This window comes from Embleya sp. NPDC025285, from assembly GCF_055558835.1.
The window spans coordinates 1-87,070 of sequence record NZ_JBVHLU010000039.1 but is presented as its reverse complement, the minus strand read 5'-3'; the positions used below and the strand labels follow the sequence as shown (position 1 = coordinate 87,070).

The 87,070-nt window shown below is 71.6% G+C and carries 83 protein-coding genes; 66 read left to right on the top strand and 17 right to left on the bottom strand.

Going from position 1 to position 87,070, the window contains the following annotated elements; translation table 11 throughout:
• On the bottom strand, positions 1–701 hold a 701-nt coding region (locus ACZ4FV_RS25770; protein WP_465323306.1), incomplete at its 3' end, for a hypothetical protein.
• Positions 702–820: 119 nt separating this feature from the next.
• Between ACZ4FV_RS25770 and ACZ4FV_RS25765 the strand changes: the two genes are divergently transcribed.
• The 4 genes from ACZ4FV_RS25765 to ACZ4FV_RS25750 all read left to right on the top strand — a co-directional run bounded on the left by ACZ4FV_RS25765 (position 821) and on the right by ACZ4FV_RS25750 (position 5,084).
• Positions 821–1,699, top strand: coding sequence for an alanyl-tRNA editing protein (locus tag ACZ4FV_RS25765; protein WP_465323305.1), 879 nt, complete (start codon positions 821–823; stop codon positions 1,697–1,699).
• A gap of 147 nt (positions 1,700–1,846) precedes the next feature.
• Complete coding sequence (locus ACZ4FV_RS25760; protein WP_395866761.1) at positions 1,847–2,569, top strand: DedA family protein; 723 nt, start codon at positions 1,847–1,849, stop codon at positions 2,567–2,569.
• A gap of 40 nt (positions 2,570–2,609) precedes the next feature.
• Entirely contained in the window at positions 2,610–3,548 is a 939-nt protein-coding gene (locus ACZ4FV_RS25755; protein ID WP_395866763.1) for a hypothetical protein, read from the top strand.
• Between the two features lie 216 nt (positions 3,549–3,764).
• Positions 3,765–5,084 (top strand): C40 family peptidase, encoded by a 1,320-nt coding sequence (locus tag ACZ4FV_RS25750; RefSeq protein WP_465323304.1) that lies wholly within the window; start codon positions 3,765–3,767, stop codon positions 5,082–5,084.
• Between the two features lie 122 nt (positions 5,085–5,206).
• Here ACZ4FV_RS25750 and ACZ4FV_RS25745 read toward each other — a convergent pair whose 3' ends face one another.
• Positions 5,207–5,698 (bottom strand): inorganic diphosphatase, encoded by a 492-nt coding sequence (locus ACZ4FV_RS25745; RefSeq protein WP_395866767.1) that lies wholly within the window; start codon positions 5,696–5,698, stop codon positions 5,207–5,209.
• 151 nt (positions 5,699–5,849) lie between these two features.
• Between ACZ4FV_RS25745 and dacB the strand changes: the two genes are divergently transcribed.
• From dacB to ACZ4FV_RS25690, 11 genes are all read left to right on the top strand, one after another.
• Entirely contained in the window at positions 5,850–7,253 is a 1,404-nt protein-coding gene (gene dacB / locus ACZ4FV_RS25740; protein WP_465323303.1) for a D-alanyl-D-alanine carboxypeptidase/D-alanyl-D-alanine endopeptidase, read from the top strand.
• 125 nt (positions 7,254–7,378) lie between these two features.
• Positions 7,379–8,533 carry a zinc-dependent metalloprotease gene (locus tag ACZ4FV_RS25735; protein WP_465323302.1) on the top strand — a complete coding sequence of 385 codons (1,155 nt, stop codon included), beginning with the start codon at positions 7,379–7,381 and terminating at the stop codon, positions 8,531–8,533.
• Positions 8,534–8,761: 228 nt separating this feature from the next.
• Positions 8,762–9,742: a tRNA lysidine(34) synthetase TilS gene (gene tilS, locus ACZ4FV_RS25730; protein ID WP_402234498.1), complete on the top strand. Its 981-nt coding sequence runs from the start codon at positions 8,762–8,764 to the stop codon at positions 9,740–9,742.
• Positions 9,743–9,788: 46 nt separating this feature from the next.
• Entirely contained in the window at positions 9,789–10,355 is a 567-nt protein-coding gene (hpt, locus tag ACZ4FV_RS25725) for a hypoxanthine phosphoribosyltransferase (RefSeq protein WP_395866775.1), read from the top strand.
• Between the two features lie 307 nt (positions 10,356–10,662).
• Entirely contained in the window at positions 10,663–12,717 is a 2,055-nt protein-coding gene (ftsH, locus tag ACZ4FV_RS25720) for an ATP-dependent zinc metalloprotease FtsH (protein WP_395866777.1), read from the top strand.
• Between the two features lie 2 nt (positions 12,718–12,719).
• A complete protein-coding gene (folE, locus tag ACZ4FV_RS25715; protein ID WP_395866779.1) occupies positions 12,720–13,325 on the top strand; it encodes a GTP cyclohydrolase I FolE in 606 nt (201 codons plus the stop codon).
• 108 nt (positions 13,326–13,433) lie between these two features.
• On the top strand, positions 13,434–14,318 hold the full coding sequence (gene folP, locus ACZ4FV_RS25710) for a dihydropteroate synthase (RefSeq protein ID WP_395866781.1): 885 nt from the start codon (positions 13,434–13,436) through the stop codon (positions 14,316–14,318).
• On the top strand, positions 14,315–14,779 hold the full coding sequence (locus tag ACZ4FV_RS25705; RefSeq protein WP_078976561.1) for a nuclear transport factor 2 family protein: 465 nt from the start codon (positions 14,315–14,317) through the stop codon (positions 14,777–14,779). Before folP ends, ACZ4FV_RS25705 begins: the two co-directional genes overlap by 4 nt.
• 191 nt (positions 14,780–14,970) lie before the next feature.
• Positions 14,971–15,333 carry a dihydroneopterin aldolase gene (gene folB / locus ACZ4FV_RS25700; protein WP_395867030.1) on the top strand — a complete coding sequence of 121 codons (363 nt, stop codon included), beginning with the start codon at positions 14,971–14,973 and terminating at the stop codon, positions 15,331–15,333.
• The gene (gene folK, locus ACZ4FV_RS25695) at positions 15,330–15,917 is read left to right on the top strand and encodes a 2-amino-4-hydroxy-6-hydroxymethyldihydropteridine diphosphokinase (protein WP_395866783.1); all 588 of its coding nucleotides are present in this window, start codon (positions 15,330–15,332) and stop codon (positions 15,915–15,917) included. The genes folB and folK overlap by 4 nt, the downstream gene beginning before the upstream one ends.
• Entirely contained in the window at positions 15,914–16,378 is a 465-nt protein-coding gene (locus ACZ4FV_RS25690) for a DUF3180 domain-containing protein (RefSeq protein ID WP_395866784.1), read from the top strand. Before folK ends, ACZ4FV_RS25690 begins: the two co-directional genes overlap by 4 nt.
• Positions 16,379–16,427: 49 nt before the next feature.
• Here ACZ4FV_RS25690 and ACZ4FV_RS25685 read toward each other — a convergent pair whose 3' ends face one another.
• Positions 16,428–17,576, bottom strand: coding sequence for an ABC transporter ATP-binding protein (locus ACZ4FV_RS25685; RefSeq protein ID WP_395866786.1), 1,149 nt, complete (start codon positions 17,574–17,576; stop codon positions 16,428–16,430).
• A 169-nt stretch (positions 17,577–17,745) separates the two neighbouring features.
• Here ACZ4FV_RS25685 and ACZ4FV_RS25680 point away from each other — a divergent pair, with 169 nt between their 5' ends.
• The 4 genes from ACZ4FV_RS25680 (at position 17,746) to ACZ4FV_RS25665 (ending at position 21,881) form a co-directional block, all read left to right on the top strand.
• The gene (locus tag ACZ4FV_RS25680; RefSeq protein WP_395867032.1) at positions 17,746–18,486 is read left to right on the top strand and encodes an ABC transporter permease; all 741 of its coding nucleotides are present in this window, start codon (positions 17,746–17,748) and stop codon (positions 18,484–18,486) included.
• Positions 18,483–19,157, top strand: a complete 675-nt coding sequence (locus ACZ4FV_RS25675) for an ABC transporter permease (protein WP_395866788.1) — start codon at positions 18,483–18,485, stop codon at positions 19,155–19,157. Before ACZ4FV_RS25680 ends, ACZ4FV_RS25675 begins: the two co-directional genes overlap by 4 nt.
• 23 nt (positions 19,158–19,180) lie before the next feature.
• Positions 19,181–20,104, top strand: coding sequence for an ABC transporter substrate-binding protein (locus ACZ4FV_RS25670; RefSeq protein WP_465323307.1), 924 nt, complete (start codon positions 19,181–19,183; stop codon positions 20,102–20,104).
• A 226-nt stretch (positions 20,105–20,330) separates the two neighbouring features.
• Positions 20,331–21,881: a hypothetical protein gene (locus ACZ4FV_RS25665; RefSeq protein ID WP_465323301.1), complete on the top strand. Its 1,551-nt coding sequence runs from the start codon at positions 20,331–20,333 to the stop codon at positions 21,879–21,881.
• A gap of 54 nt (positions 21,882–21,935) precedes the next feature.
• Here ACZ4FV_RS25665 and ACZ4FV_RS25660 read toward each other — a convergent pair whose 3' ends face one another.
• Complete coding sequence (locus ACZ4FV_RS25660) at positions 21,936–23,087, bottom strand: NADH-quinone oxidoreductase subunit D (protein WP_465323300.1); 1,152 nt, start codon at positions 23,085–23,087, stop codon at positions 21,936–21,938.
• Positions 23,088–23,157: 70 nt separating this feature from the next.
• Between ACZ4FV_RS25660 and ACZ4FV_RS25655 the strand changes: the two genes are divergently transcribed.
• Genes ACZ4FV_RS25655 through ACZ4FV_RS25645 form a run of 3 tightly spaced genes read left to right on the top strand, consistent with a single transcriptional unit; the run spans position 23,158 to position 26,312 of the window.
• Positions 23,158–23,655, top strand: coding sequence for a PH domain-containing protein (locus ACZ4FV_RS25655; RefSeq protein ID WP_395866794.1), 498 nt, complete (start codon positions 23,158–23,160; stop codon positions 23,653–23,655).
• Positions 23,652–25,022: a PH domain-containing protein gene (locus ACZ4FV_RS25650; protein WP_465323299.1), complete on the top strand. Its 1,371-nt coding sequence runs from the start codon at positions 23,652–23,654 to the stop codon at positions 25,020–25,022. Before ACZ4FV_RS25655 ends, ACZ4FV_RS25650 begins: the two co-directional genes overlap by 4 nt.
• A 36-nt stretch (positions 25,023–25,058) precedes the next feature.
• Positions 25,059–26,312: a CaiB/BaiF CoA transferase family protein gene (locus tag ACZ4FV_RS25645; protein WP_395866798.1), complete on the top strand. Its 1,254-nt coding sequence runs from the start codon at positions 25,059–25,061 to the stop codon at positions 26,310–26,312.
• A gap of 167 nt (positions 26,313–26,479) precedes the next feature.
• Here the strand turns inward: ACZ4FV_RS25645 and ACZ4FV_RS25640 are convergent, their stop codons facing one another.
• Entirely contained in the window at positions 26,480–27,454 is a 975-nt protein-coding gene (locus tag ACZ4FV_RS25640) for an SAM-dependent methyltransferase (RefSeq protein ID WP_465323298.1), read from the bottom strand.
• Positions 27,455–27,561: 107 nt separating this feature from the next.
• Here ACZ4FV_RS25640 and ACZ4FV_RS25635 point away from each other — a divergent pair, with 107 nt between their 5' ends.
• The 3 genes from ACZ4FV_RS25635 (at position 27,562) to ACZ4FV_RS25625 (ending at position 30,786) form a co-directional block, all read left to right on the top strand.
• The gene (locus ACZ4FV_RS25635) at positions 27,562–28,740 is read left to right on the top strand and encodes a sensor histidine kinase (RefSeq protein WP_395866802.1); all 1,179 of its coding nucleotides are present in this window, start codon (positions 27,562–27,564) and stop codon (positions 28,738–28,740) included.
• Between the two features lie 118 nt (positions 28,741–28,858).
• Complete coding sequence (locus ACZ4FV_RS25630; RefSeq protein ID WP_395866804.1) at positions 28,859–30,091, top strand: DUF7134 domain-containing protein; 1,233 nt, start codon at positions 28,859–28,861, stop codon at positions 30,089–30,091.
• Entirely contained in the window at positions 30,088–30,786 is a 699-nt protein-coding gene (locus ACZ4FV_RS25625; RefSeq protein WP_402234511.1) for a response regulator, read from the top strand. Before ACZ4FV_RS25630 ends, ACZ4FV_RS25625 begins: the two co-directional genes overlap by 4 nt.
• Positions 30,787–30,963: 177 nt before the next feature.
• Here ACZ4FV_RS25625 and ACZ4FV_RS25620 read toward each other — a convergent pair whose 3' ends face one another.
• Positions 30,964–31,773: an SDR family NAD(P)-dependent oxidoreductase gene (locus ACZ4FV_RS25620; RefSeq protein ID WP_395866808.1), complete on the bottom strand. Its 810-nt coding sequence runs from the start codon at positions 31,771–31,773 to the stop codon at positions 30,964–30,966.
• A 139-nt stretch (positions 31,774–31,912) separates the two neighbouring features.
• On the opposite strand from ACZ4FV_RS25620, the gene ACZ4FV_RS25615 reads away from it, so the two are divergent.
• From ACZ4FV_RS25615 to ACZ4FV_RS25560, 12 genes are all read left to right on the top strand, one after another.
• Positions 31,913–32,371: a 2,4'-dihydroxyacetophenone dioxygenase family protein gene (locus ACZ4FV_RS25615; RefSeq protein WP_395866810.1), complete on the top strand. Its 459-nt coding sequence runs from the start codon at positions 31,913–31,915 to the stop codon at positions 32,369–32,371.
• A 33-nt stretch (positions 32,372–32,404) separates the two neighbouring features.
• A complete protein-coding gene (locus tag ACZ4FV_RS25610; RefSeq protein WP_395866812.1) occupies positions 32,405–33,586 on the top strand; it encodes a cytochrome P450 in 1,182 nt (393 codons plus the stop codon).
• A 358-nt stretch (positions 33,587–33,944) separates the two neighbouring features.
• Positions 33,945–34,382 (top strand): hypothetical protein, encoded by a 438-nt coding sequence (locus ACZ4FV_RS25605; RefSeq protein WP_395866814.1) that lies wholly within the window; start codon positions 33,945–33,947, stop codon positions 34,380–34,382.
• A gap of 64 nt (positions 34,383–34,446) precedes the next feature.
• Positions 34,447–35,385 (top strand): Rossmann-like and DUF2520 domain-containing protein, encoded by a 939-nt coding sequence (locus tag ACZ4FV_RS25600; protein WP_395866816.1) that lies wholly within the window; start codon positions 34,447–34,449, stop codon positions 35,383–35,385.
• Positions 35,382–36,242: a pantoate--beta-alanine ligase gene (panC, locus tag ACZ4FV_RS25595; protein ID WP_395866818.1), complete on the top strand. Its 861-nt coding sequence runs from the start codon at positions 35,382–35,384 to the stop codon at positions 36,240–36,242. The genes ACZ4FV_RS25600 and panC overlap by 4 nt, the downstream gene beginning before the upstream one ends.
• Entirely contained in the window at positions 36,239–36,670 is a 432-nt protein-coding gene (gene panD / locus ACZ4FV_RS25590) for an aspartate 1-decarboxylase (protein ID WP_395866820.1), read from the top strand. The genes panC and panD overlap by 4 nt, the downstream gene beginning before the upstream one ends.
• The gene (locus tag ACZ4FV_RS25585; protein ID WP_395866822.1) at positions 36,667–38,316 is read left to right on the top strand and encodes an L-aspartate oxidase; all 1,650 of its coding nucleotides are present in this window, start codon (positions 36,667–36,669) and stop codon (positions 38,314–38,316) included. The genes panD and ACZ4FV_RS25585 overlap by 4 nt, the downstream gene beginning before the upstream one ends.
• Positions 38,313–39,203 carry a carboxylating nicotinate-nucleotide diphosphorylase gene (nadC, locus tag ACZ4FV_RS25580; RefSeq protein WP_465323297.1) on the top strand — a complete coding sequence of 297 codons (891 nt, stop codon included), beginning with the start codon at positions 38,313–38,315 and terminating at the stop codon, positions 39,201–39,203. Before ACZ4FV_RS25585 ends, nadC begins: the two co-directional genes overlap by 4 nt.
• 110 nt (positions 39,204–39,313) lie before the next feature.
• A complete protein-coding gene (locus tag ACZ4FV_RS25575) occupies positions 39,314–40,102 on the top strand; it encodes a type III pantothenate kinase (RefSeq protein WP_020549599.1) in 789 nt (262 codons plus the stop codon).
• A gap of 90 nt (positions 40,103–40,192) precedes the next feature.
• Entirely contained in the window at positions 40,193–41,296 is a 1,104-nt protein-coding gene (locus ACZ4FV_RS25570; protein WP_465323296.1) for a hypothetical protein, read from the top strand.
• A 70-nt stretch (positions 41,297–41,366) separates the two neighbouring features.
• On the top strand, positions 41,367–42,875 hold the full coding sequence (gene lysX / locus ACZ4FV_RS25565) for a bifunctional lysylphosphatidylglycerol synthetase/lysine--tRNA ligase LysX (protein ID WP_395866828.1): 1,509 nt from the start codon (positions 41,367–41,369) through the stop codon (positions 42,873–42,875).
• Between the two features lie 109 nt (positions 42,876–42,984).
• Positions 42,985–43,614: a GDSL-type esterase/lipase family protein gene (locus tag ACZ4FV_RS25560; RefSeq protein ID WP_465323295.1), complete on the top strand. Its 630-nt coding sequence runs from the start codon at positions 42,985–42,987 to the stop codon at positions 43,612–43,614.
• 21 nt (positions 43,615–43,635) lie between these two features.
• Here ACZ4FV_RS25560 and ACZ4FV_RS25555 read toward each other — a convergent pair whose 3' ends face one another.
• Positions 43,636–44,574, bottom strand: a complete 939-nt coding sequence (locus ACZ4FV_RS25555; protein ID WP_465323294.1) for a M23 family metallopeptidase — start codon at positions 44,572–44,574, stop codon at positions 43,636–43,638.
• A 240-nt stretch (positions 44,575–44,814) separates the two neighbouring features.
• Between ACZ4FV_RS25555 and ACZ4FV_RS25550 the strand changes: the two genes are divergently transcribed.
• The 4 genes from ACZ4FV_RS25550 (at position 44,815) to ACZ4FV_RS25535 (ending at position 47,594) form a co-directional block, all read left to right on the top strand.
• Positions 44,815–45,171 carry a BlaI/MecI/CopY family transcriptional regulator gene (locus tag ACZ4FV_RS25550; protein WP_395866833.1) on the top strand — a complete coding sequence of 119 codons (357 nt, stop codon included), beginning with the start codon at positions 44,815–44,817 and terminating at the stop codon, positions 45,169–45,171.
• Positions 45,172–45,352: 181 nt separating this feature from the next.
• Positions 45,353–46,291 (top strand): DUF11 domain-containing protein, encoded by a 939-nt coding sequence (locus ACZ4FV_RS25545; protein WP_395866835.1) that lies wholly within the window; start codon positions 45,353–45,355, stop codon positions 46,289–46,291.
• A gap of 219 nt (positions 46,292–46,510) precedes the next feature.
• Positions 46,511–47,020 carry an amino-acid N-acetyltransferase gene (locus ACZ4FV_RS25540; RefSeq protein ID WP_395866837.1) on the top strand — a complete coding sequence of 170 codons (510 nt, stop codon included), beginning with the start codon at positions 46,511–46,513 and terminating at the stop codon, positions 47,018–47,020.
• 232 nt (positions 47,021–47,252) lie between these two features.
• Positions 47,253–47,594 (top strand): histone-like nucleoid-structuring protein Lsr2, encoded by a 342-nt coding sequence (locus ACZ4FV_RS25535; RefSeq protein ID WP_355542767.1) that lies wholly within the window; start codon positions 47,253–47,255, stop codon positions 47,592–47,594.
• A 124-nt stretch (positions 47,595–47,718) separates the two neighbouring features.
• Here ACZ4FV_RS25535 and ACZ4FV_RS25530 read toward each other — a convergent pair whose 3' ends face one another.
• Positions 47,719–48,432, bottom strand: coding sequence for an SCO3374 family protein (locus ACZ4FV_RS25530; protein WP_395866839.1), 714 nt, complete (start codon positions 48,430–48,432; stop codon positions 47,719–47,721).
• Between the two features lie 460 nt (positions 48,433–48,892).
• Here ACZ4FV_RS25530 and ACZ4FV_RS25525 point away from each other — a divergent pair, with 460 nt between their 5' ends.
• Positions 48,893–51,415, top strand: a complete 2,523-nt coding sequence (locus ACZ4FV_RS25525) for an ATP-dependent Clp protease ATP-binding subunit (protein ID WP_395866841.1) — start codon at positions 48,893–48,895, stop codon at positions 51,413–51,415.
• Positions 51,416–51,558: 143 nt separating this feature from the next.
• On the opposite strand, the gene ACZ4FV_RS25520 is transcribed toward ACZ4FV_RS25525, so the two are convergent.
• Positions 51,559–53,751, bottom strand: a complete 2,193-nt coding sequence (locus tag ACZ4FV_RS25520; RefSeq protein ID WP_465323293.1) for an MMPL family transporter — start codon at positions 53,749–53,751, stop codon at positions 51,559–51,561.
• A 145-nt stretch (positions 53,752–53,896) separates the two neighbouring features.
• Between ACZ4FV_RS25520 and ACZ4FV_RS25515 the strand changes: the two genes are divergently transcribed.
• The 4 genes from ACZ4FV_RS25515 (at position 53,897) to ACZ4FV_RS25500 (ending at position 57,051) form a co-directional block, all read left to right on the top strand.
• Positions 53,897–54,586 carry a TetR/AcrR family transcriptional regulator gene (locus ACZ4FV_RS25515; protein ID WP_465323292.1) on the top strand — a complete coding sequence of 230 codons (690 nt, stop codon included), beginning with the start codon at positions 53,897–53,899 and terminating at the stop codon, positions 54,584–54,586.
• A 74-nt stretch (positions 54,587–54,660) separates the two neighbouring features.
• Positions 54,661–55,413, top strand: a complete 753-nt coding sequence (locus tag ACZ4FV_RS25510) for an SDR family NAD(P)-dependent oxidoreductase (protein WP_402234532.1) — start codon at positions 54,661–54,663, stop codon at positions 55,411–55,413.
• A gap of 142 nt (positions 55,414–55,555) precedes the next feature.
• Positions 55,556–56,596, top strand: coding sequence for an NAD(P)-dependent alcohol dehydrogenase (locus ACZ4FV_RS25505; RefSeq protein ID WP_395866849.1), 1,041 nt, complete (start codon positions 55,556–55,558; stop codon positions 56,594–56,596).
• A 104-nt stretch (positions 56,597–56,700) separates the two neighbouring features.
• On the top strand, positions 56,701–57,051 hold the full coding sequence (locus ACZ4FV_RS25500) for a tetratricopeptide repeat protein (RefSeq protein ID WP_395866851.1): 351 nt from the start codon (positions 56,701–56,703) through the stop codon (positions 57,049–57,051).
• An 8-nt stretch (positions 57,052–57,059) separates the two neighbouring features.
• On the opposite strand, the gene ACZ4FV_RS25495 is transcribed toward ACZ4FV_RS25500, so the two are convergent.
• The 3 genes from ACZ4FV_RS25495 to ACZ4FV_RS25485 form a co-directional block, all read right to left on the bottom strand.
• A complete protein-coding gene (locus ACZ4FV_RS25495; RefSeq protein WP_395866853.1) occupies positions 57,060–57,740 on the bottom strand; it encodes a lysoplasmalogenase in 681 nt (226 codons plus the stop codon).
• Positions 57,737–58,597: a sterol desaturase family protein gene (locus ACZ4FV_RS25490; RefSeq protein ID WP_395866855.1), complete on the bottom strand. Its 861-nt coding sequence runs from the start codon at positions 58,595–58,597 to the stop codon at positions 57,737–57,739. The genes ACZ4FV_RS25495 and ACZ4FV_RS25490 overlap by 4 nt, the downstream gene beginning before the upstream one ends.
• A 153-nt stretch (positions 58,598–58,750) precedes the next feature.
• Positions 58,751–59,872 (bottom strand): DUF2382 domain-containing protein, encoded by a 1,122-nt coding sequence (locus tag ACZ4FV_RS25485; protein WP_395866856.1) that lies wholly within the window; start codon positions 59,870–59,872, stop codon positions 58,751–58,753.
• 703 nt (positions 59,873–60,575) lie between these two features.
• Between ACZ4FV_RS25485 and ACZ4FV_RS25480 the strand changes: the two genes are divergently transcribed.
• Complete coding sequence (locus tag ACZ4FV_RS25480; protein WP_402234540.1) at positions 60,576–61,043, top strand: GNAT family N-acetyltransferase; 468 nt, start codon at positions 60,576–60,578, stop codon at positions 61,041–61,043.
• A gap of 11 nt (positions 61,044–61,054) precedes the next feature.
• Here the strand turns inward: ACZ4FV_RS25480 and ACZ4FV_RS25475 are convergent, their stop codons facing one another.
• Entirely contained in the window at positions 61,055–61,291 is a 237-nt protein-coding gene (locus ACZ4FV_RS25475; RefSeq protein ID WP_395866860.1) for a hypothetical protein, read from the bottom strand.
• Positions 61,292–61,735: 444 nt separating this feature from the next.
• Here ACZ4FV_RS25475 and ACZ4FV_RS25470 point away from each other — a divergent pair, with 444 nt between their 5' ends.
• The gene (locus ACZ4FV_RS25470) at positions 61,736–63,556 is read left to right on the top strand and encodes an arabinofuranosyltransferase AftB family protein (protein WP_395866862.1); all 1,821 of its coding nucleotides are present in this window, start codon (positions 61,736–61,738) and stop codon (positions 63,554–63,556) included.
• Here the strand turns inward: ACZ4FV_RS25470 and ACZ4FV_RS25465 are convergent.
• Positions 63,480–64,433 carry an A/G-specific adenine glycosylase gene (locus tag ACZ4FV_RS25465; protein ID WP_395866864.1) on the bottom strand — a complete coding sequence of 318 codons (954 nt, stop codon included), beginning with the start codon at positions 64,431–64,433 and terminating at the stop codon, positions 63,480–63,482. The two genes, ACZ4FV_RS25470 and ACZ4FV_RS25465, sit on opposite strands and share 77 nt — an antisense overlap.
• A 181-nt stretch (positions 64,434–64,614) precedes the next feature.
• Between ACZ4FV_RS25465 and ACZ4FV_RS25460 the strand changes: the two genes are divergently transcribed.
• Positions 64,615–65,457, top strand: coding sequence for a hypothetical protein (locus ACZ4FV_RS25460; protein ID WP_395866866.1), 843 nt, complete (start codon positions 64,615–64,617; stop codon positions 65,455–65,457).
• 94 nt (positions 65,458–65,551) lie between these two features.
• Here the strand turns inward: ACZ4FV_RS25460 and disA are convergent, their stop codons facing one another.
• On the bottom strand, positions 65,552–66,661 hold the full coding sequence (gene disA, locus ACZ4FV_RS25455) for a DNA integrity scanning diadenylate cyclase DisA (protein WP_020549623.1): 1,110 nt from the start codon (positions 66,659–66,661) through the stop codon (positions 65,552–65,554).
• Between the two features lie 349 nt (positions 66,662–67,010).
• Positions 67,011–68,402 (bottom strand): DNA repair protein RadA, encoded by a 1,392-nt coding sequence (gene radA / locus ACZ4FV_RS25450; RefSeq protein WP_395866868.1) that lies wholly within the window; start codon positions 68,400–68,402, stop codon positions 67,011–67,013.
• Positions 68,403–68,535: 133 nt separating this feature from the next.
• Between radA and ACZ4FV_RS25445 the strand changes: the two genes are divergently transcribed.
• Positions 68,536–70,044: a BACON domain-containing protein gene (locus ACZ4FV_RS25445; RefSeq protein ID WP_465323291.1), complete on the top strand. Its 1,509-nt coding sequence runs from the start codon at positions 68,536–68,538 to the stop codon at positions 70,042–70,044.
• Positions 70,045–70,161: 117 nt separating this feature from the next.
• Entirely contained in the window at positions 70,162–71,820 is a 1,659-nt protein-coding gene (locus tag ACZ4FV_RS25440) for a BACON domain-containing protein (RefSeq protein ID WP_402234547.1), read from the top strand.
• 52 nt (positions 71,821–71,872) lie between these two features.
• On the opposite strand, the gene ACZ4FV_RS25435 is transcribed toward ACZ4FV_RS25440, so the two are convergent.
• Positions 71,873–72,616, bottom strand: coding sequence for a DUF3109 family protein (locus ACZ4FV_RS25435; RefSeq protein ID WP_395866874.1), 744 nt, complete (start codon positions 72,614–72,616; stop codon positions 71,873–71,875).
• Positions 72,617–72,722: 106 nt separating this feature from the next.
• On the opposite strand from ACZ4FV_RS25435, the gene ACZ4FV_RS25430 reads away from it, so the two are divergent.
• From ACZ4FV_RS25430 to ACZ4FV_RS25360, 15 genes are all read left to right on the top strand, one after another.
• Positions 72,723–73,649, top strand: coding sequence for a Ppx/GppA family phosphatase (locus ACZ4FV_RS25430; protein WP_395866876.1), 927 nt, complete (start codon positions 72,723–72,725; stop codon positions 73,647–73,649).
• A gap of 169 nt (positions 73,650–73,818) precedes the next feature.
• On the top strand, positions 73,819–74,634 hold the full coding sequence (locus tag ACZ4FV_RS25425; RefSeq protein ID WP_402234617.1) for a sugar phosphate isomerase/epimerase family protein: 816 nt from the start codon (positions 73,819–73,821) through the stop codon (positions 74,632–74,634).
• Complete coding sequence (locus ACZ4FV_RS25420; RefSeq protein ID WP_395866877.1) at positions 74,627–75,253, top strand: TetR/AcrR family transcriptional regulator; 627 nt, start codon at positions 74,627–74,629, stop codon at positions 75,251–75,253. Before ACZ4FV_RS25425 ends, ACZ4FV_RS25420 begins: the two co-directional genes overlap by 8 nt.
• 155 nt (positions 75,254–75,408) lie before the next feature.
• Positions 75,409–77,262, top strand: a complete 1,854-nt coding sequence (ilvD, locus tag ACZ4FV_RS25415; protein ID WP_395866879.1) for a dihydroxy-acid dehydratase — start codon at positions 75,409–75,411, stop codon at positions 77,260–77,262.
• 148 nt (positions 77,263–77,410) lie between these two features.
• Positions 77,411–78,202, top strand: coding sequence for an ABC transporter ATP-binding protein (locus ACZ4FV_RS25410; RefSeq protein ID WP_395866881.1), 792 nt, complete (start codon positions 77,411–77,413; stop codon positions 78,200–78,202).
• Positions 78,199–78,936: an ABC transporter permease gene (locus ACZ4FV_RS25405; protein WP_402234551.1), complete on the top strand. Its 738-nt coding sequence runs from the start codon at positions 78,199–78,201 to the stop codon at positions 78,934–78,936. The genes ACZ4FV_RS25410 and ACZ4FV_RS25405 overlap by 4 nt, the downstream gene beginning before the upstream one ends.
• Positions 78,937–79,018: 82 nt before the next feature.
• Positions 79,019–79,828, top strand: coding sequence for a pyrroline-5-carboxylate reductase (gene proC, locus ACZ4FV_RS25400; protein ID WP_395866885.1), 810 nt, complete (start codon positions 79,019–79,021; stop codon positions 79,826–79,828).
• Positions 79,825–80,508: an HAD family hydrolase gene (locus tag ACZ4FV_RS25395; RefSeq protein WP_402234552.1), complete on the top strand. Its 684-nt coding sequence runs from the start codon at positions 79,825–79,827 to the stop codon at positions 80,506–80,508. The genes proC and ACZ4FV_RS25395 overlap by 4 nt, the downstream gene beginning before the upstream one ends.
• 65 nt (positions 80,509–80,573) lie before the next feature.
• Positions 80,574–81,782 carry an MFS transporter gene (locus ACZ4FV_RS25390; RefSeq protein ID WP_395866889.1) on the top strand — a complete coding sequence of 403 codons (1,209 nt, stop codon included), beginning with the start codon at positions 80,574–80,576 and terminating at the stop codon, positions 81,780–81,782.
• Positions 81,783–81,814: 32 nt separating this feature from the next.
• The gene (locus tag ACZ4FV_RS25385; protein WP_395866891.1) at positions 81,815–83,017 is read left to right on the top strand and encodes an acetoin utilization protein AcuC; all 1,203 of its coding nucleotides are present in this window, start codon (positions 81,815–81,817) and stop codon (positions 83,015–83,017) included.
• Positions 83,018–83,070: 53 nt separating this feature from the next.
• The gene (locus ACZ4FV_RS25380) at positions 83,071–83,889 is read left to right on the top strand and encodes a phosphatase (RefSeq protein ID WP_395866893.1); all 819 of its coding nucleotides are present in this window, start codon (positions 83,071–83,073) and stop codon (positions 83,887–83,889) included.
• Between the two features lie 146 nt (positions 83,890–84,035).
• Positions 84,036–84,239 carry a helix-turn-helix domain-containing protein gene (locus ACZ4FV_RS25375; RefSeq protein ID WP_020549639.1) on the top strand — a complete coding sequence of 68 codons (204 nt, stop codon included), beginning with the start codon at positions 84,036–84,038 and terminating at the stop codon, positions 84,237–84,239.
• 119 nt (positions 84,240–84,358) lie between these two features.
• Positions 84,359–84,457 carry a 30S ribosomal protein bS22 gene (locus ACZ4FV_RS25370; protein WP_012854759.1) on the top strand — a complete coding sequence of 33 codons (99 nt, stop codon included), beginning with the start codon at positions 84,359–84,361 and terminating at the stop codon, positions 84,455–84,457.
• Between the two features lie 277 nt (positions 84,458–84,734).
• Entirely contained in the window at positions 84,735–85,769 is a 1,035-nt protein-coding gene (locus tag ACZ4FV_RS25365; RefSeq protein ID WP_465323290.1) for an NAD-dependent epimerase/dehydratase family protein, read from the top strand.
• On the top strand, positions 85,762–86,898 hold the full coding sequence (locus tag ACZ4FV_RS25360) for a lysophospholipid acyltransferase family protein (RefSeq protein ID WP_395866897.1): 1,137 nt from the start codon (positions 85,762–85,764) through the stop codon (positions 86,896–86,898). The genes ACZ4FV_RS25365 and ACZ4FV_RS25360 overlap by 8 nt, the downstream gene beginning before the upstream one ends.
• The last annotated feature ends 172 nt before the right edge of the window (positions 86,899–87,070 follow it).

Below are 87,070 nucleotides of genomic sequence, written 5' to 3'. Positions count from 1 at the left end.
TGGGGAGGGAAGAAGAGAAAGGGGTGGGTTGGTTTGGTGTGCGGGTGTGGTGAGGTGCTCCCTGGCCCCCCTTTGTACCCCAAGCGTGGGGGGGGGGGGGGGGGGTCCCCCCCCCCCCCCCCCGACACCATCGCGACGAACGGCACGAACACCCCGATCAGACCGGTGGCCACCTTCCCCTTGGCCAGCGCGCACAGCGCGAAGGTCAGGTTGAACACGACCACCGTCGCGGCCACCGGCTTGCTGTCGCCGTCGCCGAGGCCGAGCGGGTTGGCGCCGACGAACAGCAGCAGCCCCATCGCGGCGGTGATCAGCACCGCGTCCACCGACTTGCGGCCGTCCGCCGCCCAGTACACGTCGTCCAGGTGCACGAGCAGCGCGAACTCGTCCAGCGTGAGTGCGGCGCCCATCCCGAAGAACCCGGCGAGCACCTGCCGCAGCGCGCCGCCCGGCTCGTAGGCGAACTCCAGCGCGCCCGCGATCAACATCAGGAAGATCCCGTACACCTGGTGGTGCACGTGCACCTTGCCCACCATCATGTTCCGGAACGGGCCCTTGCCCGCCCGGATCAGCCGGGTGATCAGTCGCGTCACGGCGAAGGTGAAGATGAACGCGACGAGCATCCAGCCGACGCCGTGTGGCCCGGCCTCGGCGTCGCCCGCCAGCCCCGTCGTGGTCGAGATCCAGCCTTGGTCGTGCACAGACCCGTCCCTGCTCGCGATTCCCGTGTGAGGAGGATTGTCCATGATCGAATGGACCGAACGGCGCCACCGCCGCACCGGTGCGACGGCGACCGGATCGAATCGAGGTTAGGACGCGCATGGCCCTCCCCACGACTTCCACCGAGGTGACCTTCCCGGCGGGCGCCGGCACCGGCACCGCACCGATCCTGGCCGCGCCCGTGCTGCCGGACGGGCGGACCGCGCTGGTGGTCGCGCGCACCCCGTTCCACCCGCTGGACCACACCTGGCCGGACCAGCCCGCCGACACCGGGGTGATCCGGGTGGCGGGCGCGGAGTTGGCCGTGGCGGACTGCGTGACCGGCGCGGTCGGCCCGGACGGGGAGTTCGCGGTGGGCGAGGCGATCCCGGTCCGGCGCGGCGACGAGGACTGGTCCTGGCTGGTGCTGCACGTGCTCGCGCAGGCTCCCGGCGATCCGGACGACCTGGTCGGGGCGAGCGCCGAACTGATCGTGGACGCCGAGCGTCGGGCCGCGCTGAGCGCCGCGCACACCTCCTGCCACCTGCTGGCCTTCGCGCTCAACGCGGTACTCGCGCCGCGCTGGCGCAAGGAGGTGCGTACCGACAGCCTCGGCCGCCCCGACTTCGACAACCTGGCGATCACCTCGTCCCGGATGGACGTGGGCGGCAGCCGCGACGACTACCGGATCGGCAAGTCGCTGCGGAAGAAGGGCTTCACCGCGGACGGCCTGGCCCAGGACCTGCCCGGCGTGCGCGACGAGGTCGAGGCGCTGCTCGGACAATGGCTGAAAACCGACGCCGAGGTGCGGATCGAGGTGCCCGGCCCGGCGCTCACCGCCCGCCGGGTGTGGCACTGCGGACTGCCGGACGGCGACGCGCACATCCCGTGCGGCGGCTCGCACCTGGGCCGGCTCGGCGAACTGCGCGCCCTGGCGATCGAACTGACCCTGGACGAGGACGGCGCGCTGGTCGCGCTGACCCGGCCCGAGCGCGTCTGACCCGACCCGGCGAATTCCTCCACCGCACCCCCGGGAACCGGTCCCACGCTGCGGACGTTACCTTCGGAAGGAATTCTCTTTGCCTAATCATGACCTGGTCGGGGGACTTCCGACGTCCGCCATCACCCGTTCCAGGAGGCTCACGCCGTGAACACCATCGCCCTGGGTCCATCGTTCCTGGACCCCGACAAGCTGATCTCCACGTTCGGCCTGATCGGCATCCTGGTGATCGTCTTCGCCGAGTCGGGCCTGCTGATCGGCTTCTTCCTGCCGGGCGACTCACTGCTGTTCACCACCGGTCTGCTGGTCTCGGACGGCAAGTTCTCGCAGCCGCTGTGGCTGGTGTGCCTGCTCCTGTGGGTCGCGGCGGTGGTGGGCGACCAGGTCGGCTTCCTGTTCGGCCGCAAAGTGGGGCCGTCCCTGTTCAACCGGCCCGATTCGCGCTTCTTCAAGCGGGAGAACGTGGAGAAGGCGCACGAGTTCTTCGAGAAGTACGGCCCGCGCTCGATCGTGCTGGCCCGGTTCGTGCCGATCGTGCGCACCTTCACGCCGATCGTCGCGGGCGTGGCCCGGATGAAGTACCGCACGTTCGTGGTCTACAACGTGATCGGCGGGTTCCTGTGGGCGGTGGGCGTCACGCTGCTCGGTTACTCGCTGGGGCAGGTGCGATTCGTCCGGGACAACATCGAGTTCATCCTGGTCGGCATCGTGCTGATCTCGGTGCTCCCGGTCGCGATCGAACTCCTGCGCGCCCGCTCGGCGTCGCGCAGGCGGGCCGAGACGGACCCGGAGCCGTCGTCCGTCCCGGGGCGGGGCCGGCACCGCGCGGGCGACGACCGGCCGGACGCGGAGACCGATCGTCGGCGCTGAGCCGTACGGGTCGGTGCCGGGCGCCAATAGAGTTCACGCCATGCGCGCTCAACTTCTGGCCCGGGCGACCCTGCCGTCCCTGTGGAGTCTCGACCGCATCCCCGGCGCGGCGGCCTGGCTCGCGCACGGTGTGGACGGCTCGCTCGTCGTGCTCGACGACTCGCTGACCACCGTGCGCGAGGTACGACTGCCCGAGGACTGGCGGGGCGGCCACTCGGTCACCCCGGACCTCGGGCACTTCGTCGCCTCGGCACCGGATCGGGTCGTGGTGCTGGATCCGGACGGACGCGAGGTGTGGGCCCACCCGCACGTGCCGTGGGAGGCCGAGGAGGCCGGCTCGAGCGCGGTCACCTCGGCCGGGGTCTGGGCGGTGGTGCGGACCGCGGAGGGGGACCGGTGTGTGCTGCTCGACGGCGCGGACGGCTCCGCGCTGGCGACCTGGCCGCTGGACCCGACCACCGTCGGCTCCGAACTGCTCCCGCACCCCGACGGCGTGCACGTGGGCCTGGCCGCGTCGCACGCCGACGACGCGTACCGGATCTTCGTGCTCCGCGCGGACGCCCCGGGCGCGGTCGCCCAGGTGCCGCCGGGGGACAGCCGGGTGCTCAACGACATCCACGGCTCCGGCCGGATGATGCTGACCACGCCGATCGAGGCCGGTCCGCTGGGGCTGGTGCGCTTTCCGGACGGCGCGGTGATAGCGGCCCGACCGGGCGAGCAGGTCTTCCCGGACCAGGACGAGGTGTTCGACATCTACGCCGGCTTCGTCCGCCGCGACCTGGTGCTCGCCGCCTCCTCGGGCGAGCGGCACGTGCTGTTCTCGGTGCCGGACCTGCGGGCGATCGCCGAGGTCGAGTACCCCGAGGACGCGCCGCGCGAATGGCTCGTGGTGCGCTCCGACGGCGTGTGGCTCACCGCCGACTCGGAGTCGGGAACGGTGTGCACGTGGTCCCTGGAGCAGTCGATGGCGACCGGCTGAACCGAGCGCCGGCCCGACGAGGTCCGGGCACGGGTGTGTGGCCGGCGGGACCCGCGTGCGTACCGGTGTTCGGGTCGACCATTGAGGGATAAGCCCATTAGCGGGAAATGTGTGGCTTGTGGTGCGGTTGTGACTACGGCTCGTTAGCGTGAGATGACCTGCCCGGAATCGGAACCCCCGGTTCCCCTCGGTGCCCGCCGCTTGGAGGGAGACCGCATGCCTCGATCGTTCATCCATGCCGCAGTCCCTGCCGGACTCGCCGCCGTCCTCGTCCTCACGATCACCCCATGGGCCTTCGCCGACGATCCGGCAGGCTCCGGCTACCCCGGGGCCGACCAACTCGACCAGGCACAGGACGCGGTCACCGGCAAGGTCTCGGACGTCGGCCTGATCGAGGCCGAACTCGATCGTGCGGCGAGCGACCTCGAGCGGCTCGACATCCGCGCCGGCGTCGCCGTCGAGGCGTACAACGGGGCCGTGGTGCTGCGGGAGCAGACCCGGGACCGGGCCGTCGTCGCCGACGGACACCTGCGTACGGCCGACGCGCAACTGGGCCTGGCCCGGGCCGAACTCGGCCGGCTCGCCGCGCAGACCTACCGGATGGGCGGCGGTGCCCGGCTCGGCGGCTTCCAGGCGGTCCTGGGCGCCGACTCGCCCGCCGACATGGTCGCCCGGATGGAGAGCCTGCGGCGGATCTCGCAGAACGGCGACGACACCGTGCGGCGCGGCACCACCGCCGTCCGCGAGGCGGCGACAGCCAAGGCCGACGCCGTGCACACGGCGGAGGCGGCCGCCCGCGCGACCGAGGCGGTGCGCGCGGCCAAGGACCGGGTCGAGGCCGAACTCGCGGCGCAGCAGCGCCGCGTCGGCGAGATCGCGGCCCGGCGCACCGCGCTGCTGAGCGAACTGGCCGAACTGAAGCAGACCTCGGTCGCCCTGGAGACGCAGCGTCGGGACGACCTGGCGGCCGAGGCTCGGCGTCGCGCCGAGGAGCAGGCCCGCGCTCGGGCCGAGGCCGAGGCCGAGGAGGCCCGACAGGAGGCCGACCGGCAGGCCCACGAACAGGCGGCGAGCAAGGCCGCCGAGACGAGCGGGCCCGCCAAGCCGGCCAAGGGCACCGACCCGGCCACCGCGACCCGCGCCGACACCTCGGGCAAGGCCACGACCGCCGCCGGCGTGTCCGCCGCGATCGCCTACGCCAAGGCCCAACTCGGCAAGCCCTACGTGTGGGGCGGCGAGGGCCCGCGCGGCTACGACTGCTCGGGCCTGGTGATGCAGGCGTGGCGCAAGGCGGGCGTGAACATGCCGCACTTCGCCGCCACGCAGTACTTCGAGAGCAAGCCCGTGTCCTACCGGAACCTGCGTCCGGGCGACCTGATCTTCTGGAGCGAGACCAAGAGCGCGTCCGACATCCACCACGTCGCGATGTACCTGGGCGGCGGCCGGATGATCCACGCGCCGCGCACCGGCGACGTGATCAAGATCAGCAACATGTTCTACATGGGCACCCCGGACTACTACGCCCGCCCGTCCTGACCGCGTCCCGAGCCCTGCGGACCGATTCCCGAGTGCCCGGGACGACGAACGCCGGTCGGCGACGGCCGCCCCGGTTGTGGGGTGACCGTCGCCGACCGGCGTTCGCGTGTCGTGCTACCGGGTCAGTGGTGACCCTGCTCGGTGAGCCGCTTGCGCGAGGCCTCGACCTCGGCCTCGGCCTCGTCGCGGCCGACCCAGTTGGCGCCCTCGACCGACTTGCCCGGCTCCAGGTCCTTGTAGACCTCGAAGAAGTGCTGGATCTCGAGCCGGTCGAACTCCGAGACGTGGTGGATGTCACGCAGGTGCTCCACGCGCGGGTCCGTGGCCGGCACGCACAGGACCTTGTCGTCGCCGCCGGCCTCGTCCGTCATCCGGAACATGCCGATCGCCCGGCACTTGACCTGCACGCCCGGGAAGGTCGGCTCGTCCAGCAGCACCAGCGCGTCCAGCGGGTCACCGTCCTCACCGAGGGTGTCCTCGATGAAGCCGTAGTCCGCCGGGTAGCGCGTCGACGTGAACAACATCCGGTCGAGCCGGATGCGGCCCGTCTCGTGGTCCACCTCGTACTTGTTGCGCGATCCCCGGGGGATCTCGATGGTGACGTCGAACTCCAAGGCTCCTCCATAGTGCTGCGCCGGGACCGTTGCCGGGACCGTTAGGGTCGTTCTGTCCGCGAGGCCGAACCCGGCACAGGTCCCGGACAGAACCTGATCTCGTCTCAGTGTCTCGCATGGCCGGTGGTCCGGCGGAAGGGGATGGTCTCGCGTGGCCGGCACCAGGAGCAAAGCGATCGCCGCGGTGGTGGCGGCCATCGTGCTGGCCGTGCTCGTGACGCTCGTGCACGGGTCGTGGAAGGGCGAACGCCTGGCCCGGGCCGACGAGGACACCAAGCGGGTGGCGAGCGCCGCCGCGCCGCCGGTGCTCGCGCCGGTGTCCGGCGACGCGGCCGGGGCCACCCCGACCGAGGCCGGCATCCGGGCCGCGCTGGAACCGTTGGCCAAGGCGACCGCGCTCGGCGCACCGCCCGCGGTCGCCGTGGTCGACGCGCTGACCGGGCGCCCGCTGTACGGCGCCAACCAGGAGCGCGCGGCGACGCCGGCGTCCACGACCAAGATCACCACGGCGGTGGCCGCGCTCACCGCGCCGGGCCCGAACCACCGGATCGCGACCCGGGTGGTGCCCGGCGCGACGCCCGGCACCATCGTGCTGGTCGGCGGTGGGGACCCGACGCTGACCGCGCTCGACGGCGGGCAGTTCGGCGCCGGCTACCGGCCCGCCCGACTGTCCGACCTGGCGACGGCGACGGCGGCCGCGCTCAAGGCGAGCGGCACCACGCAGGTCAAACTCCAGTACGACACCACGCTCTACACCGGGCCGGCGCTGCACGCGATCGGCGTCAACGAGAACATCGCGCCGGTCGTGTCGCTGATGGTCGACGAGGGCCGGGTGGACCCGACCGTGGTCGGCAAGGAGAGCAACCGGGTGGCCTCCCCGGGCATCGACGCCGCGAAGAAGTTCGCCGCCCAGCTCAAGACCGCGGGCATCACCGTCGACGGCACGCCCGCCCCGGGCACCGCGCCCGCCGCCGGCGCGCCCGAACTCGCCTCCGTGCAGTCCCCGCCGCTGTCCGCGATGGTCGAGCAGATGTTGACGTTCAGCGACAACGACCTGGCCGAGGCGCTGCTGCGGCAGGTCGCGATCGCCAAGGGGCAGCCCGCGAGCTTCCAGGGCGGCACGGTCGCGGCGCGCCAGGTCCTGGAGGGACTGGGCGTCCCCTACGGCGCGTCCAACCTCAAGGACGGCAGCGGGTTGGACAAGGAGGACAAGCTCACCCCGCAGACCCTCGTGCAGACCCTCGCGGTGGCCGCGTCCCCGGCGCACCCCGAACTGCGCTGGGCGCTCACCGGCCTGCCCATCGCGGGCTTCACCGGCACCTTGACCGACCGGTACGGGGCCACGAGCGGCTCCGCCGACGCGGCCGGCGTGGTCCGTGCCAAGACCGGCTCGCTGACCGGGGTCAGCACGCTGTCCGGCCTGGTTCGGGACAAGGACGGCCGACTGCTCGCGTTCGCGATCCTGGCCGACAGGTTCACCGGCGACCCCGACCCGGCTCGTGCGGCGATCGACCGGATGGCGGCCGCGCTGGCCGACTGCGGCTGCGCCGGCTGAGGCGCGCCGGTCCCGGCGTTCGACCCGGTCCGCGCCGCCTCGCGGATCCACCGAATCCGCGATCCGCACAAGTCGCGGGCCCCGGTTCCTCTTTCGAGGCCGCGCCGAGCACGTACCGTGGCGGTATGACGAGCGGCAACGGTGCGGACATGATCGATTGGGACCTGGCCGTGGCGACGGCGAACCGGCTCGTGCGGCCGGGACCCGACGTCGGACGGGACGAGGCGCGGGCGGTCGTGGCGGAGCTGCGCGCGCACGCCAAGACGTCCGAGGGGCACGTACGGGCGTTCACGGGACTCGATTCGGGCGACAACGACACCCCGGTTCTGGTGGTGGACCGACCGGGCTGGGCGCGCGCCAACGTGCAGGGCTTCCGGCACGTGCTGCGCCCGCTCCTGGACAAGGTGGAACAACGCCGCGAGAACATGCCGGGCGGTGCCGCGCTGGGCACCGTGGGCGGCAAGGTCACCGGCCTGGAGCTGGGCACGCTGCTCGCGTTCCTGTCCTCGCGCGTGCTCGGCCAGTACGAGACCTTCGCACCGCAGACCCCGGGCGCGAGCGGGCACGGCCCCGGGCGGCTGCTCCTGGTCGCGCCCAACATCGTCCAGGTCGAGCGCGAGCTCGGGGTGGACCCGCACGACTTCCGGCTGTGGGTGTGCCTGCACGAGGAGACCCACCGGACCCAGTTCACCGCCGTGCCGTGGCTGCGCGACCACCTCGAACAGGAGATCCACGGCTTCCTGGGGCAGACCGAGGTCGACCCGTCGGCGGTGCTCGGCCGGCTGCGCGAGGCGGTCTCCACGTTCGCCGGCGCGCGTCGGGGCGGCGGTGAGGGCGACGGTGACGGCGGCTCGCTGGTCGAACTCGTGCAGACGCCGGAACAGCGCGAGATCCTGGGCCGGATCACCGCGGTGATGTCGCTCCTGGAGGGGCACGCCGACTTCGTGATGGACGGGGTCGGGCCGCGGGTGATCCCCACCGTGGCGGAGATCCGGGAGAAGTTCGCCGAGCGTCGGGCCCAGGGCACCGGGCGGCTCGACCAGGCACTGCGCAAGCTGCTGGGCATGGACGCCAAGCTGCGCCAGTACCGCGACGGCGAGCGGTTCGTACGCGAGGTCGTCGGTCGGGTCGGCATGGAGGGCTTCAACCGGGTGTGGACCTCCCCGAACACGCTGCCCACCAAGGCCGAGGTGGCCGAGCCGGGCACGTGGGTGGACCGGGTGCACGGCAAGGCCGGCACCGGGCCCGCCGGGACCGAGGGCCCCGCCGACCCCGCGTGAGCCGACGCGCGAGACCCGACGCGGCGCCGACGCGGCGCCGTCTCGGGCCGCGGCGGGCCGGCGGCGGCCCGCCCGCGTCCTCATCCGGGCGACATCCGGTGGTGTCTGCGGCCCGGTGCGCTTCGGGTGACGTAGCGTGGGCAAACCAATTCTCTTCGGCATTTCTCGCGGAGGCCGCGACCTCCGCGAACCGGCCGAACCGGACGTGCAAGGAGGTGTCGTCGAGCCGTGGGACCCCATCCCGCCGTGGCCGCCACCAGGCTGGCCGTCCGCAAAACCCTGCGCGAGCTGCAACCGGGTGATCTCGTCCTGGTGGCCTGCAGTGGTGGCGCGGACTCGTTGGCGCTCGCAGCGGCCACCGCGTTCGAGGCCCCCCGCGCGGGTCTGCGCGCCGGAGCCATCACCGTCGACCACGGTCTCCAGACCGGCTCCACCCGCCGGGCCGTGGACCTGGTCGCCCGGCTGCGCGACCTGGGCCTGGGCCCGGTCGACGCGCTCGGCGTCACGGTCGGCACCCGAGGCGGCCCCGAGGGCGCCGCGCGGCTGGCCCGCTACACCGCCCTGGACACCGCCGCCAAGACGCACGGCGCCGCGCTGGTGCTGCTCGGACACACCCTGGAGGACCAGGCCGAGACCGTCCTGCTCGGGCTCGCCCGAGGCTCCGGCGCCCGCTCGCTCGCCGGCATGCCGCCGCTGACCGGCCACTACCAGCGCCCGTTCCTGGAGCTGGGCCGCGACATCACCCGCCAGGCGTGCGTCGCGCAGGACCTGCTGCCGTGGGAGGACCCGCACAACGCCGACCCGGCGTACACCAGGGCGCGGGTGCGGCACGAGGTGCTCCCGGTGCTGGAGAAGGCCCTGGGTCCCGGGGTGTCCGAGGCCCTGGCCCGCACCGCGCGACTGTTCCGCGACGACGCCGAGGCACTCGACCAGTGGGCCGACCGGGCCCAGGCGGACGTCACGCACGACGACGGGGAGCTGGAGGTCGCCGGGCTGGCCGAGCTGCCCGCGGCGGTGCGCCGCCGGGTACTGCGCCGGACCGCCGTCGGCGCGGGCAGTCCCTCCGGCGCGTTGTTCGCCCGGCACGTGGAGGCGGTGGAGAAGCTGGTCATCTCGTGGCACGGCCAGGGACCCATCCACCTGCCCGGGGGCGTCGAGATACGCAGGCGGTGTGGCAGGCTTCTCTTTCACCGGCCGGCTCAATCCTGACCGGTGACCGCGGGGCTCTGTCGAAAACTTCGTAGTAAGGCATGTGGTGGACGAGAAGGACATGGGCGCCGACCTCGAAAGGGTCCTCGTCACGCAGGAGGAGATCGAGGCGAAGCTCGTCGAGCTCGCCGAGCGGATCGACGAGGACTACCAGGGTCAGGACCTGCTGCTCGTCGGCGTGCTCAAGGGCGCCGTCATGGTCATGGCCGACCTCGCCCGGGCGGTGCACTCGCCGGTCAAGATGGACTGGATGGCGGTGTCGTCGTACGGCTCCGGCACCAAGTCCTCGGGCGTCGTGCGCATCCTCAAGGACCTCGACGCGGACATCGCCGGTCGGCACGTCCTGGTCGTCGAGGACATCATCGACTCGGGCCTGACCCTGTCGTGGATGCTCGCCAACCTCACCTCGCGGGGCCCCGCCTCGCTCGAGGTGTGCGCGTTCTTCCGCAAGCCGGAGGCCGCCAAGGTCGACATCCCGGTCAAGTACGTGGGCTTCGACATCCCCAACGAGTTCGTGGTGGGCTACGGCCTCGACTACGCCGAGCGCTACCGCAACCTGCCGTTCGTGGGCACACTGGCCGAGCACGTGTACGGCGGTTCGAAGCCGACCTGACCCGCTCGGGCGCATGGATCACGGCTTCGGGTTTGCGCGATCGACATCCTGTAACAGCATCCGGGAACAAGGGGAACGTTTCCCCTCGTTGGAGGATGCGTCGGGGGTCGATCCACGAAGGCGCGCAACGTGAGTGAACGCGCGGCGCGTTGACGTGCGGACGCCCGGTGTACCGTCTAACGCAGTGACATCCGATCAGCACGGGCGACCGTGCCGGGCGATACCGGACAGGCAACGTACCCGGGGGCCATAAGGCGTCCGGGTCAAAAGTCGGCAGGAGGGACGGGGCGTCTGCTGCCCCGCATCGATGGACGTCAAGCGCTATTTCCGCGGGCCGGTCATGTGGATCGCGCTGGCCGTCATTGCTGTGATCCTCCTGATGCAGCTCGTCTCCTCTTCGAGCGGCTTCAAGGGTGTCGACACCGGCAAGGCGATCCAGGCGATCCAAAACGACCAGGTCAAGTCAGCCAAGCTCATCGGCGGTAACGACCAGTCACTCGAGCTCACCCTGATCCCCGGGGTGAAGATCGACAAGCACAACAAGATCAAGACCTCGTACATCGACGAGCAGGGCGTGGAGATCCAGCGCCTGCTCCAGTCCAAGTACGAGCAGGGCAAGATCCAGGACTCCTACACGGTCAAGCTCAGCAAGCAGAGCACGATCGTCAGCATCCTGTTCTCCCTGCTGCCGTTCGTGCTCATCGTCGTGGTCTTCCTGTTCCTGATGAATCAGATGCAGGGCGGCGGCTCCCGGGTCATGAACTTCGGGAAGTCCAAGGCCAAGCTGATCTCCAAGGACACCCCGAAGACGACCTTCTCCGACGTGGCCGGTGCGGACGAGGCGGTCGAGGAACTCCACGAGATCAAGGAGTTCCTCCAGGAGCCGGCCAAGTTCCAGGCGGTCGGCGCGAAGATCCCCAAGGGCGTGCTGCTCTACGGCCCGCCCGGAACCGGCAAGACCCTGCTCGCCCGCGCGGTCGCGGGTGAGGCCGGCGTGCCGTTCTACTCGATCTCCGGTTCGGACTTCGTCGAGATGTTCGTCGGTGTCGGTGCCTCCCGGGTGCGCGACCTGTTCGAGCAGGCCAAGGCCAACGCGCCGGCGATCGTCTTCGTCGACGAGATCGACGCGGTCGGCCGGCACCGCGGCGCGGGCATGGGCGGCGGTCACGACGAACGCGAGCAGACGCTCAACCAGCTCCTGGTCGAGATGGACGGCTTCGACGTCAAGGGCGGCGTGATCCTGATCGCGGCGACCAACCGGCCGGACATCCTGGACCCGGCGCTGCTGCGCCCGGGCCGCTTCGACCGGCAGATCGCGGTCGACCGTCCCGACATGCAGGGCCGCTGGGACATCCTCAAGGTGCACGCCAAGGGCAAGCCGGTCACCGAGGACATCGACCTCAAGGCGGTCGCCCGGCGCACCCCCGGGTTCACCGGTGCCGACCTCGCGAACGTGCTCAACGAGGCCGCGCTGCTGACCGCCCGCTCGGACGCCAAGCTGATCGACGCGAAGTCGATGGACGAGGCGATCGACCGGGTCGTGGCCGGGCCGCAGAAGCGCACCCGGATCATGAGCGACAAGGAAAAGAAGATCACCGCGTACCACGAGGGCGGCCACGCCCTGGTGGCGCACGCGCTGCCGAACACCGACCCGGTGCACAAGATCACGATCCTGTCCCGGGGCCGGGCGCTCGGCTACACGATGGTGCTGCCCGAAGAGGACAAGTACTCCACCACGCGCAACGAGATGCTCGACCAGCTCGCCTACATGATGGGCGGGCGCGCGGCGGAGGAACTGGTCTTCCACGACCCGACCACGGGCGCCTCGAACGACATCGAGAAGGCCACCGGTCTGGCCCGCTCGATGGTCACGCAGTACGGCATGACCGAGCGCCTGGGTGCGATCAAGTTCGGCAACGACGGTGCCGAGCCGTTCCTGGGTCGTGAAATGGGTCACCAGCGCGACTACTCCGAAGAGGTCGCGGCTATCGTCGACGAAGAGGTCAAGAGGTTCATCGAGACCGCCCACAACGAAGCGTGGGAGATTCTCGTCGAGAACCGTGACGTGCTGGACAACCTGGTGCTGGAGCTGCTGGAGAAGGAGACCCTGGACAAGGCCCAGGTCGCCGAGATCTTCGCACCGGTCACCAAGCGCCCGGCCCGTCCCGCGTGGACGGGTTCCAGTCGGCGTCAGCCGTCCAGCCGTCCTCCCGTGATGACGCCCCGCGAGCTCACGCTCTCCGGCGGCGGCAGCGACAATGGGATTCTCAACGGTGGCTCGACCTCTGCGACGGGCACCACGACGGGGTCCGGTGGGGCGGTAGTGCACCCCGAACCGCCGTCCGATTCTCCGGAGAACTGAACGTGACGATCGACCCGATCACCTTCGACGGTCGTGCCGTGGGTGAGTTCGACCAGGATCGCGCCGAGCGCGCGGTTCGGGAGCTGTTGCTCGCGGTCGGGGAGAACCCCGACCGCGAGGGTCTCAAGGACACCCCGGCCCGTGTGGCCAGGTCGTATCAGGAGATCTTCGCGGGGCTGCGGCAGGATCCCGAGGACGTGCTCACCACGACCTTCGACCTCGGCCACGACGAGATGGTCCTGGTCAAGGACATCGAGGTCTACAGCACGTGCGAGCACCACCTCGTGACTTTTCACGGGGTGGCGCACGTGGGGTACATCCCGTCGGAGGACGGTCAGATCACCGGCCTCTCCAAGCTCGCGCGCCTGGTGGACGTCTACGCCAAGCGTCCGCAGGTGCAGGAGCGGCTGACCACGCAGATCGCCGACGCGCTGGTGAACATCCTGCGCCCGCGCGGGGTGATCGTGGTGGTCGAGTGCGAGCACCTGTGCATGACGATGCGCGGCATACGCAAGCCGGGTGCGCGCACCCTCACCTCCGCCGTGCGCGGCCAGTTGCTGAACGCCGCCACGCGGGCCGAGGCGATGAGTCTGATCCTGAGCCGGTAGCGGCTCCACGGCGCACGGTCGCGGGGCGGCGAGGCGCCGATAACAAGTCACGACGCAGTACTTGGGGGTTGACCGGGCAGCGCCCGGTCAACCCCTACTCTGTTCCCCATGACAGCGACGACCGGCCCGCGACATCGGGCTCCCGACCGCCCACCAGGGGTGCGCGGCCTGCCCGAGTTCGGCCGGTGCGCGGTCATGGGCGTGGTCAATGTGACTCCCGATTCGTTCTCCGACGGCGGCCTGTGGTTCGACTCGAAGGCCGCGATCACCCGCGGACTCGCGTTGCTCGACCAGGGGGCCGACCTGATCGACGTGGGCGGCGAGTCGACCCGGCCCGGGGCCGGTCGGGTGGATGTGGACGAGGAATTGCGCCGGGTCGTGCCGGTCGTGCGCGAGTTGGCCGCGGCCGGCGCGGTGGTCAGCGTGGATACCACCCGGGTCGAGGTCGCGAGCGCCGCCGTCGAGGCGGGCGCGCGGCTGGTCAACGACGTCAGCGGCGGACTCGCGGATCCGGCGATGGCCGCGTACGTGGCCGACAGCGGGGTACCCGTGGTGGTCATGCACTGGCGCGGGCACTCGCGCGGGATGCAGCAGCGCGCGGTCTACGCCGACGTGGTCGCCGAGGTGCGCACCGAGTTGGCCGAGCGGATGGAGAAGGTGATCGCCGCCGGCGTCCACCCGGACGCGATCGTGCTCGACCCGGGCCTGGGCTTCGCCAAGACGGCCGAGCACAACTGGCCGTTGCTCGCCCACCTGGACGCGCTGCACGAACTCGGCCGTCCGCTGCTGGTGGCCGCGTCCCGCAAGACCTTCCTGGGGCGGCTGCTCGTCGCCGAGGACGGCACACTGCGCCCGCCCCGCGGGCGCGACGACGCGACGGCCGCGGTCTCCGCGCTGGCCGCCGCCGCGGGCGCGTGGGCCGTCCGTGTGCACGAGGTGCCCGCTTCGCTCGACGCGGTCAAGGTGGCGGCTGCCTGGCAGGAGGCCCGATGAACCCGATTGACGACCAGACGTCGCCCGAGGCGGACGCGGTACGCGAGGTCAACCTCGCGCTGTGGACGGCCGTCGAGGAGGGCGACATCGACGCCCTCGGCGCGATCTGGGCCGACGGCGCCGACGCGCCGAGCGTGACCTGCGTACACCCGGGCTGGCCCGCGCTGCACGGACGCGCGGAGATCCTGCGCTCGTACGCGCTGATCATGGCCAACACCGCGTACGTGCAGTTCTTCCTGACCGACGTCGAGGTCAAGCTGGCCGGCGAGGTCGCGGTGTTGTCCTGCACCGCGAACATGCTCACCGGGATGGCCGAGGAGGACGGCGGCGACGAGACCGGATTCGCGGGCGGCCGCGCGGTGGTCACCAACGTCTTCCGGCGTACCCCCGCGGGTTGGCGGTTGTGGCTGCACCACGCCTCCCCGGTGATGGCGGAGGTCGACGCCGAAGAGGAGATCTGACCGGTCTTCGGCGCGTTCGCGCGTCGTTCGTGCCCGCTTGGGGCACCCGGACGACGAAACCTGTCGGGACCGCTGGGTACATTCGTACCGCACAGAGGTGGTCCGGCCGTCGGCGCGACCGCCCCTCGACAGGTCCGACCGACCGTTCGGGGTGCGCAGGGATGGGATACGCGCCGAGGAGGCGACTGATGCTGGACCGCGTCTCGCTGCGGGGGTTGAAGGCCCGCGGCAACCATGGAGTGTTCGCGAAGGAACGCGACGAGGGCCAGACCTTCGTGGTCGACGTCGTGCTCGGGGTGGACACCCGTCCGGCCGCGCGGTCCGACGACCTCACCCTCACGGTCCACTACGGCGAGGTCGCCGAGGACGTGGTCGGCGTCGTGCAGGGCGACCCGGTCGACCTGATCGAGACGCTCGCGCAGCGGATCGCCGACGTGTGCCTGGCCCGCCCACTGGTGCAGGAGGTGGAAGTGATCGTGCACAAGCCCGACGCCCCGATCACCGTCCCGTTCGACGATGTGACCGTGACCATCGTGCGGGGGCGGGATCGATGACCGACACCGCCCGCGAGCCGGTCCACGAGCCGGTCCCGGAAGCACCCGCCGAGACCACCGCGCAGCGTGCGCAGCTCACCTGGAGCCGGGTCGTGCTCGCCCTCGGCAGCAACCTGGGCAACCGCCTGGAGACCCTCCAGGGCGCCATCGACGAGATCGCCGACACGCCGGGCGTGACACTGCTGCGGGTGTCCCCGGTCTACGAGACCGATCCGGTGGGCGGCCCCGAGCAGGGCACCTACTTCAACGCCGTCGTCGAGGTGCGCACGCTGCTCACCCCGGACCTGATCCTGGAGCGGGTCAACTCGATCGAGGAGGCCTTCCAGCGGGTCCGAGTCGAGCGCTGGGGGCCGCGCACGCTGGACGTGGACGTGATCCGGTTCGAGGGCGTGGTGCAGGACGACCCGCGGCTGACCCTGCCGCATCCGCGCGCGTACGAGCGTTCGTTCGTGCTCGCGCCGTGGTACGACATCGACCCCGAGGCGGACCTGCCGGGCCACGGCCCGATCGCCGAGCTGCTCGCGCGGATGGGCCTCGACGGGGTGCATCGCCGTGACGACCTGGAGCTGACCGCAGACCGATGAAGCCCACGCGCCCGCTCCTCCTGCTCGCCCTCGCGTTGGGGGCGGGCGGCATCGCGTATGCCGGAATCGACCTGTGGGACTCGCGCGGCACGCCGCCCGTGGTCCCGATCCTGGCCCCGATCGTGCTGCTGTGCCTGGCCGCGATCGCGTTGGCGACCGCGCTGTCGTTGCGCTCGCGACTCAAGGCGCAGCGCGAGCGGCGGCCGTCCGCGCGCCCGGTGGATCCGCTGGTCGCCGCCCGGGCGGTGGTCTTCGCCAAGGCCGGTTCGCTGGTCGGCGCGCTGGTGGTGGGTCTGTACGGCGGCTACGCGCTCTACCTGACCGGCTTCCTGGAGGTCACCGAGCGCTCGGCCCAGGCTCAGCGCTGTGCCTTCGCGGTGGGCGCGGGGGTGCTGCTGGTCGGCGGGTGCCTGTTCCTGGAGCGCATACTGCGCGTCCCCGAGGACCCCGAGGACAAGTGAATCCGCGCCCGCTCGGCGGGCGCGGGCAAGACGTCGGCCGAAGGCCCGCTCAGCCCTCGATGGTGTCCAGCACGACGTCGGCCAACGGGATGTCCCGCTCCTCGGCACCGATCGAGCGCCGCAACGCCTCGTGCAGCCGCGCTGGCGTGAGCACGCCCACGAAGCGGTCGCCGTCCACCACCGCGATCCACCCGGCGTCGTGCTGGAGCATCTCGCCGAACGCCTGCTTGAGCGACGCGCGCACCGGCACCCAGGCCTCCATCCGGCGGGCCCGGTCGCGCACCGTGCCGCCGACCGCGCGATCGTCGACCCAGCCGTGCAGGTTGCCCTCGTCGTCGAGCACCACGGCCCAGCGCGAGTCGGCCGCGCGCAGCTTCGCGAGTGCCTCCGACATCGGCTCGTCCAGGCGCACGACCGGTGGCAGTTCGAGGTCCTCGGGGGTGATCTCGGTCACCGACAGGCGCTTGAGGCCCCGATCGGCGCCGACGAAGTCGGCGACGTAGTCGTTGGCCGGCGCGCCCAGCACGCTGGAGGGGGTGTCGAACTGCTCGATGTGGCCGCCCATCGAGAAGACCGCCATCCGGTCGCCGAGCCGAACCGCCTCCTCGATGTCGTGCGTGACGAACAACACCGTCTTCTTCAACTCGCCCTGGAGCCGGAGGAACTCGCTCTGCAGGCGCTCGCGGACCACCGGGTCCACCGCGCCGAACGGCTCGTCCATCAGCAGTACGGGCGGATCGGCCGCGAGCGCGCGGGCCACCCCGACCCGCTGGCGCTGGCCACCGGAGAGCTGGTGCGGGTAGCGGTCGCCGAGTCTGGTCGGGTCCAGGCCGACCAGTTCGAGCAGTTCGACGCCGCGTGCCCGCGCCTTCTTGCGATCCCAGCCCAGCAGGCTCGGCACGGTGACCGTGTTCTCCAGCACGGTGCGGTGCGGGAACAGGCCGCCTGACTGGATCACGTAGCCCATCCGCCGACGCAGCTTGACCGGGTCGGCATGGGTGATGTCCTCGTCGTCCAGGAAGATCTGGCCGGATGTGGGCTCGATCAGCCGGTTGACCATCTTCATCGTGGTGGTCTTGCCGCAGCCGGACGGGCCGACCAGGGTGACCAGCTCGCCCGTGGCGACCTCCAGGGACAGTTCCGCGACCGCCTCGGTGCCGTCGGGGTACCGCTTGGTGACGCGGTCGAGCCGGATCATGGGGACCCTCCGGGGGCATGGCTGGCGATCGTGGCAGGTGTCCGGAGACCCGGATGTTTCCCGGCCCCCAGGGGTGGCAACGTACCCGGGTGCCTCCCCTCACACACCGGGTGTGTCCGCCGTCACGGGAATGCCCGTCGGACCACTGGGGTAGGGTCCGCCCGTGATTGTGGCCTCCGGTGACTGCCTGAAGCGCAACTCGTGGGTCTGCGGGAAGTACCTCGACGAGTACTCCGGGGAGATCACCACCGCGTTGCGCGAACACGTCTATCTGACCGTCGTCTCGGTGACGATCGGTCTGCTCGTCGCGTTCCCGATGGCGCTGGCGGCCCGTCGGTGGCGACTGACCGGCAGCGTGCTGCTCGGCTCGACCACGATCCTGTACACGATCCCCTCGCTCGCGATGTTCGCGATCCTCCAGCCGTTCACCGGCCTGACCGAGACGACGGTCATCATCGGCCTGGTGTTGTACTCGCTGACCATCCTGGTGCGGAACATGCTGGCCGGCCTGCGGTCGGTGCCGCCGGATGTGGTGGAGTCGGCGAAGGGCATGGGGTATGGACCCGGGCGGCTGCTGTTCCAGGTCGAACTGCCGCTCGCGCTGCCCGCGATCATGGCCGGCGTACGGGTCGCCACGGTGTCCACCGTCGCGCTCACCACGGTCGGCGCGATCGTGGGCTCCGGCGGGTTGGGCAACCTGATCTATTCGGGCATCGACACGCTCTTCAAGGCACAGGTGTTGACCGCGTCGGTGTTGTGTGTCGCGCTGGCGATCGCGGCCGACCTGCTGTTGCTGGGCGTACAGCGGCTGTTGACCCCGTGGGAGCGAACGGGTGGGCGCAAACGGCGGCTGCCGCTGGTGTCCGCGCCGACCGCCGAGGTCGACGTGCGGGCGGAGGCGGCGGCGTGAACGTACTCGGGGACGCCTGGGACTGGTTGGCCGACGGCGCGAACTGGAGCGGCGAGAGCGGGGTGTGGAATCGGCTCACCGAGCACATCGTGCTCACCGTGGTGTGTGTGCTGATCGCGGTCGCGATCGCGTTGCCGTTCGCGCTGTGGCTGGGTCATCTGGGCAAGGGCGGCGCGCTGGCGATCAACATCTCCAACATCGGGCGCGCCATCCCGACGTTCGCGGTGCTGGTGCTGCTCGGGCTGAGCCCGATCGGCATGGGCGACACCGCGACGATCATCGCGCTCGTGCTGTTCGCGATCCCGCCGGTGCTCACCAACGCGTACGTCGGTATGCGCCAGGTGGACCGGGACGTGGTCGAGGCCTCGCGCGGCATGGGCATGACGGGCGGCCAGATGTTGTTCCGGGTCGAGCTGCCCCTGGCACTTCCGTTGATCATGACGGGAATTCGAACGTGTGCCGTTCAGGTTGTTGCCACGGCAACACTCGCGGCACTGGTCGCGGGGGGCGGTCTCGGGCGCATCGTCACGGCCGGTTTCGACCTGCAGGACAACGGCCAGGTGGTGGCGGGGGCGATCCTCGTGGCCGCGCTGGCTCTGGTGGTGGAGGGCCTGTTCGCGCTCGTGCAGCGGTTCACGGCCCGGACGCCGCGTGGCGGTGTGACCTCGTGAGAACGGAAAGGGCGGTGCATCGCATGCTTATGCGGCGCGGCAAGACGGGCATGACGGTCGGCGTGGCGGCGGGGCTTTCCCTGGTCTTCCTGGTGGGCGCGACCGGGTGTTCCTCCTCGGACGACGACAAGACGGTGGTCGGTTCGGCCGGATTCACCGAGTCCGAGATCCTGGCGCAGATGTACAAACAGTTGCTCGACAAGGGCGGGGTGAAGGCGAGCATCAAGACGGTCAAGAACCGTGAGCTCTACGAACCCGAGCTGGAGAAGGGCAAGATCGCGGTCGTGCCGGAGTACGCGGCGACGATGGCGGAGTTCTTGAACCGAAAGAAGAACGGCCCGGACGCCGCGCCGGTGGCCTCCCCGGATGTCGCGGCGACGGTGGCCGCGCTGAACACGCTGGCCGGCCCGGCCGGGCTCAAGTCCGGTACCGCGTCGCAGGCGGTGGACCAGAACGCGTTCGCGGTGACCAAGGACTTCGCCGCCAAGTACAACCTGAAGACCCTCTCCGATCTGGGCAAGGCGGGTGTCGAGGTGAAGATCGCGGCGGGCGAGGAGTGCAAGACGCGCCCGTTCTGCGCCCCGGGCCTGGAGAAGACGTACGGCATCAAGGTGGGCAACGTGGACCCGCTCGGCGTCGGCACCACCGCCGCCAAGCAGGCGGTCAAGGACGGCAAGGACCAACTGGTCCTGACCACTTCGACGGACGCCACGCTCGACCAGTTCGGTCTGGTCGTCCTCACGGACGACAAGAAGCTGCAAAACGCCGACAACGTCATTCCGATGGTCAATTCCGGCAAGGCCGACAAGATTCTGCCGCTGGTCGACAAGCTCGCCCCCGTTCTCACCACCGAGGACCTGACCGCACTCAACAAGCAGGTCGACGAGGACCGCAAGAAGCCGGCGGATGTGGCCAAGGCCTACTTGAAGTCCAAGAACCTGATCTGATCCGCGCGGCGAATTCCGCGATATCGGCGCAACACTCCACGCCGGCCGGGCAGTTCAATAGCCCGGCCGGCGTTTGGGGTCGATTCGGCCGAAGGCCGGCGCGCATTCGGCCCGACCGGTGTTCGAGGCCGACCCGGCCAAGTTCCCACCACGGAAGGCAAAAAACCCGCACCAACGGCAACCCCCGCACCAAGATGAACGCCGTATGCGCGCTAACGTCTGCTGCATGCCACGTGGACGCCATCGCTCGGTCTCGACCGCCACACGCATATCCCTGCTTGCCGCCATATGCGCGCCGGCGCTCGTCGCCGTCGTCCTGGCGGTCGTCGCGGGAGGTGCGACCACACTTCGAATCGCCGTGCTGCTCGGTGTGTCCTCCGCCGCCGGCGCCCTGGCGTGGGTGGTCCGCGGAAGCACCGCACACCACCGGCGGTCGGCCGAGGAGGCCATCGCGCGGCGTCGGGAGCGGGAACGCATGGCCGACGAGCTACGCGCGGCGATCGAGCGGGCCGGCGAGCACGAACTCGCCCTGGAACGGGCCGGCGCATCGGCCGCCGCCCACCTGGTGTCGCGTCCGCAGCCGTTGACCCCGGACCTGTTCGCGCGCGGTGCGGCGGTCCTGGACCTGCTGGACCGCCGAGCCGGCGAGGCGCGTCCGACGGCTCCGTCCATCGTTCCGGCGGTGCGCCGGCCACCGGTGTCCTCACCGGACCTGGTTCCGGCCTACGCGGCCTCGGTGTTCGGCCCGTCCGCGCGACCGCGGCCCGCCGAGCCGACGCACGCGCCGCGGGCACCGCAAGCGCCGGTACGCGAGCCGGTACGCGCCGAGGAGCGCCGCACGGCCGATGTGCGGCCGAGTCCGGCGCGCGCCGCCGAGACGCCGCGCGAGGCCGCGCCGACGGTGCGCGAGCCGGTGCCGACCGGGCGCCCCGTCGCGCCGATCGAGACGGCCCCGGGCGCCGCGGCCCCGGAGCCCATCCCGGTACGCCCCTCTACTCCCCTCGCACCCGAGACCGCGCCGGCCGCCGTCACGCGACCCGCCCCGCCGATCGCGCCGCCCACCGAACTCACCCGGACCGCCGAGCGCACGCCGGAGACGCCGGCCGAGTCCGAGGTCGCCGCCGAGGCGACCGCGACGGAGGATGCCCCCACCCGCTCCGCGAGCGCACCCGTCGCCGCCGCGCCCGCACCGGCCGAGGCGCCCGCGCCCGCCGAGGCGAGTGGACCCGCCGTCGAGGTGACCGAGGCCGCACCCGTCGCCGCTTCGGCCGCGCCGGCCGAGGTGGCGGAGTCGGCCGACTCCGAGACCGCCGAGGTCACCCGGATGGTGCGGGACAAGGTGCTGGAGGTGACCCGCCGCGTGGCCGACTCCGGCGCGTCCGGCCGGTTCGACTTCTTCGCGCCGCGTGCCGCCCTGGCCGAGCCCGAGGCGACCGGCTTCCTGACCGACGAGCTGTTCGGCTCCGACGCGCGCTACGACGCGCTCGTCGCCGGCCGCCCGCACGAGGACGAGGTCGAGCCGGCCGAGGCGACCTTTGCCCCGGGCCCGGTCGAGGACGACATCGAGGCGGATCGGCTCGCCGACCCGGTGCGCGCCGAGGAGGCTCCCGCCGCACAGCCGGCTCCGGTGCACCGCGGTCACGGCGTACGGTTCGCGCCCGACGAGTCCGACCCGAGCCGTCCGGGTGTGCCGCGGCCCAAGCCGCTGCCGGTGGACCTCACCGCGCACGACGACACCGAGGAGATCCCCCGGATCGACGTCCGAAAGCACGCCTGACCCGGTCGGCGCCCGTGGGGCCTGCCCCAGGAGCGCCGACCGGTGTCCCGGCCGTCACTTGTCGACGTCGCCCACGACGAAGAAGAGCGACCCCAGGATCGCCACCATGTCCGCGATCAGGCAGCCCGGCAGCAGCTCGGTCAGCACCTGCACGTTGTTGTAGGACGCCGAGCGCAGCTTGAGCCGCCACGGGGTCTTCTCGCCGCGCGAGACCAGGTAGTAGCCGTTGAGGCCGAGCGGGTTCTCGGTCCACGCGTAGGTGTGGCCCTCGGGCGCCTTGAGCACCTTGGGCAACCGCAGGTTCACCGGACCCTGCGGGAGCCGGTCGAGCCGGTCGCAGCACGCGTCGGCCAGGTCCAGGCTCACGTGTACCTGCTCCAGCAGGCACTCGAACCGGGCCAGACAGTCGCCCTCCCGGCGGGTGACCACGCGCAGCACGTCGGTCAGCTCGCCGTAGGCCAGGTACGGCTCGTCCCGGCGCAGGTCGAAGTCGACCCCGGAGGCCCGCGCGATCGGCCCGCTGACCCCGTAGGCGGCCACCATGGCGGGCGACAACACGCCCACGCCCCGGGTGCGGGCGCGGAAGATCTCGTTGCCGGAGACCAGGGCGTCCAGGCCCGCCAGCCGGGTGCGCACGGTCGCCACGGCGTGCCGTACCCGCCCCGTCCAGCCAGCCGGCAGATCCTCCTTGAGCCCGCCGACCCGGTTGAACATGAAGTGCATCCGGCCGCCGGAGATCTCCTCCATCACCGCCTGGATCTCCTCACGCTCGCGGAACGCGTGGAAGATCGGGGTGATCGCGCCCAGCTCCAGCGGATACGAACCGAGGAACATCAGATGGTTGAGCACCCGGTTCAGCTCGGCGAGCAGGGTTCGCGCCCACACCGCGCGCTGCGGCACCTCCATGCCCAGCATGCGCTCCACGGCGAGCACCACGCCCAGCTCGTTCGCGAACGCGCTCAACCAGTCGTGCCGGTTGGCCAGCATCACGATCTGCCGGTAGTCGCGCACCTCGAAGAGCTTCTCCGCGCCGCGATGCATGTAGCCCACGATCGGCTCGGCGGAGACGATCCGCTCGCCGTCGAGTACGAGTCGCAGCCTCAGCACGCCGTGCGTGGAGGGGTGCTGGGGCCCGATGTTGAGCACCATGTCGGTCGTGTCGAGCTGGTCGGCGCCGATACCCACGCCCACGGTCCTGGCGGTCATGGACCCTGAGTCTGCCAGTAGTGGTGTGCTCCTTCGCACCCTTGTATGCCCACCTGGGAAGGTTGCCCGTATGAAACCGGCCGATGACGCCCTGGCTCCGCCCGATCTCGACTGGCGTGCCGTCTCGGAACAGCTCTACCGCATGCGCCGCGCCCTGCTGGTCGGCGCCTGCGCGCTGCTCGCCCTGGTCGGCGGCGGCCTGCTCGCGTGGCTCGTCGCGTGGTGGGTCGGCGCGGTGCTCGCGCTCGCCGGCGTCGGGGTCGCCGCCTGGGGTCTCCCGGCGATCCGGCGCAACCAGCGCTCGTGGCGCTACGCGGAGCGGGCCGACGACCTGCTGATCGCGCACGGCGTGCAGTTTCGCCGCCTGGTCGTGGTGCCGTACGGGCGGATGCAGTTCGTGGACGTCGAGGCGGGTCCGCTGGAGCGCCGGTTCGGCATCGCCACGGTGACTTTGCACACCGCCTCGGCCTCCTCGGACGCGGTCGTGCGCGGCCTGCCGCCGGCCGAGGCCGCGCGGCTGCGCGACCGGCTCGCGGCGCTCGGCGAGGCCCGATCGGCGGGGCTGTGAGCACCGGGGTCGAACGGCCGGTCGAGCACCCCGGCGAACCGCGCCGCCTGCACCCGCTGACCCCGCCCGCGCGCGGCTGGGTGGTGATCGCGGCCTGCCTGGGTGTGGTGGTCCACAACGTCAACTCCGGGTGGGCGACCCCGAGCCGCCTGATGATCGGGCTGGGCGTGGTGGTGCCGCTCGCGTTCGGGTACGGATACGTCTCGTGGTGGTTCACCACGTTCCGGATCGAGGGCGACGACCTGCGGCTGGACTCCGGCGTGTTGTTCCGGCGCACCCGGCACGTGCGGTTGTCCCGGCTCCAGGCGGTCGACATCGTCCGGCCGCTGGCCGCCCGGCTGTTCGGCCTCGCCGAGCTCCAACTCCAGGTGGCCGGCGGGGACCGGGCCGAGGCGAGCCTGTCCTACCTGGGCGAGGCGGACGCGCAGCGGCTGCGCGCCGAACTGCTCGCGCGCGCCGCGGGGGTGCGCCCGGACGTGGGGGAGGCGCCCGAACAGACGCTGGTGTCGGTGCCGCTGTCGGCGGTGGTCGGCTCGGTGCTGCTGTCGGTGGGCACCTGGGCCGCGCTCGCGCCCAGCGTGGCGGTGGTGGTGCTGGCCTTCGCGCTGCACGCGCCCGCGTTCGTGTTCGGCTCGGTGCCGCTGTTCCTGGCCGCCTGGCAGTTCACCGCGGGACGGGTGATCCGGAACTTCGACTTCACCGTGGCCGGTTCGCCGGACGGCCTGCGACTGCGGCACGGCCTGCTCGAACAGCGGCACCAGACGGTTCCGCCGGGCCGGGTCCAGGCGGTGCGGATCGTGCAGCCGTGGTTGTGGCGGCTGCGCGGGTGGGTGCGGGTCGAGATCAACGTGGCTGGCTACGGCGGCAAGGACGCCGACGCCAAGGAGACGATCCTGCTGCCGGTCGCGCCGCGCGCGGTCGCGCACGGCCTGCTCGGGCAGGTCCTGCCGGGTGTGCACGTCGACGCGATCGAGCTGATCCCGGCTCCGCGCCGGGCCCGCTGGCACGACCCGGTCGGCTGGTCGGTGTACGCCTACGGCGCGGACGCCGAGGTGTTCGTGGCCCGCAGCGGTCGGTTCCACCGGATCCTGGACGTGATCCCGCACGCGAAGGTGCAGAGCGTACGGCGGACCCAGGGGCCGTGGGAGCGCCGGCTCGGCCTGGCCACCGTGCACCTGGATTCCACGCCTGGCCCGGTGCATGTCAAGGCGGCCCGACGGGACGCGGCCGAGGCGCACACGATGGTCGCCGAACAGGCCGAGCGCTCGCGCGTCGGACGCCGCGGCGCGGGCGCGGAACGCTGGATCCACAACGCATCTGACAGTTCGTCAGGTTCCGCCTCTTCCTTCGGAGAGGGCGCCGGTTAATATCTGACGCATCGTCATATTCGCAGGGAGGCAGCGATGAGTCAGGTCGAGTCGAAGGGTGGAGCCCCGCTCGCGGGGGTTCGCATCATCGAGTGTTCGATGCTGGGGCCGGCCGCGATCACCTCGTCGCTGGTGGACCTGGGCGCCGAGGTGATCAAGATCGAGCCGCCGCAGGGCGACTACATCCGGGACATGACGTGGCCGATCGTGGAGGGCTCGTCGCTGATGCACCTCCACGTCAACCGGGGCAAGAAGTCCCTGGTCCTGGATCTGCGCAAGCCCGAGGCGATCGAGACGTTCAAGGCCCTGGTCAAGGACGCCGACGCGGTGATCGAGGCGATGCGGCCGGGCGGTCTGGCCCGGCGCGGGATCGGCTACGAGGACTTGAGGAAGATCAACCCGAGGATCGTGTTCTGCACGATCTCCGGCTACGGCGCCACCGGTCCGTACCGGGACATGCCCAGCCACGGCGTCGCCTACGACACCTGGGCCGGCGTGGTGAAGCCCGCGATCGACGAGGACGGCTTCCCGTACCTGCCCGAGCACGCCTCGATCGGCATCCACGCCGGCCCGATGTTCGGCGCGCTCGGTGTGCTCGCGGGCATCATCCGGGCCCGGGCCACCGGCGAGGGCAGTGTGATCGACATCGCCCAGTCCGACGCCGCCGCGTCGATGGACTGGCTGCGCAGCGAGACCTGGAAGGCGTACGAGCGCCCGGAGTCCGAGGTGACCGGCAACAAGTCGGACGACTACGAGCGCCGCGCGCCCGGCACCGGGGGCATGGAGAAGGGCGTGCGCTACCAGATCTACGCGACCAAGGACGACCGGCACGTGTTGTTCATGGCGTCCGAGCAGTCGTTGTGGAAGAACTTCTGCGAGGCGGTGGACCGGGCCGACCTGTTCGAGCGTTGGCCGGGCTCCAAGTACGCGGACCACGCGGTCGGCAACGTCGAGCTGCGAGGCATCCTGCGGGACATCTTCGCGACGCGCACCGCGCGGGAGTGGATCGAGTTCGGCAACGAGGCGAACACGCCGATCGCGCCGGTGAACACGCCGCAGACGATCGCCGAGGACCCGCAGTTCCAGCACCGGTTCCCGTGGATCGGCCAGGACCGGCTCGGCGCGGAGCAGCTCCCGTCGCCGATCAAGTTCGTCGGCGAGACGCTGCCGGTGCCGGAGCGGGCGCCGACGGTCGGGCAGCACAGCGCGGCCGTTCTGGCGGACCTGCTCGGGTACGACGAGGCCAGGATCGCCGAGCTTCGGGCGGCGGGTGCGCTCGGTAACAGCTGAGATTGGCCTCGAGCGCCGGCCGGGCTGGATTTGGTTGGCTTCCAGCGCCGGCCGGGCCGAGGGGTGGCCGCAAGCGCCGGCCGGGCTGAATGCGGTTGGCTTCCAGTGCCGGACAGGCTGGATTCGGTTGGTTCTCAGGGGTCGCAGTCGGGCGGTCTCGGGGCCGGTCAGGGGCGGAGGCGGGTGGGGACGTTCATGCCCACGCCCTGGGCCAGCCAGTGGAAGTCGCCGAGGCCGCCCTTCGCGGTGAGTTCGCCGGCCTCGCCCGCGTCGCGCAGGCCGGCGAGGTAGCCGACCGGATCGGTGCGGGCCAGTTCGTACGGCGGTCGGTGGCCGACCACGCCCAGCGCCCGCAGGGCGTGTCGCTGGGTGGTCAGGACCGTGTCGCGCGCCCCGGCCGCCTCGCCCGCCGCGGCCACCGCGTCCATCGCGACATGGCAGGTCACATCGCAGGTGCCGTCCGGAACCGGCGGCACCTGCCGGCCCTGCCGATACCCGGCGAGCGTGCCGTACGGCGGGCGCCCGTCGGCCAGGTGCCCGTAGTCGATCGCCACCGCGACCCCCCGCTCCAGCCGCTCGATCGCGCCCGCCCACGCGAGGTCCCGCGGGTCGCCGATCTCCGCGCGCGCGCCCGGTTCCGCGCCGACCATTGGCCACCAGCGGTCCAGCCAGCGCGCGTCCCGGTCGTCGGTGACCGCGCCGAGCCGCTCGTGGCCCGAGCGCACGTCCACCTCGACCAGCCTGGGCACGCCGTGCTCGTCCACCTCCGCGACGTCGGCCGGCACGTTGTCCAGCCACTCGTTGGCGATCAGCAGCGCGGTTCGGCCCGGTGGGATCTCCGGCCCCCAGGCGATCGACGGCGGCAGGGCCTCCGGCCGGTCGGCGACGTCCACGCCGATCAGTTCCAGGTGCGGCGCGATCCGACACAGCGCGACCAGCAGTTCGCCGCGCCCGGCGCCCACGTCCACGACGGTGTCCAAGCCCGCGGTCCGGGCCAGGTCGGCCAGCGCGCGGGCGAACAGCGGGGAGGCGTGTACCGAGGTGCGGAAATGGCCGGCGGGGCCCTCGGCCCGGCGGTAGAAGCCCTCGGCTCCGTACAACGCCCGACGGGTGGCTTCCTTCCAGGTCAGCCGTCGTTCCATCGCACCCGACGGTACCGGCCCCGGATCGCGCCCGTGCGACCGAGGTCGGTTCTGTGCCGGTCCGTCCGGAGTGCGAGCGAACGGATGTGCCCGTCTACCCTGCCTGTGTGCATCACCTGTACGCCTGGCTCCGTGGACGCCCCCTGCTCGTGGACGGAGCATGGGCGCTGCTGCTGCTCATGTTCGGCCTGTTCGAGGTGATCATCGATCAGCCCGGGCCGCCCGACGTCCCGCATCTGATCGCGCTCGGCACGATGTCGATCGTGCTGCTGATCCGCCGGCGCAATCCCACCCTCGCGCTGGTGGTCACCGTCGCGATCGGGATCTTCCAGCTCTTCGACGACATACCGCCGGGCCTGGAGGCGCTCGCGATGCCCGCGATCGCCTACAGCGCGGCCGCGTACAGCCCGCGCTGGGCGTCGCGCACGGCGCTCGTGGGCGGGGTGCTCGCGCCGATCGCGGCGATGTTGCGCTGGTGGGACAACCCGGATGTACCGACCACCGGCATCGTCTTCTTCACGCTGCTGCTGATGGGCCCGTTCGTGATCGCGTGGGTGCTGGGCGATTCGATGCGCACCCGGCGGGCGTACTACGTCGAATTGGAGGACCGGGCCGACCGGTTGGAGCGCGAGCGGGACCAGCAGGCGCAGATCGCGGCGGCGAGCGAGCGGGCCCGGATCGCGCGCGAACTGCACGACGTGGTCGCGCACAACGTGTCGGTGATGGTGGTGCAGGCCGACGGCGCGGCGTACGCGCTGGACGGAGCGCCGGAGTTGACCCGCGAGGCGCTCGGCACGATCTCCGCCACCGGGCGCGAGGCGCTCGCCGAGATGCGCCGACTGCTGGGCGTGCTGCGCTCGCAGAACGAGGGCGACGCGTATGTCCCACAACCGGGCGTCGAGCAGCTCGAGGACCTGCTGGAGCGGGTGCGCAGCGCGGGCCTGCCGGTCGGTCTGGCGGTCGAGGGGGTGCCGGTCGAACTGCCTCAGGGCGTCGCGTTGACCGTGTACCGGATCGTCCAGGAGGCGCTGACCAACACCCGCAAGCACGGTGGGCCGAACGCCGAGGCGATGGTGCGGCTGCGCTATCTGGGCGAGGACGTCGAACTGGACGTGGGCGACGACGGCCGTGGCGCGGCGGCCCCGGGCGACGGGATGGGCCACGGTCTGGTCGGCATGGGCGAGCGGGTCGCGCTGTTCGGCGGTCGGTTGGAGACCGGACCCCGGTCGGGCGGCGGCTGGCAGGTCCGGGCCCGATTGCCGGTACGCCCGGGGGAGGGCTCCTGAGCCGTCCGGACGGCACTCCGGGCGTGCTTGCCGCATTGCCGGGTGCGACTTGTGGCGGAGGACCGATTCGGTACGTCGGTTGACGCGCGCACGACCCGGTGCCGCGTAGCGTCGAAGTGTGCAACGAATCTACGCGTGGCTGCGAGCGCACCCCTTGTGGGTCGACTCGGTGTGCACGATTCCGATCCTCGGCCTCGCACTGCTGCAGGTCTTCGAGGACACCACCGCACCCGCTCCGCGCTGGTGGTGGTTCGTGATCGTGATGCTGCTCAGCCTGGGCATGGCGCTGCACCGGGTGCGGCCCCTGACCGCGACCGCCATGGTCGTGGTCGGCGGGTTGATGCAGCTGGTCTGGGACGGCACGCTCACCTCGGCCAACTACGCGATGCTCGTCGCGCTGTACACGGCTGCCAAGTCCGGCCCGCGATGGCTCTCGCGCATCGGGCTCGCGATGGTCCTGCTCGGGCCGGCCATCCTGCTCGCGCGCTTCCCGGAATCGAGCGATTCCTCGTTCCGCGACAACGTCATCGGTTTCGGCTTCCTCGTGGTGCTGCTCGCGATCGCGTGGGTGCTGGGCGATTCGATGCGCACCCGCCGGGCGTTCTACGCCGAGTTGGAGGAGCGGGCCACCCGGCTGGAGTTCGAGCGCGACCAGCAGGCGCAGATCGCCGCGGCGGCCGAGCGGGCCCGGATCGCGCGCGAACTGCACGACGTGGTCGCGCACAACGTGTCGGTGATGGTGGTGCAGGCCGACGGCGCGGCGTACGCGATCGACTCGTCGCCGGACCGGGCCCGCGAGGCGCTGGGCACGATCGCGGCGACCGGACGCGAGGCGCTGGCCGAGATGCGTCGGCTGCTGGGCGTGCTGCGCTCGCAGGCCGAGACCGACGCGTACGTACCGCAGCCGGGCGTGGACCAACTCGGCGAACTGGTCGAGCAGGTGCGCACCACCGGTCTCAACGTCGAGCTCCGGGTCGAGGGGGTGCCGGTCGAACTGCCGCAGAGCGTCGCGCTGACCGCGTACCGGATCGTCCAGGAGGCACTGACGAACACCCGCAAACACGCCGGCCCCGATGCCACCGCGACGGTCGGTGTGGGCTACGGGGAAGATGGCCTGGAGATGGAGATCAGCGACGACGGGCGGGGCGCCGCGGCTCCCGGCGACGGCATGGGCCACGGCCTGGTCGGTATGCGCGAGCGGGTCGCGATGCTGGGTGGTCGGTTGCGGACCGGGCCCAGCGTCGGCGGAGGGTGGTCGGTCAGCGCGATGTTGCCCTACGCGGGCCGCCCCGACTCCTCGTCCGTCTCCTCCGGCACGCCCAACAGGACGACTCTTCAAGGAGCTCAGTGAGCATCAAGGTGATGCTGGTCGACGACCAGGAATTGCTGCGGACCGGCTTCACCATGGTGTTGCAGGCGCAGCCGGACATGAGCGTGGTCGCCGAGGCCGGCGACGGTGTCGAGGCGCTCGACAAGCTTCGGCACGTGGACGTCGACGTGGTCCTGATGGACGTGCGGATGCCCCGGATGGACGGGGTCGAGGCATGCCGGCGGATCTGTGCCGAGGGTGGTGAGAACGCGCTGGTGCTGCCGGAGGGCCGGGCCCGGCCCAAGGTGCTCATGCTGACCACCTTCGACCTGGACGAGTACGCGTTCGCCGCGCTCAAGGCCGGGGCCAGCGGCTTCCTGCTCAAGGACGTGCCGCCGCCGGAACTGCTGTCCGGGATCCGCGCGGTGGCCTCCGGTGACGCGGTGGTCGCGCCGAGCACCACCAAGCGTCTGCTCGACCGGTTCGCGCCGATCCTGCCCAGCGACCACGAACCCCGGCCGGACGTGGTGGACGCGCTCACCGAGCGCGAGCTGGAGGTGATGATGTTGGTCGCCCAGGGCCTGTCCAACGCGGAGATCGCTCAGCGGCTGTTCCTGTCCGAGGCCACCATCAAGACCCACGTCGGCCGCATCCTGATGAAGCTCGGGCTGCGCGACCGGGTCCAGGTCGTGGTGCTCGCATACGAGACGGGCCTGGTCAAGGCCCGGGGCCGCTAGGCGCGGTGCCAGGCGGCGCGGACCCACCAGGATCCGCCGGGACAGGGCCTGGCACCCGTCCCGAGGACCTGTGTCCGGGATCGTGAACGCGGGTCGGGCGATCGCCCGACCCGCGTTCGGTGTCCGGCCGGCCCGCGTCGGCCGGTCGATCGGTGGATCTGTCGGTGTATCGGTGGATCAGTCGGTGTAGAAGCCGCCGTCCGGGTGCAACATCTCGCCGGTGAAGTAGGACGACTGGTCGCTCGCCAGGAACAGCGCCGCGTTGGCCACCTCGCGGGCGCTGCCCATCCGGCCCAGCGGCACGCTGCCGAGCAGGCGCTGCTCCAGTTCGGGCATCCCGCGCAGGACCGCCGTCATGTTGGTCTCGATGAAGCCCGGTCCGATCGCGTTGACCCGGATCCCGGCCGGTCCGAGCGCGAGCGCGGCCTGCTTGGTCAGCATCCACACGCCGGCCTTGGACACTGAATAGGCCGCCGAGCCGGCCTCGGGGTGCTTCGCGGCGATCGACGCGATGGTGATGATCGAGCCGCGCCGGCCGCCGGCCACCATCCAGCGCGCGGCGGCCTGGACCGCCAGCAGCGTGCCGGTCAGGTTCACGTCGAGCACGCGCTGCCACTCGGCGAGGGGGCTGTCCACGAATCGTTTGATCGGGTCGCGTTCGACCGCGGCCCGGTTGCTCGGCCGCCCGCTGACGTAGTCGGCCGTACTGATGCCCGCGGCGGTGACCAGGACGTCGATCGCGCCGAACGTGTCGATCGCGTGCTGCATCACCGTCCCGGTGTCCGTGGGGCTGCTCGCGTCGGTGTGCATGTAGGTGGCCCGCCGGCCACGTTTCTCGACCGCCTCGATGGTGTCCATCGCGGCTTCGTCGAGAAGATCGGCGACCACGATGTCGGCGCCCTCCTCGGCGAACCGCTCGCAGCACGCGCGGCCGATCCCGTTGGCGCCGCCGGTGACCACGGCGACTCTCCCGTCGAGCTGTCCCATCTCCCGCTCCCCATCTCCATCCCCCCGCGTGTGCGATCGATGGTGTTGCCCATCCCACGCGACCCTCGAAACTCCCCGATCCTTGAGGCATGCTGTTACACCGTTACAGGAGCAGTGATCGCCTCCGGGAGGAACCCGCATGACCACCACCGCAGCCGGCCGCCCCGCCGTGCACATCGGGGCCGAGGACCTGCCGTTCGTCGAGATCGGCGACGGCAACAAGCTCAAGGTGCTGTGCGTCAAGGAGGAGGAGGGCCTCTGGATCGTGGAGAACATCTTCCAGCCCGGCTTCGCCGTCGAGACGCACCGCCACACCGGCCCGGTCTACGGCTACACCACGTCCGGCGCGTGGAAGTACGCCGAGTACGACTACGTCAACCGGGCCGGCTCGTTCCTGTACGAGCCCGCCGGTTCGGTGCACACGCTCACCTGCGTCGAGCCCGACACCCGGGTGTGGTTCCAGATGTACGGCGCCAACCTCAACCTGGACGCCGAGGGCAACATCACCTCGGTCACCGACGGCGCCGGCACGCTGCGCGCCTACTACGCCCTGTGCGAGGCGCAGGGCTTCGGTCGGCCGAACGTGCTCGTGGGCTGACGACGTGCGATCCGCGGTTGCGAGGGAGACGCCATGACCAGCACGCCCGACCTGATCCGACCCGACCTCTACAGCCCCGAGGGGTATCTCGACGGGCCGCCGCACGCGCTGTTCGCCGAGCTGCGCCGGACCGATCCCGTGTACTGGCAGGACATCCCGGGGCAACCGGGCTACTGGGCCGTGCTCAGGCACGCCGACGTCGAGTACGTGTCGCAGAATCCGGCGATCTTTTCCGCCGAGGCGGGCGGGATCATCCTGGAGGACCTCGAACCCGAGCGGCTCGAAGCCCTGCGCGGCACGTTGTTGTCGATGGATCCGCCGCGCCACCGCGCGTACCGCAAGCCGCTGGTGAAGTCCTTCACCGCGAAGGTGGTCGGCGGCATGGAGGACCGGATCCGGACCATCTGCCGGGAGATCTTCGCGCGTGTGGGCACCGGCGACGTCGAGTTCGTGCACGACGTCACCTCCGGCCTGCCGACCCAGGTGATCGGCGAGCTGATGGGCCTGCCCGCGGCGGACTGGGACCACATCCACGAGCTGGCCGAGCGGAACACCGCGGGCGAGGGCGGCCGGGCGGCGATCGAGATGGCCCGCTACGCGATCGGCTTCGCCGCGCGGCGCCGGGCCGAGGAACCGCGCGAGGACATCACCTCGCTGATCCTGGAGTCCGAGTTCGGTGGCCGGATGATGACCGACCTCGACTTCGGCCAGTTCTTCGTGCAACTGGTCACCGCCGGCAACGACACCACCAAGACCATGCTGTCCGCCGGACTGCACGCGCTGCTGAGCCATCCCGACCAGCTCGCCGCGCTGCGCGCGGATCGCGCCCTGGTGCCGGGCGCGGTCGAGGAGATCCTGCGCTGGGCCAACCCGCTGCACTACTTCCGCCGAACCGCCACCCGGGACACCGAGCTGCGCGGGGTGTCGATCAAGGCGGGCGACAAGGTGGCCATGTACTACACCTCGGCGAACCGCGACGAGGAGGTCTTCGCCGACCCGCAGCGCTTCGACATCACCCGCAGGCCCAACCCGCACCTGTCGTTCGGCTTCGCCGAGCACTTCTGTCTGGGCGTGCACATCGCGCGCCTGGAGGGCCGGGTGTTCTTCGAGGAGCTGCTCGCGACCTATCCCACGATCGAGGCGACCGGCGAGCCCGAACGGTTGCGCTCGAACCTCAACAACGCGCTCACCCGATTGCCGGTCCGGCTCGGCTAGGGCCGGTTTCCGGACAGGTCCCGGGTCCCGTCCCGGGGGCGGTGTGGACTCGGATCGGACCGGGTTCCCCTCCGGTCCGGCGGTGCGGAGCGGACGGATCCCGGGATCCGTCCGCTCCGGGAGCGGTGCCGACCTGCCGTCCCGGGAGTGACCGACGGTGACCGGGCGTGATCCGGCCGAAGCGGCCGGTCTCTGCGGTGGCACGCGAGCGGTCCGCCAGGGCCGCTCTCGCGCCCTTAGCCGGCCGCGAGGCATGCGATCGCGGTCAAAAGGGGACACATAAGCGACCGACTCAGGGAAAGAAGAGGGCCGAACCCTCGCACCTGGTCAATCGTCACCGGTCTCCGGGAGGCTCCCCATGGGAAGCCGTCAACTGGTCATACGCGCGGGTCGACGCTGTGCGCTCGCGGTCGCCGCGATCGGAATCGTCGCGGCGGCCGGGGCCCTGGACGTCGGCTCCACCTCCTCGCCGTCACCCGAGCGCAGTAGCGCCGCCACGTCGGCGCAACCGACCGCCCCCGACACCCGACAGTCCTCCTCCGCCTACTCGCTGCAAACCCAGGGCGGCCCACGCAGCGTCCGGGTGGCCCGGGTGGTCACCGGCACGATGTTGTTGACCGGCCTCGTGCTGACCGCGCTCGGTGCGATCGGCATGCGCGGCCCCGAGCTGATCCGCCACCGGGTCGTGCGACGGGTCGTCCACCAGGCCGGCTCCTCCCGGTATCGGTGGCAGCCGCCCGGCGTGCCGCGGACCGGCCTGCCGACCAACCCGGGGACCGGCCCGCCCGGCGCGTGAGTACCCTGATCGGGCCAGTACTCGTCCGGTACCCGCCGCGGACTGGAACGGAAGGCTCGCTCGCGTGAACAACGACATCAACGCACGTCCGAATCCGCACGGCCGCTCGCCCGACCCCGCCGACCGCCCCGCGCGGCTGCGCGTGGGAGTCGTCGGCGCCGGCCGTGTCGGCCCGACCCTCGCCGCCGCCCTCGCCCTCGCCGGGCACTCGGTGGTGGCCGCCTCCGGTGTCTCGGAGACCTCCCGGCGCCGCGCCGAGGACCTGCTCCCCGGCGTCCCGCTGGTCACCCCGCAAGAGGTGATCGCGGCCTCCGACCTGACCCTGCTGACCGTGCCCGACGACGCGCTGGAGGCGCTCGTGCACGGCCTGGCCGAGACCGGCGCGATCAAGGCCGGTCAACTCCTGGTGCACGCGTCGGGCCGCTACGGCGTCGATGTCCTGGAGCCCGCCACCCGCGCCGGCGCGCTGCCGCTCGCGCTGCACCCGGTGATGACCTTCACCGGCAGCACGATCGACCTCGAACGACTGGCCGGGTGCTCCTTCGGGGTCACCTCGCCCGAGCCGCTGCGCCCGGTCGCCGAGGCGCTCGTGGTGGAGATGGGCGGTGAGCCGGAGTGGATCGAGGAGCGCGACCGCGCGCTCTACCACGTGGCCCTGGCCAACGGCGCGAACCACCTGGTCACCCTGGTCGCGCAGTCGATCGAACTGCTCGGCGCGGCCGGCGTGCGGGCCCCGGGCCGGATGCTCGGACCGCTGCTCGGCGCCGCCCTGGACAACGCGCTGCGATCCGGCGATCACGCGCTGACCGGCCCGGTCGCGCGCGGCGACGCGGGCACGGTGGCCGCGCACGTGGCCGAGCTGCGCCGGGTCTCACCCGAGGCACTCGCCGCCTACGTGGCGATGGCCCGGCTGACCGCCGACCGCGCACTGAACGCCGGCCTGCTCAAGGCCGAGGCGGCCGAGGCGCTGCTGGGCGTGCTGGCCGAGGGCGGCCGACCGTGACCGCCGTGCGCCTGGCCCGGACCGCGGCCGAACTCACCGAGGACACCCGGCCGTACGGGTTGCGCGCGGTGGTGATGACGATGGGCGCGCTGCACCAGGGCCACGCGGCGCTGATCCGCGCTGCGCGCGGGTTCGTCGGCCCGAGCGGCCACGTCGTGGTCACCGTGTTCGTCAACCCGCTCCAGTTCGGCGCGGGCGAGGACCTGGACCGCTACCCGCGCACCCTGGACGCCGACCTGGAGCTGAGCGAGGAGGCGGGCGCCGACGTGGTGTTCGCGCCGTCGGTGCAGGAGGTGTACCCGGGCGGCGAGCCGCGGGTGCGGATCACCGCCGGGCCCACCGGCGCGGTCCTGGAAGGCGCTTCCCGCCCCGGCCACTTCGACGGCATGCTCACCGTGGTCGCCAAGTTGCTGCACCTGACCGCGCCGAGGGTCGCCTTCTTCGGTGAGAAGGACGCCCAGCAACTCGCGCTGATCCGGCGCATGGTGCGCGACCTGAACTTCCCCGTCGAGATCGTGGGCGTGCCCACCGTCCGCGAACCCGACGGGCTGGCCCGGTCCAGCCGCAACCGCTACCTGTCCGAGGCCGAGCGGGAGAACGCGCTCTCGCTCAGCCGCGCGCTCGACGCGGGCGCCCGGCGCGCCGGCGAGGGCGCGGGCGCCGTGCGCGCCGCCGCCGAGGACGTGCTGCGCGCCGTGCTGGAACCCGACTATGTGGAGTTGGTCGACATCGACGACTTCACCCCGGTGGCCGCCGACCACGCCGGCCCGGCGATCCTGGCGATCGCGGCCCGCGTGGGCGCCACCCGGCTCATCGACAACGCCCGCCTGACGATCACGGGAGTCCCCCGGTCATGATGCGCACGATGTTCAAGTCCAAGATCCACCGCGCGACGATCACGCAGGCGGACCTCCACTACGTCGGCTCGATCACCATCGACGAGGATCTGCTCGAAGCCGCCGACATCCTCCCCGGCGAACTGGTGCACGTGGTCGACATCGACAACGGCGCGCGCCTGGAGACGTACACGATCGCCGGCCCGCGCGGCACCGGCGTGATCGGCATCAACGGCGCCGCGGCACGCCTGGTGCACACCGGCGACCTGGTGATCATCATCGCCTACGCGCAGGTCACCGACGCCGAGGCGCGGGCGATGAAGCCGCGGGTGGTGTTCGTCGACGCGGCCAACACGATCACCGGCACCGGACACGACCCGGCCGAGGCCCTGCCCGGCGGCGAGACGGTGCGCGGCGACCGGGTGGTCCCCGCGCGGGCCGCGCAATGAACACGCCCGTAATGCCCGCGCGCCTGGCCGCACCCGATCCCGGGTGGACCGTGCGCGCGGATGTGATCGTGGTCGGCTCCGGGGTGGCCGGCCTGACCGTCGCGCTGCGCGCGCGCCGGGCCGGCCGGGTTCTGCTGGTGACCAAGGCGCAACTCGACGAGGGCTCCACCCGCTGGGCGCAGGGCGGGATAGCGGCCGCGCTCGGCGAGGGCGACACCCCCGAACAGCACCTGCGCGACACGCTCGTGGCCGGTGCCGGATTGTGCGCCGAGGACGCGGTCCGGGTGCTGGTCACCGAGGGCCCGGACGCGGTGCGCCGACTGATCGACACCGGCGCCGAGTTCGACCGGGGCCCGGACGGGGACGTGCTGCTCACCCGCGAGGGTGGTCACCTGCGCAACCGGATCGCGCACGCGGGCGGCGACGCGACGGGTGCGGAGATATCGCGCGCGCTGGTCGCCGCGGTGCGGGCCACGCCGGACATCGAGGTGATCGAGAACGCGCTCGTGCTCGACCTGCTCAAGGACGCCTCCGGGCGCGCGTGCGGGGTCACCCTGCACGTGATGGGCGAGGGCGCGCGGGACGGGGTCGGCGCCGCCGTGGGGCGGGCCGTCGTGCTCGCCACCGGCGGCATGGGCCAGGTCTTCTCGTCCACCACGAACCCCTCGGTGTCCACCGGCGACGGGGTCGCGCTCGCGCTGCGCGGCGGGGCCGAGGTCACCGACCTGGAGTTCGTCCAGTTCCACCCGACCGTGCTGTGGCTCGGCCCGGGCGCCGAGGGCCAGCAGCCGCTGGTCTCCGAGGCCGTGCGCGGCGAGGGTGCCCATCTCGTGGACGCGGCCGGCATCCGGTTCATGACGGATCGCCATCCGCTGGGCGAGCTGGCCCCGCGTGACATCGTGGCCAAGGGCATCATGCGCCGGATGGCCGAGACCGGCGCCGAGCACATGTACCTGGACGGTCGGCACTTCGGCGCGGACATGTGGAAGCACCGCTTCCCGACCATCCTGGCCGCGTGCCGCGCGCACGGCATCGACCCGGTGACCGAGCCGATTCCGGTCGCGCCCGCCGCGCACTACGCGAGTGGAGGCGTAAGGACCGACCTGCACGGACGGACCAGCGTGCCGGGGTTGTACGCGTGCGGAGAGGTGGCGTGCACCGGCGTGCACGGCGCCAACCGGCTCGCGTCCAACTCGCTCCTGGAGGGCCTGGTCTTCGCCGAGCGGATCGCGGCCGACCTGGCCCGGGACATGCCGCCGTTCGCCGAGCCGGTCGCGCCGAGCGGTGTGACCGGGCTGCTCGGTGAGGCGGCGCGGCTGCGCCTGCAGCGGGCGATGACCGCCGGTGCCGGGGTGCTGCGCGACGCGGCCGGGCTGATCGGCACCGAGGCCGAGCTGACCGCGTTGGCCGGTCGTACCAGCACCGACCCGTGCACGCAGACGTGGGAGACCACCAACCTGCACCTGGTCGCCGGCGCGCTCACCCGTGCCGCGCTGCTGCGCGAGGAGACGCGCGGCTGCCACTGGCGCGAGGATCATCCCGACCGCGACGACACCGCGTGGCGCGGGAATCTCGTCACGTCGCTGCGCGAGGGCGCCCTGCACGTCGCCTACCAGGCCTACGAATCCGAGGAGTCGACCCCGTGACCACCGTCGAGCTGTCCGCCGATCTCACGTCGCGCCTGGCCGAGGCCGGGCTCGACCCGCTCGCCGTCGCCGCGCTGGTGACCGCCGCCGTGGCCGAGGACCTCGACGGCGGGGTGGACGTCACCTCGGTGGCCACCGTGCCCGAGCACGCGCGCGGCCAGGCCGAGTTCGCCGCGCGCGGGTCGGGCGTGGTCGCGGGCATCCCGGTCGCCGAGGCGGTCCTGGAACTGGTCTGCGGCGCCGACCTGGTGGTCGCCCGGCACGTCCGGGACGGCGACGCGGTGACGCCCGGCACGGTGCTGTTCACGGCCGAGGCGAGCACCCGCGCGCTGCTCACCGCCGAGCGGGTCGCGCTCAACCTGCTGTCCCGGCTGTCCGGCGTGGCCACCGCCACCCGCGCGTGGGTCGACGCGATCGAGGGCACCGGTGCCTCGGTCCGCGACACCCGTAAGACCACGCCGGGCCTGCGCGCCCTGGAGAAGTACGCGGTGCGCTGCGGCGGCGGGGTCAACCACCGGATGTCGCTGTCCGACGCGGCCATGGTCAAGGACAACCACGTGGTCGCCGCGGGCGGCGTGGCGGAGGCCTTCCAGGCGGTGCGCGCGGCCTTCCCGAACGTGCCGGTCGAGGTCGAGGTGGACCACCTCGAACAGATCCCGCCGGTGCTGGACGCGGGCGCCGACCTGATCCTGCTGGACAACATGACGCCCGAACGCATGCGCGAGGCGGTGACCCTGGTCGCGGGCCGGGCCCGACTCGAAGCCAGCGGCGGCCTCACCCTGGCGACCGCCCGCGCGGTCGCCGAGACCGGCGTGGACTACCTCGCGGTCGGCGCGCTCACCCACTCCGCCCCGATCCTGGACGTCGGCGTGGACCTGCGCGCCTGAGCGACCGGTACCGTTCACCGGATCAGCCGTCCCCGCCCCGCCGCCCCTCTCCTTCCCGAAGCCGCGCTCCGTCCCCCACGGCCCGAGCCAGAACACCAAGGACGCCCACGATGTTGCTCACCATCGACGTCGGTAACTCGCATACCGTGCTCGGCCTGTTCGACGGTGACGAGATCGTCGAGCACTGGCGCATCTCGACCGAGGCCCGGCGGACCGCCGACGAACTCGCGGTGGTCCTCGCGGGATTGCTCGGCCAGCACCCGCTGATCGGTGCCGACGGCATCGACGGCATCGCGATCTGTTCCACCGTGCCGTCCGTGCTGCACGAGATGCGCGACATGGTGCGGCGCTACTACGGCGACATCCCCACGGTCGTCGTCGAGCCCGGGGTCAAGACCGGCGTGCCGGTCCTGATGGACAACCCCAAGGAGGTCGGCACCGACCGGATCATCAACGCGCTGGCGGCGGTCAAGCTGTACGGCGGCCCGTGCGTGGTGGTCGACTTCGGCACCGCGACCACCTTCGACGCGGTCAGCACCAAGGGCGAGTACGTCGGCGGCGCGATCGCCCCCGGCATCGAGATCTCGGTGGACGCGCTGGGCGCGCGCGGCGCGCAACTGCGCAAGATCGAGCTGATGCGCCCGCGGAGCGTGATCGGCAAGAGCACGGTCGAGGCGATGCAGGCGGGCATCCTGTACGGCTTCGCCGGCCAGGTGGACGGCGTGGTCAAGCGGATGGCGGCCGAACTGTCCCCGGACGACCCGGACGCGGTCACCGTGGTGGCCACCGGCGGACTGGCGACGCTGGTGCTGGGAGAGGCCTCGGTGATCGATGTGCACGAGCCGTGGCTGACCCTGATCGGCCTGCGGATGGTCTACGAGCGCAACGCGGCGGTCTGATCGGAGCCGGCCTCGCGGTCGGCTCCAAGTCGGAAAAACACACGCATCAAATAAGCCGGATTGTCCACCTCTCCGCATACAGTGCGTGGTATGCCGACGCCACATGGTGACCAGGGGATGGCCTTCAGCGCGCACGAGGTGCGGGTGCTGCGTCGCGCGCTGGCCGTCGCGCTGCGCGGGGGGCGCGACTCGGTCGACTTCTGGCTGCTGGGCCGGGCGATCGGCGAGGCGCAGGACGAGCGCGAACGGCTGCGCGCGTTCATGACGGCCGAACTGCGGCGCTATCGGGCCGCGCTGCCCGGGAGCGCGGCCGGCTTCCTGTCCTGCCTGCGCAACGCGGTGGACGAGATCGCGCACGTCCCCTCGGCCGAGGACCTGGCCGCCCTGCGCACCACCCTCGACCTGCCGTGCGGCGAACGCGAACGCGCGAGCCGCGCGGCCCTGCTCCGCCGCTGCACACACCTGGCCGAGACCGACCTCGAACACCGCCTCGCCGCCCGAGCCCACCGCCGAGCCACCGCCGAAGCCGCCCGAGCCGTCCGCACCGACCCCCTGGACATCCTGATCCCCACCCGCCCCCGCCCCACCCCACCATCGCCGACACCGGCCGAGCACAAACGCGACCGCACCCCGGAGCCGACACCGGTGCCGGTTGCGGCAAGCGAACCCGAGCCCCGGCCGACCCTCGCCGAAGCACCCGTCGCGCAGGCCGCGGACCAGACCGGTCCGGAGGCGACGGACGACGCCATGGCCACCACTGATGTCGCCAACGGCGCGGAGCCGGCTGACGGTACGGATGTCACGGACGGTACCGCCGAGATCGTCGATCGCGCCGTCGAGGACCCGTCCGAGGCCGAGCACGAACCCCAGGCCGAGCCCGAACCCCAGACCGGGCCCGAAGCCCAGGCCGGGCCCGAAGCCCAGGCCGGGCCCGAAGCCGAGCACGGGCACGGGTTCGCACCCGACGCACCCGCGTCGCCCGAGCCCGAGGGCGCCGAGGTCGCAACCGACCGCGACGCCGAGAACCCGAACGCGACGCACGCACCCGCCCCCGATCCCGCGCCGGCCGCCGTCCCGCCCCTCGACGTCGGCCCGATCCGCGCGGCCCTCTCGCCGGTCATCCCGCACCGCCGCCAGGGCCGCCCCCTCGGCCAACTCCCGGCCCCCGAGATCCTCCAGACCGGCACCGGCTGACCGGGACCCCGCTTCCCATCCGGGCGGATATCGGTTCGGGGAGTCGGTTGGCCATGGGTAGCCTTGTCCCGTGACCGAGCAGAGCGCAGCGCAGCCGCAGATCGACGACCTTCCCGAGCAGATGCGGGTTCGCCGCGACAAGCTCGATCGGCTTCGGGCCGAGGGGACCGACCCGTACCCGGTCGGGTTCCCCCGCAGTACGACGGTGGGCGCGCTGCGTGCCGAGTTCGACGGTCTCGAGGCGGATGTGGAGACCGGGCGCCGGGTCGGCGTCACCGGCCGGGTGGTGCTCTACCGCACCGGCGGCAAGCTGTGCTTCGCGACGCTGCGCGACGGGGACGGCGACATCCAGGTGATGGTCTCGCTGGACGGCGTCGGCGCCGAGTCGCTCGCCGCCTGGAAGAGCGACGTCGACCTGGGCGACCACGTCGGTGTCGAGGGCCAGGTGATCACATCCCGCCGCGGCGAGCTGTCGATCATGGTCGACACGTGGGCGATCACGTCCAAGTGCCTGCGCCCGCTGCCGGACAAGCACAAGGGCCTGACCGACCCCGAGGCCCGGGTCCGCCAGCGCTACGTCGACCTGATCGTCAACGACGAGTCGCGCGCGATGTTGCGCACCCGCAGCCGGATCGTGCGCTCGATCCGCGAGTGGTTCGACACCAGGGACTTCCTGGAGGTCGAGACCCCGATGTTGCAGCCGGTGCACGGCGGCGCCACCGCGCGCCCGTTCGTCACCCACATCAATGCCTACGACATGGACCTCTACCTGCGCATCGCGCCGGAGTTGTACCTCAAGCGCCTGGTCGTCGGCGGCGCCGAGAAGGTCTTCGAGATCAACCGCAACTTCCGCAACGAGGGCGCGGACTCGACGCACAACCCCGAGTTCACCATGCTCGAGGCCTACCAGGCGTACGGCGACTACAACACGATGGCGACCCTCACCCGCGAGGTCTACCAGCACGTCGCGCAGGCCGTGTTCGGGACGCACACCTTCCGCTACGGCGACCGCGAGGTGGACATCTCCGGCGAGTGGCGCGAGATCACCGTCTACGGCTCGGTCTCCGAGGCCGTCGGCGAGGAAGTCACCCCCGAGACGCCGATCGAGACCGTGCGCAAGCTCGCCGACGCGCGCGAGATCGAGTACGACAAGGCGTGGGGCCAGGGCAAGCTGGTCCAGGAGATTTACGAGGCGCTGGTCGAGCACACCCTGGCCGAGCCGACCTTCGTGCGCGACTTCCCGATCGAGACCTCGCCGCTGACCCGCCAGCACCGCAGCGTGCCGGGCGTCGCGGAGAAGTGGGACCTGATCGGCTTCGGCATGGAACTGGGCACGGCGTACTCCGAGTTGGTCGACCCGGTCGAGCAGCGCCGCCGGCTCACCGAGCAGTCGCTGCTCGCGGCGGGCGGTGACGTCGAGGCCATGCGGATCGACGAGGACTTCCTGCGCGCGCTGGAGTTCGCGATGCCGCCGAGCGGCGGCCTGGGCCTGGGCATCGACCGGATGATCATGGCCTTCACCGGCCGCGGCATCCGCGAGACGATCCTGTTCCCGCTGGTGAAGCCGACCACCGACTGACCCGCCGGACGGCGCGGCGGAGCCCCCTCGGTGACGGATCGTCGCTCCCGAGGGGGCTCCTGTCCCATTTCCGGGCGCGTCACCCGTTCGTACGCATAGGGTCGGCCGCATGGAAGCAGCCCCCGATCTGCGGATCTGCGTCGCCGGCGACTCGTTCGTGCAAGGCGTCGGCGACCTCTCCGGCGGCGGATGGGTCGGTCGCCTCGCGGCCGAGTCCCGCCGCCGGGGCCGACAGTTGACCGCGTACAACCTCGGTGTACGACTGGAGACCTCGGCCGACGTCGCGGAGCGCTGGTACGGCGAGGCGGTCCCGCGCATGCGGCACGCCGACGGCACCGGCATGGTGTTCGCGTTCGGCGTCAACGATGTCAAGGTCGAGCACGGCCGCCGCCGGGTCAAGCATGCCGACAGTGTCGCCAACCTCGACGCGATACTGGACACCGCCACCGGCGCCCGCTGGACCTGCCTGGTCGTCGGCGCGCCCCCGGTTCCCGGCGAGGCGAACGACGGCGAGGAGGCGCTCGTCCTGGAGGAGGCGTACGCGAAGACCTGCGCCGCGCGCGGCATCACCTTCGTGCCGCTCCAGCGCGTGCTGCGCGAGGACCCGCAGTGGTGGGCGAGCATCGAGGCGTACGGCGACGGGGCGCACTGCGACTCGGTCGGCTACGCCAAGCTCGCCGGGCTGATCGCCGAGGGCGGCTGGTGGGACTGGTTGGACTCGCTCGCCCGCGGGGACTGAGCGGGCCGGCCGAAACGGCGCTCAGGGCTTGACGCCCTTCTTCGCCAGCCACGAGCCCGGGTCCACGGCCGCGCCGCCGCCTGGGTGCACCTCGAAGTGCAGGTGCGGGCCGGTGGAGTTGCCGGTGGTACCGACGTAGCCGATCACCTCGCCCGCCGTCACCGAGCCGGAGGTCTTCGCGAATCGCGACTGGTGGCAGTACCAGGTCTGGGTGCCGTCGGGGTGGGTGATCACGATCCGGTTGCCGAACGCGCCCGCGCTGCCGGCGGAGGCTATCTTCCCGGCGGCGGCGGCCTTGATCGGCGTACCGGCGCGCGCCGCGAAGTCCAGCCCGGTGTGCGTGTGCGCCCAACGCGAGCCGCTGTTGCCGAAGCGGCCGGTCAGCGTGTAGTCCGAGGTCGGCAGCACCCATCCGGCGGCCCGCTGGGCCTTCGCGCGCTCGGCCTCGGCCCGCGCCGCCGCCTGCTGCTCGGCCTCCTGGGCCTCCTGGGCCTCTTGGGCCTCCCGGGCCTGCTCGGCCTCGCGGGCCCGCTCCGCCTCCCGCTCGGCCTCCTGCGCGCGTTCGAGCTCCTGCGCCCGCTCCGCCTCCTGCGCGCGTTCGAGTTCCTGCGCCCGCTCCGCCTCCGCTCGTGCGGCCGCGTCCGAGGCCGCCGATTCCTTGGCCTGCTCCCCGGTGGCGCTCAGCGCCGCGCGCTCCTGGGAGCGCGCCGCGACGTCCGCACCACGATCGGCAAGCCGCTGCGCCGTGCCGGGATCGGCGCTCGCCGACCCGGCCGCGTGCTCCCGGCCCGCTCCCGAACCCGCCGTCTGGACGCCGGTGGTGACCGCGACGGCCAACAGTGCGAGGCCCGAGACCACGGTGACCGAGCGACTCGGGCGCAGGCCCTTGAGCCGCGTGACGCGGTCGATCGGCCCGGATGTGGGCGTGGGCGTGGACGGAGCTTCGGGGGAGTGCGGCACGAATACCTCGGGGTTTCGACGACAAGGCCGGGATCAGTGGTAGCAATCCGCCGCATATAGACCAAGTCGTAACGGAGCGGCCACTACGACGCCGCGTAGTAATCCCAGTGCGCTCCCGGGCGGCGCGGATCATCGCTTGCGACAAATCCGGACGAATCCATGTCTACGATGCCGCGTAGGAGATCGCGCGACGAGCGTGACGCAGTTCACCGCGCGACCAGGTTTCACGAAGGGCCCGCCATGAATCGTCTCGGTGAACTCGAAACCCAGGTGATGCTCCGCGTCTGGTGGCTCAATCGCCCGTCGTCGGTGCGCGAGGTGCAGGAGGCGCTGCTGCCGGATCGTGAACCGGCCTATACGACGGTGATGACCGTGCTCGACAAACTCTTCCGCAAGGGCTTGCTGCGCCGCCGCTTGGCCGGTCGGGCCTATCTGTACGAAGCCGTGCGCTCGCGCGACGCCTATACCGCCGAGTTGATGCGCGCCGACTGGGCGGCGGGCGACAGTCGTGCCGGTGCTCTCGTGCACTTCGTCGAGGGCATGACCCCGGAACAGATCGAGGCGTTGCGCGACGCGTTGCGGGTCGCGCTGCCGTGAGTCGACCCGCCTGGAACGCCGGATCGGCCGCGACTTCGGGACTTTCCTGGGCTGACCGGAGGTCTTGTTAATTCGTTCGGCGCAGCCGCGGTGCCCCCGGGGCGCAACTCTGCGTAATCGTATTAATGATCTACGTAAGAAAATGCGGACTTCTGCACAGCGGAACGGAAAGTGGGCCGACATGATGCGAGCGAAAACCCGAGCGAGGCACGCCCTCGCGATGGTCACCGTCGGCGTGACCGCCGCGTTGGGCGCGAACCTGGCCGCGGCCGGCCAGGCGACCGCGGTGCCGCAGCTCCTGCCGCAACCGGTCGAGACGTCGTACGGCACCTCGTACACGACCTCGTCGGGCGTGTCGTACGGGACTTCCCAAGGGTGGACGCTGTGGTCGTCCTCGCGGGTGCCCCCGCCGCTGTCCGGGATGACCGCGCTCGACGACGCGATGGCCGAACTGCGCGCCCGACTCGACCGGATGCGCGAGACGCTCGGGATGGGCGTGCAGAGCACGCTCTCGGGCCTGGGGACCTCCCTGGGCACGACGCTGCCGCCGGGCGTGACCCTGCCGGACCTGCTCGACCTCGCCGACCTCGACCTCGCCGACCTCGGCACCGACACGACCTCGGTGGCGCAGCCGATTCAGCCGCCGGCCCCGAAGGCTCCGCCGCCGGTGACGCCGGACAAGCCGCCCGCCCCGCCGGTCGACCCGGCCTCGGCGACGAGGCTGGAATTGCGCCGCACGGCCGACCGCGCGCAGGCCAAGCCCGGTGACACGGTCACCCACACGGTGACCGTGCTGAACTCCGGCAGCGCCGAGACGAAGTCCGCGATCGTGCGCAACGCGTTGCCCGCGGGCGTGAAACCGGTGGAATCCAAGCCGTCGCAGGGTGAATTCGACACCGCGACCGGAGTGTGGAAGACCGGCCGGATCAAGCCCGGCTCCGCGATCACCCTGATTCTCGTGTTCAAGGTTCCGGAAGGCGCGGCGGGATCCGAGATGACCGCTCGTTCGAGTTTCGTCAGCGCACCGGGTGCGAAGCCGGTGATCGGCAACGCGTGCGGCGACGATGCCGAAGCGGCCTGTGCGAGCACGCGCGTGGCCGAATCCGGGACCCGGGAATGACCGGGGGAATCCGTCCATATCCGGCCTGATCACTCCACGATCCGTGGACTGGGTCCGTCGGTATCGGTGCCGGATGTATGAAGAACCAGAGGTCCGGGCGGTGGGAAACCCCGCCCGGACCTCTGCCGTCGGTCCGGGTGTTTCCGCGACCACCCGGGCAGATCGGTGGTAAACAGGGCGGAGCGGCGATGCCTATCGTGATCGCGATAGCGTCAGCCCATGGAAGTGACGATCCGACGTGCCAGAACGTCCGATGTGCGGGCCATTCGTCGCCTTGTGGATGGGTACGTGGGGCTGCGTATCCTCCTCGACAAACCAACTGTCACCCTCTTCGAGGATGTTCAGGAGTTTTGGGTCGCGGAGCGGGACGCGGACAGTGAGGTGGTCGCGTGCGGGGCGCTGCACGTGATGTGGGAAGACCTGGCGGAGGTACGCACTCTCGCGGTGGATCCCGTGTGCCGCGGCTCCGGAGTGGGTCACCTCTTGCTCACCAAACTCCTGGAGACCGCGCGTTGGCTCGGCGTTCGACGGATATTCTGCTTGACCTTCGAGGTCGACTTCTTCGCGAAGCACGGCTTCGTCGAGATCGAGGAGACACCGATCGACGGCGATGTCTACAGTGAACTGATGCGTTCGTACGACGAGGGTGTCGCCGAGTTTTTGGATCTGGAACGCGTCAAACCCAACACCCTTGGCAACACGCGGATGCTGCTCCATCTCTGGCAGTGATCTCGATCCGCGTAGACCGGGCGAGTGTGGTGGAGATCGCGTGCCCCGCGCCGGCGAACCTCTTGACGCTTCTTGCCCGTGACGGTGTGGTGTGCGGTGAAGTCGCAACCACAAACCCGGTAACGTATTGCCGACTCGACGGGTTCCGCGCCGGTGGGTTTGTATTTTCCCGCAGAAAGCGGTTTCCTTTTCTTGAGCTGGTTGTGAACCCTCCCGATGAAAGGGAATCCTGGTGGCACAGAAGGTCCAGATTCTTCTCGTTGACGACCTCGACGGCGGCAAGGCCGATGAGACGGTGACGTTCGCGCTCGACGGTGTCTCCTACGAGATCGACCTGAGCGCCACGCACGCAGAGCAGCTCCGCGCGGCCCTGACGACCTACGTCGAGGCCGGCCGTAAGACCGGTGGCCGGGTCGCCGCTCGCCGCGGCGTCCGCCAGGTGGTCAAGGGTGGTGCCGCCTCCGGCGACACCGCCAAGATCCGCGCCTGGGCCAAGGAGAACGGCTACGACGTGAGCGAGCGCGGTCGCGTGCCGGGCAACATTCGCGACGCCTACGAGAAGGCCCACGCCTGATCGTCGACGCCATCATCGAGCGGTGCCCTCCCCCGATTCGTTCGGGGGAGGGCACCGCTCATGTCGTTTTCCGGGGTCCGGGGGCCGGGGCCGGGATCGGTGTCGGCGTCGTCGCGGCCGGGCCTCAGGCCGGCGCCGGGCGGTGGTGGGTCAGCGGCCTGGGCTCGGTCGCCCGCGGCCTCGGGAACAGCCGTACGTGCTGGCACGCGTGCGCCAACGTGCTCAGCAGCCGGGTCACGTCCGGGAAACGCACGTCCACGTGCAGCACCGCGCCGAGGGCCGCGAGGTCCCCGGCGGGGCACACCCGGCCCGGGTCGACCGGTGGCCGCAACCAGCGCGCGTGCTCCCACGACCGCGGCCACGGTGCCCGCCACGTGGCCGGCCACGGCGACGGCGCGGCCACCGTGTCGCCCTCGCCGTACGCGCGAAGGTCGAGGTCCAGATCGGCCCAGTCCAGCCAGTCCAGCAGCGCGGGCAGGTCGCCCGCGACCCCCGGGGCTACGAAGAACTGGATCCGGCCGGTCCCGGTCGCGGCCACCGGCCCGATCGGGACGCCGAGCCGCTCGGCCCGGTCCAGGGCCCGGACACCGGCCGCGCCGGGCACGTCCAGGACGTCGAACCGCACCCCCGCGGCCAGCCGGACCGGGGCCGACGGGGTGGCCGCCCAGTGGCCCGCGAGCACGCGCGGATCGGTGGTCGCGGCCGCGCTCTCGTGCGCCGGGTCGAGCGATCCCGGACCCGCCGGCCATCCGAGGGCGCGCGCGTACCAGAGGGCCTCGTCCAGCGGGCCGGGTACGACGGGCGCCGAACGGGACGCGAAAACAAGCGTGGCTGCCATAACGTGTTCAACTCCGGGACGACAGCGAGGTTACGAAAGGTGATATGGCAGCCGCAATGAGTGACGCAATGCGAGGGACGGCCGCGCCGGCCCTTCCCCGGCGCCCGCGCGGTTGCCCGTACACCGGTCGTGACCTGCCGGTATACAGCAGGTGTCGTCCGGGGTATGACCCGAACATGGAGGGGACACGGGGAGGCGGAATCCGGGCTCGCGCCGGGTCGGACCGGTGCCGGAAAATACCGCGTTCGCTTCTGGCGTACTCGGAATCGGCCTCAGGACGTGGCCGGCGGGAACACCGACACGCACCATCGGGTTTGACTAGTTGTCCAACGCGGTCCGCAACACGTGGGTCGCACGTCTTCACGGACGAATCGAGCGGTCCTGCGTGCAGGACTAGCATGCGGAAGGACAGGGAGGGGACCGTCCCCGATCTGCACGACCGCTCTGAGGAGCGATAACGATGTTCGAGAGGTTCACCGACCGCGCGCGGCGGGTTGTCGTCCTGGCTCAGGAGGAGGCCCGGATGCTCAACCACAACTACATCGGTACTGAGCACATCCTCCTCGGCCTCATCCACGAGGGTGAGGGCGTCGCTGCGAAGGCCCTGGAGAGCCTCGGCATCTCGCTTGAGGCAGTGCGTCAGCAGGTTGAGGAGATCATCGGCCAGGGCCAGCAGGCTCCGTCCGGTCACATCCCCTTCACGCCCCGTGCGAAGAAGGTCCTCGAGCTGTCGCTTCGCGAGGCGCTCCAGCTCGGCCACAACTACATCGGCACGGAGCACATCCTTCTGGGCCTGATCCGCGAGGGCGAGGGCGTCGCCGCCCAGGTCCTCGTGAAGCTCGGCGCCGACCTCAACCGGGTCCGCCAGCAGGTCATCCAGCTGCTCTCCGGCTACTCGAGCGGCAAGGAATCCGCCGCTCCGGGCGGAAGCGGCCAGGAGGGGACTCCGTCGACGTCCCTCGTGCTCGACCAGTTCGGGCGCAACCTGACCCAGGCGGCGCGCGAGGGCAAGCTCGACCCCGTCATCGGGCGAGAGAAGGAAATCGAGCGGGTCATGCAGGTGCTGTCCCGCCGCACCAAGAACAACCCCGTCCTGATCGGCGAGCCCGGCGTCGGCAAGACCGCCGTCGTCGAGGGCCTGGCCCAGGCGATCGTCAAGGGCGAGGTGCCCGAGACGCTCAAGGACAAGCAGCTCTACACGCTGGACCTCGGCGCGCTGGTGGCGGGTTCCCGCTACCGAGGCGACTTCGAGGAGCGGCTGAAGAAGGTGCTCAAGGAGATCCGCACCCGAGGCGACATCATCCTGTTCATCGACGAGCTGCACACGCTCGTCGGCGCGGGTGCGGCCGAAGGCGCGATCGACGCGGCGAGCATCCTCAAGCCGATGCTGGCGCGAGGTGAGCTGCAGACGATCGGCGCGACCACGCTCGACGAGTACCGCAAGCACCTGGAGAAGGACGCGGCGCTCGAGCGCCGGTTCCAGCCGATCCAGGTCGCGGAACCGTCCCTGCCGCACACGATCGAGATCCTCAAGGGTCTGCGCGACCGCTACGAGGCGCACCACCGCGTGTCGATCACCGACCAGGCCCTGGTGGCCGCGGCGACGCTCGCGGACCGGTACATCTCCGACCGGTTCCTGCCGGACAAGGCGATCGACCTCATCGACGAGGCCGGCTCGCGGATGCGCATCCGGCGCATGACCGCACCGCCGGACCTGCGCGAGTTCGACGAGAAGATCGCCAACGTGCGTCGGGACAAGGAGTCCGCGATCGACGCGCAGGACTTCGAGAAGGCCGCGTCCCTGCGCGACAGCGAGAAGAAGCTGCTCGCCGACAAGGCGAAGCGGGAGAAGGAGTGGAAGGCCGGCGACATGGACGTCGTGGCCGAGGTCGACGAGGAACTGATCGCTGAGGTCCTCTCGACCGCCACCGGAATCCCGGTCTTCAAGCTGACCGAGGAGGAGTCGGCCCGTCTGCTCCGCATGGAGGACGAGCTGCACAAGCGGGTCATCGGCCAGAAGGACGCCATCAAGGCGCTCTCCCAGGCCATTCGGCGCACCCGCGCCGGACTCAAGGACCCGAAGCGTCCCGGTGGTTCGTTCATCTTCGCCGGCCCGTCCGGTGTCGGTAAGACCGAGCTGTCCAAGACGCTCGCCGAGTTCCTCTTCGGCGACGAGGACGCGCTCATCCAGCTCGACATGAGCGAGTTCTCCGAGAAGCACACGGTGTCCCGGCTGTTCGGTTCGCCGCCCGGATATGTGGGTTACGAAGAGGGCGGCCAGCTCACCGAGAAGGTGCGCCGCAAGCCTTTCTCGGTGGTTCTGTTCGACGAGGTCGAGAAGGCCCACCCGGACATCTTCAACTCGCTGCTGCAGATTCTGGAGGACGGTCGCCTGACCGATTCCCAGGGTCGGGTGGTGGACTTCAAGAACACCGTCATCATCATGACGACCAACCTCGGTACGCGGGACATCTCGAAGGGCTTCGGCCTCGGTTTCTCCGGATCGTCCGACGTCAAGACCGGTTACGACCGGATGAAGGCGAAGGTCAACGAAGAGCTGAAGCAGCACTTCCGTCCCGAGTTCCTCAACCGTGTCGACGACACGATCGTCTTCCACCAGCTTTCCGAGGAAGACATCATCCAGATCGTCGACCTGATGATCGCCAAGGTGGACGAGCGGCTGCGCGATCGGGACATGGGCATCGAGCTCCGTCCGGCCGCCAAGGCCCTGCTCGCCAAGCGGGGCTACGACCCGCTGCTGGGTGCCCGTCCGCTCCGGCGGACGATCCAGCGCCAGATCGAGGACAACCTCTCCGAGAAGATCCTCTACGGCGAGCTGCGCTCCGGGTCGATCATCGTGGTCGACACCGAGGGTGAGGGCAAGGACGAGCAGTTCACCTTCGAGGGCATGGAGAAGGCCCCGCTGCCGGATGCGCCGCCCATCGAGGCGACCGGCTCGGGCCCGAACCTGACCAAGGAGTAGTCGGCCGCGGGAGACCGCACACGACGAAGGGGTCGCCCCCGGGAAGTACTTCCCGGGGGCGACCCCTTTTCGCGTGACGCCCGTGGTGGACGACCGTCGTCGGCGACCGGCGTGGTGTCCGGTACGACGACCGGCGCGAGGGATCAGCGCGCGCCGTCGGCCACGTGCTCGTCGACCCTGTCCGCGCTACCCGACCGGGCCGGCGGCGCGGCCGACTCCGCCGGTTCCGCGGCCGACTCGCGCAGGCCCACCCGGTCGTGCAGCCGGCGCAGGGCCCGCGGGGAGTACCACGCGTGCCGACCCAGGAGGCGCATCGCGGCCGGCACCAGCACGCCGCGGACCAGGGTCGCGTCCAGGAGGATCGCCAGCGCCGCGCCGAAGCCGAACAACTGCAGGAAGCTCACGCTGCTGGTCAGGAAGGCCACGAAGGTCACCGCGAGCAGCGCGGCGGCGGTGGTGACGATCCGTCCGGTGCGGCCCAGGCCGTGCCGGACCGCGTCCTCGTCGGATTCGCCGGCGTCGTGCAGTTCCTTGATCCGGCTGGTCACGAACACCTCGTAGTCCATGGACAGGGCGAACGCGATGCAGAACAACAACACCGTCATCGACGTGTCCATGGGCAGCGGTGTGAAGCCCAGCAGGCCGGAGAGATGCCCGTCCTGGAAGACCCACACGGTGATGCCGACCGCGGCCACGATGCTGATTCCGTTCAGGAGCAGCGCGCGCAGCGGTTGCAGGATGCTCCCGGTGAACAGGAACAGCAGGACGAACGTGCTGAGCACGATCAGCCCGAAGGCCAGCGGCAGCCGGTCGCCGATCGAGGTCTTGGTGTCGACCAGGCGCGCGTCCGTGCCGCCGACCAGGGCCTCGGTGCGCTCCGGCGCCGGGATCGAGCGGACGTCGCGGACCAGGTCCTGCGCGGCGTCCGACTTGGCGGGCAGTGTGGTGATCACGGACAGCAGGCGGGCGTTCGGCCGGATCCGGTCGGGGCCCGCGCTGTCCACCCGGGTGACGCCGGGCAGCGCGGCGAGACGCGCGGCGTAGCCGTCCACCGGGGCCTCGGCGCCGGTGCCGAGCAGCACCACGTCCAGCGTGCGGGTGTCGTCGAGGCTGTAGTCCGCACGCAGCGTGTCGCCGACCTGGCGGGCCTCGGTGCTGGTCGGTAGGACCCGCTCGTCGGGCGTGCCGAACTTGACCCCGAGCAGCGGCGACGCGGCGAACAGCAGCACCGCCACCACCGGCAGCGCGGTGAGCGCGGGCCGGCGGGTGACGAAGCCGGCGAGCCGCGACCACATCGGTGCCTCCGCGCCCTGGACCCCCTTGACGCCCTTGATCCGCATCGACTCGACGCGCGGCCCGAGCACGGTCAGCAGGGCCGGCGCGACGATCAGCGCGGCGAGCGCGGAAATGGCCACCACGCCGATGCCCGCGTAGGCGAAGGAGCGCAGGAAGTACTGCGGGAAGACCAGCAGCACGGCGAGCGCGGCGGCCACCGTCGCGGCGGAGAACAGGATCGTGCGACCCGCGGTGCGCAGCGTGCCGACCACCGCGTCGTGCAGGTCGTGGCCGGCGTGCAGCAGTTCGCGGTGTCGGGCCACGATCAGCAGCGCGTAGTCGATCGCCAGCCCCAGGCCCAGGGCGGTGGTGAGGTTGATCGAGAAGATGGAGACGTCGGTGAGGCTGCCGAGGACGTACAGCTCGGCGAAGGTACCCATAATCGCGATGAAGCCGATCACCAGCGGGACCAGGGCGGCGATCAGGCTGCCGAAGGCCAGCACGAGCAGCAGCAGGGTCAGCGGAACCGCGATCGACTCGGCGATCGCCAGGCTCTTGCCGACCTGGCCGTTGACCGCCGGGCCGATCGAGGCGTCGCCGCCTATGCGCACCTTGAGCGGACTGTCCGGGGGCAACTGGGCGCTCTTGGGCAGTTCGCTGACGTCTTCCTCGACCGAATGGGCGACGAGCAGCGCGCCGCGGCCCCCGTCGGCCTTGAGGCCGGGTGCGTTGGTGGTCCAGTACGAGGCCACCTGGTCGAAGCCCGGCGCGGCGGCGAGGGCCGCGGTGAGCCGGCGTCCGGCGTCCGCGACGGCGGGTGTGTCGACGCCGGAGCCGTCCTTGGCGCGTACCTCGACCACCAGGTTGGGTTGGCCGCCGAAGGTGTCCTCGATCTCGTCCTGGGCCCGGGTCGAGGCCGAGTTCGGCGCGTCGAAGCCGCCCGACTGGAGCTTGCCGAAGGCGCCGAAGCCCACCCCGGCCGCGACGAGCAAGAGCAGTCCGCCGACCACGAGCACCATGCGGGCCCGGCGGAATACGAGATCCCCTAGTCGTTCGAGCATGATCATCGACCTTCCATGTGGTCCCCGGGGGACGGAGATGCCAGGGTTGGGCAAAACGATGTTGACGCCGATAACAATGTTGGCATTGATAACTTGGCATTGAATGTGCGCAGTGTCAACATGGGGTTGGATCGAACGGAGAACCATGGCAAGCGAGCAAGCCGCCGGCACCTCGGGTCGTCGCGGATACCACCACGGCGACCTGCGCAACGCGCTGACCGAGGCCGCCGTGGAACGGGCCCGGGCGGGCGGCCCGCAGGCGATCGTGCTGCGTGAGGCGGCGCGGGCCACGGGAGTGTCCTCCACCGCCGCCTACCGGCACTTCGCCAACCACCACGAGCTGGTCGTGGCGGTCAAGGATCGCGGCCTGGCGCTGCTCGCGGCGGCGATGCGGGCCGAGTTGGCGAACGGCGAGCCGTGCCCGGACCCGGGCGACGAGGCGATGCGCCGGCTGCGCGCCGCGGGGCTCGGCTATGTGCGCTTCGCGTTCGCCGAGCCCGGCCTGTTCCGGACCATCTTCTACGGGGCCGGCGAGGGCGAGTCGATGGTCGGTCGTCGGCAGGCGGCCCAGGCCGCGGGCGAGGCCGAGGGGCAGCTGCCCGGCACGCCGGACCAGTCGGAGGAGTCCTACGCGCTGATGTCGCAGGCGCTGGACGAACTGGTCGAACTCGGTCGGCTGCCGGCCGAGCGGCGCGAGTACTCGGACGTGGTGATGTGGTCCGCGGTGCACGGCCTGAGCGTGCTGCTGCTCGACACCGAACTGGCCCATCTCCCGGACGGGATCAAGGCGGACATCGTCCGGCGCGGGCTGGATGTGGCCCTGAACGGCCTCTAGAGGCCCGCTGCGGCATCCCCCATTAGGGCCCGTCCGACGGGCGCCGACGGTCGGGCGCTCGCAGGATCGAAGGCATGAGCGCCGACTTCGCCGACAAGACCGCCATCGTCACCGGTGCCGCCTCGGGCATCGGAGCGGCCATCGCCCGCAGACTGGCCGCCGACGGCGCCGACGTGGTGGTCGCCGACCTCGACGACGTCGGCGCGACCCGCGTGGCCGCCGAGATCGAGGCGGCCGGCGGCAGCGCCCGGGGGATGCGCGTGGACGTGGCCGATCCGGAGTCCTGCGCGCTGCTGGTGCGCGCGGCGGTGGAGGCGTTCGGCGGGCTGCACCTCGCGGTCAACAACGCCGGCATCACCGGTCCGCACGCGCACACCGGCGAATACCCGCCGGACGGCTGGCGCAAGGTGATCGACATCAACCTCAGCGGCGTCTTCTACGGCATGCGCCGGCAGATCCCGGCGATGCTGGAGTCCGGCGGTGGCGCCATCGTCAACATGGCCTCGATCCTGGGCTCGGTCGGCTTCCCGAACGCGGTCGGCTACGTGGCCGCCAAGCACGGCGTACTCGGCCTGACCAAGACCGCCGCGATCGAGTACGCGCAGCGCGGCATCCGGATCAACGCGGTCGGCCCGGGCTTCGTGGAGACCCCGCTGCTCGAGGAGTCCGACGCCGAGGCGCACGCCGCGCTGGCCCGGCTGCACCCGATGGGCCGACTCGGCACGGTCGACGAGGTGGCCGACCCGGTCGCCTTCCTGCTCTCCGATCGGGCCGCGTTCATCACCGGCAGTTACCACCTGGTGGACGGCGGCTACACCGCGCCGTAGCCCGGCCCAGCGGATACCCCCACCCCGTAATCCATTCGGTTGGCGAGCAATAGTCTGACAAGTGACGTCGCCGGCCCGCCGTGCCACCCGAGCACCACCCGTGTCATCACTGGGGGCCGGTACGCCGGAAAGGGAGAAACCCATGAAGGCCGTCCAATACGTCGAGTTCGGCAAGCCGGTCGAGGTGCGGGAGATCCCCGCGCCCGAACCGGGCCCCGGTCAGGTACTGCTCGAGGTCACCGCCGCCGGCGTCTGCCACTCCGACATCTTCGTGATGAGTCAGCCCACCGGAAGCTTCGGTCCCGACGCCCCGCTCACCCTGGGCCACGAGGGCGCCGGCATCGTCGCCGCGCTCGGCGACGGGGTCACCGGCGTCGAACTCGGCGACGCGGTCGTCGTCTACGGACCGTGGGGCTGCGGCACCTGCCGCGCGTGCGCACAGGGCAAGGAGAACTACTGCGCTCGCGCCGCCGAACTGGGCATCCGGCCGCCGGGACTGGGCGCGCCGGGCGCGCTCGCCGACTACGTGCTGATCGACGACGCCCGCCACCTGGTGCCGATCGGCGACCTGGACCCGGTGCAAACCGTCCCGCTCACCGACGCCGGCCTGACGCCGTACCACGCGATCAAGCGCTCGCTGGACAAGCTCTACGCGGGCAGCACCACCGTGGTCCTGGGCGTCGGCGGCCTCGGCCACATCGGCGTGCAACTGCTGCGCGCGCTCTCCGCCACCCGGGTGATCGCGCTGGACGTGAGCGAGGACAAACTGGAGCTGGCCCGGGCGTCCGGCGCACACCTGGCGATCAAGTCCGACGACAAGGCCGCCGACATCGTCCGGGAGGCCACCGACGGCCTCGGCGCACAGCTCGTGCTCGACTTCGCCGGCGTGCAACCCACCGTCGACCTGGCCGCGAAGTGCGCGGCCACGGAGAGCGACCTGACCATCGTCGGCATCGGCGGCGGCACCCTCCCGGTCGGCTTCGGCCTGATCCCGTTCGAGTGCTCGGTCAGCACGCCCTACTGGGGCACGCGGGCCGAGCTGATCGAGCTGATCGACCTGGCCCGGCGGGGCGCGGTGAGCGCGCACGTGGAGAGGTTCCCGCTCGACCAGGCGCCGGACGTGTACGACCGGCTGCACCACGGCCGGATCAACGGCCGCGCGGTGCTCGTCCCGGGCGCCTGACCCGCCCGCCACCGCGCCGGGATGCCTCGGCCGGAATACCTGGCCGGGGTATTCGGTTCTGCCGGGTGTCCGACGCCGTCACGAGCATCGCGAAGGGAGCCACCGTGACGCTGACCCTGGAGAACTACCGAGTAGCCGAGGCACTGGTCGAGTGGCGCGACCCGCTGGGCGCGCTGCGCCTCCTGGAGCCGGTGCTCGAGGAGGAGCGCGACAACGTGGCCGTGCAGCAACTGGCCGGTCGGGCGTACTTCCTCTCGCTGCAACTGCGCCGGGCCGAGGAGACGCTGCGCCGGGTGATCGAGCTGGACCCGTGTGACGCGTGGGCCACGCACGCGCTCGGCCGGACCCTGGAGCGGGCCGGTCGCGGCGCCGAGGCCGCGCCGTTCCTGCGACTCGCCGCGGCGATGAACCCGGAGCCGGAGTACACCGCGGCGGCCGCGAGGTACGCCGACTGACGCCCGACTCAGCCCGACGAGGCGGTGGACCGACGGTCCGCCGCCTCGTTCGTGCCCGGACCGGCGAACGGCCAGGCGGCCCAGGTGAGCGCGAGGAGCAACTGGGCGGCCACGTAGGTGGGCATCACCACCGCGTCCTGACCCGGCACCAGGTCCACGTCGGCGATGCCCAGGGCGATCACCGCGTCCGAGAGCAGGAACAACGCGCCGCCGATCCCGGTCCGCCGGCTCACTCCCGCGGCCCCGACCGCCATCGCGGTGAGCAGCAGGCTGTATCCGAGCACCGGCACCAGCAGGTCGTCCAGACCGCGCCACACCAGCGCCATCATCGCGGCCCACGCGAGCAGGTATCCGACGGCCGTCCGGGCCCGGAACGTGCCGCCCAGGCGCCGGAAGGCGATCAGGTAGCACACGTGCCCGACCGCGAACCCGGCCATGCCGACCATGAAGGTCGCGTCGTGGTCCACGAGCAGCCCGACGTCGCCGACGAACCCGCCCACGAGCGCGCCGATCGCCGGCCCCCGAACGCGCTCGGCGCCGGGCCGGGCGGCCACGCACACGAAGGCGATCAGCACCGGCATCAGCAGCGTCTTGGTGACCCAGCGGGGCCCGTCGACATCGGTCGCGGCGAACACCGTGTCGGCGACGCCGAGCGTCAGGTACGCCGCGACCAGGGCGCGTGCCCTCACGCGGTCGCCCGGGCGACGCTCGCGGGCTCGGCCGCCTCGACCGCGGGCTGCCAGCCGGGACCACGAAACACCCGGCCGAACCGCGTCCGCCAGCCGCGCGCCGCCCGGACGTCACGTGCGATGGCCGCGTACTCGTGGAAGGCCACCCGCAGCGGGTTGTACGTCTCGATGTTCTTGGTGAGCCCGTAGTCCACCGGCTCGCCCTCGGGCTCGAAGCTGCGGAACAGGCGGTCCCACAGGATCAGGATGCCGCCGTAATTGCGGTCCAGGTACTGCCGGTTCGAGCCGTGGTGCACACGGTGGTGCGAGGGCGTGTTGAGGACGAACTCGATCGGCTTCCACAGCTTGTCGATCCGCTCGGTGTGGATCCAGAACTGGTAGAGCAGGTTGATCGAGAAGGAGGTGACCACCATCGTCAACGAGAAACCGAGCAGCAACATCGGCCCGATGAACACGATGTGGTGCGCCCCGGTCCAGGTCTGCCGCAGCGCGGTGGAGAGGTTGTAGTGCCGGCTGGAGTGGTGCACGACATGACTGGCCCACAGCAGCCGGATCTCGTGTCCGGCGCGATGCTCCCAGTAGTAGAAGAAGTCGACGCCGACGATCACCAGCACCCACGCCCACCACGTGTTCCCCACCCGCAGCGGGGTCAGCTCGTGCAGCCCGTCCCAGGCCAGGACGGTCAACAACCCCCACCCGAGCCCGGCCGCGATGCTGCCGAGACCCATGGTCAGGCTCGTCGCGGTGTCCTTCACCGCGTACCCGCGCTCGTCGTCGTCGGGGGCGAAGCGGTACGACACCCATTCCACGACCATGAGCAGGGTGAAGGCCGGAATGGCGAACACCGTGAGGTCCATGCCTCGGACCCTACTGGCGAGTAACGCCCGGTGGAAGAGGTGATTTCCCGCGAATTTCCCGAACCGTGCCCCGAGCGGGGCGAAGCCCCCGGACGCCGCCGGAGAAAGGCACCGGGAGACGATCGGGGGCTTCGCGGAGCCGGCCGGACGGCCCTACATGTTCGTGTTCTTGTTCTTGTCCATGTTCTTGTCCAGCCGTTCGCCCTTGCCGTCGAGGACCTGCACCTTGTCCCCGTCGTGCAACTCGATCCGCTCGCGACGGACCTCCTCGGTCACCCGCTGCTCGCCCTGCACCCTCTTGGAGACGAGCCGGATGCGCTCGACCGGGACGACCTCCTTGCGGACGACCACACGTTCGGCGTGCAGCACGATCTCGTGCGCGTTCTCACGCATGTCCGGCCCGTCCAGCGCGGCACGGCGATTGGAGTTGTCGATCGGTTCGCGAACGATCTCCCACTCCTCGTGCGTCACCGGGACGACCTTGTCCACGCGCTCGGTCTCGATCACCTTGCGCAGCGCCGCGCGCCCGGCCTCGATCGTCTCGACGTGCACGTCCAGCCGCTCCTCGGAGCGGGTCATCGCGTCGTCGGAACCGGCCTTGGCGGACATCGCCGCGCCCCGGGCCGTGCCCGAGTCGGCCGAGGTCGAACGGGTCGTGGTCGAGGAGGACATGCCCGCCTTGGCGGTGTCCGCCTCCATCGCCGGCCGACCGGTCGCGGTGCCGGAGGCCGCGGCCGTGGTCGCGGCGGGCGTACCGATCCGCGTCGGCGGGTCGTTGGTGCGCACCGACGGGTCGTGCTTGCCGGTCAACTCCTCGAAGCCGTTGTCCGAGCCCGCGAGCTGCGACTTGGACATGTCCGGATGCCGGCGCGTCTCGGCCGCGCCGGCGGCACCGGCTGCTCCGCCGGCCGTACCGGCGGTCCCGGTGCCCTCGGTGGTCCCGGTGCGCGTCATGCCGGTCGACGGCGTGACGCTGTAGTGCCGATAGAGGCGAGCCTCCTCCTCCGGCGACAGGTGCTCGTCGGTGCCCAGGCTCGGCGCCTCCTTGACGAGTTCCTTGTCGAAGGGCACACGCAGGTCGTCGCCTTGCATGTCGGCCGGGCCCAGCGGCACGAAGCTCTCGCGGCCGCCGAACATGCCGGTCTTGACGGTGACCCACTCCGGCTCGCCGGTGCGGTCGTCCAGATACACCTGGCCGATGGTCCCGATCTTGCTGCCTTCGGAATCGACGACCTTGCGGCCGATCAGTTCCTGCGGGGTGACGTTCGTCTTCACGAGCCAACGCTCCTGTTCCCGGCGCCGCGACAGGGATGTCGCGACACGGCGGTCGTCGTGTGGGAGCTCCGCTCACCAGCAGACGGCTAATCGGCCGATGCGACAACCGGAGCCGGTCGGGGCGGCGCCCGCCGGGCACCCGTGAAGGGCTGCCAGCAGCGGGAATTCGAGCGGTGATGGATTGTCGGCGAGGACCGTGGATTCACCCGAGTGGGTGAGTGACCGCCCGGGGTCGGCCGGTTACCGGCCGGGCGGACGGGACCGTGGGGTCCCGAGCCCGGGGGCGATCCACCGGGGCGTCGTCCGACAGGATTCGAGCCGTGTGGGAGATCACCGATCACGACGAATTGCTGCGCCGCTGCGATGGTGACGCGATGTGTGTCCGGACCGCGCAGGGGCCGACCGGCGGGCGCCGGCCTGGGCCGACGCGGACGGAGCGGCCGTGGTGGTCGCCGGGGCCGAGCTGTGCCGACACGACCGGCCGGCGGTGCACGGGCCGCCAGAGGCGCTCGTGTGTACGACGGGCTCGGGATGACCTATCGGCCGGTCAAGGCCGCCGGGCGGTCGGGGCGGGCGGGCTGACGCGACGGGTGGGGCGAGTAGGGCCGGTGGGGCGGGTGGGGTGCTCGGCGGGGCATCCGGCGGCGGATGTGTGGTGCGCGTATATCCCGGTCGAGGCCGTCGCGATTTGTAGGCTTTCGGTATGACCATGACGATCCGCCCGGCGACCGCTCGGGATCTGTCCGGGCTGCTGGCGCTGTATGCCGAGTTCCATCCCGACGACGTGCCTCTGCCGATCGAGGACGCCCATCTGATCTGGGCGGACATCGCCACCCAGCGCGGTCGCACGGTGTTGGTCGCCGATCTGGACGGCATGGTGGCGGGCACCGCCGACTGCGCGGTGTTGCCCAACCTCACGCGGAGTGGCCACCCGATCATGTTCGTGGAGAACGTCGTGGTGGCGTCGACCCACCGGCGACGCGGAATCGGCCGCCGACTGCTGGTCGCCGCCGGCACGGTCGCCGCCGACGCTGGTTGCTACAAGGTGCAACTCCTGTCGGCGGACAGCGCCGAGGTGCTCGCGTTCTATCGGGCCTGCGGCTTCGAGGGCGAGTCGGCGCAGGGCTTTCGCCGCTACCTGCGCGGATCCGCCTCCGGGAACGCGCGCTAGATTCGGCCGGTTCATCGGCCGGTGCGCCACGGCCCGCCGGGGGAGCCTTCCGGGGGATCGACCGGTCCGTTGCGCAGCCAGCCGGTGCCTCGGCAGTGCGGGCAGCGGGTGCCGGCCCAGATCGTCGACACCTCGCGGTGTCGGCTGCGGTAGACCCGGCCGGAGGTGTCCAGGCCGGTGCCCTGGCAACCCATGCACTGGATCGCGTCGCCCGCCGTGGGCTCGTCGCGCCCGGAGTCCTCCGTCACCGCGTCCCCCTTCGATCCTCGGTGTGCGCCCGCGACCGAGCCGCATCGCGTTCCGTAGCCGGCGCGTGTACGTCCAGTATTCGCGGGTGGCTCGCCGCGCGCCGGGATTCGGGGCAAAAGGTTCCCGGGCGGGTTCCGGCGGCGGAGGTGGCGATCCGTCCGGCCGGGGGGCCGCCGGGCTCCCGGGCGTCGGTCGACGCCGGCCGGTTCGGGGCGAGGTACGGAAATGCGTTTTCCTGCGGGCTTCGTTACGTTGGAAAAGAATGGATATGGATGTCGAAATGTCGCCGTGCCCACTCGGATGATCGACTCGGTTTTCGATCGCATTGTCGAACGTGGTTCGGGGGCAATTCGGACCGCTAATTTTCCCGATGATATTATCGGGCGGATCGGTGTGCGGGACGACAGGAGTTCGGGGGCAGGACGATGGCCGTAGGAAGCACCTTGGCCGAAAAGAATGAGGCCGAGGGCGCGGCGAATATCGATCCGGAAATGTCGCGAAATAGGCCGTGGCAGCGGCTCGACGCGCGGACCGGATGGGCGATCGCCGTCGTGCTGGTGCCGGCCCTGTTGCTCGGGCTGGCCGGCTTCCGGCGGCGCTGGATCGGCGACGACGGACTGATCTTCGTTCGCGTCTCGCAGCAGATCCTGGACGGGAACGGGCCCAACTTCAACGTGGGCGAGCGCGCCGAGGCGGCGACCTCGACGCTCTGGCCGTGGCTGCTCGCGCTGGTCGGCGGGGTGACCGGGATCGACCTGGTCACCATCGCGGTGTACGGCTCGCTGCTGTGCGCGGTCGGCGGTCTGGCGCTCGCGACCGCGGGAACCCGACGGCTCTACCTCGACCTCCCGGGCGGCGGATGGCCCCTGCCCGCAGGTGCGTTGGCGATCGCCGCGCTGCCGCCGTTCTGGGACTTCGCCACATCCGGCCTGGAGATGGGGCTGATCTTCGTCTGGCTGGGCACGAGTTGGTGTCTGCTGGCCCGACTGGACCGCAACTCCTCGTTCGCGCGCCAGGCGTGCACCTCGTTCGCGCTCGGCATGGGTGTGCTGGTCCGGCCCGACCTCGCGCTGGGCACGATCGTGTTCGCGGTGGCCGCGTGGCTGCTGCTGCGGCCGACCGGCAGGCGGTTGGCCGTGCTCGCGGTGTTCGGCGGTCTGCTGCCGGTGCTCTACCAGATCTTCCGGATGGGCTACTACGGCGTCCTGCTGCCCAACACGGCGATAGCCAAGGAGGGCACCAAGACCGACGTCGGTCGCGGATGGACCTACTTCGAGGACTACGCGAGCCCGTACAACATCTGGGCACCGCTGCTGCTGACCGCGGTCGCGGTCGGGCTGCTGGCCACGATCGGCCGTTCGGTCGGCGACTTCGAGCGCTATCGCATCCGGGTGCTGACCGCGACCGCCCTGGTCGTCGGCACGGTGCTGCTCGGCTACGTGATCGTGGTCGGCGGCGACTTCATGCACGCCCGTCTGTTGCTGCCGGGCACGTTCGCGTTCCTGCTGCCGGTCCTGGTGCTGCCGTTGCAGCGGCTGTACGCGGGTACCGCGGCGGGGCTGGCCGCGTGGTCGCTGGTCTGCGCGGCCTCGATGCGGGTGCCGTACCAGGGCTTCGGGCCGAAGAACATCGAGGACACCCGCTCGTGGTACGTGACCTGGACCGGCGAGGAGAACCCGGTCACCTCGAAGGTCTATCGGGACGCGTTCGTGAAGCGGCTCGAAGGGGTCGGCACGGAGTGGAACAAGGACATCGCGACGCCCGGGGCGCAGTTCGTCTATCTGACCTACTACCACGAGCCCGACAAGTTCTGGATGTTGAACTTCGACTTCCGCTCCGCACCGCTCAAGTACCACGTCCCGATCACCGACTCGGTGGTCTACGGCGCCCTCGGGCAGCCCGCGGTGCTGGTGCCGACGTCGGGTCTGGCGATCGACATCTTCGGTCTGGCGAATCCGCTCGGCGCGCACCTGGACCTCGACTATCGGACCCGGTCCGGGCACGACAAGCTGACCTACATCGAATGGATTCTCGCCGACTTCACCCAGCCGGGTACGCAGCTGGACCTGCGCAATGTCGATCCGGCCAAGGTCGAGGCGGCCCGCCGGGCATTGAACTGCGGCGGTATTCGCGAACTCCAGCAGGCGACCCGCGAACCCATGTCGGTATCGCGGTTCTGGAAGAACCTCACCGGGTCGGTGAAACGGAACTCGATGCGGATTCCGACGAATCCGATCGACGCGGAGAAGAAGTACTGCCGCTGAGCGGCCCGGCGGGCAACCGGTACACGCCCGCCGCCAACGGCTCGACCAAGCCGTCCGCGACCAGCCCGTCCAGTGCCCGCGCGCGTTGGACGGGCTCGTCCCACGCCGCGTCCAACGCGGACTGCGACACCGGTCCGGGGCTATCCCGCAGCACCGCGAGCAACCGCCCGCGGACCTGCCGGTCGGTGCCCGCGTAGGTCTGGCCCCGGCGCGGCGGGCCCTCGTACGCGGGCTTGCCCGCCAGGCGCCACGCGCACAGCGCGGCGACCGGACAGCCCACACACTTGGGCGACTTCGCCGTGCACACCAGCGCACCGAGTTCCATGACCGCCACCGCCCAGGTCGCGGCGGTCTCCGCGGCGGCGGGCAGCAGCGTGGTCGCGGTACGGCGCTCGGCCGGCGTCGTGGCCTGCGGGGGGTACTCGACGCCGTCGATCGCCCGGCCGATCACCCGGCGCACGTTGGTGTCCAGCACGATGTGGCGCTGCCCGAACGCGAACGAGGCGACGGCCGCGGCGGTGTACTCGCCCACCCCGGGCAGCGCGAGCAGGTCCGCGTGGGTGGAGGGGACCTCGCCGTCGTGGCGTTCGACCATCGCGACCGCCGCGCCGTGCAGCCGCAGCGCGCGGCGCGGGTAGCCGAGCCGGCCCCACATCCGCACCGCCTCGCCCGGCTCGTCGGCGGCCAGCGCGGCCGGTGTGGGCCAGCGCCGCAGCCAGGCCTGGTAGACCGGCAACACCCGGACCACGGGGGTCTGTTGCAGCATGAACTCGCTGACCACGACCGCCCACGCGGAAGCGTCGGGGGTTCGCCAGGGCAAATCGCGTCGATGGGCCGAATACCAGTCGAGGATCGGCTCGTGCAGTGCGTGTGACATCTCTCCCCGATCCTCGCACGTTATGGGCGGTCACTCGGGCGAGTGACGGTGGCTTCTGCCCGCAAATGCCGGAATAGGCCTGCGACCAGGGCTTCTTCGGGCACGACACGGCGAGAAATTCCAACGCGTCGGACGGTGTGGCTACACCGGACGGCGTAACGATCTCCCCTAGAGTTTGCGCGTGGACTCGATGCGCCGTCCCGTGGGTCACCTGCCGTCAACCGTGTATTGGCGTCGGCGGGTCGTCGTGCTGCTCGCCCTCGCGCTGTTGATCGCGCTGGTGGCCTGGGCATGCACTGCCGGTGGGGACTCCGACGACAAGAAGAACGCCGCGGACAAGAAGCCGGCCCCGAGCGGCTCGGCCTCGCCCGATCCGAGCGCCATCACGCCGGGGCCCAACCCGACCAATGGCGCCAATCCGCCGATCCCGGGCGGTGGCACCGGTACGCCCGGCGCGGGGACCTCCGGCGCGTCGGCGGGCACGTCCGGCCAGCCCGGCGGGCAACCCGTCCCGAGCGGCGGGCAGTCCGCGGGTACCGCGGGCAACTCCGGCGCGGCGAGTTCCGGCGGGAAGGCCGCGCCGAACGGCGGCACGTGGTGCACGCCGAACATGATCCGGGTGCAGATCCAGCCGGTGGACGCGGGCAAGACGGCCTACAACGCCTCGCAGAACGTGGCGCTCAAGCTGATCGTCACGAATCAGACCGGGCCCACCTGCTACGTCGACCTCGCGCCGAGCCGCGCCTACATCGAGGTGCTCTCCGGCCCCGAGCGGCTGTGGAGTTCGGCCGACTGCGTCGCCGGCGCGGCCACCGACGTGCGGCAGTTGCAGCAGGGCGACGCGCAGGCCGTCTCGATCACTCGCGACTGGTCCTGGACCCGCTCCAACGCCGCGCAGTGCGCGACCAACGGCGGGCAGAGCAAGGCCGCGCCCGCAGACAAGGCCGCCTACCGCGCGAAGGGCACGCTGGCGGGCCTGGAGCCGTCCGGCGAGTTCGTGTTCACCGCGGCGGTGGGCAAGTAGCGGCGATCCGCATCCGAACGACGAAGGAGGGCCCCGGCGCTTGCGCCGGGGCCCTCCTTCGTCGTGTGTGCGACGTCGTGACGTGCGGAGGGGGCTACACGTAGCGCTCCAGGATCGAGGACTCGGCGAGTCGGGACAGCCCCTCGCGCACGCTGCGCGCGCGGGCCTCGCCGACGCCGTCCACGGCCTGGAGGTCGTCGACACTGGCCGCGAGCAGCTTCTGCAGACCGCCGAAGTGCTCCACGAGCCGCTCGATCACCACGGGTGGTAGCCGGGGGACCTTCGCCAGCAGTCGGTAGCCGCGCGGGCTGACCGCCGAGTCGAGCACCTCGTGCCCCGAGGTGAAGCCCAGCGCGCGGGCCACGGTCTGCAGGTCGAGCAGGTCCGCGTGGGCGAGACCGTCCAACTCGGCGAGCACGTCGGCCTCGGTCCGGCCGCGCTTGATCGCGCGCTCGGGCACGTAGTCGCGGGCGACCAGCTTGCGGTCGTCCTCGACGCCCGCGATCAGCTCCTCCAGTTGCAGCGAGAGCAGACGCCCGTCGACGCCCAATTCGGTGACGTAGCCGTCGATCTCGCGGGCGATCAGGCGCACCATCTCCAGTCGCTGGGACACCGCGCACACGTCCCGCACGGTGACCAGGTCCTCGATCTCCAGCGCGGACAGCGTGCCCGACACCTCGTCGAGCCGCAGCTTGTAGCGCTCCAGCGTGGCGAGCGCCTGGTTGGCCCGGGACAGGATCGCCGCCGAGTCCTCCAACACGTGTCGCTTGCCGTTGACGTAGAGCGCGATCAGGCGCATGGACTGGCTCACCGAGACCACCGGGTAGCCGGTCTGCTTGTTGACCCGCTCGGCGGTGCGGTGCCGGGTGCCGGTCTCCTCCGTCGGGATCGACGGGTCCGGGACGAGTTGCACGCCCGCCCGGACGATCTTCGTGCACTCGCGGTCGACCACGACCCCGCCGTCGAGCTTGCACAGCTCGCGCAGCCGGGTCGCGGAGAACTCGACGTCCAGCACGAAACCGCCCGTGGAGAGCGCCTCCACCGCCTTGTCGAAACCGAGCACGATCAGGCCGCCGGTGTTGCCCCGGAGAATGCGCTCCAGGCCGTCGCGCAGGGCGGTGCCCGGGGCCACGGATTGCAGCGCGGCCCTCACGAGGGCCGCGTCGGCACTCGTGCCCTTGTCGGTCCGGTCATTCGTAGCCACAGAACTCCCCGTGGTCGTTGCCATCCTCGGCCGGCCATCGGCCGTCACCCGGGCATTTGCTCCGGTATGCACGGCCGGGAGCGCCTCAGGACCTGCGGTCGACACAGGTCGGCCGCTACGTCGGAAGATCGGTGGAAAAGTCTAGTGCCTCCCGACCGCCGACCGGTCGCCTTATCCGGCCCGAAGCCGTGTTTCGGCACAGGTCGCGCATGCCGTTCCGCTTGTCGAGTATCTCCGAGGCGACGCCCGGTCACTCCTCGGGGCACCCGGAAAGTTGTCGGCCGGCATCGGAGCGTCCCGCCGGTGTCCCCTCCGGGTCCGCTTCCCGGGGTGCCGGCGGGTCGGCCCGTCACTCGCGATCGGGCTTTCGCTCGCGGTGCGACACCAGGTTGAACGCGCGCAGCGCCTCGCGGATGTCGGCCACCTCGATCACCTTCATGCCCTTGGGGACCTTGCCGGGGTCGGGCGGCACCAGCGCGTGGGTGAAGCCGAGCCGGAACGCCTCGGCGAGCCGGCGCTGCACGCCGGTGGCCCGGCGGATCTCGCCCGCGAGGCCGACCTCGCCGATCGCGACCAGCTTGGACGGCAGCGGGTGGTCGGCGGCGGCGCCCGCGAGCGCGAGGGCCGCGGCCAGGTCGGCGGCCGGTTCGGTGAGCTTCACGCCGCCGACGGTGGCGGTGTAGATCTCGGTCTTCTCCAGGCGGACCCCGCCGCGCCGCTCGAGCACCGCGAGCACCATGCCCATCCGGGCCGAGTCCAGCCCCGAGGTGGCCCGACGCGGGGTGGGGATCTGCGACGGCGCCACCAGTGCCTGTACCTCGACCACCAAGGGGCGCTTGCCCTCCAGGGTGACCGTGACGCAGGTGCCGGAGACCGGCTCCTGGCGCTGGGTCAGGAACAGGCCGCTGGGGTCGGTCAGGCCGGTGATGCCCTCGTCGTGCAGCTCGAAGCAGCCGACCTCGTCCGCCGTGCCGTAGCGGTTCTTGATCGCGCGGACCAGGCGCAGCCGGGCGTGTCGGTCGCCCTCGAAGTGCAGCACGACGTCGACCAGGTGCTCCAGCAGGCGCGGGCCGGCGATCGAGCCGTCCTTGGTGACGTGGCCGACCAGGACGGTGGCGATGTTGCGTTCCTTGGCGATCCGGATCAGCGCGCCGGTCACCTCGCGGATCTGCGACACGCCGCCGGGCGCGCCGTCGATCGCGGGCGAGGCGATGGTCTGTACCGAGTCGACCACCAGCAGCGCGGGCTTGACCGCGTCGACGTGGCTGATCAGCGCGGCGAGGTCGGTCTCGGCGGCGAGGTAGAGCTCCTCGTTCAGCGCGCCGATCCGGCCCGCGCGCAGTCGGACCTGGGCGGCCGACTCCTCGCCGGTGATGTAGAGCGTGCGCGCGGCGGGCGAGGCGGACTTGCTCGCCACATCCAGCAGCAGGGTGGACTTGCCGACCCCGGGCTCGCCCGCGAGCAGCACGACCGCGCCCGGGACCAGGCCGCCGCCGAGCACGCGGTCCAGCTCGTCGACGCCGGTCGAACGGAACTTGGCGGTCTGCACGTCGATCCGGCCGATCGGCAGCGCTGCCGTGGTGACCGGGCCGGCGACGATCGAACGGGCCTTGGGCGCGCCGAACTCCTCGACCGTGCCCCACGCGTGGCACTCGTTGCAGCGGCCCAGCCATTTCGGCCCGGTCCAGCCGCATTCGGTGCAGCGGTACGACGGGCGATCCTTCGTAGTGGTCCTGGCCATGCCAGGAACGTTAACGGCCCGCGCCGACATCGATGACCGGCGTCCGATCGATCACGGTCGGAATGTCTTGATCCTGTCACCGAGCCCGCAAAGAGATGGTGACCATGGGCCGTTCTCCCTACCGTGTGGCGGCATGGCGCGTGGGGACGTTGCGGGGCAGGGGTCGGGGACGACGGACGTGACGGGGGCGGTGCCCGACGCGGTCGCGTTGTACGACGCCCATGGCGACGCCCTGTTCGGCTTCTGCGTGGGGCTCGTGCACGACCCCGAGGTCGCCGTGCGGGTGGTGCGGGACACGCTGGCCGTCGGGCCCGAGCGGATCCGGCTGCTGCGCGAGGCCGGGCGGACCCGGGCGCTGCTGTACGCGCTCGCGCGCGCCGAGTGTGCCCGGGCGGCCGGTGGCCGGCGCGGGCCCGGGGTGGTCGAGCAGGTGTTGGCCGCGGGTGGTGCGGCGTGGACGGTGCCCGACCGGCATCGGCTGCCGCCGCTGGTTCCGTACGCGCTGTGGGCGGTGGACGAGGTCGAGCGGATCGCGCTGGACCTGTGTGTGCGGCACGGCCTGGACGGTGCGGAACTGGCCGACGTGCTGGCGCTGTCCGAGCGGCGGGTGGAGCGCGCGCTGGCACGCGGATGGGCGCAGTTCGAGCAGGCGCTGGCGGTGTACGCGGTGGCCACGCACGCGCGCCGGGACTGCCCCGAGCTCGCGTTGTTGTTGCCGGACGAGGGCGCGGCGGTGGAGGCGACGTTGCGCCCGCCGCTGTACCTGCACGTGGACTCGTGCCCGGACTGCGTGGCGCTGCGACCGGGCGAGGTGGACGCGCGGGAGCTGTTGGCGGCGGGCGGATCGCCCGCCGCGCCGTACTCGATCCGGACCGAGTTGCTCGTGAACGGGACGGCGGCCTTCGGTGGGTGGGGCGGTGTCGGCGCGTCGGCCGACCGCGGCGCCTTCCCGAGGGGGACCGGCCGGCCCCGTTCGCGGGTGCCGATGGTGGTGGCGTGCGCGGTCGTCGCGGCGCTGGTGTCGACGCTGGGCGTGCTGGTGCGGCCGGGGGCCGGGGGTGAGGGCACGCCGGTGGCGCTGGGGTCGGCCCAGGTGCCGGATCAGCCCGCGGCTGTGCACCCGCCGGCGGCGCCCTCGGTCGCGCCGAGCAGCGCGTCCGTGCCCGGGCCGACCGCGTCGCGTGGCCCGACCGCGCTGCCGAGCACGCGCGCCGGCAGCGCGAAGCCGACCACCCGGAGCAGCAGGAGCGCCAAGCCCCCGGCGGGCGGCCCGGCTTCGGCGGCCGGCCTTCCGGTGAACCGGCCCCGGTCGCTGGGCTCCACCGAGGGCAATCCGGCGCCCCGGGGCACGCTCGTGTGGTCGAGCCGTGTGCTGGAGCTGGGGTCCGACGGCGCCGCGCGGGTCGTGCGGCTCACCGCCGAGAACGGACCGGTCACGTGGTCCCTGGGCATATCGGAAAATGATTGGCTCACGGCGAGTCCGAATTCCGGAACGCTGGCCAACGGCCAGTCGATATCGATCACGATCTCGGCGAATCCGGACATGGCACCGGCCGCCACGTGGGAAGTGAGCGTTTCGGCGAATCCGACGGGGGTTTCGCTCGCGGTCCGTGGTCCGGGGCGTCGCGTGGACGTTCGATGAAAAAATCCGGCCAAAGGTGACGGACATTCACTCGAAAGTATGATTGTCGACCTCGAAAGGCGTATGAAAGTGCAAATCACCTGAGTCGGCGGCTCTCGGACACCTACGTTCACGAGCGTGAAGGATTCGGTAACCGGCCCGGCGGCTGCCCCGGGAGGGGCTCCTTGCTCCACTCCCCCCGCCGCGGTGCTTTCGTGGGGACGCGCCGCCTACGACGCCTACGCCGAAGGGCTCTACACCTACTGCCTCTCGGTGCTGCGCGATCATCGGGCGGCTGCGGAGTCACTGCGCAGCACCTTCGTGCTGGCCGACCGTCACATCGGCCGGCTCCCCGACCTGGACCTGCTCAAACCGTGGCTGTACGCGCTCGCCCGCTACGAGTGCCTGGTCCGTCTGGACGCGCACGTGCGGGTGGGCAGCGGCCCCGCGCGGCCCGAGGACGTGCGGGTGGTGTGGGCGCACGAGCGCTGCCTGCCGCCGGCCTCGGACGCCGACGATCCCGTCGACCTGTTCCCGGGCACCGAGGCCGGTCGCGCCTCCGCGCGGCCCGGCGACCTGGACGAACTCGCCTGGCCCGAGGCCGTGGGCCTGACCCCGGAGCGGCGCGAGGCGCTGGAGTTGTCGGTGCGGCACGGGCTCGACCCACGCGGGCTGGCCGCCGTGCTCGGCTGCGACGAGCAACACGCCCGCAGCCTGCTCCTGGGCGCCGGCCGCGAGGTGGACCGCACCCGGGCGGCGGTCGCGGGCGCCGCGGCCTCGCACGGGTGCGCGGAGGGCCGGGAACTGGCCGGCGCGCGGCTCACCTCCGCGTTGCGCGAGCGGCTGATCGCGCACGTCGAGACATGTCGGCGGTGCGGACCGCGGGTGCGCCGCGCCGCGACCTGCCTGGCGCCGACCACCGGCGCGGCGGCGGCCCCGGTCGGGCTCGCGCTGATCGCCCCGCCGGCGGCGCTGCGGATCGAGGTGTTGGGCGAGGTGGGCAAAGGGCGCTCGGCCCAGCGCCCGCCGGAGCTCGCCCGTCGGGTCGCCGAGTTCGACCGGGCAGGCTTCCCGGTCTTTCGCGCCCGCGTGGTCGAGCGCGGCAATCGCCGCCGGGCCACGGTGATCGCGGCGGTCGTGGTGGCCGCGGTCGTCGCCGCGCCGGCGCTGGCCCTGTGGCAGGCGTCCGGCGGGTCGGCCGGGGAGTCGAGCGCCAAGGCCGTCACGATCGCGTCGGCGCGGGCGGACGGCCCGAACGGCCCCGTCGCGCTCACACCACCGATCGGGCCCGCGCGCTCGCCGGCGGCGGCGACGATGAGTCCCGCGGTGGCCGACACACCCCACGGGAACGGCTTCGCGCCGATCTCCCCGGCCGGGTCGCCCGCCGCGGGACCGGCCGAGGTCGCGCCCGGGGCGGTCCCGTCACCGCCCGCGCCGGCCGGCGTGCCGAGTGCCACGCCGCCCCTGGTCACGGTCACCTCCACCGGTGATCGCACGGTCGTCACGCTGCGCAACGCCGGCCCGGTGCCGGTCGCCTGGCAGGTCGGGACGGCGGCGCCCTGGTTGCGGCTGAGCCACACACACGGCACGCTCGCCCCCGGACAGCGGGACACCGTCACCGTCTCGGTCGACGCCGAGCGGGCCCCTCGGGGGTCGTGGGTGGCCAAGGTGGAGGTGGATCCGGGCGACGTGGTGGTCACCATCGAGGGCCGCACGGGCGAGACGACCTCCCCGAGCGTCCCGCCGAGCACGACGCCCGCGAGCACCACGAGCGCCGGCCCCGAGCCGACCGGCTGAACGGTCCCGAGACCGGATCCGGCACCGGCCCCGAGACCGGATCCGGCACCGCTCAGACGACCGGATCCGCCGGGTGCGGCGCGATCGGCCGCCCGCCCGCCAGCCGGGTCTCGCAGGCCGCGACCAGCACCGCGTACGCCGCCTCGCCCATCAGCTCGCGCAGTTCCGGACCGTACGACAGATAGACCGGCTCGCCCGCGCCGTGCGCCTCGGTGCTCCCGGTGCACCACCAGTGCAGGTCGTGCCCGCCCGGTCCCCACCCCCGCCGGTCGTACTCGCCGATGGTCACCATCAGCACGCGGGTCTCGTCCGGCCGGTCGATCCAGTCGTAGGTGCGCCGGACCGGCAGTTGCCAGCACACGTCCGGCTTGGTCTCCAGCGGGTGCACACCCTCGCGCAGCGCGAGCGCGTGCAGCGAACAGCCGGTGCCGCCGGCGAACCCGGGACGGTTCAGGAACACACACGCCCCGTCCACCAGGCGGGTGCGCTTGTCGCCGTCCTCGAACTCGCTGACGCCCTGCTCCAGGGCCAGGTCGTGGAACTGCCAGGTCTGCGGGGTCAGCCGTTCCGCCCAGGCCAGCACGCGCTTCTCGTCGTCCTCGTCCGACCAGTGCGCGCCCAGCGAGCAGCACCCGTCCGGCGCGCGGCCGGCCACGACGCCGTGACAACCGGCGCCGAAGATGCACTGCCAACGCGACGTCAGCCAGGTCAGGTCGCAACGAAAGAGTTGATCGGCGTCCTCGGGGTCGGGGAATTCGAACCAAGCGCGCGGAAAATCCAGGTCTACCTCAGGCACGGGACAAGCCTAGGGCTCGGCGCGGGGTGTTCCGTCGGGCAAAGGTGTGGCAACCGAGGGAACGCCCCCGCTCGCGCGCCGGGGGCGACGGATTACCTTCGTGACCATGCGACTCGGTGTTCTCGACGTGGGCTCCAATACGGTCCACCTGCTCGTGGTCGACGCCCATCAGGGTGCTCGGCCTCTTCCCGCGTACTCGCACAAGCGCGAACTGCGCCTGGCGGAGCTCCTGGAGCCGGACGGGAGCATCGCCCCGCACGGGGTGGATCTGCTGGTGCGGACGATGGCGGCGGCCCTGGAGGTCGCCGAGGACAAGGGCGTCGAAGACCTGCTGCCGTTCGCCACGTCCGCGGTGCGCGAGGCGGCCAACTCCGAGGCGGTGCTCGATCGGGTGCGCCGCGAGACCGGCGTGGACCTCCAGGTGCTCACCGGCGCCGACGAGGCGCGACTGACCTTCCTGGCGGTCCGCCGCTGGTTCGGCTGGTCCTCGGGCCGGCTGCTCGTGCTCGACATCGGCGGCGGTTCGCTGGAGATCGCGGCGGGCGTGGACGAGGAGCCGGACGCGGCGGCCTCGCTGCCGCTGGGCGCGGGCCGGCTGACCCGGGCCTGGCTGCACACCGATCCGCCCTCGCCGGACGAGATGCGGGTGCTGCGCAAGCACGTACGCGCGGAGATCGCACGCACGGTCGCCGAGTTCAGCCGGCTCGGCCGGCCCGACCACGTGGTGGCCACGTCCAAGACGTTCAAGCAACTGGCCCGGATCGCCGGCGCGCCGGCCTCGGGCGAGGGGCCCTACGTCAAGCGCTCGCTCAGCCGGGCCGGACTGGCCGACTGGCTGCCCCGGCTCGCGGCGATGACCTCGGCCGAGCGGGCCGCCCTGCCGGGGGTGTCCGTGGGCCGGGCGCCCCAACTGGTCGCGGGCGCGATAGTGGCCGACGCGGCGTTGGACCTGTTCAACGTGAGCGCGCTGGAAGTGTGTCCGTGGGCCCTGCGCGAGGGCATCATCCTGCGCCGGCTGGACTGGATGGACTGACCCGCCGCTCACCCGGATGCCGTGGTCCGGCCCCCGGTTCGGACGCACCGATGCGCGCGATACCGCCGTGTCGGCGGTCGATGGTTCTACTCTGGGCGACGTGGCCGACCACGACATACTCCACGGTACGGGGGCCGACACGTCCGAGGCGCGAGGGCCGGACGCGGTTCTGCGCGTCCCCGACGCGAAGATCGCCCTGTCCACCGCCTCCGTCTATCCCGAGTCCACCGCCGACGGGTTCGAGATCGCGGCCCGGCTCGGCTACGACGGGATCGAGGTGATGGTCTCCACGGACCCGGTGAGCCAGGACGTCGAGGCGCTGCGGCGACTGTCCGACCATCACGGCGTGCCGATCCTGTCCGTGCACGCGCCCTGCCTGCTGATTACCCAACGGGTGTGGGGCACGGATCCGTGGACCAAACTGGTGCGCGCGCGGGACGCCGCCGAGCGGCTCGGCGCCGGGACCGTCGTGGTGCATCCGCCGTTTCGTTGGCAGCGCAGCTATGCCCGCGATTTCGTGCGCGGCATCGAGCGCATGGCCGGCGAGACCGATGTGCTGTTCGCGGTGGAGAACATGTTCCCGCTGCGCTACCGGGACAAGGAGGTCGCCGCGTACGCGCCGGACTGGGACCCCTCCGACGAGGAGTACCGCCACTTCACCCTCGACCTGTCGCACACCGCGACCTCGCGCTCGGACGCGATGGACATGCTCGCCCGGATGGGCGACCGGCTCGGGCACGTGCACCTGGCCGACGGCAGCGGCTCGCTCAAGGACGAGCACCTGGTGCCCGGACGCGGCACCCAACCGTGCGCGGAACTGCTCGAACACCTGGCGCGCACCTCGTTCGCCGGGACGATCGTGCTCGAGGTGAACACCCGCCGCTGCTCCTCGCGCGCCGAGCGTGAGGCGGATCTCGCCGAGGCGCTCGCGTACACGCGCCTGCACCTGGCCGCGGAGGCCGAGCCGGAGCGGCGTTATGGCTGAGGCGCGAACGGCCGCCGAGTCGGCGGGCACGCGGCGCGGCCCGGGCCGGCCGCCGGGTCGGCGCGGCAACGCCTCGGCGACGCGCGAGGGCATCCTGGACGCGGCCCGCGCCGAGTTCGCCGCGCGGGGCTACGCCGGTGCCTCGGTGCGCGCGATCGCCCGCGGCGCGGGCGTGGACCCGGCGCTCGTGCACCACTACTTCGGCTCGAAGGACCGGGTGTTCATCGCGGCCATGGACCTGCCGCTGGAGCCCGAGGCGCTGGCCGCCCGGGTGTTCGCGGCGGGCCCCGAGCACGCGGGCGAGCGGCTGGCCGAGGCGTTCGTGACGCTGTGGGAGCACCCGGACACCGGCACCCGGCTGCTGGCCATCCTGCGCACGGCGGTGTCCGACGGCGGCAACCCGGCCTTTCGCGAGTTCGTCGGCGCGGAGCTGATCGCGCGCCTGGCCGAGGGGGTCGGCGGGGCGGACGCGGCGCTGCGGGTGAACCTGTGCGTGAGCCAGCTCCTGGGGACCGCGCTCACCCGCTACGTACTGCGACTGGAGCCGATCGCCTCGACGCCGGCGGCGGAGGTGGCCGCCCGGCTCGCGCCGATCCTCCAGCGGCACCTGACCGGCTGAGCGTCGGGTCGGGTCCGGTCGTCGGGTCCGGTCGGGCCGGGCCGGGTTCGCTCGTGGGGGTCGCATAGTGGACGTCCGCGCCGTCGTCGGCGCTCGCGGACGTAAGCTCGAAAGCACCCCGGATCCACCGGTGAATTGCTGAGAGGGTGTGTGCAGTGCCGCAACTCAGGTCTCGGACGGTCACCCACGGTCGCGAAATGGCGGGCGCTCGCGCGCTCCTCATGGCCGCAGGCGTCAAGCGTGAGGACTTCGGCAAGCCGATCATCGCGGTTGCCAACAGCTTCACCGAGTTCGTACCGGGGCACACCCACCTCCAGCCGGTCGGCCGGATCGTGTCCGAGGCGATCTCCGCCGCCGGTGGCATCCCGCGCGAGTTCAACACGATCGCGGTCGACGACGGCATCGCGATGGGTCACTCCGGGATGCTCTACTCGCTGCCCTCGCGCGAGCTGATCGCCGACGCGGTGGAGTACATGGTCAACGCGCATCAGGCGGACGCCATGGTGTGTGTCTCGAACTGCGACAAGATCACCCCCGGCATGCTGATGGCCGCGCTGCGGCTGAACATCCCGGCCGTGTTCGTCTCCGGCGGCCCGATGGAGGCCGGCACCGCGGTGATGGTCGACGGTCGGGTGCGCCCGCACCTGGACCTGATCACCGCGATCTCCGACTCCGCGTCCGACCAGGTCTCCGACGAGGACCTGGAGCGGATCGAGAACGCCGCGTGTCCCACGTGTGGTTCGTGCGCGGGCATGTTCACCGCCAACTCGATGAACTTCCTGGTCGAGGCGATGGGCCTGGCACTGCCGGGCAACGGCTCGGTGCTGGCCACGCACACCGCGCGCAAGGCGCTGTACGAGGGCGCGGGCCGCACCGTCGTGGAGATCACCAAGCGCTACTACGAGCAGGACGACGAGAGCGTGCTGCCGCGCAACGTGGCGACCCGGCAGGCGTTCGAGAACGCGATGGCGATGGACATCGCCATGGGCGGTTCGACCAACACCATCCTGCACCTGCTCGCGGCCGCGCAGGAGGCCGAGATGGACTTCACCATGGCCGACATCGACGCGCTCTCGCGGCGCGTGCCGTGTCTGGCCAAGGTGGCGCCGAACAACGCGCCATACCACGTGGAGGACGTGCACCGGGCGGGCGGCGTGCCCGCGCTGCTGGGCGAGCTGTACCGCGCCGGACTGCTGCACGAGGACGTGCGCTCGGTGCACACCGACTCGCTCGCCGAGTGGCTCAAGACCTGGGACGTGCGAGGCGGTTCGCCCTCCGCCGAGGCGGTCGAGCTGTTCCACGCGGCCCCCGGGTGTGTGCGCTCGGCCACCGCGTTCAGCCAGTCCGAGCGCTGGGACTCGCTCGACCTGGACGTGGCCTCGGGCTGCATCCGCGACGTCGAGCACGCGTACAGCAAGGACGGCGGCCTGGGCATCCTGTACGGCAACCTCGCCGAGGCGGGTTGTGTGGTCAAGACCGCGGGCGTGGACGAGTCGATCTGGACCTTCTCCGGACCGGCCGTCGTGGTCGAGTCGCAGGAGGCGGCGGTCGACGCGATCCTGACCAAGCGGGTCAAGGAGGGCGACGTCGTGGTGGTCCGCTACGAGGGCCCCAAGGGTGGTCCCGGCATGCAGGAGATGCTCTACCCGACGTCCTTCCTCAAGGGCCGCGGGCTCGGCGCGAAGTGCGCGCTGATCACCGACGGGCGCTTCTCCGGCGGCACCTCGGGCCTGTCCATCGGGCACGTCTCGCCGGAGGCCGCGGCCGGCGGCACGATCGCGCTGGTCCGGGACGGCGACATCATCACGATCGACATCCCGAACCGCCGGATCGAGCTGGAGGTCTCCTTCGAGGAGCTGGCCGAGCGCCGCGAGCGGCTGCTGCACGACCTGGGCAAGTACCGCCCGGTCGACCGCGACCGGGTGGTCAGCACGGCACTGAAGGCGTACGCGGCGATGGCCACCAGCGCGGACCGGGGCGCGGTGCGTGACGTGTCGATGTTCGACTGATCCACGGCGGTTTCCGAAAGGGCGTCCCGGCTTCGGCCGGGGCGCCCTTTCGTCGTGTGCGGGGTCGTGCCGGGCCGGGCCTCGACCCGGCGGGCCCGCCGGGTCGGAGGGCCTTGACGAAGCGGGCCGGCGAGCACATATTCAACACATGATGAATTATGCCGAGGACGCGATCCGGGCCGAGGGGCTGCGGGTCGTGCGTGGTGGGCGGGTGGTGCTCGACGACGTGTCGTTCGTCGTGCCGCGCGGGAGCGTTACCGGGCTGCTCGGGCCGAGCGGCTGCGGCAAGAGCACGCTGATGCGTGCGATCGTCGGCGTGCAGGCACAGGTGAGCGGGCGACTGGAGGTGTTGGGCCGTCCCACCGGGGACAAGCGGCTGCGCAGCGCGATCGGCTACGTGACCCAGGCGCCGTCGGTCTACGCGGACCTGACCGTGCGGGAGAACCTGCGCTACTTCGGCGCGATCCTGGGCGCCTCGGCGGGCGAGGTGGACCGGGTGCTCCGCGAGGTGGACCTGACCGATCGCCGGGACGCCGAGGTGGCCCGGCTGTCCGGTGGACAGCGGGCCCGGGTGTCGCTGGCCGCCGCGCTGCTCGGCGAGCCGGATCTGCTGGTCCTGGACGAGCCCACGGTCGGCCTCGACCCGGTGCTGCGCCGGGACCTGTGGGGTCTGTTCCATCGGCTCGCCGCCGACGGCGTCACGCTGCTGGTCTCCAGCCACGTGATGGACGAGGCCGAGCGCTGCGAGCGGCTGTTGCTGCTGCGCGACGGCGCGCTGCTCGCCGACGACACCCCCGCCGCGCTGCTCGAGCGGACCGGGGCCCGGGACGCGGAGTCCGCCTTCCTCGCGCTGGTCGACTCCGCGCGCGGCCCGGCCGCTTCGACCCCGGCCGGCACCTCCGTCGCCGCTTCGATCTCGACCTCCGGGAGCGCGTCATGACCGGCACCGCCACCACCGCCACCGCGCGCCGCGTGCTCGGTCAACTGCGGCACGACCCGCGCACCATCGCGCTGATGCTGCTGGTGCCGTGCCTGCTGCTCACGCTGCTGTACTGGCTCTACGACGCCGAACCGCAGCGGTTCGACCGGATCGGCGGGCCACTGCTCGGCATCTTCCCGTTCGTGGTGATGTTCCTGGTCACCTCGGTGGCCACGCTGCGCGAGCGGTCCACCGGCACGCTGGAGCGGCTGCTCACCATGCCGATCCGCAAGCTCGAACTGATCGGCGGGTACGCGCTCGCGTTCGGTCTGGTCGCGGTGGTCCAGGCGGTCGTGGCCACCGGGCTCGCGATCGGCCTGCTCGGCCTGGACGTGGCCGGACCGACCTGGCTGATCCTGTGCGTCGCGGTACTGAACGCGCTGCTCGGGCTCGCCCTCGGGCTGTTGGTGAGCGCCTTCGCCCACACCGAGTTCCAGGCCGTGCAGTTCCTGCCCGCGGTGATCCTGCCGCAGTTCCTGCTGTGCGGGCTGTTCGTGCCGCGCGCGCAGATGCAGCCGGTGCTCGAAGCGGTCTCCGCCGTGCTCCCGCTGTCCTACGCGGTGGACGCGATGTCCCGGCTGACCACCGACAACGAGGTCTCCGGCCTGCTGCTTCGCGATGTCGCGGTGATCGCCGGCTGCGTCCTGGCGGCCCTGGCACTCGGCGCGCCGACCCTGCGTCGACGCACCCCATAGGACACGTGTACGTACCGTACGGTGGCCACCGGAGGCATCCGTGCCTCCGGTTGGACCAACGAACGCGAGAAAGTGTGGGGCCATGGCTCAGCGGGTTGCCGTCGTCGGCACCGGGAAGATCGGTGAAGCGCTGTTGTCCGGGATGATCCGGGCGGGCAAGAGCCCGGACGACCTCCTGGTCACCGCCCGCCGGGCCGAGCGCGCCGAGGATCTGCGCCGCCGCTACGGCGTGGAGGCGGTCACCAACGCCGAGGCGGCCAAGGCCGCCGACATCCTGATCCTGACGGTCAAGCCGCAGGACATGGCCGCGTTGATGGACGAGTTGGCCCCGCACGTGCCCGCCGACCGGTTGATCGTCAGCGGCGCGGCGGGCATCACCACCAAGTTCCTGGAGGCGCGCCTGGCCGCCGGCACCCCCGTGGTGCGGGTCATGTCGAACACGCCGGTGCTGGTGGACGAGGGGATGAGCGCCATCTCCGGCGGCGCGCACGCCACCGAGGAGCACCTGGGCCGGGTCGAGGAGATCTTCGGGTCGGTGGGCAAGACCATCCGGGTTCCGGAGAAGCAGCAGGACGCGGTCACCGCGCTGTCCGGCTCGGGTCCGGCCTACTTCTACTTCCTGGTCGAGGCGATGACCGACGCCGGCATCCTGCTCGGCCTGCCGCGCGCCGCCGCGCACGACCTGATCGTGCAGGCCGCGATCGGCGCGTCGGTGATGCTGCGCGACTCGGGTGAGCACCCCACGCTGCTGCGCGAGGCGGTGACATCGCCGGCCGGCACCACGATCGCCGCGATCCGCGAGCTGGAGAACCACGGCGTGCGCGCCGCGCTGCTCGCCGCGCTGGAAGCCGCGAGCAACCGGTCGCAGGAGATCGCCGAGGGCCTCAAGTGAAGCCCGAACTGGTGGTCTTCGACAACGACGGTGTGCTGGTGGACAGCGAGCCGATCGCCAACCGGGCGCTCGCCGGGCTGCTCACCGAACTGGGCGTGCCCACCAGCTACGAGGACTCGCTGCGCGACTACCTCGGCGGCACCATGGCGCGAGTGCACACGATCGTCCGCGAGCGGGACGGCGTCACGCTGCCCGCCGATTTCGACCACGTCTACCACGAGCGGGTGTTCGCCGGGTTTCGGGCCGAACTCGAGGCCGTGGTCGGGGTCGCCGACGTGCTCGCCGCGCTCGACCGCGCGGGCGTCGCGTACTGCCTCGCCTCCTCCGGCACGCACGAGCGGATCCGGCTCGCGCTGACCCGGACCGGGCTGATCCGGCACTTTCCCGAGTCGGTCCTGTTCAGCAGCCAGGACGTCGCGCAGGGCAAGCCGGCGCCCGACCTGTTCCTGCACGCCGCCGCCACGATGGGCGTCGACCCGGCGCGGTGCGTGGTGATCGAGGACAGTCCGCTGGGGGTCCAGGCCGCGCGGGCCGCCGGGATGACCGTCTACGGCTATGCCGCGATGACCCCGCCCGAGCGGCTCGCGGACGCCGACTCGCTGTTCAAGGACATGGCGGACCTGCCGGAACTGCTGGGCATCCGAGGGGCTTCGGGCGGTTTTTCCGCCCAGGGAATCTGACGATTCATCAAAAGATCTTCCCGGCCTCTGTCCGTGGAAGTGACCCGTCGGTAGCGTGCACGCCCATGCAGGTGACCGAACCGGCGGCCGGGCCGTCCAAGGAAGAAGCGCTGCGCCGCGCGCGCTTCAGCCTGCTCGCGTGCTTTTTGATCCAGGGCGCCTCCTTCGCGCTCCTGGTGACCCGGATCCCGGCGATCCAGCGCCGCTACGACATGGGCGACGGCACGCTGACCGCGGTCCTGTCGGTGGTGCCGATCGTCGCCGGCGTCGGCAGCGTGCTCGCCGGCGCGCTGGCCAAGCGCTACGGCAGCCACACCGTGCTCCGGGTGTCCCAGCCGATCGTCTGCGCGATCCTGATCGGGGTCGGCGCGGGCGATCGGCTGTGGCAACTGGCGATCGTGCTCTTCGTGTTCGGGCTCTCCCTGGGCGCGGTGGACGCGACGATGAACATGCAGGGCGTGGCGATCCAGGGCCGCGCCGGGCGCAGCATCATGCTCGGCTTCCACGCCTCCTACAGCCTCGGCGGCCTGGCCGGCGCCGGGGTCGCCGGGCTGTGCGCGTGGGGCGACGTCGCGCTGGTGTGGATGTACGCGGGCGCCGCCGTGCTCACCGTGCCGGCTCTACTCGTGGTCGGCCCCGGCTACCTGCGCGCGGACACCGCGGCGCCGGCCACCGAGCCCGTCGACCCGGAGCGGCCCGCGTACAAGCTGCCCTGGCGCCCGTTGATCCCGCTGTGCCTGGTGATGACGTTCGCCTACATCGGCGACTCGACGGTGGCCAACTGGAGCGCGGTCTACCTGGAGAAGGTGCTGGACAGCTCCGAGGCGTTCGCGGTGGTCCCCTACATCGCGTACATGATCACCACGCTGATCGGCCGCGGCGTCGGCGACCTCGGCGTACGCCGCTGGGGCATGGTCAACGTGGTCCGCGGCGGGGCCGTGGTCGCGGCGGCCGGTTTCGCGGTGGTCCTCGCCGCCCCGCACGCCGCGGTGGGCCTGCTCGGCTTCGTGATCCTGGGCGTGGGCCTGTGCGTACTGGTCCCGCAGACGTTCGCCGCGGGCGGCCGGCAGTCGCCGCGGGACGCGGACGAGGCGGTGGCCCGGCTCAACATCTTCAACTACGTCGGCTTCCTGATCGGCACCCCGCTCGTGGGCGGGATCGCCGACCTCGCCTCGTTCCGCGTCGCGATGCTCGTACCGCTGTTCCTGGTGCTCGCCGTGGTGCCGCTGGCCCGTGCCTTCGCCCCGCACGGTGAACCCGCTCACGACCGATGATCGTGAGCCGGGTCGGGCGGTAGCGTGACCGCATGAGTCGAGCGGTGCGGGTGATGTGGGACGACCGGATGACCGGTTACGACTTCGGCTCGTGGCACCCGATGAAACCGGTACGGCTGCGCCTGACCATCGACCTGATCCGCGCGTTCGGCCTGCACAACCTGCCGGAACTGCGGGTGTGCACGCCTGGGACCGCCACCGACGAGCAACTGACCACGGTGCACACCGCCGCCTACGTGGCCGCCGTGCGGGCCGCCTCCGAGAACCCCGGGCGGGCCGATCAGAGCTATGGGTTCGGCACCGTGGACACTCCCGCGTTCGCCGACATGCACGACGTGTCCGCGTTGATCGCGGGCGCCTCGATCGCCGCGGCCGACGCGGTCTGGCTGGGCCCGGAACACCCGGACGGCGCCGACCACGCGATCAACTTCGCGGGCGGCCTGCACCACGCGATGCCCGCCTCGGCGGGCGGTTTCTGCGTGTACAACGACCCCGCGCTGGCCATCGCCCGCCTGCTCGAACTCGGCGCCGAGCGGGTCGCCTACGTGGACATCGACGTGCACCACGGGGACGGCGTGCAGCAGGCGTTCTGGAACGACCCGCGCGTGCTCACCATCAGCCTGCACGAGAGCCCGCGCTTCCTGTTCCCGGGCACCGGCTTCCCGGACGAGGTCGGCGGGCCGGACGCCGAGGGCTTCGCGGCCAACCTCGCGCTTCCGCCCGGCATCGCCGACGCCGCGTGGCTGCGCGCGTTCCACGCGGTGGTGCCGCCGCTGCTCGCCGCGTTTCGCCCGGACGCGCTGGTGACCCAACACGGCGCGGACACCCACGTGGAGGACCCGCTGGCCCACTTCGCGCTGAGCGTGGACGCGCAGCGCACGGCGCATGCCGCGTTGCACGCGCTCGCGCACGAACACGCAGGCGGGCGCTGGATAGCCACCGGCGGCGGAGGCTACGCGGCGGTGGACGTGGTCCCACGCACCTGGACGCACCTGGTGGCCGAGGCGGCCGGCCACCCCATCGAACCCACCCGGGACGTACCGCTCGACTGGCGCGAGGAGGTCCGCATGCTCACCCGCGAGTCGGGACCGCAGCGGATGACCGACGGCGGGACCGGCGATTTTCGGCCGTTCTCCACGGGGTACGACCCGGCGGACCGGACCGACCAATCAATTCTGGCCACCCGCCGAGCGGTCTTCCCGGCCCACGGCCTCGACCCGATGTTCGATCTGTGACCCGTGGTCGCGATGCCTCCCGTGACCTCGACCCGTGACTCAAGGAGCTGTGCGTGACCGTTGCGGTTCCCACCCCCTCGGAGCTTCGCTCCCACCTCGTGCGCGGCCGGATCGCCGGTGACGTGGCGACGTCGAGAGAGAACAACCTCCGGCACTACCGACTGATGAGCGAGCGGCACCCGGGCCATCTGTTCGGCCTCGAACCGGACGGTCGGTGGAACGCGGACGACGTGCTGGCGCTGATGGTGCGCCGTTGCGGAGTGGTCGCCGACCCGGCCCACCGCAGCGGCCAGGACACCATCGACCCGGACCTGACCATCGCCGCCCTGGACGCCTACGCCGATCGGGTCGCCCTCGCCGCGAAGCGCCGCGAGCGGGTCATCGTTGCGACGGGTCACCCGGACGGCCTACAGGATTGGTACCGCACGCTGGCGCGCGTGCTGCGCGACGCCGGGTGTACGCTCCTGCGCCCCGCAGCGGGCTGGACCTATCGCACGCCGACCGCCGAGGGCGGGCAGAGCCGCACCGTGCGCTACCGGGGCGACGTGGCGATGGTGGTCGACGACACGGGAGATTTCCGGCACACCCACTCCGCGCGCGGCGTTCGGGCGATGCTGGCCGAGCTGGCGGCCCGCAACGAGCCGCTCCCGGATCTGCTGATCGGCGACCACGGGTGGGCCGGCGGCGCGGGTCAGGCGGGGGTTCCGGCGATCGGATTCGCGGATTGCAACGACCCCGCGCTGTTCGTGGCGGCCGAGGAGGGCCGGGTCGAGGTGGTCGTTCCGCTGGACGACAACGTCGCGCCACATCTGTACAAACCGCTCATGGCCTACGTCCTCGATCGGTCCGGACTGTCCGGAATCAATCCATAAAACAGCCTGATGGGCTATTCAGGTGGGATAACTACTCCTCTTCCCCACTGGTACCACACGCCACTACTCTGGAGGGACGCACGTGCGTGTGGCAGTCGCCGGAGGGGAAGCCGGCGCCCGACGCGTGCTGAATGGTTCGGTGCGTCATGGCTTCTGGAGAGAGGCCTCTCAACGAGGTCAACTTCTTGACTGTGGCCGAGGTGGCCGCGGTGATGCGGGTGTCCAAGATGACGGTGTATCGCCTGGTCCACAGTGGCGAGATGCCGGCCATCAGGGTTGGTCGGTCCTTCCGAGTTCCGGAGCAGGCCGTCCACGACTACCTGCGAGACTCCTACGTGGAAACAGCGTAGGGGGGCATTACGGACCGCCTCGTTTAGAGGTGGGCCGGGGCGGCGAGTAGGCTGGCCCCCAGTTGTGCGGGCTGATCCGGCTCCGCGCGGTAGGAACGTCACGTGAGCGAGGGTTGTCGGTGGGCTCTGTCATCAAGAAGCGTCGCAAGCGCATGGCGAAGAAGAAGCACCGCAAGCTTCTCAAGAAGACGCGTGTGCAGCGTCGCAACAAGAAGTAGGCATCCCACCGGCGTATGCCGCTGAAGCCTTGGGCGACCGCCCGTCGTGTTCCCTTCCGGGGGGCGCGACGGGCGGTCGTCGTGCTTTTCGGGGCGTTGCCGGTGGGTTTCCCGATCCGCATATGTGCACCACCGGTGTGAACGCCTCGTAAACGTGCGTCCGGTGGGTAGTCGGTACGGATACGTTGGGAACCTGTCGTCTCGCGTATGCGTTCCGTCACCATTCGAGCGCATGGCGATCACCTGGCGAGCAAACATGGGCGGGGGGAGGCACAGCGTGGGACGTGTTGTGATGGTCACCGGGGTCGCCGGCGACCCGGGGGCCGATTTCGTGCGGATGATCCGCGACGAGCCGGGAGTCGACCGGGTGATCGGAGTCGACCTGGTCGAGCCCGGGTCCACTCCGGACGGCGTGGACTTCGTGCTCGCCGACATCCGCAACCCGATGATCGCCAAGGTGGTCGCCTCGGCGGCGGTGGACACCGTGGTGCACCTGAGTCCCAGTGAACTGCCGTCGACCCAGGGCGGTGCGGTCTCGATCAAGGAGACCAACGTCATCGGCACCATGCAATTGCTCGCCGCCTGCCAGAAGGCGCCCTCCATCCGCCGCCTGGTGGTGCGCTCGACCACCGCCGTCTACGGCGGTTCGCCGCGCGACCCCGCGCTGTTCGCGGAGGACACCGAACCGCGCGTGCAGCCCTCCGCCGGATGGGCCAAGGACGCCGTGGAGATCGAGGGCTACGTGCGCGGCTTCGCCCGGCGCCGGCCGGATGTCGCGGTCACGGTGCTGCGGTTCGCGCCGCAGCTCGGGCCGCGGACCGACTCGCCGATGGGCTCCTACTTCGCGCTCCCGGTGTTGCCGACGGTGCTCGGCTACGACCCGCGCCTGCAGTTCGTGCACGAGGACGACCTGCTGGAGGCGCTGCGGATCGCCGTACTGGCCGATCGGCCGGGCACCTACAACATCGCCGCCGAGGGGGTGCTGTTCCTGTCCCAGGCCGCGCGTCGGCTCGGTCGAGCGGTGCTGCCCTTCCCGGCCGCCGCGGTCGGCCTGGTCAATCAGGGTTTGCGCCGCGCGGGTTCGGTGCACCTGTCCGCCGAGCAGGTGCGACTGCTCACCCATGGGCGTGTGGTCGACCCCACGCGCGCCCGGGAGAAACTGGGCTTCGTCGCGGCCAGGAGCACGGCCGAGACGTTCGCCGACTATGCCTGGGGTCGATATTCGGCCGGTCTGCTCGACCCCAGGCGCCTGGCACAGGTGCCCGATCGACTCGCCACGTTGCTGCTCACCAGGAGGAGCCCCGATGGGTGACGCCCGGATCATTCCCTTCGACGGCGCCGCCTCCGGAGCGCGGACGCCCGCGCCCCGGTCGGCGCGGCGGCCCGCCCGACCCGCGCGGGCGGTCCGGGTGCCCGAGCCGGTCGAGGGCGAGGTGCCGGTGCGGTCGATCGAGGGGCGGGCGATCCGCGAGCGCGAGGAGGCGCCGGGCGCCGGGCCCAGGCGCGCGCCCGGGACCGGGCGCTCGCTGCTCGGCTCGCTCGCGGGCGCGGTGGGCGGGGTCGTGGGCGGTGCCGCCGCCGGACTCCTGGACGGTGTGGCCGGACCGGGCTGGGAGGACAAGGCCGCGGACGGGCTGGCCTTCCTGCGACGGCGGATCACCGGCGACTACGAGGTGGACGAGTTCGGCTTCGACCCCGAGCTCAACGACAAACTGATGGCCGCGCTGCGGGTGGTGTACGAGCAGTACTTCCGGATCGAGGTCAGCGGCCTGGAGAACATCCCGGCCAAGGGCGGCGCGCTGATCGTCGCGAACCACTCGGGCACGCTGCCCGTGGACGCGCTGATGACGCAGGTGGCGGTGCACGACCACCACCCCGACCAACGCAACCTGCGACTGCTCGCCGCCGACCTGGTCTTCCAATTGCCGCTGGTGGGCTCGGTGGCGCGCAAGAGCGGACACACCCTCGCGTGCCACGCGGACGCCGAACGGCTGCTCGCCAAGGGCGAGTTGGTCGGGGTGTGGCCGGAGGGCTACAAGGGCCTGGGCAAGCCGTTCAGCGAGCGGTACAAGCTCCAGCGTTTCGGGCGCGGCGGGTTCGTCTCGGCCGCGCTGCGCACTCAGGTGCCGATCGTGCCCTGCTCGATCGTGGGCGCCGAGGAGATCTTCCCGATGGTCGGCAACGTGCGCACGCTGGCCCGGTTGCTGAACCTGCCCTACTTCCCGATCACGCCTACCTTCCCGCTGCTCGGCCCGCTCGGCCTGGTGCCGCTGCCCACCCGGTGGCGGATCGAGTTCGGCGCGCCGATCCACACGGACGCGTACGCGGAGGAGGCGGCGGACGACCCGATGGTCGTTTTCAACCTGACCGACGAGGTGCGCGAGACCATCCAGCACACCATCTATCGGTTGTTGATGCAGCGGCGGTCGGTCTTCTTCTAGGGCTTCACGGGTTCCCCGGCTTCGCGGGCGCGCTCCGGCTTCGGCCTCCTCCGGGGCGCGCCTCCCGGGCTTCGGCACACGGCGCGGGGGGGGGGGGGGGGGGGGGGGGGGGGGGGGGGGGGGGGGGGGGGGGGGGGGGGGGGGGGGGGGGGGGGGGGGGGGGGGGGGGAGC

Bases quoted from the DNA above. Each gene is read 5' to 3' on its own strand.
- ACZ4FV_RS25765 (WP_465323305.1), top strand. From the start codon at position 821: ATGGCCCTCCCCACGACTTCCACCGAGGTGACCTTCCCGGCGGGCGCC.
- ACZ4FV_RS25755 (WP_395866763.1), top strand. From the start codon at position 2,610: ATGCGCGCTCAACTTCTGGCCCGGGCGACCCTGCCGTCCCTGTGGAGT.
- ACZ4FV_RS25750 (WP_465323304.1), top strand. From the start codon at position 3,765: ATGCCTCGATCGTTCATCCATGCCGCAGTCCCTGCCGGACTCGCCGCC.
- ACZ4FV_RS25735 (WP_465323302.1), top strand. From the start codon at position 7,379: ATGACGAGCGGCAACGGTGCGGACATGATCGATTGGGACCTGGCCGTG.
- ftsH (WP_395866777.1), top strand. From the start codon at position 10,663: ATGGACGTCAAGCGCTATTTCCGCGGGCCGGTCATGTGGATCGCGCTG.
- folP (WP_395866781.1), top strand. From the start codon at position 13,434: ATGACAGCGACGACCGGCCCGCGACATCGGGCTCCCGACCGCCCACCA.
- ACZ4FV_RS25705 (WP_078976561.1), top strand. From the start codon at position 14,315: ATGAACCCGATTGACGACCAGACGTCGCCCGAGGCGGACGCGGTACGC.
- folK (WP_395866783.1), top strand. From the start codon at position 15,330: ATGACCGACACCGCCCGCGAGCCGGTCCACGAGCCGGTCCCGGAAGCA.
- ACZ4FV_RS25690 (WP_395866784.1), top strand. From the start codon at position 15,914: ATGAAGCCCACGCGCCCGCTCCTCCTGCTCGCCCTCGCGTTGGGGGCG.
- ACZ4FV_RS25685 (WP_395866786.1), bottom strand. From the start codon at position 17,576: ATGATCCGGCTCGACCGCGTCACCAAGCGGTACCCCGACGGCACCGAG.
- ACZ4FV_RS25670 (WP_465323307.1), top strand. From the start codon at position 19,181: ATGCTTATGCGGCGCGGCAAGACGGGCATGACGGTCGGCGTGGCGGCG.
- ACZ4FV_RS25665 (WP_465323301.1), top strand. From the start codon at position 20,331: ATGCCACGTGGACGCCATCGCTCGGTCTCGACCGCCACACGCATATCC.
- ACZ4FV_RS25660 (WP_465323300.1), bottom strand. From the start codon at position 23,087: ATGACCGCCAGGACCGTGGGCGTGGGTATCGGCGCCGACCAGCTCGAC.
- ACZ4FV_RS25655 (WP_395866794.1), top strand. From the start codon at position 23,158: ATGAAACCGGCCGATGACGCCCTGGCTCCGCCCGATCTCGACTGGCGT.
- ACZ4FV_RS25645 (WP_395866798.1), top strand. From the start codon at position 25,059: ATGAGTCAGGTCGAGTCGAAGGGTGGAGCCCCGCTCGCGGGGGTTCGC.
- ACZ4FV_RS25640 (WP_465323298.1), bottom strand. From the start codon at position 27,454: ATGGAACGACGGCTGACCTGGAAGGAAGCCACCCGTCGGGCGTTGTAC.
- ACZ4FV_RS25620 (WP_395866808.1), bottom strand. From the start codon at position 31,773: ATGGGACAGCTCGACGGGAGAGTCGCCGTGGTCACCGGCGGCGCCAAC.
- ACZ4FV_RS25615 (WP_395866810.1), top strand. From the start codon at position 31,913: ATGACCACCACCGCAGCCGGCCGCCCCGCCGTGCACATCGGGGCCGAG.
- ACZ4FV_RS25610 (WP_395866812.1), top strand. From the start codon at position 32,405: ATGACCAGCACGCCCGACCTGATCCGACCCGACCTCTACAGCCCCGAG.
- ACZ4FV_RS25605 (WP_395866814.1), top strand. From the start codon at position 33,945: ATGGGAAGCCGTCAACTGGTCATACGCGCGGGTCGACGCTGTGCGCTC.
- panD (WP_395866820.1), top strand. From the start codon at position 36,239: ATGATGCGCACGATGTTCAAGTCCAAGATCCACCGCGCGACGATCACG.
- ACZ4FV_RS25585 (WP_395866822.1), top strand. From the start codon at position 36,667: ATGAACACGCCCGTAATGCCCGCGCGCCTGGCCGCACCCGATCCCGGG.
- ACZ4FV_RS25575 (WP_020549599.1), top strand. From the start codon at position 39,314: ATGTTGCTCACCATCGACGTCGGTAACTCGCATACCGTGCTCGGCCTG.
- ACZ4FV_RS25570 (WP_465323296.1), top strand. From the start codon at position 40,193: ATGCCGACGCCACATGGTGACCAGGGGATGGCCTTCAGCGCGCACGAG.
- ACZ4FV_RS25560 (WP_465323295.1), top strand. From the start codon at position 42,985: ATGGAAGCAGCCCCCGATCTGCGGATCTGCGTCGCCGGCGACTCGTTC.
- ACZ4FV_RS25550 (WP_395866833.1), top strand. From the start codon at position 44,815: ATGAATCGTCTCGGTGAACTCGAAACCCAGGTGATGCTCCGCGTCTGG.
- ACZ4FV_RS25545 (WP_395866835.1), top strand. From the start codon at position 45,353: ATGATGCGAGCGAAAACCCGAGCGAGGCACGCCCTCGCGATGGTCACC.
- ACZ4FV_RS25540 (WP_395866837.1), top strand. From the start codon at position 46,511: ATGGAAGTGACGATCCGACGTGCCAGAACGTCCGATGTGCGGGCCATT.
- ACZ4FV_RS25530 (WP_395866839.1), bottom strand. From the start codon at position 48,432: ATGGCAGCCACGCTTGTTTTCGCGTCCCGTTCGGCGCCCGTCGTACCC.
- ACZ4FV_RS25525 (WP_395866841.1), top strand. From the start codon at position 48,893: ATGTTCGAGAGGTTCACCGACCGCGCGCGGCGGGTTGTCGTCCTGGCT.
- ACZ4FV_RS25520 (WP_465323293.1), bottom strand. From the start codon at position 53,751: ATGCTCGAACGACTAGGGGATCTCGTATTCCGCCGGGCCCGCATGGTG.
- ACZ4FV_RS25515 (WP_465323292.1), top strand. From the start codon at position 53,897: ATGGCAAGCGAGCAAGCCGCCGGCACCTCGGGTCGTCGCGGATACCAC.
- ACZ4FV_RS25510 (WP_402234532.1), top strand. From the start codon at position 54,661: ATGAGCGCCGACTTCGCCGACAAGACCGCCATCGTCACCGGTGCCGCC.
- ACZ4FV_RS25505 (WP_395866849.1), top strand. From the start codon at position 55,556: ATGAAGGCCGTCCAATACGTCGAGTTCGGCAAGCCGGTCGAGGTGCGG.
- ACZ4FV_RS25490 (WP_395866855.1), bottom strand. From the start codon at position 58,597: ATGGACCTCACGGTGTTCGCCATTCCGGCCTTCACCCTGCTCATGGTC.
- ACZ4FV_RS25480 (WP_402234540.1), top strand. From the start codon at position 60,576: ATGACCATGACGATCCGCCCGGCGACCGCTCGGGATCTGTCCGGGCTG.
- ACZ4FV_RS25465 (WP_395866864.1), bottom strand. From the start codon at position 64,433: ATGTCACACGCACTGCACGAGCCGATCCTCGACTGGTATTCGGCCCAT.
- radA (WP_395866868.1), bottom strand. From the start codon at position 68,402: ATGGCCAGGACCACTACGAAGGATCGCCCGTCGTACCGCTGCACCGAA.
- ACZ4FV_RS25445 (WP_465323291.1), top strand. From the start codon at position 68,536: ATGGCGCGTGGGGACGTTGCGGGGCAGGGGTCGGGGACGACGGACGTG.
- ACZ4FV_RS25430 (WP_395866876.1), top strand. From the start codon at position 72,723: ATGCGACTCGGTGTTCTCGACGTGGGCTCCAATACGGTCCACCTGCTC.
- ACZ4FV_RS25420 (WP_395866877.1), top strand. From the start codon at position 74,627: ATGGCTGAGGCGCGAACGGCCGCCGAGTCGGCGGGCACGCGGCGCGGC.
- ACZ4FV_RS25410 (WP_395866881.1), top strand. From the start codon at position 77,411: ATGATGAATTATGCCGAGGACGCGATCCGGGCCGAGGGGCTGCGGGTC.
- ACZ4FV_RS25405 (WP_402234551.1), top strand. From the start codon at position 78,199: ATGACCGGCACCGCCACCACCGCCACCGCGCGCCGCGTGCTCGGTCAA.
- proC (WP_395866885.1), top strand. From the start codon at position 79,019: ATGGCTCAGCGGGTTGCCGTCGTCGGCACCGGGAAGATCGGTGAAGCG.
- ACZ4FV_RS25390 (WP_395866889.1), top strand. From the start codon at position 80,574: ATGCAGGTGACCGAACCGGCGGCCGGGCCGTCCAAGGAAGAAGCGCTG.
- ACZ4FV_RS25385 (WP_395866891.1), top strand. From the start codon at position 81,815: ATGAGTCGAGCGGTGCGGGTGATGTGGGACGACCGGATGACCGGTTAC.
- ACZ4FV_RS25375 (WP_020549639.1), top strand. From the start codon at position 84,036: ATGGCTTCTGGAGAGAGGCCTCTCAACGAGGTCAACTTCTTGACTGTG.
- ACZ4FV_RS25360 (WP_395866897.1), top strand. From the start codon at position 85,762: ATGGGTGACGCCCGGATCATTCCCTTCGACGGCGCCGCCTCCGGAGCG.